At 58.4% G+C, this 115343-nt stretch carries 87 protein-coding genes and 7 pseudogenes (2 of these 94 only partly in view); 73 read left to right on the plus strand and 21 right to left on the minus strand.

Annotated features, from left to right (window positions below):
* The 7 genes from PCOSP_RS11720 to PCOSP_RS11750 all read right to left on the minus strand — a co-directional run.
* A protein-coding gene (locus PCOSP_RS11720) for an alpha/beta hydrolase (protein ID WP_464711319.1) crosses the window boundary here: on the minus strand, window positions 1-626 show its 5' portion. 34 nt of this gene lie to the left of the window's left edge; 626 of the gene's 660 nt are visible here — the first part of the coding sequence; its start codon is at window positions 624-626; its stop codon lies beyond the left edge, outside the window.
* Between the two features lie 8 nt (window positions 627-634).
* Complete coding sequence (locus PCOSP_RS11725; RefSeq protein ID WP_464711321.1) at window positions 635-1591, minus strand: VOC family protein; 957 nt, start codon at window positions 1589-1591, stop codon at window positions 635-637.
* A gap of 31 nt (window positions 1592-1622) precedes the next feature.
* Window positions 1623-2681 carry a maleylacetate reductase gene (locus PCOSP_RS11730; protein WP_464711323.1) on the minus strand — a complete coding sequence of 353 codons (1059 nt, stop codon included), beginning with the start codon at window positions 2679-2681 and terminating at the stop codon, window positions 1623-1625.
* Window positions 2682-2780: 99 nt separating this feature from the next.
* Complete coding sequence (locus tag PCOSP_RS11735; protein ID WP_464711325.1) at window positions 2781-3581, minus strand: alpha/beta fold hydrolase; 801 nt, start codon at window positions 3579-3581, stop codon at window positions 2781-2783.
* A gap of 95 nt (window positions 3582-3676) precedes the next feature.
* Complete coding sequence (locus PCOSP_RS11740) at window positions 3677-4015, minus strand: c-type cytochrome (RefSeq protein WP_464711327.1); 339 nt, start codon at window positions 4013-4015, stop codon at window positions 3677-3679.
* A complete protein-coding gene (locus PCOSP_RS11745; protein ID WP_464711329.1) occupies window positions 4012-5685 on the minus strand; it encodes an FAD-binding oxidoreductase in 1674 nt (557 codons plus the stop codon). Before PCOSP_RS11745 ends, PCOSP_RS11740 begins: the two co-directional genes overlap by 4 nt.
* Before the next feature lie 41 nt (window positions 5686-5726).
* Window positions 5727-6263, minus strand: a complete 537-nt coding sequence (locus tag PCOSP_RS11750) for a hypothetical protein (protein ID WP_464711330.1) — start codon at window positions 6261-6263, stop codon at window positions 5727-5729.
* A gap of 468 nt (window positions 6264-6731) precedes the next feature.
* On the opposite strand from PCOSP_RS11750, the gene PCOSP_RS11755 reads away from it, so the two are divergent.
* From PCOSP_RS11755 to PCOSP_RS11770, 4 genes are all read left to right on the plus strand, one after another.
* On the plus strand, window positions 6732-8318 hold the full coding sequence (locus PCOSP_RS11755; protein ID WP_464711331.1) for a DUF1302 domain-containing protein: 1587 nt from the start codon (window positions 6732-6734) through the stop codon (window positions 8316-8318).
* Between the two features lie 199 nt (window positions 8319-8517).
* On the plus strand, window positions 8518-9804 hold the full coding sequence (locus tag PCOSP_RS11760; protein ID WP_464711333.1) for a glycine cleavage T C-terminal barrel domain-containing protein: 1287 nt from the start codon (window positions 8518-8520) through the stop codon (window positions 9802-9804).
* Window positions 9805-9882: 78 nt separating this feature from the next.
* A complete protein-coding gene (locus tag PCOSP_RS11765) occupies window positions 9883-11049 on the plus strand; it encodes an MFS transporter (RefSeq protein ID WP_464711335.1) in 1167 nt (388 codons plus the stop codon).
* Between the two features lie 623 nt (window positions 11050-11672).
* The gene (locus PCOSP_RS11770) at window positions 11673-12758 is read left to right on the plus strand and encodes a methyl-accepting chemotaxis protein (protein ID WP_464711917.1); all 1086 of its coding nucleotides are present in this window, start codon (window positions 11673-11675) and stop codon (window positions 12756-12758) included.
* 104 nt (window positions 12759-12862) lie between these two features.
* Here the strand turns inward: PCOSP_RS11770 and PCOSP_RS11775 are convergent, their stop codons facing one another.
* Window positions 12863-13759 (minus strand): dioxygenase family protein, encoded by an 897-nt coding sequence (locus PCOSP_RS11775; RefSeq protein WP_464711337.1) that lies wholly within the window; start codon window positions 13757-13759, stop codon window positions 12863-12865.
* 389 nt (window positions 13760-14148) lie between these two features.
* Here PCOSP_RS11775 and PCOSP_RS11780 point away from each other — a divergent pair, with 389 nt between their 5' ends.
* The 7 genes from PCOSP_RS11780 to folD all read left to right on the plus strand — a co-directional run bounded on the left by PCOSP_RS11780 (window position 14149) and on the right by folD (window position 23463).
* Window positions 14149-15492, plus strand: coding sequence for a DUF1329 domain-containing protein (locus tag PCOSP_RS11780; protein WP_464711339.1), 1344 nt, complete (start codon window positions 14149-14151; stop codon window positions 15490-15492).
* Between the two features lie 70 nt (window positions 15493-15562).
* Entirely contained in the window at window positions 15563-16651 is a 1089-nt protein-coding gene (locus tag PCOSP_RS11785) for a YCF48-related protein (RefSeq protein WP_464711341.1), read from the plus strand.
* Window positions 16648-19074: an efflux RND transporter permease subunit gene (locus tag PCOSP_RS11790; RefSeq protein WP_464711343.1), complete on the plus strand. Its 2427-nt coding sequence runs from the start codon at window positions 16648-16650 to the stop codon at window positions 19072-19074. The genes PCOSP_RS11785 and PCOSP_RS11790 overlap by 4 nt, the downstream gene beginning before the upstream one ends.
* Window positions 19071-19829, plus strand: a complete 759-nt coding sequence (locus PCOSP_RS11795) for an SDR family NAD(P)-dependent oxidoreductase (RefSeq protein WP_464711345.1) — start codon at window positions 19071-19073, stop codon at window positions 19827-19829. Before PCOSP_RS11790 ends, PCOSP_RS11795 begins: the two co-directional genes overlap by 4 nt.
* Window positions 19830-20381: 552 nt before the next feature.
* Entirely contained in the window at window positions 20382-21251 is an 870-nt protein-coding gene (gene purU / locus PCOSP_RS11800; protein WP_464711346.1) for a formyltetrahydrofolate deformylase, read from the plus strand.
* 34 nt (window positions 21252-21285) lie between these two features.
* A complete protein-coding gene (locus PCOSP_RS11805; RefSeq protein WP_464711347.1) occupies window positions 21286-22545 on the plus strand; it encodes an aminomethyltransferase family protein in 1260 nt (419 codons plus the stop codon).
* A gap of 30 nt (window positions 22546-22575) precedes the next feature.
* A complete protein-coding gene (gene folD, locus PCOSP_RS11810; protein WP_464711349.1) occupies window positions 22576-23463 on the plus strand; it encodes a bifunctional methylenetetrahydrofolate dehydrogenase/methenyltetrahydrofolate cyclohydrolase FolD in 888 nt (295 codons plus the stop codon).
* Between the two features lie 121 nt (window positions 23464-23584).
* On the opposite strand, the pseudogene PCOSP_RS11815 reads toward folD, so the two are convergent.
* Window positions 23585-25287: pseudogene (locus PCOSP_RS11815) on the minus strand (AMP-binding protein).
* 503 nt (window positions 25288-25790) lie between these two features.
* On the opposite strand from PCOSP_RS11815, the gene PCOSP_RS11820 reads away from it, so the two are divergent.
* Genes PCOSP_RS11820 through qhpG form a run of 4 tightly spaced genes read left to right on the plus strand, consistent with a single transcriptional unit; the run spans window position 25791 to window position 31375 of the window.
* Complete coding sequence (locus tag PCOSP_RS11820; protein WP_464711351.1) at window positions 25791-27698, plus strand: sigma-54-dependent Fis family transcriptional regulator; 1908 nt, start codon at window positions 25791-25793, stop codon at window positions 27696-27698.
* Complete coding sequence (locus PCOSP_RS11825) at window positions 27698-29416, plus strand: ABC transporter ATP-binding protein (protein ID WP_464711919.1); 1719 nt, start codon at window positions 27698-27700, stop codon at window positions 29414-29416. The genes PCOSP_RS11820 and PCOSP_RS11825 overlap by 1 nt, the downstream gene beginning before the upstream one ends.
* Window positions 29406-30083 carry a subtilisin-like serine protease QhpE gene (qhpE, locus tag PCOSP_RS11830; protein WP_464711352.1) on the plus strand — a complete coding sequence of 226 codons (678 nt, stop codon included), beginning with the start codon at window positions 29406-29408 and terminating at the stop codon, window positions 30081-30083. Before PCOSP_RS11825 ends, qhpE begins: the two co-directional genes overlap by 11 nt.
* Entirely contained in the window at window positions 30080-31375 is a 1296-nt protein-coding gene (qhpG, locus tag PCOSP_RS11835; RefSeq protein ID WP_464711354.1) for a flavin-dependent monooxygenase QhpG, read from the plus strand. Before qhpE ends, qhpG begins: the two co-directional genes overlap by 4 nt.
* A gap of 142 nt (window positions 31376-31517) precedes the next feature.
* Here qhpG and PCOSP_RS11840 read toward each other — a convergent pair whose 3' ends face one another.
* Window positions 31518-32951, minus strand: a complete 1434-nt coding sequence (locus tag PCOSP_RS11840) for an aldehyde dehydrogenase family protein (protein WP_464711355.1) — start codon at window positions 32949-32951, stop codon at window positions 31518-31520.
* Between the two features lie 385 nt (window positions 32952-33336).
* Here PCOSP_RS11840 and PCOSP_RS11845 point away from each other — a divergent pair, with 385 nt between their 5' ends.
* On the plus strand, window positions 33337-33927 hold the full coding sequence (locus PCOSP_RS11845) for a TetR/AcrR family transcriptional regulator (protein ID WP_464711356.1): 591 nt from the start codon (window positions 33337-33339) through the stop codon (window positions 33925-33927).
* Between the two features lie 232 nt (window positions 33928-34159).
* On the opposite strand, the gene PCOSP_RS11850 is transcribed toward PCOSP_RS11845, so the two are convergent.
* The 3 genes from PCOSP_RS11850 to PCOSP_RS11860 form a co-directional block, all read right to left on the minus strand.
* The gene (locus PCOSP_RS11850) at window positions 34160-35533 is read right to left on the minus strand and encodes a DUF1329 domain-containing protein (protein ID WP_464711358.1); all 1374 of its coding nucleotides are present in this window, start codon (window positions 35531-35533) and stop codon (window positions 34160-34162) included.
* A gap of 24 nt (window positions 35534-35557) precedes the next feature.
* Window positions 35558-37369 carry a DUF1302 domain-containing protein gene (locus tag PCOSP_RS11855; protein WP_464711359.1) on the minus strand — a complete coding sequence of 604 codons (1812 nt, stop codon included), beginning with the start codon at window positions 37367-37369 and terminating at the stop codon, window positions 35558-35560.
* A gap of 239 nt (window positions 37370-37608) precedes the next feature.
* Window positions 37609-38763, minus strand: coding sequence for a serine hydrolase domain-containing protein (locus tag PCOSP_RS11860; RefSeq protein ID WP_464711360.1), 1155 nt, complete (start codon window positions 38761-38763; stop codon window positions 37609-37611).
* Window positions 38764-39623: 860 nt separating this feature from the next.
* On the opposite strand from PCOSP_RS11860, the gene peaA reads away from it, so the two are divergent.
* The 4 genes from peaA (at window position 39624) to peaD (ending at window position 44184) form a co-directional block, all read left to right on the plus strand.
* A complete protein-coding gene (gene peaA / locus PCOSP_RS11865) occupies window positions 39624-41204 on the plus strand; it encodes a quinohemoprotein amine dehydrogenase subunit alpha (RefSeq protein WP_464711361.1) in 1581 nt (526 codons plus the stop codon).
* An 81-nt stretch (window positions 41205-41285) separates the two neighbouring features.
* The gene (peaB, locus tag PCOSP_RS11870; RefSeq protein WP_464711362.1) at window positions 41286-42716 is read left to right on the plus strand and encodes a quinohemoprotein amine dehydrogenase maturation protein; all 1431 of its coding nucleotides are present in this window, start codon (window positions 41286-41288) and stop codon (window positions 42714-42716) included.
* Window position 42717: 1 nt separating this feature from the next.
* Window positions 42718-43041 (plus strand): quinohemoprotein amine dehydrogenase subunit gamma, encoded by a 324-nt coding sequence (gene qhpC / locus PCOSP_RS11875; protein ID WP_033061173.1) that lies wholly within the window; start codon window positions 42718-42720, stop codon window positions 43039-43041.
* A gap of 24 nt (window positions 43042-43065) precedes the next feature.
* Window positions 43066-44184 (plus strand): quinohemoprotein amine dehydrogenase subunit beta, encoded by a 1119-nt coding sequence (gene peaD, locus PCOSP_RS11880; RefSeq protein ID WP_464711363.1) that lies wholly within the window; start codon window positions 43066-43068, stop codon window positions 44182-44184.
* Window positions 44185-44571: 387 nt separating this feature from the next.
* Here peaD and PCOSP_RS11885 read toward each other — a convergent pair whose 3' ends face one another.
* Window positions 44572-45783 carry a multidrug effflux MFS transporter gene (locus PCOSP_RS11885; protein ID WP_464711365.1) on the minus strand — a complete coding sequence of 404 codons (1212 nt, stop codon included), beginning with the start codon at window positions 45781-45783 and terminating at the stop codon, window positions 44572-44574.
* A 241-nt stretch (window positions 45784-46024) separates the two neighbouring features.
* The gene (locus tag PCOSP_RS11890; protein ID WP_464711366.1) at window positions 46025-46480 is read right to left on the minus strand and encodes a MarR family winged helix-turn-helix transcriptional regulator; all 456 of its coding nucleotides are present in this window, start codon (window positions 46478-46480) and stop codon (window positions 46025-46027) included.
* Window positions 46481-46538: 58 nt separating this feature from the next.
* Between PCOSP_RS11890 and PCOSP_RS11895 the strand changes: the two genes are divergently transcribed.
* The 3 genes and pseudogenes from PCOSP_RS11895 to PCOSP_RS11905 all read left to right on the plus strand — a co-directional run.
* On the plus strand, window positions 46539-47096 hold the full coding sequence (locus PCOSP_RS11895) for a PaaI family thioesterase (protein WP_464711368.1): 558 nt from the start codon (window positions 46539-46541) through the stop codon (window positions 47094-47096).
* A 75-nt stretch (window positions 47097-47171) separates the two neighbouring features.
* Window positions 47172-48179: an aldo/keto reductase gene (locus PCOSP_RS11900; protein ID WP_464711370.1), complete on the plus strand. Its 1008-nt coding sequence runs from the start codon at window positions 47172-47174 to the stop codon at window positions 48177-48179.
* 95 nt (window positions 48180-48274) lie between these two features.
* Window positions 48275-48485 (plus strand): annotated as a pseudogene (locus PCOSP_RS11905) (helix-turn-helix domain-containing protein); the annotation flags it as partial.
* Window positions 48486-48502: 17 nt separating this feature from the next.
* Here the strand turns inward: PCOSP_RS11905 and PCOSP_RS11910 are convergent.
* Window positions 48503-49996 (minus strand): CoA-acylating methylmalonate-semialdehyde dehydrogenase, encoded by a 1494-nt coding sequence (locus PCOSP_RS11910; RefSeq protein ID WP_464711371.1) that lies wholly within the window; start codon window positions 49994-49996, stop codon window positions 48503-48505.
* A gap of 219 nt (window positions 49997-50215) precedes the next feature.
* Here PCOSP_RS11910 and PCOSP_RS11915 point away from each other — a divergent pair, with 219 nt between their 5' ends.
* From PCOSP_RS11915 to PCOSP_RS11980, 14 genes are all read left to right on the plus strand, one after another.
* Window positions 50216-51127 carry a LysR family transcriptional regulator gene (locus tag PCOSP_RS11915; RefSeq protein WP_464711373.1) on the plus strand — a complete coding sequence of 304 codons (912 nt, stop codon included), beginning with the start codon at window positions 50216-50218 and terminating at the stop codon, window positions 51125-51127.
* 223 nt (window positions 51128-51350) lie between these two features.
* Window positions 51351-52193 carry a substrate-binding periplasmic protein gene (locus PCOSP_RS11920; RefSeq protein ID WP_464711374.1) on the plus strand — a complete coding sequence of 281 codons (843 nt, stop codon included), beginning with the start codon at window positions 51351-51353 and terminating at the stop codon, window positions 52191-52193.
* Window positions 52194-52250: 57 nt separating this feature from the next.
* Window positions 52251-53072 carry an amino acid ABC transporter ATP-binding protein gene (locus PCOSP_RS11925; protein WP_464711376.1) on the plus strand — a complete coding sequence of 274 codons (822 nt, stop codon included), beginning with the start codon at window positions 52251-52253 and terminating at the stop codon, window positions 53070-53072.
* An 11-nt stretch (window positions 53073-53083) separates the two neighbouring features.
* Window positions 53084-53755, plus strand: coding sequence for an amino acid ABC transporter permease (locus PCOSP_RS11930; protein WP_464711377.1), 672 nt, complete (start codon window positions 53084-53086; stop codon window positions 53753-53755).
* Between the two features lie 10 nt (window positions 53756-53765).
* The gene (locus PCOSP_RS11935) at window positions 53766-54431 is read left to right on the plus strand and encodes an amino acid ABC transporter permease (protein WP_464711379.1); all 666 of its coding nucleotides are present in this window, start codon (window positions 53766-53768) and stop codon (window positions 54429-54431) included.
* A 24-nt stretch (window positions 54432-54455) separates the two neighbouring features.
* A complete protein-coding gene (gene dapA / locus PCOSP_RS11940; protein WP_464711381.1) occupies window positions 54456-55337 on the plus strand; it encodes a 4-hydroxy-tetrahydrodipicolinate synthase in 882 nt (293 codons plus the stop codon).
* A 171-nt stretch (window positions 55338-55508) separates the two neighbouring features.
* A complete protein-coding gene (locus tag PCOSP_RS11945) occupies window positions 55509-56792 on the plus strand; it encodes an NAD(P)/FAD-dependent oxidoreductase (RefSeq protein WP_464711383.1) in 1284 nt (427 codons plus the stop codon).
* Window positions 56789-58270 (plus strand): aldehyde dehydrogenase family protein, encoded by a 1482-nt coding sequence (locus tag PCOSP_RS11950; RefSeq protein WP_464711384.1) that lies wholly within the window; start codon window positions 56789-56791, stop codon window positions 58268-58270. The genes PCOSP_RS11945 and PCOSP_RS11950 overlap by 4 nt, the downstream gene beginning before the upstream one ends.
* Window positions 58271-58280: 10 nt before the next feature.
* Window positions 58281-59312 (plus strand): proline racemase family protein, encoded by a 1032-nt coding sequence (locus tag PCOSP_RS11955; RefSeq protein ID WP_464711386.1) that lies wholly within the window; start codon window positions 58281-58283, stop codon window positions 59310-59312.
* A gap of 32 nt (window positions 59313-59344) precedes the next feature.
* A complete protein-coding gene (locus PCOSP_RS11960; protein WP_464711388.1) occupies window positions 59345-60058 on the plus strand; it encodes a GntR family transcriptional regulator in 714 nt (237 codons plus the stop codon).
* Window positions 60059-60220: 162 nt separating this feature from the next.
* On the plus strand, window positions 60221-60799 hold the full coding sequence (locus PCOSP_RS11965; protein ID WP_464711390.1) for a GntR family transcriptional regulator: 579 nt from the start codon (window positions 60221-60223) through the stop codon (window positions 60797-60799).
* Window positions 60748-60927 (plus strand): FCD domain-containing protein, encoded by a 180-nt coding sequence (locus PCOSP_RS11970; protein ID WP_464711920.1) that lies wholly within the window; start codon window positions 60748-60750, stop codon window positions 60925-60927. The genes PCOSP_RS11965 and PCOSP_RS11970 overlap by 52 nt, the downstream gene beginning before the upstream one ends.
* 174 nt (window positions 60928-61101) lie before the next feature.
* Window positions 61102-61584, plus strand: a complete 483-nt coding sequence (locus PCOSP_RS11975; protein ID WP_464711391.1) for a hypothetical protein — start codon at window positions 61102-61104, stop codon at window positions 61582-61584.
* 82 nt (window positions 61585-61666) lie between these two features.
* Complete coding sequence (locus tag PCOSP_RS11980; RefSeq protein ID WP_464711393.1) at window positions 61667-62272, plus strand: RES family NAD+ phosphorylase; 606 nt, start codon at window positions 61667-61669, stop codon at window positions 62270-62272.
* Window positions 62273-62656: 384 nt separating this feature from the next.
* Here the strand turns inward: PCOSP_RS11980 and PCOSP_RS11985 are convergent, their stop codons facing one another.
* Window positions 62657-63763, minus strand: coding sequence for a DUF2855 family protein (locus PCOSP_RS11985; RefSeq protein ID WP_464711395.1), 1107 nt, complete (start codon window positions 63761-63763; stop codon window positions 62657-62659).
* A 27-nt stretch (window positions 63764-63790) separates the two neighbouring features.
* Window positions 63791-65188, minus strand: coding sequence for an NAD(P)/FAD-dependent oxidoreductase (locus PCOSP_RS11990; protein ID WP_434702708.1), 1398 nt, complete (start codon window positions 65186-65188; stop codon window positions 63791-63793).
* Window positions 65189-65298: 110 nt separating this feature from the next.
* Here PCOSP_RS11990 and PCOSP_RS11995 point away from each other — a divergent pair, with 110 nt between their 5' ends.
* On the plus strand, window positions 65299-65907 hold the full coding sequence (locus PCOSP_RS11995; protein WP_464711396.1) for a TetR/AcrR family transcriptional regulator: 609 nt from the start codon (window positions 65299-65301) through the stop codon (window positions 65905-65907).
* Window positions 65908-65985: 78 nt separating this feature from the next.
* Here the strand turns inward: PCOSP_RS11995 and PCOSP_RS12000 are convergent.
* Together PCOSP_RS12000 and PCOSP_RS12005 are read right to left on the minus strand one after the other, a co-directional pair.
* Window positions 65986-66105, minus strand: a pseudogene (locus tag PCOSP_RS12000) (type II toxin-antitoxin system RelE/ParE family toxin); the annotation flags it as partial.
* Window positions 66102-66392, minus strand: coding sequence for a type II toxin-antitoxin system ParD family antitoxin (locus PCOSP_RS12005; RefSeq protein WP_464711398.1), 291 nt, complete (start codon window positions 66390-66392; stop codon window positions 66102-66104). The gene PCOSP_RS12005 and the pseudogene PCOSP_RS12000, both read right to left, overlap by 4 nt.
* A 348-nt stretch (window positions 66393-66740) precedes the next feature.
* Here PCOSP_RS12005 and PCOSP_RS12010 point away from each other — a divergent pair, with 348 nt between their 5' ends.
* The 34 genes and pseudogenes from PCOSP_RS12010 (at window position 66741) to PCOSP_RS12175 (ending at window position 113612) form a co-directional block, all read left to right on the plus strand.
* The gene (locus PCOSP_RS12010) at window positions 66741-70220 is read left to right on the plus strand and encodes a PAS domain S-box protein (RefSeq protein ID WP_464711399.1); all 3480 of its coding nucleotides are present in this window, start codon (window positions 66741-66743) and stop codon (window positions 70218-70220) included.
* Between the two features lie 286 nt (window positions 70221-70506).
* On the plus strand, window positions 70507-72057 hold the full coding sequence (bcsE, locus tag PCOSP_RS12015; protein ID WP_464711401.1) for a cellulose biosynthesis protein BcsE: 1551 nt from the start codon (window positions 70507-70509) through the stop codon (window positions 72055-72057).
* Window positions 72054-72248 carry a cellulose biosynthesis protein BcsF gene (gene bcsF / locus PCOSP_RS12020; RefSeq protein WP_208666893.1) on the plus strand — a complete coding sequence of 65 codons (195 nt, stop codon included), beginning with the start codon at window positions 72054-72056 and terminating at the stop codon, window positions 72246-72248. The genes bcsE and bcsF overlap by 4 nt, the downstream gene beginning before the upstream one ends.
* Window positions 72241-73860, plus strand: a complete 1620-nt coding sequence (bcsG, locus tag PCOSP_RS12025; RefSeq protein ID WP_464711402.1) for a cellulose biosynthesis protein BcsG — start codon at window positions 72241-72243, stop codon at window positions 73858-73860. The genes bcsF and bcsG overlap by 8 nt, the downstream gene beginning before the upstream one ends.
* Complete coding sequence (gene bcsR / locus PCOSP_RS12030; RefSeq protein WP_434702700.1) at window positions 73857-74081, plus strand: cellulose biosynthesis protein BcsR; 225 nt, start codon at window positions 73857-73859, stop codon at window positions 74079-74081. The genes bcsG and bcsR overlap by 4 nt, the downstream gene beginning before the upstream one ends.
* The gene (gene bcsQ, locus PCOSP_RS12035; protein ID WP_464711404.1) at window positions 74078-74800 is read left to right on the plus strand and encodes a cellulose biosynthesis protein BcsQ; all 723 of its coding nucleotides are present in this window, start codon (window positions 74078-74080) and stop codon (window positions 74798-74800) included. The genes bcsR and bcsQ overlap by 4 nt, the downstream gene beginning before the upstream one ends.
* Complete coding sequence (gene bcsA, locus PCOSP_RS12040; RefSeq protein WP_464711405.1) at window positions 74797-77388, plus strand: UDP-forming cellulose synthase catalytic subunit; 2592 nt, start codon at window positions 74797-74799, stop codon at window positions 77386-77388. The genes bcsQ and bcsA overlap by 4 nt, the downstream gene beginning before the upstream one ends.
* Window positions 77385-79655 (plus strand): cellulose biosynthesis cyclic di-GMP-binding regulatory protein BcsB, encoded by a 2271-nt coding sequence (bcsB, locus tag PCOSP_RS12045; protein ID WP_464711407.1) that lies wholly within the window; start codon window positions 77385-77387, stop codon window positions 79653-79655. The genes bcsA and bcsB overlap by 4 nt, the downstream gene beginning before the upstream one ends.
* Window positions 79655-80770, plus strand: coding sequence for a cellulose synthase complex periplasmic endoglucanase BcsZ (bcsZ, locus tag PCOSP_RS12050; RefSeq protein ID WP_464711409.1), 1116 nt, complete (start codon window positions 79655-79657; stop codon window positions 80768-80770). Before bcsB ends, bcsZ begins: the two co-directional genes overlap by 1 nt.
* Window positions 80758-83982, plus strand: a complete 3225-nt coding sequence (locus PCOSP_RS12055; protein ID WP_464711410.1) for a cellulose synthase subunit BcsC-related outer membrane protein — start codon at window positions 80758-80760, stop codon at window positions 83980-83982. The genes bcsZ and PCOSP_RS12055 overlap by 13 nt, the downstream gene beginning before the upstream one ends.
* Before the next feature lie 64 nt (window positions 83983-84046).
* Window positions 84047-85963: a sensor domain-containing diguanylate cyclase gene (locus tag PCOSP_RS12060; protein WP_464711412.1), complete on the plus strand. Its 1917-nt coding sequence runs from the start codon at window positions 84047-84049 to the stop codon at window positions 85961-85963.
* Between the two features lie 244 nt (window positions 85964-86207).
* On the plus strand, window positions 86208-89087 hold the full coding sequence (locus PCOSP_RS12065; RefSeq protein WP_464711413.1) for a PAS domain-containing sensor histidine kinase: 2880 nt from the start codon (window positions 86208-86210) through the stop codon (window positions 89085-89087).
* Window positions 89084-89713, plus strand: a complete 630-nt coding sequence (locus PCOSP_RS12070) for a response regulator (protein WP_434702687.1) — start codon at window positions 89084-89086, stop codon at window positions 89711-89713. Before PCOSP_RS12065 ends, PCOSP_RS12070 begins: the two co-directional genes overlap by 4 nt.
* 166 nt (window positions 89714-89879) lie before the next feature.
* Window positions 89880-90521, plus strand: coding sequence for a response regulator transcription factor (locus tag PCOSP_RS12075; protein ID WP_434702685.1), 642 nt, complete (start codon window positions 89880-89882; stop codon window positions 90519-90521).
* An 883-nt stretch (window positions 90522-91404) separates the two neighbouring features.
* Window positions 91405-92049 carry a methyl-accepting chemotaxis protein gene (locus PCOSP_RS12080; RefSeq protein ID WP_464711922.1) on the plus strand — a complete coding sequence of 215 codons (645 nt, stop codon included), beginning with the start codon at window positions 91405-91407 and terminating at the stop codon, window positions 92047-92049.
* A gap of 11 nt (window positions 92050-92060) precedes the next feature.
* Window positions 92061-92429 (plus strand): response regulator, encoded by a 369-nt coding sequence (locus PCOSP_RS12085; RefSeq protein WP_433861544.1) that lies wholly within the window; start codon window positions 92061-92063, stop codon window positions 92427-92429.
* A 35-nt stretch (window positions 92430-92464) separates the two neighbouring features.
* Entirely contained in the window at window positions 92465-92773 is a 309-nt protein-coding gene (locus PCOSP_RS12090; protein WP_434702683.1) for an STAS domain-containing protein, read from the plus strand.
* Window positions 92774-92786: 13 nt separating this feature from the next.
* Window positions 92787-94913 carry a chemotaxis protein CheA gene (locus tag PCOSP_RS12095; RefSeq protein ID WP_464711415.1) on the plus strand — a complete coding sequence of 709 codons (2127 nt, stop codon included), beginning with the start codon at window positions 92787-92789 and terminating at the stop codon, window positions 94911-94913.
* Window positions 94914-94970: 57 nt separating this feature from the next.
* On the plus strand, window positions 94971-96614 hold the full coding sequence (locus PCOSP_RS12100; protein ID WP_464711416.1) for a methyl-accepting chemotaxis protein: 1644 nt from the start codon (window positions 94971-94973) through the stop codon (window positions 96612-96614).
* Window positions 96615-96618: 4 nt separating this feature from the next.
* On the plus strand, window positions 96619-97140 hold the full coding sequence (locus tag PCOSP_RS12105; RefSeq protein WP_434702678.1) for a chemotaxis protein CheW: 522 nt from the start codon (window positions 96619-96621) through the stop codon (window positions 97138-97140).
* Between the two features lie 77 nt (window positions 97141-97217).
* A pseudogene (locus PCOSP_RS12110) lies at window positions 97218-98840 on the plus strand (MCP four helix bundle domain-containing protein); the annotation flags it as partial.
* A gap of 318 nt (window positions 98841-99158) precedes the next feature.
* Window positions 99159-99758: pseudogene (locus PCOSP_RS12115) on the plus strand (methyl-accepting chemotaxis protein); the annotation flags it as partial.
* Between the two features lie 4 nt (window positions 99759-99762).
* Window positions 99763-100692 carry a chemotaxis protein CheW gene (locus PCOSP_RS12120; protein ID WP_464711417.1) on the plus strand — a complete coding sequence of 310 codons (930 nt, stop codon included), beginning with the start codon at window positions 99763-99765 and terminating at the stop codon, window positions 100690-100692.
* A 1051-nt stretch (window positions 100693-101743) separates the two neighbouring features.
* A pseudogene (locus PCOSP_RS12125) lies at window positions 101744-101884 on the plus strand (HAMP domain-containing protein); the annotation flags it as partial.
* Window positions 101879-102742: a methyl-accepting chemotaxis protein gene (locus tag PCOSP_RS12130; protein ID WP_464711924.1), complete on the plus strand. Its 864-nt coding sequence runs from the start codon at window positions 101879-101881 to the stop codon at window positions 102740-102742. The pseudogene PCOSP_RS12125 and the gene PCOSP_RS12130, both read left to right, overlap by 6 nt.
* 45 nt (window positions 102743-102787) lie before the next feature.
* The gene (locus PCOSP_RS12135) at window positions 102788-103594 is read left to right on the plus strand and encodes a CheR family methyltransferase (protein ID WP_434702675.1); all 807 of its coding nucleotides are present in this window, start codon (window positions 102788-102790) and stop codon (window positions 103592-103594) included.
* On the plus strand, window positions 103587-104099 hold the full coding sequence (locus tag PCOSP_RS12140) for a chemotaxis protein CheD (RefSeq protein ID WP_434702673.1): 513 nt from the start codon (window positions 103587-103589) through the stop codon (window positions 104097-104099). Before PCOSP_RS12135 ends, PCOSP_RS12140 begins: the two co-directional genes overlap by 8 nt.
* Complete coding sequence (locus PCOSP_RS12145; RefSeq protein ID WP_434702671.1) at window positions 104096-105157, plus strand: protein-glutamate methylesterase/protein-glutamine glutaminase; 1062 nt, start codon at window positions 104096-104098, stop codon at window positions 105155-105157. The genes PCOSP_RS12140 and PCOSP_RS12145 overlap by 4 nt, the downstream gene beginning before the upstream one ends.
* A gap of 105 nt (window positions 105158-105262) precedes the next feature.
* Complete coding sequence (locus PCOSP_RS12150; RefSeq protein WP_464711418.1) at window positions 105263-107764, plus strand: sensor domain-containing protein; 2502 nt, start codon at window positions 105263-105265, stop codon at window positions 107762-107764.
* Window positions 107765-108030: 266 nt separating this feature from the next.
* Window positions 108031-109959 (plus strand): TonB-dependent receptor plug domain-containing protein, encoded by a 1929-nt coding sequence (locus PCOSP_RS12155; RefSeq protein WP_464711420.1) that lies wholly within the window; start codon window positions 108031-108033, stop codon window positions 109957-109959.
* Window positions 109956-110489: a YfiR family protein gene (locus tag PCOSP_RS12160; protein ID WP_464711422.1), complete on the plus strand. Its 534-nt coding sequence runs from the start codon at window positions 109956-109958 to the stop codon at window positions 110487-110489. Before PCOSP_RS12155 ends, PCOSP_RS12160 begins: the two co-directional genes overlap by 4 nt.
* A 4-nt stretch (window positions 110490-110493) precedes the next feature.
* Window positions 110494-111771 (plus strand): diguanylate cyclase domain-containing protein, encoded by a 1278-nt coding sequence (locus tag PCOSP_RS12165; RefSeq protein WP_464711423.1) that lies wholly within the window; start codon window positions 110494-110496, stop codon window positions 111769-111771.
* Window positions 111772-111980: 209 nt separating this feature from the next.
* Window positions 111981-112754 (plus strand): annotated as a pseudogene (locus PCOSP_RS12170) (MCP four helix bundle domain-containing protein); the annotation flags it as partial.
* 69 nt (window positions 112755-112823) lie between these two features.
* Window positions 112824-113612 (plus strand): methyl-accepting chemotaxis protein, encoded by a 789-nt coding sequence (locus tag PCOSP_RS12175; protein ID WP_464711926.1) that lies wholly within the window; start codon window positions 112824-112826, stop codon window positions 113610-113612.
* Between the two features lie 99 nt (window positions 113613-113711).
* Here the strand turns inward: PCOSP_RS12175 and PCOSP_RS12180 are convergent, their stop codons facing one another.
* Window positions 113712-114878, minus strand: a complete 1167-nt coding sequence (locus PCOSP_RS12180) for a pectate lyase (protein WP_464711425.1) — start codon at window positions 114876-114878, stop codon at window positions 113712-113714.
* Window positions 114879-115177: 299 nt separating this feature from the next.
* On the opposite strand from PCOSP_RS12180, the gene PCOSP_RS12185 reads away from it, so the two are divergent.
* Window positions 115178-115343, plus strand: partial view of a type III secretion system chaperone gene (locus PCOSP_RS12185; RefSeq protein WP_434702660.1) — the 5' portion only. The gene runs 224 nt beyond the window's last position; the window shows 166 of its 390 coding nt (coding positions 1-166); its start codon is at window positions 115178-115180; its stop codon lies beyond the right edge, outside the window.

The raw sequence follows: 115343 nt of genomic DNA on the forward strand, positions 1-115343 counted from the left end.
TGCAGGCGAGGGCGGATAAGATCGATTTCTTCATCATTGATCTCATGGGGACGCCCCGGGAAGACCTTTAGCTGTACGTTGGCCCCCATCTCCGTGAAAACCTGTGCGGTTTCGCTGGTGCGTTGCAGTGGCACCCATTCGTCCATGTCGCCGTTCGTCATCAAGACCGGTGTGCTGGCCAATCCGACGGGCATTTGCCAAGTGGTGCCCGGCGGGCCAATCAGCCCGCCAGTCAGTGCAATCAGGCCGCCATAGGCATGCGGGTTTCGGTAGGCGTATTCGCACGCCAGGCAAGCGCCTTGGGAGAAGCCCAGCAGGACGATTTTTTCCCGCCGTACCTTCTTCCGCTCAAGCGCTGCAATCACGTGATCCAGGCGCGCCAGAGCAAAGTCCAGCCAAGGCTGGTTATCTTCGAATGGGGCCATAAATCGATTTGGATACCAGCTGCTATCAGCCGCCTGCAAGGCGATATAGGGCATGTCGTGCAGGTCTAGGCGTTTGGCCAAGGCAAACATGTCCGCAGGTCCCTGGTTCCTGCCGTGAATCAACACGGTGGCGGCTCCTGTGTCTTCAGGGGAGGGACCCAGAAAATGCAAGCTTTTGGACAGGTGGGGGTTATTGGCCATCTCGCGCCTCAGTACTTCAGTGGCTCGAGGTACGCCGCTATTTCCTCGGCGCGAGCGCCCAGTTGCGGCGGAATCTGGATGGTTTTGCCAAGTTCTTCAAAAGACTCATCCACCAGGAAACCTTGAGGCTTGGAAACCGTTGCCTCAAACAGCGCACCACCTGGCGTACGCACGTACACCGAATCGAAGTAACCGCGATCCTTTCGATCCGAAACATCGGTGTAGCCCATGCCTTCCAGATGAAGCTTCACGCTGCGTTGCACATCCAGGTCGGTGACCTCAAAGGCACAGTGGTGAACTGTGCCTTCACCATAAGCCCAAGAACCTTGCGGCAGGTTTGGCTCATGCTGGAAGTCGACAATAGTGCCGGAGCCGCCGTTGCCGACCTCGTAACGAGTAAACGCACCATCGGTAGCGAGCAATCGTCCGGTCCAACCGTAATGCATGAATTCAGAAGAATTTTCCATATCGCGAACGGAAACGGTAATGCCGTGCGTGCCGCGAATGCCGAACTCAGAGGGAACCACGCCGTTGGAGTACGGCTTGCGATTATCGTCTTTGATGCCTACCAACTCGTACTCGATGCCGCATGGGTGAGCGAAATGGAGCAGCGCCTCACCGAAGCGCTGCATCAACACCGGTTTGAAACCATGGGCAGTTAGGTGGCGGGCCCAGAAGGTCAGCGACGACTCTGGCACGGAGAGCGCCAGCGTCTTGACCTGGCCACTCCCGCGACGTGCCTTACGGCCTGACTGACGCATCGGGAAGCAGGTGATCAGGGTGCTTTCTTCACCACGATCATTGCCATAGTACAAGTGGTAAACGGGCTCACTGCCATCATAAAGACCGGTTTTCTTTACGCTTTTCAGGCCAAGTACTTTGGTGTGAAAGTCGTAATCTTCTTGAGCGCCGCCAACGTTTAGCGTGATGTGATGGTGGCGAAGGATGTGCGGGTTAAGTTCCATCGTGTTCTCCAGGGTCGCTGAACGCCGCAAATTAAGGGCGTCGGCCGTAAAATGCGTTGCCGAGCAGTTGCATGATTCCGTCAGCGTCGATGGGCCTTGGATTCCAATAGGGAGCGGAGCACGCGATCTCTACTGCGCGGGGCAGGTCCTCCTCACGCAGGCCTATCTGTTCCAGCCGAGTGGGCGCGCCCAAACTGCTGGCCAGGTCAAAGAGCCCGCTAGCTGCGCTACTCGCACCGCCTAGTGCTTTACAAACGCGGGCCATGGCATCAGGGGCTGCCGCGGCGTTGTAAGCAATGGCGTGCGGAAGGACGATGCTGTGGGTTTCTGCGTGGGGTAGCCCAAAGCTGCCGCCCAAGGTGTGGCAGAGCTTGTGATGGATCGACATGCCCACGGCGCCTAAGCAAACGCCACAGGCCCAAGCGCCAAACAAGGCATCTGAGCGGGCATCTCGATCTTTGGGGTTGGCCTTGATGCGTGGCAGAGCGTTTGCCAATGCATGAATGCCCTGTTCGGCGAGGTTTGAAATCAGCGGGTTGGCGTCCTTGGCATACAAGGCCTCAACCGCGTGAGCAATGGCGTTCAGCCCGCTGGTAACGGTGACAGTCCATGGCAAATCCAGGGTCAGATCTACGTCGTAAAGAATGACTTCAGGGAGCACCTTCAGCGTGCGCTGGGTGGTCTTGAGGCCGTTCTCGGTCTGGCCGATGATGGGGGTAGCTTCGGAGCCTGCGTATGTGGTGGGTATCGCAATCTGTGGAAGATCGGTATGTAGCGCAATCGCTTTGCCAAGCCCGATTGTTGAACCACCACCCAGGGCAATCACGCAGTCCGCGTTGGTCGACGCAATGACCTCCAACGCATCTCTGGTGACTTCAACTGGCGTGTGCATCGTGGCATTGGCGTAGACAGCCACGGCCAAGCTGCCCAACTGCTCGCACAATCGCTTGCCAGCCGCTTCCTGGCGCGCAGTGGTCAGTATCAAGGCACGCGACGCCCCTAGCGCAGTGAGCTCCTGCGCGAGCTGTGAAAGGGTACCGGCGCCGAAAATAATTCGGCCAGGCAGGGCGTTGTAGGTAAACGGTTGCATTCGGGCTCCAGGCAATCGGTGATATCGCTTGAGTGTTGCGGCCGTAGCAATCTGGAGCACCTGCCGAAAGATAGTGCTCGATTGCAGCGGCGCATTGGGTCAGAAGAGAAAATCCAACGCCGAGCGACGGGCGCGCTCCGATTCATCCAGCGGAAGGTGACCAACACCTTCGATCACGGTGAAGTTGGCGTTGGGAATGAGCCGCTGCCAATGTTTGGCCTGGCCGGAAGGGATCAGGCGATCCTCGTTGCCCCAGATAATCAGTGTTGGCGCGCTGATGCGGTGCAGGAGCGCCGGCATGTCCGGGTTTTCCAAGCCTGAGGGCAATAGCCGCATGATGCTGGCGAACTCGCGTTCGCGCATGGCCATGAACTCTTCGTCTGGACCGGTCGGCAGGAACGGCAGAAGTAACTGAAAATCGCTGACCAGGTACGCCGGAAAATCCTGAGGCGCCACGGAGGAAAGGTCCGGCAGGGGATGGTCTGCCACGATGAGGCCGGCGGGGGCAGCGAGTATCAACTTGCTCACGCGCGCGGGGTACCGAGCGGCAAATTCGGCTGCTATACGGCCACCAAGTGAGCTGCCGATCAGATGGACGCGCTCTAGATTCAGAGCGTCGAACAAGGTTTGATAGTGCTCGACGCAGTCGGCGACGGAGGTGATGTCGGGGTTGTTTTCAGACAGGCCAAAGCCTGGGTGATGAGGCAGGAATACCTCGAAGTGCTTGGGCAGACCTGTGGCGAACGCCAGCCCATGCCAGGTACCGCCGCCATGGAGATAGACTACCGGTTCGCCTGAGCCTGCGCGGTGAACCGCTACCTGGGCGCCACCAATAGAATAGTTATGGCATCGCCAAGCCGAATAATCGACGCGTCGATCCCCGCTGGGAAGCGTGCTCATAGTAATCCTTCTTTTTATCGTTGTTGAAGTAATGGAGAGAGTGCGAGGGGTGGCGGGAGCCCTTCACCTATCTATGGATAGTGAAGGGTGGGCCCTTATGGCGTAGCGGGTCGCTTGGTGAGGAACTGGGCCATAGCGTCGAGCTCAACATCCGATATTTCTGTCTTGCGGAAGAACGGCATGATGGTGATGCCGTTGCGCACGAAATATTTAATCAGCTCTGGCGTAAGGTCGGTGCGCTGCTCCAGTGCATCTGGCAGCGCACCCCGGTATTTGGCACGCAACGCCAGTGTTCCAGGATAAAAATCGCCTGGCGCATGGCACGGCGCGCACCATTTCTGATAAACCTGCTTGCCTAGATCGGCGGGTACTTCAGCGGCAAAGCTGCTGCCGGCAGCCGCTAGGAGGGTGGCAACTGCAATGAAATGATTCATACCGTATCTCCTCCTTGATAGCGGTGTTTATCCCGTAGATGGCGAGGCCAGATACCGTAGCGTCCTGGAGACAGAATGCCCTTTGGGTCCACCGCATCCTTGAGCGACTCATGAAACCGCAGGAGAGCGTGATTGCCGAAGGAGTAAGTGTCCATGACGTTTGCTTGGAACGTCGGCGCGGTTCGGTACTCGCCCCACCCATTTTGTGCCGCCACTTTGATCAGGTGGCGAAATACCTCCCGACTCTTCTTGTTTTGCGCCGGGTCCTGGCTGATGAATAGTGGAATGATGAAAGTGAAGCTGCGCTCCCAGGAGGGGACGGGAACGATCATCGCAAAGATTAGAGGCATGCCAAGCCGGCGCGCTTCACCGCCAAGTACCTCGTTGATCTTGAGGATTTCGGCACCGTCACGTGGGATGACCGGGGAGAACCATGCATGCCCATTGGTGGGTGGGGCAGGGTTCCAGGTCGAGCGAGCGCCGATGGCGAAGGTGCGTAGATTGGGAATGCCGAACTGTGCTGGGTACTCCACCGTCTCGGCCTGTTCGGCTGAGAGCGGCAAGTTGTAGAACTCACGTTCCTCGAAGGTGGCGCCTGGTATAAGTTTTTTGAAGCGCTCCTGGGCGTATTCCCACTGCGCTCGAATGACTTTCTCCGGACCATAGAACGTCAGCGCACAACTCCAGAAAGGCAGGCCTTTTTTACTCGCGTAGGCTTCGTACTCCTCCGGTTTTGCGCCACGGCCCATCATGGCCATGAACTCCGGGTCTATTTCTTTTGGGCCGTGAGCAAGAAACTCATGCAGACCGGCGAGACTGGGTGTACCCATCGCCGGGCTATTGATGTCTGGATAGCCGGTGAAGATCTTGGCGTTCTCCAGCTCTGTCATCAGGTCTACCAGCGGCACTAGATCCTTGTAGTGATACAGGTGGATGCAGCCTTTGAGGAATGCTTCCGGCTCGGGCATCAGCCAGAAACCCATCTTGGTGACGACACCGAAGTTCGATTGGCTGAAGATGCCGTCAACGGCGGGGCCGAAGCCTGTCTTGTACATGGTCCAGGTCTTCGAGCCTGGCATTGCGCCCATACCGGTGCGCATCAGCTCGCCGCTGGCGAGCACCACTTCCATGCCGCAGTGGGCGTCGAAGTGATTGCGAAACTGCGATGCCGTATAGCCGGCGCCACGTTCCATGGCGTTGCCGAGCATGCTGCCCCAGCCCGGATCGGGAACATCAATCCACAGCTTGATGTTCTTTTCTTGCAGGTAGCGATACATGTCGAAGTAGCTGACGCCAGGCTCGACGATGCAATAGGCCTGTTTTTCATTCACCTCAATGATGCGATTCATCCGCTTCAGATCAAGTACGACGCTGCCGCTGTAGGTTGGCGCGGAACCGCCGTAGCCAAGGTTTTTTCCCGTCGAGATCGGATAAATCGGAATGCCATATTTATTGGCGATGCGAACGATCTCTTGAACTTCTTCAGTGGTATCCGGCGCTACTGCTGCGGAAGCTACGCGCTCTTCGGGTTCGCCCATGTAGGGTGAGTAGGCGTCTCGGTAGAGTTTGAGATCTTCGTCGCTGCTAAACACCCAATCTCTGCCGACTACTTTGGTAAATTCAGCAAGCGCTTTGGCGAATACGTTGGAATCGATGCCGGGCGGCAACATGATTTATCTCCAGGCCAATTCTGTTTATTGATTTTAATGGGTCAGGCTTGAGCAATGGGTGCGATAACCCAGGTCACGAGTGGCTCTTCGAGCCAGCCGACGCTGCGTACCTTTCGCGGCGTACAGGGCGCCACCAGGTGCTCGGGCGGGCAGGTGGCGATTGCTCGGCCCACCTCCATGCTCCAGGTTGCTCGCCGAAGCATGTTTTCCGTGACGGGAACGGAGAGCAGGGCGGTTCCTTCCAGTGTGTGCAGCAGTTGGTTGTCGTCGACTTGTTGGTGATCCAGGCGCGCGACTACGCGCATGCCACGGTCCCAGGCCAGGCGTTCCAGGCAGAAAAGGTTGTCGCGGGTGGTCAGGCCTGCGAAGGACAGCTGCTCTTTTTTCCAGAGGGGGTCCAAGTGCCGGAACCACAACGAGGTGAGATCGCCCTTGCTGCTGAAATGGCGCACTCCCAGATTTGCCCCCTGCGTACCGAAAACCTGGCTGGCACTGAAACGGCTGTCGCTGATAATTCCGCTAAGCATGGCTTGGGGACGAAGGCCCAGGGCTGTGCTTATGCCGCTGCTGCTGAGCATCGGCACGAGGCTGCTAACTATCCCTGCTTTAAGCAAAGTGCGCCTGTTCATTGGGGTATACCGCAGGTGCGGCTTGGCGAATTGAGAAAGGGCATACGGCAGGCTCCACGTATTTTTTGTTATCGCTACAGACACTCTAAGCGATGCGTGTGTCTGCCATGTTTGCGTCGTCGTGTTTGCCGAAGCACCTACCCAAAGATAGTGAGCGAACGGACTGCTATTTTGGGAATCATTGCGCTTCAAATGGTTGCGAGCGAGGCGCCATTTTTGTTGCTTGTTTTATATGCACAGAGAAGGGCGCGCAGGGCCGAGAAAATGGCTATTCGATTCTATCTTTGGATAGGTGCTCGACAGTCGTGTGCTCTCTAGTTTGGATCAAGGGATCTACTGATCCTATTGCGATACTGTAGAAGCGTGCTTAGCGGGCGCTTCATATAGGTCTCAAACAATGACCGGAGAACAACAATAATGAAGACCACGCTCCCCAACTTCCGCTTTGATTCGCGGAGGTTGGTAACCATTCCATTGTTTGCTGGCTTCGCCGCCATCGCTTCCAGCGGTGCGGCGCAGGCTTATGAGTTCGAGCTGGGCGAGATCGATGCTAGCTGGAACAACACGCTCAAGTACTCGCTGGGCGCGCGCACCAGCAGCCCCAGCGACAAGAATCTGCAAAACGTCAACGCTGACGACCCCGAGCACAACTTCGATCGCGGCGCGCTGATGATGAACCGCGTCGATTGGCTGACTGAGCTCAATGCCCGATACAGGAATTTTGGCCTTAGCCTGAGTGCCGCTGCGTGGTACGACAACGTTTACGCACGTCACAACGACAACGACTCGCCGGGTACGGCGAACCAATACTCTGTTCCCAACGATGAGTTCACCCACCAGACCGAGAGGTGGGCAGGCAGCAAAGTTGAGCTGATGAATGCATTCGTCTCGGGACAATTTACACCGTTTGATGTGCCGCTCAGCGTTCGTCTGGGGCAGCACACCTTGCTCTGGGGCGAGAGCCTGTTTTTCACCGACAACGGCATAGCCGCCGCCATGGCGCCAGTGGATGCGTACAAGGCGTTGACGGTGCCAAACACCAAAGCGCAGGAGTTGTTTCTACCTACCAAACAGTTGTCGATGAGCGTCCTGTTCGAAGGCGGCTGGACGGTTGAAGGCTTCTATCAGTTCCAGTGGGAGAAGACCCGTATTCCTCCGGCCGGCAGTTTTATTTCTTCGGCAGACATGGTGGATGAAGGCGGAGAACGGATCATCGCCGGTCCAGGCGTGTACTTTTATCGCGGTTCCGATGACGAGCCGGACGCCCCTCAGTTTGGTGTATCGCTGCGTTGGCGCCCCGAGTCACTCAACCTCGATCTTGGCCTTTACGCCATTCGCTATAACGACAAAACCCCACAGGTTGAAGTTGTGCCGTCGGGCGGCTTTGATCCTACCAACGGCTCCATCGGTGAGTACTTCCTGCGCTACCAGGAAAAGATCAAGTTGTACGGTATCAGTGCCAACACCTCGATTGGTCAGCTCAACCTGGGCAGTGAGATATCCTATCGTCAGGACGAGGCGCTTAGAGCTACTGGCAATGTGCTTAATCCAGAAGTGCTCGGCGACACCTTGCATGCGCAGATAAACGCCATCTACGTCGGCAACGGCGGTGCGTTGTGGGATGGCTACTCGTTGGCCGGCGAATTGGCGGCACACCGCCTGGTCAAGGTGACCGAACACAAAGAGCAGCGTGATGATCTTCTCGATGACACCGTATATGCGGTGCGTGGTTTGGCAACCTTTGACTACTACCAAGTCAGCCCTGGCCTGGATCTGCAGGTGCCGATCGGTCTTGGTTACAACTTCAAAGGTCGTTCACCCGTTTCGTCGGCATTCAACAACTACGGTTCGAACAAAGGCGGCGATCTCACCGTCGGCATTACCGGCATCTACCAGCAGGATTGGAAGCTGGGTTTGAACCTGACTCACTTCTTTGGCAGTGAAGGCAACAACTACTACAGCGGTCGTGATTTCGTCATGGCGTCGCTAACACGAACTTTCTAACGATACGGCCCATTCGAGGGCACCTTTAGCAATCTTTGTTGCGCAACTTGCTTGCCGCTTCAGTTAGCGGTGCAGGCCCCGTGCGCCCCCGATTTCGCATCAGGTGCTTGTTTACCTGGTACTGAATTGGGGCCGCAGCCCCGATACAAGGCATCCGGGCGGGATTTAATGCGTGGCGTTTTCATATTTAGGAGTCCATATGTCCAGAGACATTATCAACATGCTGCGCCAAGGCACCCCCGGCTATCACCCTGGATGGGGCGGCCCGGAATTTACCTCTTGGCAGGACGAGCAGTTGTCTTGGAAGTCGACCTGTTATGTCGGTGATTGGTCATTCCTGTGGGATGTCGAAATCGAAGGGCCCGACGCGCTGGAGTTGTTCCGCAAAACTGGCATAAACAGCGTCGAAAACTTCGCAGTAGGCCAGGCCAAGCACCTGGTGCAGTGCGACCAGAATGGCAAAGTCATTGCTGAAGGCATTGTCATGCGCCTGGGCGAAGAGCGCTTCTCTACCCAGGGCGGTACTGCATTCTGGTCAGCTTTCAGCATCGAAAAAGGTGACTACAACGCCAAGTGGAAAGAGATCCAGACCTTTCAGTTGCAGGTGTCCGGGCCGACCGCGCTGGCTGTCTGCCAGGCCGTTACGGGGCAGGAACTGCTCGATATCAAATTCATGCATTTCGGCGATGTGGTTATTGCCGGTCACCCGGTCAAGGCACTGCGTCAGGGGATGGCGGGCGAGATCGGTTTTGAGTTCCATGGTGCCGCTGAGCATCGGGATGCGGTCTATCAAGCCATTCTGGAAATGGGTCAAGCCCATGGTATTCGCCGGCTTGGCCGCCGTACCGCAATGATCAACCACCTGGAAGCCGCGTTCCCGACCACGATGTGGCATTTCCTGACATCCAACTTTAATGCCGAGAGTGAAGGGTACTTGGAGTTTATGTTCCGCAATTTCGACCTTAAAGGCGTTACACCGGTGCTCAAGGGCAGCTTTGAAGGTGAAAGCATCGACGACTACTTGCTCAGCCCGTATGAGCTTGGTTGGGGAAGAAGTGTCAAGTTCGATCATGAGTTCGTTGGTCGTGCTGCCTTGGAGCGAGAAGCGCCTAATCCACGACGTGCTCGCGTAACGCTCGAATTCAACAACGACGATGTCGTTGGGTTGTATGCGTCCTTGTTTGGTGAGGAAGCACCATTCGATTTCCTCGATATTCCCCACCCGCACCGCTGGGTGTGCTGGGCAGATGCCGTGTTGAAGGATGGCAAGCCTGCTGGCTTCTCTTCCACGCCTGGCTACAGCCTGCACTTTCGCAAGGTGCTGGCACTCGCTTTTATCGACACCGAATTGAGCCAGCCAGGCACCCAGGTCGAGGTGTTGTGGGGCAGCCCGGGTACCCGCCAAACCGTCATTCGCGCCACCGTTGCACCTGCACCGTACAAGCAGGACAAGCGTCGCGACAGCTTGGCCGATGCCGCACGCTGAAACCAACCTATTTCCCTTGCATATGGGCGACACCGTTCCGGTTGGCGTCACCGTATCAGTCTGATCGCGAGCATTGTGATGAACGGCAAATGGTTTCCGATAGTGATGATTTACCTCTTTGGTCTATTTGGCACGGCGGCCTTGGGCATGATGGGACCGCTGGCTGAAGACATAGGCCGTTTTTTTAGTGTTTCCGGGTCGACGGTGGGTGTCGCCATCGCTGGGCAACTGATGCCGTTGGCGTTCGCCGGTTTGTTGATGGGCTGGCTGATAGATCGCTTTGGACCAAAGCTTCTATTGATCGTCGGCTTGGCGGCCATGTGTGCAGGCAGCCTAGCCAATGCCATGACCACTGATTTCAATTTGCTGCGTGGCAGCCTGCTGCTGGAAGGTATTGCGTTGGTGGCCTTGCTGACTTCCGGACAGGGGTTACTGATGATCGCCACCACGGGGCGGCAACAGATTCAGGCGTTGACGCTATGGTCTACGGTCATGCCGGTGGGCTATGCCCTGGGGCTGCTGCTGGCCTCGCCGTTCGCGGGCCAATCGAATTGGCAGACGGCGTTCTATGTCCATGCAGGGCTAGCCGTGCTGCTTGTGGCAGGCGCTGCGTGGTTACCGGACGCCCGGGCTTTGTCAGTGGGCGGCAGCGTAATGGCCGTACTTCGTAATAGCCGTGTGGTGCGCTTCGGTCTGAGTCTCAGCTTGTCGGCGCTGGCTGGCGTCGGTAGCAGCGCGGTGGGCGCCTTGTACTTCAACAAAGTACACGAGCTCGATTTGAGTCTGAGTGCGCAGATCATGGCGGTGGCCAGCCTATGTGGCGTAGCCGGCAGCGTGGTGATTGGCACATTGCTTGCCAAAGGTTGGCGCAGTGGCGCCTTGTCTTTTTCGATCCTTCTGTCTGCCGTTGTTGGTGGCCTGGCCTTTTATTGGCCAAGTGGCGTGCTGCCGCTGGCAATTGCCGGTGCAATTGTGCAGCAGCTGTGCGTTGGCGGATTTATTGCGCTGGTTTATTCGCTACTGCCCAGGGCGCTACCAGATGCCAGCATGGCGGGCACCGCGGCCGGCCTGGTAGGGCAAATTACCGGCATTGGCGCGGGGCTTTCTGCGCCCTTGTTTTTTGCCGCCTTGGATGTTGGCCAATGGCTGTACTTCATATTGATTGTGGCGTTTGCCTGGGGCGCCGGTTTCCTGCTGCTGCCACCTGAGCGTCAGTCGTCGCCGAGTGTTTTTGACGCGGCCTGAATCGCCTCCTAAGAAGCTATTTTCAGCCGAGAGCCGGACCCGCGTCAGCGCGGTCCGGCGACCAAAAGTATAAAAATCTCGACACCACACTCAGCGCACCCTCAATGGGTTTCGGGCTGTCGGTACACGCGATGGGGGCAGGTATGTGGCACGCTGTGAGTAATTTTTCCGTAGGCATCAAGCTGCTCTGTGGCTTTGGCCTGACCGTTTTACTTGCGCTCGGAGTGGCTGGCGCCGGGTTTTATGGAATATTCGCGCTTTTTGAACGCGGGGATTTGATGACTGGTGTTGCCGAAAGTCAGATCCATCTTCTACGGGCTGAGGTCGCCCAGCAGAGCTACCGAATCGACGGTTCGCTGGACGCCGCCAAGCATGCAAAAGAGTCGTTGGAAGCCACTCAAGCACGGCTTGATGAACTCCTGCAGGCCCATCCCAAAAGCGCTCAGCGCCCGGCGCTACTTCAAATGAGGCAAGCGGCGAACAACTACCAGGTTCTGTTCGAAAAGTTGAGGACACGGCAGGAAATTGAATCGCCCAGCCCCGAAGAAATTGCTGCTCTTGATATCGAAGCGGCAAAGCTTTTAGAGCAAGGCTATGCTGCCTATTTGGCGCAAGGCAACGATATGCTCGTCGTCAGCCAGAAAATTCTTATCTTGTTGGGCACCAGCAGTACGTTGCTACTAATCGTCGCGACTTTAGCGGCGCTCGTATTGCACCGTCAGATTGTTCTGCCATTGCGTCGAGCGGTGTTGGCCCTGCGCGCCATCGCCGATGGTGATCTTCGCGCTGAATTCGACGTTACCCGCCGAGACGAGCCAGGCCAGTTGTTGGCCTCGATGCAAAGTATGACGCTGGCATTGCGAAGCCTGGTGGAGCGCATCGGGACCGGGGTGACGCAACTAGGCAGCGTAGCCACCGACTTCGCTGGCGTGAGCTCGGAAGCTGGTAAAGCCGCATGGCGGCAAAATCAGGAGGCAGAACAAAGTGCCTCGGCTATGGTTGAGATGACCGCAAGCGTGCGTCAGGTTGCAGGCAATATCCAACAAGCCTCAGAGGCAGCACGCCAAGCGGGTAGCCAGGCTAGTACAGGCGCTCATCTGGTAGCAGATGCAGTGGAGCGCATTGATAGATTGGCAGGAGGGGTAAAGGCGACGCGAGCCAGCATGCTTGATCTGGCGCGAGAAAGTGACCGCATCGGCAGCATCCTCGATGTCATTCGCGCGGTGGCCGAGCAAACCAACTTGCTAGCACTTAACGCTGCCATCGAAGCTGCTCGCGCAGGTGATCAAGGGCGCGGTTTTGCTGTCGTGGCCGACGAAGTGCGAGCGTTGGCTCGGCGCAGCCAGGAAGCTGCGATGGAGATCGCCACGACGATCGACTTGCTGCAACTGCTGACCAGGCAGGCCATGGGTCATAGTGAGCAAAGTCTGGGACAGGCGCATCAAGCAGTCGAACAGACGGGATTGGCGAACGCCGCGCTCAAGGCGATTACCGAGTCGGTCTCCCGGATTGAGGGAATAAACCAACAAATCACCGCTGCTGCCACCCAGCAAAGCACCGTTGCAGAGCAAGTGAGTTTTAGCGTGGTGCGCGTGCGAGATGAGGCCGAGGCCGGTGTAACCAGCGCGCGGGAAAGTGGGCGATTCAGTGATACGTTGCAGCGTTTGAGTGGCGAATTGAACCAGCTGGTTGGTGGGTTTCAGCATTAAGGTGCGCTCGTGCCACTCCACAGTACACGGTTCGCTTTAGGCCGGTGACGGCTACACGGGCGCCAGACCTAGACCAATAGTGGATCAATACCATCGCCTTTTTACTAGCTGAAGTTGATTTTCGAAACGTCAGCGCCCACTCGTCCTGAATCGACGATGCCACGAGGCAGGCGAAAGTCGTAGCGGATGGCGGGCTTCTGCGAGTCGGGAGCCTGTTCATCAATATATGGAGTCACTACCAGCTTCTGGCTGGTTACGCCAAATACAGTGTCTGAATCCAGATAGGGGTCGCCGTTCAAATATAGAGCTGTGACGAGTTCCGCGTAGCCTTCGGCGCTGATCAGGAAATGAATGTGCGCAGGACGGTAGCCGTGACGCTGCTGTGCCGTGAGCAACGTGCGAACCGGGCCATCCGCCGGCAGCGGATAACTTTTCGGCAGCACACTTGAAGCCCAGTATTTCCCATCGGCATCACAGGTAAACGATCCGCGCATGTCCATTACCTCTTGGCCGTGCAACTGAATGTCGTACCAGCCAGCCGCGTCCGTCTGCCAGATCTGCACGTTGGCGAAAGGGATCGGGTTGCCTTGGGTATCGGTGACATAGCCGTAGTACTGCACCTGTTCGCCGCCGTCGGTGTTGCGCGCCATTGATTCGCCGGGTCCATATTCCGGAGCATTTTCCCGATAGAACGGGCCCAGCACGCTGCTTTCAGTGGCCTGGTCAATACCGTCTTGGTCATTCAACAGATTCACTAGGCTCGATACCCCCAGTGCGTCTGAAAGCAGGATGAATTCTTGGCGGTCTGCGCTACACATTTTCCCCGTCGCGGTGAGAAAGGATATTCCGGTAATCCATTCTTCAGGCGTAAGTCGCACCTCACTGGCAAACGCGTGCAGGTGTTTCACAGCGCTCTGCATGATCTCGCGAAGGCGCAATGAGGGTGTATTCGACATTTGATCAATCACACTGCTAGTAAGGCTCTCAATACGTTCACTCATGCTTTTCCTCGGCCGAATTGGTCGTTGCTAGGGGCGGATATGTCCATTATGTAGACGGCCGAATGCGTTGACGCCTACCGAAAGATAGCGTCATGAAAACTGAATCGGCGAACGTTTTTTCGAGGCTATCTTTCGATAGGTGTAGGTAGGTGAGGGCACCAATAGGTTGGTGTCATCGGCTGAAAGATACCGTCGATGAGCGGTGGGACAACGCCGTATCACCTGCTTTTTTATGCAGGGACAGGTGATACGGCGAATGGACTGTCAGTGTCATGTCCGGGACATTGCTGGCGACATTGTAGGCCACTGCAATCAATAGCCCTGGAGTACATGAGTTCGTGACGGCAACAATTTCCTGCCTATGCACATACAACAAGAGAACCATGCGCATGAATAAGAATAAAATGGCTTCGCTGCTATTGTTTCCCCTTTGTTTGGCCACAGCTGCATCTGCCGCCGTTAGCCCCGACCAGGCTGCACAGTTGGGCAGGACTTTGACGCCTGTTGGTGCCGAGCGCGCAGGAAATGCCGACGGCACAATTCCAGAATGGACAGGTGGGTACGGTGCCAACAAGCCTGCTGGGCATGTGGCAGGTCAATTTGCTCCGGTACCGTTCCCGGATGACAAGTCCACGCTGCAAATCACCGCGCAAAACGCTGATCAGCACAAGTCGAAACTGTCTGAAAGCGTGTACCACATGCTCAAGAACTACCCAGACTATCGTGTCGATGTGTTTCCTACTCGTCGTACCGCTTCGGCTCCTCAATGGTTTTACGATTACGCGGCTAAAAACGCTGTGAACGCCAGTTCTTCCATAGACGGTCTGGCGATCGTAAATGGCTACGGCGGCACGCCGTTCCCGATCCCGAAAACCGGTGCCGAGGTTCTCTGGAACCATCTGCTGTCCTGGAAGGGAACCGCGGTCGACACGCTCTATCGCCTCTACATGGTGGACGGTAGTGGGCGTCGGTCGTTGACGTCGGTCATCGATATCAATGAGTTCTATCGCTACTCGTTGCCAGGGGGAGAGAAAGACTTCGATGGCTGGTGGTGGTGGCACCGCGCCAAAACAACCGCGCCGGGTCGCAGCGCTGGCGAAGCACTGATCGGTCTGTTCCCGACTGACTACTCCGCCCGGCAACCGGGATCGTGGCAGTACATGCCAGGCCAGCGTCGTGTTCGCAAACTGCCAAACGTGCAGTTCGATACCCCGAACTTCTATGTTTCCGGTCTGGCCCAGTTCGACGAAGCGTATGGCTTCTTCGGCTCGCCTGAGCAGTACGACTGGAAGCTGGTTGGCAAGCAGGAAATGTATATCCCTTACAACACCAACGCACTGTTGATGGCCGACCCGGAGCAAACCTTGGGCGCGAAGTTTATCGATCCCAAAGTCGTGCGCTGGGAGTTGCACCGTGTATGGGCAGTAGAAGGTACGCTCAAGGCTGGTAAGCGTAACGCCGCGCCCAAGCGCAAGCTTTATATGGATGAAGACAGCTGGGCCATCGTCATGTCCGATTTGTGGGATGCCCAAGGCAAACTGTGGCGTGGCGGCATTGGCTACACCAGCGTTAGCTATGACCTGCCAGGTGTAGTGACACTGCCTTACCAGAGTCTCGACTTCCAACAACAGGCGTACACCATTGCGGGGTACATCCGTAACTACACGCCGGTCGAGCCTCGCCCACGCTCCTACTTCACGGCTGAGTCGCTGACCCAGGATGCACTGCGCTAACTGGCAATCGATGGTCACCGGCGGCGTACTGCGTCGCCGTTCGCGGTTTGTTTATCGGGCGACAATCAGTATGAGCAAAATTAAATTCGGCAGATGGATGTTTGCTTTCCTGCTGGGCTGCTTATCGAGCCTATTGCACGCGGCACCGCCTGCGGTTCCGGAGGTTCTGCTACAGCCTGGCGCTGTTGCAGCGCATCCTGAAAAGGGCTTCTTCCTCAGTATCGTCAAGACGGGTGAACGCCTGGTTGCGGTGGGTGAGGGGGGACGGATCATTCTTTCAGACGACCTGGGGAAAAGCTGGCGTCAAGCCAATGTGCCAGTGAACGTTCTATTGACCCAGGTTCGCTTTGCTACGCCGGCTGAGGGTTGGGCAATTGGGCACCTAGGTGTGGTTCTGCACACCGCTGATGGTGGAGAAACCTGGCAGCTGCAACTCGATGGAATCAAGGCCGCGCAGATCCTGCTTGAAGATGCGCAGCGTAATGTAGCGCAACGAGGCGAGCAGGATGAACGGGCCTCGAAAGCCTTGAGCCAAGCGCAATATTTGTTGGAAGACGGCCCGGATAAACCCTTCCTGACACTTCAGCTCAATGATGGCCGTCTTTCGGTGCTTGGGGCGTTTGGTTTAGCGCTGCAGAGCGATGATGGTGGAAAAAACTGGGCGCCGTTGGCGATGGAGGCACTCAATCCAGGCGCTTTGCACTTCTATGCAAGCACCACCCAGCAAGCTTTGAGCCTGGTGGTAGGCGAGCAGGGGTTGCTGTTGCGAGGTGAAGGCGGCAACCACTATCAGCGCGTTGAGCAGCCTTACTCCGGCACTTTATTCGGCGTTCTTGCTACGCCTGACATCGCGTTGGCATATGGCCTGCGAGGGAATGCCGTGAAGTCATCGGACCGCGGGGCCACCTGGAAGGAAATCAACACCGGTGTCTCGGCCTCGCTGCAAGGCGGCTTGTCACTTGTCGATGGACGTCTGGTGCTGCTTGCGGAGAACGGCCAGGTGGTCCTGGGCGATAAGCATGGAGAGCATTTCAATGTACTGAACCGCCAAATTCTGCCTGCGGTGGACGCCGTGCAGGTGAGCGCCAATGACTTGGTGCTGGTGGGTCCGGTAGGCGTACAGACCCTGAGTCTGGCAGTAGGGGAATCCGCACAATGAAGGTTGATATCCAAGGTTCCAATGAGCCTTTTGATCCAAGCGCGGGTACATGGCTTGAGCGATTGCTGTTCAATCATCGTGCGCTGATCGTGATTCTTTGCTTGTTGGTAACGGTGGGCCTGGCTTACCAGACTCGTCATCTGGAACTCAATGCCAGCTTCAAGGCAGTGATTCCGAATGACCATCCCTATGTTCAGAACTACCTGGCGCATGAAGGTGACCTAAAAGGACTGGGCAACAGCCTGAGGGTCATCGTGGCCACTGATGGCAACACTATTCTCGACAAGGCGTACCTTCAGACGCTGCAACAGATCAACGACGAAATCCTGTTGCTACCGGGTGTCGAGCGCTCTTATATGCAGTCGCTTTGGACCCGTAGCGTTCGGTGGATGGCGGTTACGGAGGAAGGTATTGATGGCGGTCCGGTGATGCCAGATGCCTACGATGGCTCACAAAGTAGGCTGGAGGAGTTGCGACTCAATATTCTGCGTTCGGGCGAGATTGGGCGATTGGTGGCGTCGGACTTCCGGTCGAGTGCCATTGTAGTACCGCTGCTGGACTTTGATGCACAGGCCAAGCAGGCCTTGGACTATGGGCTGCTGTCGAAGCGGATCGAGGCTATCCGGGCGAAGTATCAGAAAGACGGCATTAGTATTCACGTGGTGGGTTTTGCCAAGGTCATGGGGGATCTGATTGACGGACTGGCGCAAATTCTTCTGTTCTTTGCCATCGCCGTATTTATCGCCACAGTCATGGTGTTCTGGTTTACCCGCTGCGTGCGGAGTACTGCTTTGGTGGTGGCCTGCTCGCTTATTGCAGTCGTGTGGCAACTCGGCTTGCTGCCGTTAATTGGATTCCGTCTGGACCCTTATTCGGTCCTCGTGCCTTTTCTGATTTTCGCCATTGGCATGAGCCATGGCGCACAGAAGATGAATGGCGTGATGCAGGACATCGGTCGGGGACTAAATCGCGTCGACGCCGCACGCAACACCTTTCGGCGTCTGTTTATGGCGGGTTTCACAGCCCTGGTTTGTGACGCGGTAGGGTTTGCGGTACTGATGTTGGTGAATATTGAAGCTATCCGCCAGCTGGCCATTACGGCGAGCATCGGTGTGGCGATTTTGATCTTCACTAATTTGATTCTGTTACCCATATTGTTGACCTTCACTGGCGTGAGCCCGCATGCCGCAGCCAGGGCGTTGGCGCAGGAGCAGCAAGCGCTCGGCTCGCCAAGCGGACTCTGGCTTTTCCTGGATCGCTTTACCCGTCGTAGTTGGGCCGCGGGTGCCATTGCGGCAGCCGTCCTGCTGGCCATAGGCGGGGCTGTAGTCGCCACCCATCTGCAAATAGGCGATCTGGATGCAGGAGCGCCAGAACTGCGCGCCAACTCGACCTACAACCGTGACAATGCCTATCTGACTGAACACTACGCTACCAGTAGTGATCTGCTGGCAGTAATGATCACCACCCCTGCTGACCAATGCGCCGATTATTCAACACTGGTGAAGATGCGCATGTTACAGCAGCGGTTGGGCCAACAGTCGGGCGTAGTTCTCAGTAATTCGTTTGCCGATCTCGCCCGCCAATTGGGTTCTGCGTTCAACGAAGGCAGCTATAAATGGGCGGAGCTGGTGCCTAACCAGCGGGTACTGAACTCTATCGTTACCCAGGCGCCGCGAGGCTTATTCAACGAGGACTGCAACTTATTGTCGTTGTACGTCTATCTGGCGGATCACAAGGCGGCCACCTTGCAGGCGGTGGTGAAAGAGGTTGAACAGTTCGCGACGGAAAACAACACCGACGACGTGAAGTTCCTGCTCGCAGCCGGCAGTGCGGGTATCGAGGCAGCTACCAATCAGGTGGTAAAGCACAACAACTACCTGATGCTCTTTGGTGTTTATACCGCGGTAATTGTTCTGAGCCTGATTGCCTTTCGCTCGTGGCGCGCGGTGCTTGTGGCAGTACTGCCGTTGCTGCTCACCAGCATTCTGGCCGAAGCACTGATGGTCGCTCTGGGTATCGGCCTTAAGGTCGCTACCTTGCCGGTCACGGCTCTTGGCGTGGGCATCGGCATTGACTATGCACTCTACATTCTCAGTGTAACGCTGGCCTGCCAGCGCGCTGGTGCCGGCCTTTCGGAGGCGTATGCCCGGTCGCTGCTATTTGTCGGCCGTGTAGTGACATTGACCGGCTTGACCTTGGCAGTGGGTGTAGCTACCTGGATGTTTTCGCCGATAAAGTTTCAGGCAGACATGGGGTTGTTGTTGGCCTTTATGTTCTTGGTGAACATGTTCGGCGCCCTGGTACTGTTGCCCAGCCTGGCCGCGTTCCTATTGCCAAGCTCTGATGAACGCGGTGCAGCTGCACCGGTGCGAAGTGCTGCGTCTCGTCGCAGCCGTACTTCATTGGAAGCGCGTGTATGAGCGCGATTTCTTACGATTTTTCCGATAAGACTGTTCTGCTAGTTGGTGGTACATCCGGTATTGGTCTGGCCGCTGCAAAGCTATTCACCGAGGCTGGCGCGTCCGTCACCATTGCCGGACCTGATCAAAAACAGGGCCAGGAAGTAGCTGCTGGACTGGCAGGTCATGTCCAGTTTTGCCTGCTGGATGTCCGTGACGAAGCGGGCGTCAGTCGCGTTGTTCAAAACGTCGTTGAGCGACATGGCCGGCTGGATATCGCCGTCAACAATGCGGGAGTCGAAGGGCCTTTTGGCGCCGTTGAGGAGATGTCGGGAGAGGACTACCAGCGTGTCCTCGACATCAACCTCAAGGGTATCTGGCACGGAATGAAATATCAGATCCGCCAAATGCGCGCGCAAGGCGGCGGTGTCATCGTCAACACCGGCTCCAGCGCCAGCCTATGCGCCATTCCGCAGGTGGCTGTTTACAGCGCTAGCAAACATGCCTTGGCCGGCCTGACCAAAGCGGCTGCATTGGAGCAGGCCAGAAACAACATCCGCATCAATGCGGTGGCGCCCGGTCCTGTGCGCACGGGGCTGTTGGACCGTATGGTTGGCGGCCACATCTCGTTGGACGACATCGCCGATAGAGTGCCCATGGGCCGCATCGCGGATCCCAGGGAGGTCGCGACAGCCATAGCCTGGCTAGTTTCTGACGGGGCGTCTTTTGTCACCGGCCACATCCTTTCTATCGATGGTGGCATGACGGTGGCTTGATTCCGCTCGGCGGTGTGGAAAGTGGAAAGGCTAGCGATGCAGGTTCCAAGGAGAGAATTGAGGACTGCCTCGATTTCAATTTGTGCTTGAACGTTTGAGTAAACCGGCCTTTCGAAAGATAGGTCCATTCGACCAGCGAGGAGGTTCAAATAACACCTCTACTTCTCTCTGAGTGGACTGAAATGAAAATAAAAACAATGTTTTTGATAGTGCTGAGCGTTGCGATCTTTGTCTTGGTTTCAGTGGATTCCTTCGTCAAACGACCGGTAACTATTCAAACAGCCGCTGCTGAGTCTCCGTGCGTAAACGCCAGCTATCCATGTCGGACGTTACCGGTTGGTTTTACCGGCTGGCCACACATACCTTGAAGGGCTTAGCGAGACTGATAGTTGCGTATGGCTTTAGTTAAATTTTAAGTCAATGGCAGCTGGTTTCGCTGAATAATGTAAGGCGCGTCACTAATTGATTGAGTGTATATCCTAGCATGCCATTTAGCGTGCCAGAGATAACTAGAAAGCGTCGTTTACCATTTGCATTTAGTAGGAGGCCGAAATGCCCAATGAGAAACTCATTTTGCTACTTTCCTGTCCCAACAAGGCGGGCATTGTCGCATCTGTGTCCAGTTATCTATTCGAGCAAGGTAGCAACATCCTCGACGCTCAACAGTTTGACGATTTAGACACCAACCGTTTTTTTATGCGGGTAGTTTTCGATGCCATAGATAGCCGCGCGCCGCTAGAGCTTGCGCATATTAAGGCAGGCTTCTCAGATATCGCCGACAAGTACCAAATGGAGTGGTCACTGCGGGCGCAAACCGCCCGAAAGCGAGTGATGCTACTGGTGTCGGGCTTCGACCACTGTTTGCGTGACCTGCTTTACCGCAGCCGCGTAGGTGAGCTGCAAATGGACATCTGCGCAGTGGTCGCCAACCACCCACAGGAACGGTATGCAGCCGTAGACCTGCAGGGCATAGCATTTCATTACCTGCCCGTGACGCCGCAAACCAAGCAGGAGCAGGAAGAAAAGCTATGGGAATTGGTGCAGTCGACCAACACTGACCTGGTTGTACTCGCGCGCTACATGCAGATTCTCTCGGACGACTTGTCCCGCAAGCTCGAAGGTCGCTGCATCAATATTCACCATAGTTTCCTTCCCGGTTTCAAGGGGGCTCGTCCTTATCACCAGGCTCACGAGCGCGGCGTGAAACTAATCGGTGCCACCTCTCACTTCGTGACCTCCGACCTTGATGAGGGGCCAATCATCGAGCAGGACGTGGAACGTATTTCGCACCGCGACAGTGCCGAGGATCTCGTGCGCAAAGGCCGTGATATCGAGCGTCGAGTTTTAGCTCGCGCACTGCGTGCGTACCTGGATGACCGTGTCATTCCAAACGGGCGAAAAACCATTATTTTCGAAGGCTGAACCAGCTCTTGTTTGCGACTGTGAGGTAAGAAATATGTTGCCCGAAAACTTTAGAAAGACCCCTGAAGGCTACTTCACTTCTCGTTGGGGAATGCCCGAGTACACCGACTGGCTCGATGAGAGCATGTCGTGGAAGAGCACATGCTACCTCGGCGATTGGTCCTTCCTCTGGCAGCGCCGTTATCGTGGCCCGGATGTGCTTAAGCTTTTTTCTGACACCTCGATCAACAGCTTCGCAAAGTTCGACATCTTGCAATCCAAACATGTGACCCATTGCAACAAGGACGGCAAGGTCATCCATGAAGGGATTCTGAGTCGCTGGGGTGAAGACGACTACATGTTGTTCGGGCGTGGTGGCTTCTTGATGGACTATTACTTGCGCAAGGGCACTTACAACGTCACGTCCGAGCCTGTGGAGGGTTTCAACTTTCAGGTCGCCGGGCCACAAGCCGCCGCAGTGATTTCCAAACTGACCGGCGTGTCACTCCACGACATCAAGTTTATGCACTCGCAGATAGTGACCATTGCCGGCCATGAGGTGTATGCGTTGCGCCAGGGGATGTCGGGAGAACCTGGTGTCGAGCTGCAAGGGCCTGCGGAAGTCGCCAAGGAAGTTTACGAGGCGGTGTGGCAAGTCGGACAAGCGTTTGGCATGCGCAAACTAGGCGGCCGCGCCGCGTTTATCAATCACTTGGAAGCCTGTTTTCCAACCATCATTACCGACTATCTGCCCGCTATCTTTAGCGACGACATGGCCGAGTACCGCGCAGAATTTGAGGCGAGCTTGCCCGCGTTTGCATCGACATTTAACGTCGCCGGCAGTTTTGAGGCAGATGATGTGAGTGCGTGGTACCGCAGCCCGGTCGAGTTGGGTTGGGGGCGCAACGTCAAATTCGATCACGACTTTGTCGGCCGCGAAGCGCTTGAAGCTGAGGTCGCCAATCCGCGTCGAATCATTCGCACGCTGGTGTGGAATCCGGACGATGTAATGCAGGTCTTTGCTTCGTTGTTCAAAAAAGGTGAGCACTACGCCTTTATGGAACTACCTCGGGACCAGCGCGGATTCATGTACGCTGACAAGGTGTTGCATGAGGGCCGCGAAGTAGGGGTGTCCACCTCTCGTGGTTACAGCTACTTCTTTCGCGAGATGCTTTCTCTTTGTGTGGTCGACGTGGCCTCAGCAGAGGTTGGCACTGATGTGACGGTAATCTGGGGTAACCCAGGCGAACCGCAACTGCCCATTCGAGCCACTATCGCGCCTGCGCCTTACAAAACCGATAACCGCCGTACCTGAGTGGTTAGCGAGTACTCATTGGAAAGACACATGTCAGCTCAATTGATCGATGGAAAGTCCGCTGCTCTCAAGTTGCGCGAGCAGGTAGCGGCCGAAGTGAAAGACTTTGCTCAGCAGCATGGCTACGTTCCGGGCTTGGCAGTGGTGCTGGTTGGTCGCGACCCGGCAAGCGACGTGTATGTGCGCAACAAAGTACTGGCAACCGAGGGGGCAGGGATGCGTTCTCTTGAATACCGCCTCCCTGAAAATGTCTGCGAAGCCGAATTACTGGCTCGGATCGACGCGCTTAACGCAGACGATTCAGTGCACGGCATTCTGGTGCAACTGCCACTACCTAAAGGTATTGATGTGAACAGGGTGATCGAACGGATCGATCCCGAAAAGGACGTGGATGGTTTCACTGTGACCAATGCCGGGAAGTTGGCAGTCGGGTTAGACGCACTCGTACCCTGTACGCCGGCTGGCGTTATGTTGCTAATCAGAAGTGTACGCCCGGAGTTGGCTGGGCTGAGCGCGCTGGTGGTCGGCGCATCGAATATCGTCGGAAAGCCGATGGCGCGCCTGCTGTTGAAAGAGCGCTGCACGGTAACGATTGCGCACAGCAAAACTACTGATTTGCCTGAGCGTTGCAAGCAGGCCGATATCCTGGTGGTTGCTACCGGTGTTCCACAAATGATCGAAGGGGAATGGGTGAAGCCCGGTGCTACGGTCATTGATGTCGGGATTTCCCGGATTAAACTGGAAGATGGAACGACCCGGCTTGTCGGCGATGTCGAGTTTGATAGCGCTCGTACGAGGGCAGGGGCTATCACACCGGTGCCAGGTGGCGTGGGGCCGATGACGATTGCGTGCTTACTCGCCAATACCTTGTTGGCGGCTAAGCGCTTTGCCGAATCCCTATCTCTTCAGCCCAACTGACTTTCACCCTGGTCATCAGCGCTGGAGTAGTGATTCTCGCGTACGGGAGACCCTCCGGTCCCTTCAGAGGCAGCGTAAGCTGCCTCTTTTTTTTGGGGGGCGCCAGGGTACCGGCCTGGGTTCAGCCCTTGAGCTGTGAGAAGTCTTCTTCAAAGTACTCTTGAGCGCCGCGTGTATCACTCTGCCGGCGCTGCACTTCCATTTGCCGCAGTTCCACCCGGCGAATCTTCCCGGAAATGGTCTTGGGCAACTCGGTGACGAATTCGATGCGCCGTACCCGCTTGTATGGCGCTAGATGCTCGCGGGCGAAGGCGAGGATATCGCTGGCGAGCTCGGCGCTGCCGGGTTCGTCATGGGCCAGGATCAGAAACGCCTTGGGCACGGCCAGTCGCAGCGGGTCGTGGCTTGGCACCACGGCGCATTCCACCACCGCCGGGTGCTCGATCAGCGCGCTTTCCAGTTCAAAGGGGCTGATGCGGTAGTCGGAGGCCTTGAACACGTCGTCGGCGCGGCCGACGAAGGTGATGTAGCCCTCTTCGTCGATCTGTGCGGTATCGCCGGTGCGGTAGTAACCGTCGCGCATCACTTCGGCGGTTTTTTCCGGGCTGTCCTCGTAGCACAACATCAGACCGAGTGGTCGCATGTCCAGCGGCAGGGCTACTTCACCCTCATTGCCGGGTATGCCATCGGGGTCGAGCATGGTCACCCGGTAGCCCGGCAACGGACGGCCCATGGAACCGGGTTTGAGCCGCTGGCCGGGTGTATTGCCGACCAGGGCAGTGGTTTCCGACTGGCCGAAGCCGTCGCGCAGCGGCAAGTCCCAGGTACGCAGGATCTGCTCGATGATCTCCGGGTTGAGCGGCTCACCGGCGCCCACCAATTCGCGCAGGCACAGGCGCGCCTTGTAGCTGGCAAGGTCTTCCTGGATCAGCATGCGCCAGACCGTGGGTGGGGCGCACAGGCTGGTGACGCCGTAGCGCTCTAGGGCGCCCAGTAGGGCTGGGGCGCTGAAGCGCGCGATATTGTGGATGAAGATGCAGGCGCCGGCGTTCCAGGGTGCGAAGAGGCAACTCCAGGCGTGCTTGGCCCAGCCCGGTGACGAGATGTTCAGGTGCAGATCGCCCGGCTGTAGACCGATCCAGTACATGGTCGAGAGATGGCCGACCGGGTAGCTCTGGTGGCTATGCAGCACCATCTTCGGCTTGGAGGTAGTGCCAGAGGTGAAGTACAAGAGCATCGGGTCGGTGGCCAGGGTGCGGCCCTCGACTTCAAACTGCTCTGAATATTTACTGGCAGCGCTGTGGGGGTCCAGCCGGGGGAGGACGGACCAACGCAAATGCGGCTGCAGCCTTCACCCAGCGCGCCGAACTTGTCGACATGGGCGCTGCCGACTACAAGGTGGCTGACTTGACCACGTTCGATGCGGTCGCGCAGGTCATCCGGGGTCAGCAGGGCGGTGGCAGGAATGACCACGGCGCCGAGTTTGAAGGCTGCCAGCATGGTTTCCCACAGGGCGACGTCATTACCGAGCATCATCAAGATACGCTCGCCTCGGCGCACGCCAAGGGCACGCAGGTAATTGGCCACCTGGTTTGAGCGCGAGGCCAGTTGCTGGAAGCTGTAGCGCTGTTCGCTGCCATCTTCTTCGACGATCCACAGGGCGTTGGCCTGGTTGCCCTCGGCCATGGCATCGAAGTAATCCAATGCCCAGTTGAACTCGTTAAGTTGCGGCCAGCGGAAGTCACGCACGGCAGTGGCGTAGTCGGTGCGGTGGGCCAACAAGAAATCGCGGGCCGTCAGAAAAGGAAGACAGTTAGTGTTCATGCAAGCCTCTATCGATCATGGCGATCGTCCCGGTACTAGGGGCGGTCAGCGGCCCATCGGGCCGGTGCGGTGGACGTTATTAAACGTGAGGCGCTTACGGGTACCAGATGGTGGGGAGACTGCGATAAGGATGAATGGCTTCATGATGAGTGCCCTTACTTATTGTTATTGGAGGCCTGATTCATGACAGGGGCTGACCAAGGCCGATGAATGGAGTATAGGGATGCGAAGATCAAACAAACACACGCATTAACCCCTGTTGATTGTGCAAAAAAGTCGCATGCTGTTGTCTGCCGCGCCCATTCCATGGGGGCTTTCAGCAGAGGGGTATTCATGGGGGCGTCAGGTTGAAAGAGTAGCGCAGGGAGCCTTTCTGAAATGAGCTTTACGGGACCATAAGCTTGTGCGAATTTGGGTGCATGCTTGCGCAATTACGCGGTAGGAATCCCAGTGCGAGACGCATGGCCCTTAACTGCTCGGTGCAGGTATCGCAGGAGTGAACCATGGCACAAGACTTTCAAATGACAACGGCTGCCGATCCACTTCACGAGGCCCGGCAGATACGACTCAAGCTGCTGAACGAGGGGCAGCTACCTCAGGGCGTCTTGCGCGAAGAAATAGACGCGTCCTGGCGTAGAAGTATGAGCTACGGGCTGAATTGTCTCGAGGATGAAACGGTCGCTCTGCAACAGGATCTCGACCTGAAACTACTACTGGCCAACAATCACCTTCTTATTGATGTTGTCACTCCCGAGTTGGAATACCTGATTAACCAGCAGGGTAAGAGTGGTTTGATAATCCTTGGCGACGCTGAGGCCAATGTTTTAGCTGTCGAGGGTCGAACCGAGTTCCTCAAGAGACAAGGTTTGCGCGACCTCAAGCCCGGCTGTTGCTGGAGCGAGTCTTTACGCGGCACCAATGCTATAGGCACTGCGGTGGTGGAAGGGCGCCCGACCTTGATCAATGGTGGTGAACATTACCTTGATTGTCTCAGCCGCTTTTCCTGCATATCGGTGCCTCTCAAAGACCCGCACGGCCGGGTCTTGGGTGTGCTTGACCTAACCCGCGACGGCATCATGCCTCATCCCCAGGACAGTCTGGCGACCTTGATGCTGGCGGCAAGTAATATCGAGAGTCGACTGTTCGGTATCTGCTATCCCGAACATTTGGTGCTGGCCTTCCACAACCGTCCTCAGTATCTCAGTTCTGCCTGGCAAGGGTTGCTAGTGCTAAGTATCGACGGTGATGTGCTGGCAGCCAACGAGCAGGCCTGTAGTCTGTTGCAGACGACGCGCCAAGCCTTGATTGGACTCAACAGCAACGACCTGTTGGGCTGTCTCTCTCTGCAATTCATCGCGCGCTTGATGCAAGGTGGGGTGAGTAGCGCACATGCTGCAAAGGGCGAGTTTTTCTTCAAGGCTCTTCAGGTGCCTCGGCATACCAGTGTCGCCGGCGCCGTGTCGGCGCCCCGTTCCCCAGTTGCCAAGCCCCAGGTGCTCGACGAGTTGGCCGGTGGCGATAACCGTTTAGCTCGCGCCCTGCGCATGGCCCATCAGGGCATGGTCGGCAATCTGCCGGTATTGCTGTTGGGCGAGACTGGGACAGGTAAAGAAGTTGTGGCGCGCGCCCTTCATCAGGCAAGCAAACGGGCAGAAAAACCTTTTGTAGCGGTCAACTGTGCGGCCATCCCTGAGGGCCTGATCGAGTCGGAGCTGTTTGGCTATCGCGAAGGTGCCTTTACCGGTTCGCGCCGGGGCGGGATGGTCGGGCGCCTGCAACAGGCCCATGGAGGCACATTGTTTCTCGATGAAATCGGCGACATGCCGCTGGCCTTGCAGGCCCGTTTACTCAGAGTATTGCAGGACCGCAAAGTCGCGCCGCTGGGCGCTGGAGAAGAGCAAGATATCGACATCGCGCTGATTTGCGCCACCCACAGAGACCTCAAATATTTGGTGGAGAGCAGGCAATTTCGCGAGGACCTTTTCTATCGGCTCAATGGCATCAGCGTGATGTTGCCAGCACTGCGCATGCGTAAGGATTTCAGCATTTTAGTGAACCACCTTCTGGGCAAATTGGGCGCTCCTACGGTCAAGCTCCGAGAAGACTTGAGTGCGTTGTTGAGCGGTTACCGCTGGCCAGGCAACATTCGTCAATTGGAGATGGTTTTGCGCACCGGACTGGCCATGCGTGAAGACGGCGAGTTTGAATTGACCCCGGAACATCTGCCCGACAGCGTGCTCGATGAGTTGAACAGCAACGATCGGCCCCAGACCGGCAGTATTCGCGAGAATGAACTAGAGATGATCCGCCAGTCGCTGGACAGCCATCAAGGTAACGTGTCGGCCGCCGCCGACGCCCTGGGCATCAGCCGCGCGACCCTGTATCGCAAGCTTAAACAGCTGCGCTCATGATGCTGCGTTTGATCGTTCGGCTGATCGACAGCCAGGACTCTGCGGACTTGCAAGCGGCGTTGCGCTGGCTCTACAGCTTCGTGCGCCCGCACCGGTTGGCGATTGCCGGGCTGCTTGGCCTATCGGTCTGCGCCTCGTCGCTGGTATTGGTGCAACCTTGGCTGACCAAGCTGCTGATCGATGACGGCCTGCTGGCCCGCAATTTTTCGATGTTGGTGCTGGTCGCCGGGTTGATGATTGCCGCCGGGCTGCTGGGTACGGCGTTGTCAGGCGTCAATCGATACCTGCACACGCGATTGTCCGGACGGATTCTGTTTGCCCTGCGTGATGACCTTTATCGGCATCTGCAGACGCTCTCGCCGAGTTTCTACGGCCAACGGCGAATCGGCGATTTGATGTCGCGTCTCGATGGCGATGTCGCGGAGATCCAGCGCTTTGCCGTGGACTCGCTGTTCTCCGCGGTGTCGAGCGTGGTCGGCCTGGTGGTCGCGGTGGCGATGTTGGTGACCCTGTCCTGGAAACTCTCGCTGCTCGCCTTGGTACTGATTCCACTCGACGTGCTCTGGCTACGCTGGATGCGGCGCAAGGTCGAACGCGATGTCCGGCAGTTGCGCGAGCGTTCGGCGGACATGTCCTCGTTCATGGTCGAGACCTTGCCGGTGATGAAGTTCATCCAATCCGCCGGCCAGCAACAGCGCGAGGCGCGGCGGCTGGACACGTTGGGCCAGGGATATATGAGCCAGCTCTTGCGCCTGCAAGTCACCGAGTTTTTCACTCAAGCGGTGCCCGGCACCCTGATGTCGTTGGCGCGGGCCTGCGCGTTTCTGATCGGCGGTTACTGGGTCGTGCAAGGGACTTGGCAGTTGGGCGCGCTGATCGCATTCTCGACGTACCTGGGGATGGCGGTCGGCCCGGTCCAGAGCCTGCTTGGGCTCTACGTAGCGATTCAGCGGATGACCGTCAGTCTTGGGCGAGTGATGGAGTTGCGCGGTGAAGCGCCGACCGTTCTTACCCCGATCACGCCGCAGCCGTTACCGGCTTCTGGCGAGTTGCGTTTCGATAACGTGCACTTCAGCCATCCCGGTCGGCCGACCACCTTGCGTGGTGTTGAAGCGCGAATTCCCTACGGTTTGAAAGTTGCCCTGAGCGGCGGCTCGGGTGTCGGTAAATCGACCCTGATCGATCTGCTGCAACGGCACCATGATCCGCAGTCCGGTCGGGTCTTGCTGGGAGAGGTCGATCTGCGGGAACTGGACCTGTTCCAACTGCGCCGGCGCATCGCCGTGGTCAGCCAGGACATCGTGCTGTTTCGCGGCAGCCTCGCCGACAACCTGGCCTACGCCGTGCCGGACGCTAGCCGCCAAGCCATCGCCGAAGTGGCGCGGCTGGCGCAGCTCGACAGTCTAATCGAGTCACTGCCAGAAGGCCTCGACAGCCCTTTGGGCGAGCGTGGCCAGCAACTGTCCGGTGGACAGAAACAGCGCATCGCCATCGCCCGGGCGCTGTTGCAGGATCCGTTGATTCTGGTGCTGGACGAAGCCACCTCGGCGGTCGACGAAGCCACCGAGCGCGAAGTGATCGAGGCCATTGACCGACTGTTCGCCGGGCGCACGCGGATCCTGATCAGCCACCGCCCCTCGACCCTGGCTGATGCCGATCTGCGCTTTGAACTGCTCAATGGCGTGCTCACATCAGACGCGGTGCAACATGAAGCCTGAACTGCGGATTGGCGTGGTGGACAGTGGTCATTCGCCAGCGCAACGGGTGCGAGTCATTGCCGGCAGACGATTCTCGCTGCAGGAGGATCGCCTGGCCGAAAGCGATTTACGCGATGATCCGCTGGGCCACGGCGGCGCGGTGATCGAGGCCATCAGCCAACGGGCGCCGGCGGCGGTTTTTTGCGTAGCCCAGGTGTTTGACCAGCGCGGCGTCACCAGCGCCTTGCAGATCGCCACCGCCATCGACTGGCTGGTGGCGCAGGACGTGCGGTTGATTAACCTGAGCCTCGGTTTGCGGCAGGATCGCAGCCTGTTGCGTGAAGCCTGCGCCGCGGCGGTGGCGCGGGGCATTTTGCTGTGTGCGTCCAGCCCGGCCCAGGGCGAAGGGGTGTTCCCGGCCAAGTATCCGCAGGTGCTGCGGGTCACCGGCGACGCTCGTTGCACCGAGCAGCAATGGTCGTGGCTCAAGAGCGCCCAGGCAGATTTTGCCGCGTGTGTTCACGGTATCTATCCGGGGCAGTCGGGTGCGAGCATAGGCTGTGCGGCATTGAGCGGGCACATTGCGAGTTTTCTCGTTGAAAATCCCGAGGCGAGTAATCAATACGTTGTCGAGTGGCTGCAGAAGAACGCCCATTATCACGGCCCTGAACGGCGCGTCGGCCCATGAAGCCGATTGTGATTCTCGGCGCTGGACCTGCGGGGGCTGCGGTGGCTCTGGGGCTGCGGCGACTCGGATTCCCCGTAACGCTGGTCAGCGAGTGGCGGCGCTTCGCGGCGCTGGAAGGGGTTTCGGCGCGGGTGCTGGATGCGTTGCGCGGTGCAGGGCTGCATCAAGCGTTGACGGATGCGGCGCAGCCTTCCCAACGGCAGGTGTCCTGGAACGGTCAGCAGCATGCGCAGAACATAGAGTTTCTACTCGATCGTCCGAGCTTCGATCGAGGCTTGCGCGAGGATTTGCGGATGGCCGGCGTCGAGTTGATCGAAGACCGAGTACTCGCGGTGCAATCCCACGCTTCGGGGCATCGAATCGAACTGCAAGGGCGCGAAGCGCTGCTCGCGGATTTCCTGGTGGAGGCTCGTGGACGCCAGGCGCCCGCCCTTGGCAAAGGCCTGAGGGGGCCAGAGACAGTCAGTTTGCTCATTCGCTGGCAAGGTGCGCCGGGTATCGTTGCCAGCGCGGTGGAAAGTCTTGAGGATGGCTGGGCCTGGATGGCGCGTCGGGCTGACGGCCAGTGCTATTGGCAATGGACAGTGGACGTGGCCAGTGCCGGGTTGCCAGGGAAGGCGCTGTTACTCGACTACTGCAGTCAGCGGCGCCGGCAGTCGGCACTGGCCCGGGCGTTTTTCGGGGATGCACCGCCTACCAATCTGCACCTGCATGCCCGCAGCAGCACGGCGATTTTGTGCCCGCAGGTCTGTGGCGATAACTGGATTCGGGTCGGGGATGCCGCCATGGCAGTGGATCCGCTGTCGGGTAATGGCATCTTCCAGTCATTGTCTTCGGCGTTGCAGGCGCCTGCGGTGGTCAACACGCTGTTGCGCAAACCTGAGCGGTCATTGCTGGCACAGCGTTTTCATCAGCGGCGGGTCGAGCAGTTGTTTTTACGCTTCGCGCGCATTGGCCGGGACTTTTATGCCGATGAGCAGCGTTGGCCGGACCAGCCGTTCTGGCAGGCGCGGCGGCAGTGGCCAGATGCTGAGGTTGCCCACGCCGAGGCGGATTTCGGCACATTGAGGATTGAATCTGCACCGGTGCTCAGGGATGGGTTTGTGGACGAGGCCGAGGTGGTGATCACGGCGGATCAGCCGCTCGGTGTCTGGCATCTGCAAGGGGTCGAGTTGGCACCGTTGGTGAGGCGGTTGCGCAGCGAACCGGCCGAGCGGGTGTTGGAGGGGTTGACGGCGGATCAGGGGAAGCTAGTTCGGGGGTGGTTGTTGGGGCAAGGGTTCAGACCCTGACGTGCTGCTTGTCCGGGCTGGCCCTATCGCGGGCAAGCCCGCTCCCACAGTGATTCGTATGATGGCCTGGGATTGCGGCTTCACCACAACCTCCTGTGGGGAGCGAGCTTGCTCGCGATAGCGGTCTAAAGAACGCCGCCAATCACAGCTTGATCAACACCGATTTCAATTCGGTGTAATGCTCGATCGCCGCATACCCCATCTCCCGCCCGACCCCCGACATCTTGTAACCGCCGAACGGCAAAGCCGGGTCAAGGGCGCTGTGGCAGTTGACCCACACCGAACCCGACTTGATCCGAGGAATCATCCGGTGCACCGCCGCCAAATCGTTCGACCAGATGCTCGCCCCAAGGCCGTAAGGGCTGTCATTGGCCATGCGCAACGCGTCGGCCTCATCATCGAACGGAATCGCCACCAGCACCGGGCCGAAGATTTCCTCTTGTACCAAGGCATGCCGCTGGTCGACGTCGACAATCACCGTGGGCTTGATGAAGAACCCAGGGCCGAATTGCTCACCGCCGCAGGCGATGGTCGCGCCACTTTCCCGGCCTTTTTCGATGTAGCCGTAAACCCGTTCCTGTTGACGGGCGGAGATCAACGGGCCCATTTCGACACTAGGGTCCAGGCCGTTGCCGAGCTTCATCGCGTTGGCGATGTCGGCGATGTCCGCCACTACATTGTCGAAATGCTTGCGCTGCACATACAGCCGGGAGCCGGCGCAGCAGACCTGGCCCTGGTTGAAGAAGATCGCATTGGCGGCACCCGCGGCAGCGGTCTTCAGGTCGGCATCAGCCATGACGATGGTCGGTGATTTGCCGCCCAGCTCCAGGGTCACCCGGGTCATGGATTCCATGGCGATCTTGCCGATCTGCTTGCCCACGGCGGTGGAGCCGGTGAAGGTCAGCTTGTCCACCAACGGGTTATGAGTCAGGGCGGAGCCCGCTGTGATGCCGGTGCCGGTGACCACGTTGAACACGCCTTCGGGGTAACCGGCTTCCAGCACCAGTTCGGCGAGCTTCAGCGCGGTCAGCGGCGTTTCGTCGGCGGGTTTGAGCACCACGGTGCAACCGGTGGCCAGGGCAGGGCCGAGTTTCCAGCAGGCCAGCAGCAGAGGGAAATTCCAGGCGACGATGGCCCCGACCACGCCCACCGCTTCGCGGCGAATGAAACTGTGGAATTGATCGTTGGGCATCAACGGCAGCGACACGTCGACGCTGGAGCCTTCGATCTTGGTGGCCCAACCGGCCATGTAGCGCAGGAAGTCGATGGACAGTTGCACGTCCATCACTTGAGCCACCGCCGCGCTCTTGCCGTTGTTCAGGCATTCGAGTTGCGCCAGCAGTTCTGCGTCGCGCTGCATCAGATCGGCGAGTTTCCACAACAGGTTCTGCCGCTCCCGAGGGCGGGTGCGGGTCCAGGCCGAATCGTCGAAAGCCTGACGAGCGGCCAACACTGCGCGGTCGACATCGTCGGGCGTTGCCCGTGGTACCAAGCACAGCACTTCGCCGGTGGCCGGATTATGCAGAGGCATGGTCTGGCCGTCGGCGGCCTCGACCCAGTCGCCGCCGATGAGCATGCGTGGGGCGCGTTGGATAAAAGCAGTGGTTGCGGGAAGCAGCGGGGGATTATCATCGCGAGACCTCTTATTGTTCGTGATACGAGGCTCTACGCAATGGTTGTGCCAGTTGCTTCTGGGGCGACAATTGTCAGATTTTTCGGTGGGTTGTGAACGAATGAGTTTGCGGTAATGACTTTATGTGTCGCACATTGCGACGGGTTGAGACGGCAGCTTGCTATTCGACGAGGGGGGCAAAGCCGCATCTTAAATACAACGTGCCGCATTCGGCTGTTCTCATCCAGCCCCGCATTTGTTCTGATTTGCATCATTTCAAGCTTTGACAATACTGGATCCCAACGGTAACTTGTCGAAAGTGACAATTTAAGGTGCGACAGATTTTACCATGCCAAGACCCAATGTAAGTGAAGAGCGTCGTGAGGCAATCCTGCAGGCATTCGAAGCGTGCGTAGTACGCAAAGGTATCGCGAGTACTACGTTGATTGATATAGCGCAAGAGGCTGGTCAGGCTCGGTCGTTGGTTCGGTACTTCATTGGAAACCGGGATGAAATGGTGTCCTGCCTGATTGAAAGGTTATTGGTACGTGGCGAGACTCAATTGAACGCGTTGAAGAGTCGAAAGGCACCCGTTGCTGCTGCGGACCTCGTTGATCTATTGCTTGATGAGGTTTTCGCCGATGTCACGACGAACGCCGTCATAATCGAGCTTTGGCAAATGTCCCTCCATGACGAAGCTCTCCGAGCGCGGCTCACTTCTATTTATCATCGGTTAATCAGTGAGGTGTCCTCTCAAATTGCTGAAGGTCATGCTTCTAGTCCAACTGATGCGGCGTTCGCCGCCGTCTCAATGGCGATGGGCGCCGCTTTCTTCAAGCAAATGGGGCTGACGGTTAACGACTCTTCTCATCTTCGTGTCAATATCGTGAGAGTGATGACAGGTTTTGAAGGAGCGGCAAAAAAATCAAAGCGGCAGTAAAAAAACATACACTTGGCTTCAGAGCGCGCATTACGGTTGCGGTCGGAAATATTTCGCAGCTCTCTTTGCTCTGCAAACATTTTAGCAAGCATTAATGGTTTTGGACGAAATGCTTGGACAGAATTATCGCTGTTCTGGGCGGATTTTTTATTAAAAAATTTAAATGACGATTTAAAAAAGGCGGCCCGAAGGCCGCAAAGCGTCGAACATGATGAGCGTGATATTTGTAATATTACTGTACGCCAGCTTGGCGTAGCGCGTTAGGCGTGAAGTCATGCTTGGATGCATTTACACCGAACTGATAGTTGCGTTTCTCTTCATTTTTTAAGCCTACTATTACATAGCGACCACTTACTAGATCGTGAAGTGTCTCAGCAGTAAATAACGGCACTTGAACGTTATAGAAAAACAAACTGTGAGCCTCTGCCACACGCCATAAATTATCACGGCCGTCATAATGGTCAACTACAGAAGCCTGCCAAGTGTCTTCGTCAATGTAAAAATCACGTTTGCTATAGATGTGCCGAGTCCCTGCTTTTAGCGTTGCGGTTACATGCCAGACCCGATGCAGTTCGTAGCGCAACAGTTCTGGATTCATATGGCCGGCCCGGACAATATCCGCATACTTGAGACTCGGTGAGTCGAGCTTGTAACTGTTGTAAGGTATATAAATTTCCTTCTTGCCTACCAACTTCCAGTCGTAGCGATCTATTGCCCCGCTGAAGAGATCGAAATTGTCTATAGTGCGCTGCCCATCAGAACTTGGTCCAGGTCCATCATAGGCCAACTGAGGAGCGCGACGCACGCGACGTTCTCCTGCGTTGTATTGCCAAGCCATCCTTGGTTCCTTTACTTGATCAATTGTTTCATGTATCAATAAGACTGAACCGGCCAGCCGGGGAGGAGCAGTGATGCTTTGCTTTACATAGAATAATATGTTACTTGAGGTATTATCGTCCTCGCCGGCTAGGTGGCTAGGAGAGGCTACTAGCTCTTGCGCGTACACAGGGTTGAAGCCACCTTTGGCATCTGGAGCTATTTCTACAAACTGCCGGCTCTCACTACCACCGCGATAGCGAGTAATATGATTCCAAATGACCTCTTGGCCATTTTGAGGAATAGGAAAAGCATAAGACCCGGTAAAGTTCTCAAGTCCGTTACCACCGGCTACTAGCGTGGTTTTAGTTGCGTTTTTCTTTATTTCTGAAAGCACTGTATCGGGCAGGCTAGCGGAGCGATGTGTCGGATACACATTCATTTTGTAGCTGTTTGGGTAGCGTTTGAATAGCGCGACTTGTCCAGGCGTTAGTTTGCCTTTGTATTGCTCTAAATTTTGCTTAGTAATACTGAATAAGGGTTTTTCGCTGGCAAAAGGATCACCCAAAAAACCGGCGCTATCTACGGCTGCGGCATTTTTGGGTAGGCCGCCCGTCCATGCAGGGATACTACCGTCGGCATTGCCCAATTTCTCTGCGCCGACCGGAGTTAAACTGCTGACTAACTTGTTGACTTCATCTGCGGATACTGCGGCCATGGATTCAGTTGACAAGATAACTAGTATCACAGCGCTGAACCATGGCAGTAATGTAGTTGATTTGTTTTTCATTGTCGTCCTCGAACTTATCCGTATCTAGAAATTTACGCCAAGGCTGAGCGCAATAAAGTCTCGATCGATGGCTGTGTTGTACTCGCCACCGAAAAAATCGGTGTATGAGACGCTTGCGGTATAGGCATTACGATAATCGGCATTTACTGCCAAGCTGATTGCTTTGCTGCCTTCATTGAAATTGGGGCCATAACCATGGACGTCATGAGACCAAGATAAGCTTGGTTTAAGGTTTACGCTGGCAAATACATTCTGGTAGTCGAGGACCGCGCGAGCGCGATAGCCCCAAGAATTATTGGTATAGAAACCATCCTTGTTGCAATCTCTCGGATTTGCAGTATTGAGCAGTGCAGTACATGACGCATTTGCAGGGAGAGGACTGCCATCCAATGGATTCACTCCTGCAGGCATCTGGCCATTGCCATATGCTGCTTCTCGACCAAAACGCAGTGCGCTGTCGTTAAGGTCACCAATGTGGTTGTAGCCAACTTCAGCCACCAAAGTCAGTCGGTCGGCTGCCATGACCTGATCGAAAAAGTGGACGACTGTCACCTGGGCTTGACTGAATGGCTTGCGCACGTAGCCATGGAACTCTTCGCCCGATATTGGAGCGGCAAGGCCGCTGGAAAATATTGGAGTATTAAGCGGGAAGGCAGCAGCCCCAAAGAGCGCTGGTGTCATGATGTCCACGGCGTTGATCTGCATCGGCATGTTCGGCCGATAACTGACCTCACCGGACACCGCTGTGGCACCTAGCGTGGTCGAAAAGCTTAATCCATACAGATGAATATCTTCAGGGTATTCAAAAAAGTAACCACCGGACGAGACGAGACGTGTATTACCTTCGACACCTGGCGTGCCAACGCCGGAGCTTAAGCTCGCGGCATTAGCAACAATGGCACTTAGGTAAGGTGTGCGGCTATGATAGTTAATCGCATACAGCCCGAACTCAGTATCATTGAGTTCTTTTGCATACCAGCGCACTGCCACCCCAAACTGTCCTGAATTCCTAGCATCACGGTCAGAGCCTCGTGGCAAATAAGTTGTCAATGCAGGACCAACAGGCAGTTGTGTTTCCAAACGGTCATCGCAACCGTCTGCAACGGTGTCTGCACCAAAGAAGGTGCCGCAGTTATCTACTACGGTTTGCTCCCATTCCAACTGGTAGAATGCCTCAGCCGAAATATTCTCGGTCAGATTTTGAGATAAGTAGATCATGTTTACTGGTATGAGGCCTTCCTTGATTTCTGCTCCGGGACGCCGGAAGGCGGCGACATCAACTGGGTTGATAGAATTGATACTGTTCTGGATAAAGGCGCTTTCACCCCAACTGACCACTTGCTTACCCAGACGCACTGACCCAGGCTGATCAGCAACGGTGTAGTTCTGATAAATGAATGCATCGAGTAATTGGGCCCCTGAAGATCGGGCTGCTTCCTTGCGATTGTGGTCATCGATGTCATAGAAGTGGCGGCGTTCATCTTTCAGTTCGAAGTCATACCAATATTTACCACGCACAAAGATGCCACTATCTTCATATTTCAACTGGAAATCATGTGTTCCTTTAAATATTTTAGAGAATGTCTCGCCTTTTTTGAAATTTAAACGGCCGTCGTCACCGGTTTCGCTAGAAGCATTTCCACCATGACTCGTGCCGATATTCGATGAGTCAGCATTTCGTGCGGCCCAACTAGTCCCCACGGACAATGAGCTATCAAACTGTCCTTCTATCTCCCCAAGGCTAAATGAAGCGGCCTGGGTCATATGTATGGATTGCGCGCTCAGGCTTATAAACCCTATAAAAGTGGCGCGTTGCCAGGTTGGGTATTTTGACATGTTGGCTACCTTTTTGTGTTTATTTTATTTGTGCAACAGTCTTTTTGTGATGAGCATCTTACATCGCATTCTAATTAAATGGGCAACAGTCCTTTGTAGTTAGTCGTAACTGGTTTTCAATCCTTGGGGCTAAAAAACGTGCATATGCGCACAATTGTTCGACTCTTCTCGAGCCACTGAGTGTGCGTTATTACAGTTTGATAGCGGCGGGGCACGGAGGCACTTATCAGGTGTTGTGCTCAGTCGAATTGTTTAGCTATAGCTCTAAAAAAGGAAATGGTTTCAATTTCTCGATTTGTTTCTTCATTCATAGTAGTGCCATATGCGCGGTTCGATGAAAGCTTGACAATTACAACGTCTCGTGATGGGTCGACATATATAAATTGGTTGTAAATTCCGATCGCGCTGAACTCACCACGCGCACCATCCGGAATCCACCACTGATATCCGTATCCCAGTGGCAATGTGTGATCCGCGAGGATAGGCTGTCCTGGGAACAAATGGGGCTTATCTGGCTTGACCGAATCTTTCACCCAGTCTGTAGGGATTATTTGCTGTCCTTGCCAGACCCCGTTGTTGCGGTACAGTTCTCCCAGTTTTGCGAAGTCATGTGCAGTTAAATTCAGCCCTGCGAATGCCATTTCCATACCGACATTGTCTAACAGCCAGTACCCGTCTGATGTCATACCCAGTGGGCCGAACAGTTTCTCCTGCATATAGTCGGTAATCGAACGCTTGGTCGCGTGAACCAACAAAGCTCCCAAGGCTTGAGTGTCGCCAGAATTGTAGCGGCATACCGTACCCGGTTCACTATCGCGAACCATTTCAGCTACGAATGCATCAAGCGTACTCGCACCGCTCATAACAGCGCCCAATCGATGAACTTCTGAGTTGGGGTCGTTGTACGCCTCGCTCCAACGTGCGCCAGAGGACATCTGCAGCACATTTTTTATGCTCACGCCGTCATATGCGGAGTTTGGCAAAACAGTTATGTAGTCACTGATTGGATCTTCAATGCTGCGAATATGTCCCTCATTTACCGCGATGCCAACGAGAGCGGAAATGAAACTCTTAGCCACTGACCAAGAAATCCAATGAACATTTCTACCTCCGGTCAGAGCATATCGTTCGTATCGTACTATACCATTCTTCAGAACTAGTAAAGCGGCAGTATCTGTAGCTTCAAAAAAAGCTTCGGCACTTTTTACCTCTCTGTTGTGGCTATAGGTGTCCGGCAGCGTTATTGGAATGTCGTTCGGAAAATCATAGGGAATAGTCGCGGCGCTCATTGTGCTAGTCGGAAGGAGGTCTTTCAGGCGCGGGAACGTTTCATGTTGCGAGGCGCCGCTGAACAGACCTAGTTTTTCCATTGAAACGTTATTTTTAGCTGTCATTGTTGTTCGCCTCTAATAATTATCGTCAATGTTGGTGCGGATATCATCGGTGGAGATTCGAATAATGGGGCGCTGAATAGCTGAGCTTTTTTGATTCCCCAGGCATTCGGTAGGGTCTCAGCTCAACCAAGCAATCTCTCGATCAAACAGGACCGTTGTCTCGATATTCGATTTGCTAGCGTGCCAGCCCCTGTAAATTGTCATTGATGACAATTTATTCGTGGGTTCGAAGATTGTCAATAGTGAAAAATTTCGATTAAACGAGTCGTTTTTGATCCATAGGGGCCTGTCCAAGATAGGCCTTGATGATGGCGCTAGCTCTTTAATGTGCGGCCCCATGGTCTCGCCTTGGAGTTGGCGGCGAGAAACGTAGAGAGCTCCGAGTTGCTCCGACATCCATCCAAGCGTCGTTCTAGACACTGGCTCTAGACGCCAAGATTGAGGCTCCTATGAGAGGTTGACGTGTTTATGCGGTGGATGACTAAGGTGAGGGGCTTGTCGTTCACAAGGTTGTGCGCTGCCCTGTTGAATCGGAGGGCGTGTATTGCTGCTCACTTGCTCAAGATTTTTTCTCATTAGGGCGTCCCATAATCGCGTGTCTAGGCAAGACGTCTATGTTTGTATCAGGCTGCGACAATTGTCTCGATAGTAGACGCCGAAGCACTCGTCCCGACCGAATTCCGACACTTAATAAAAATGTAATTCCTTGATAATACAGGTTATAGGGAAGCTGGCACGCTCTGTGTATTGCTCATCGCAGACGTTTCTCTTGCCTCCGTCAGCGGGTTGTCGCCGACGGCAGAAACCATAAAAACGATAAGCCACAAAAATAAGAAAGCACCGTGCGAGGTTCGACGTTGATGAAGAGAAAACTCCGATCAGGCCTGAGCGTTAGTCTGCTGGCCGTGGCGGCCTGTGTGGCGCTGCATTCGCCTTACAGCCTGGCAGCTCGCGAGGCCCAAACCATCCTCAAGGAAACCTGTCAGGGCTGCCACACCCCCGAAGCCGATAACGCCCTGAGCCGTATCAGCCACCAGCGCAAGACGCCGGAAGGCTGGCTGATGAGCATTGCCCGGATGCAGGTCATGCACGGGTTGCAGATCAGCGATGACGATCGTCGAACCCTGGTCAAATACCTGGCCGACACCCAGGGCCTGGCGCCGAGCGAGACCGACGGTGTGCGTTATGCGCTGGAGCGACGGCTCAATACCGTCGAGAAATTCGACGAGCAGACCAGCCAGATGTGCGGCCGTTGCCACTCCGGTGCGCGGGTTGCGCTGCAGCGCCGACCCGCCCAGGAATGGGAGCGCCTGGTGAACTTCCACCTCGGCCAGTGGCCGTCCCTCGAGTACCAGGCCCTGTCCCGCGACCGCGACTGGTTCGATCTGGCCCGCAAAGAGATGGTGCCGCTGCTGGCCAAGCGTTATCCGCTGGACAACTCGGCCTGGAAAGCATGGCAGGGCAGCGCGCCGAAAGCCGAGGCGCTGGTCGGCGACTGGAGCTTCAGCGGGCACCTGCCGGGTAAAGGCGAACTGGCTGGCGTCATGAGCGTGACTGCCGACGGCAGCGACACGTTCAAGGTCAGCGTCAAAGGTCAGTACGCCGACGGTAGCCCGTTCAATGGTGAGGGCAGTGCGATTGTCTACACCGGCTACGAATGGCGCGGCAACGTGACCATCGATGGCGTGACCATGCGCCAGGTGTTCGCCGCCCAGGGCGACGCCATGCAGGGCCGGATGTTCGAGGCCGAGCACGACGAGCGGGGTCTGGATTTCGTCGCCGCTAAACAGGGTTCCAACCGTTTGCTGGCGGTGCAGCCGGGTTATCTGAAGGCGGGCAGCGAAATCGAAGTTACCCTGATCGGCAGCGGTATCACTGGCAAACCAGACTTCGGCAAAGGCGTGGAAGTGCTCCAAGTGCTGGAGCAAACGCCCGAGCGCCTACGGGTCAAACTCAAGGCGGCTGCCAATGCGCAACCGGGCCTGCGCAACGTCACGGTCGGCACGCTGAAAGGCCCGACGCTGTCGGTCTACAGCAAGATCGCTGAAGTCAAAGTCGTGCCCGAGTTCTCGGTGGCGCGGATCGGCGAGGGCGGTGGTTCGACGCCGAAAGTCCAGGGCCGTTTCGATGCTGAGGCGTGGGGCAAAGGGGCTGACGGCAAGCCCTATCGCATCGGCGTGTTCCCGGCGCAGTGGAAGGTCGAGGCTTTCGATGACCGCGCCAAAGAGGATGAAGACGTCAAGTTTGCGGGCACCATGCAGACCGATACCGGCGTGTTTACCCCAGGCGATGCCGGGCCGAATCCGCAGCGCAAGATGTCCACCAACAATGCCGGCAATCTCAAGGTGATCGCCGCGGTCGACGACGCAGGGAGATCCCTGACCGGCGAAGGCCACCTGATCGTCACCGTGCAACGCTGGAACAATCCACCCATTCCATAAGTTGGCTGTTTTTAGCGGTTCCAGACACTTTTCGGAATGACTGCAGGCCTCGTGAATCGGGACTTGCACAGGAGGTTTGCAATGGGCGCTATTTTGAATCTGGTCGAACGGAATCTGCACGAAGTGCATGTCGACGCCGACCGCATGCTGTTCCACATTCCCAGCAGCTCGCTGTTCGCCAGCGATGAGCTGACGGGCACCATCATCGATACCTTGCGCGGTCCCGGCTGTTCGTCGGACGACCTGATCCAGCGCTTGGCCGCACGCTTCAACGGCGAAGAGATCACCGAAACCCTGCGTGAGCTGATCTCCCTGGAACTGGTCAGTGACGGCTCGCCGTTGACCCCGGACATCGGCACCAAGCGCGTCGAGCGCACGGCAATCAATACCGTGGTGCTGAACGTCAACACCGGCTGCAATTTGAGCTGCACCTACTGCTACAAGGAAGACCTCGACAAGCCGTCGGCCGGCAAGAAAATGGATGTCGAAACGGCGGTGGCCTCGGTCGAGATGCTGTTGCGCGAATCCCCGGATGAAGAGCGTTTCACCGTGGTGTTCTTCGGCGGCGAGCCGCTGAGCAATCGCAAGCTGATTGAGTACATGGTCGACTACTGTGAAAAGCGTTTTGCCGAGGCGGGCAAGTTCGTCGAATTTGTCATGACCACCAACGCCACGCTGCTCACCGAAGACACCGTGGACTATCTCAACGCCCATCGCTTCGGGCTCTCGGTCAGTATCGACGGGCCGAAAACCGTGCACGACCGCAATCGCATTACTGTGGGCGGGCAGGGCACGTATGACGTGGTGCGGCGCAAGGCCGAGATGCTGTTGTCGCGCTACAACAGCCGCCCGGTCGGCGCGCGGGTAACCCTGACCACGGGCGTCACCGACGTCGAAACGATCTGGGACCACCTGTTCAACGAACTGGGGTTTGCTGAGGTCGGTTTTGCTCCGGTGACGTCCGGCGATATCAGTAGCTTCAACCTGTCCAGCGACGAGCTGATCGAAGTCTTCGCCAACATGAAAAAGCTCGGTCGGCGTTATCTGGAAGCGGCACTGGAGCACCGCAACATCGGTTTCTCCAACCTGCACCAGTTGATCACCGACATCCACGAAGGCCACAAAAAAGCCCTGCCGTGCGGTGCGGGCCTAAAGATGCTGGCGGTGGATCACAAGGGCGAATTGAACCTGTGCCACCGTTTTACCGGTTCGAGCTTGCCGACGTTCGGCAACGTCCACAGCGGCGTGAAACAGGTGGAGCTGAACGACTTCCTGTCCCAGCGCCTGGACCGCACCAACACCGGTTGCGAAGACTGCCAGATACGCAACCTCTGTTCCGGCGGCTGCTACCACGAGAGCTACGCCCGATACGGCGACCCGACTCATCCGACCTATCACTACTGCGAACTGATGCGTGACTGGGTCGACTTCGGCATTGAGGTCTACACCCGGATCATGGCTCACAACCCTGCGTTTATCAGCAGCTACATCACCCCGCGCAAGGCTCACTGATATGAAACATCTCAAGGCAATCAACAACAAAGCCCAGAAACTCGATCAGGCGGCGGCCGAAAATCGTATCGAAGAAGTGGTGGCGATGAGTTCCGTCGCCGGCTGCGCTTCGACCACTGACCCAGGTTGGGAAATCGACGCGTTTGGTGGCGTGTCGTCGCTCTGCCAGCCGATGGAAGCCGACCTGTATGGCTGCTCCGATCCATGCTGGTGGCCGGCCCAGGTGCCGGACATGATGAGCACTTACCCGGACTGGAACAAGGACGCCCAGGCGTCCAACGATAACTGGCGCAACCTAGGCACTGTCTTTCCAAAAGACAAGTGATCGGTCATGAAGAAGGATTCCAGCATGCAATGCATCAAAGCCTGCGGCCTGGCCGCGTTCGGTGTCCTGAGTGCTATGTCGCTCAATGTTCTGGCCGATGAAAACACCGCGCTCCAAAGCGGTCACGAGTACCTGATTACCGCCAATTATCCGAACAACCTGCACGTGATCGACTTGGCTAATGACAGCTTGTTCAAGACTTGCAAGATGCCCGATGCCTTCGGTCCTGGTACGATCCAGTTGTCGCCGGATCGCAAGACCGCTTATGTACTGAACAACCATTATGCGGATGTCTACGGCGTTGAGCTGGACAGCTGCAAGCAGGTATTTCACGCAAGCATCACCCAGAAACCGGGTGAAAAAGCGAAGTCGATGTTCGCCTTTACCCTCAGCCATGACGGCAAGGAACTGTTCGCCATCGCCAACCCGACGTTGATGCTCAATGATCGCTACGAAGTGCAGCAGCCTCGGCTCGATGTGTATTCGACCGATGCCGGCATGGACGCCAAGCCCGTGCGCAGTTTCCCGGCGCCGCGTCAACTTAACATCATGCAGAGCGGTGATGACGGAACCTTGTATGTGGCCGGGGCCGACGTCTACAAGGTCAACGTGCAGACTGGCAAGTTTGACGTGCTGATTCCCAGCCGGCATTGGAAACGTGCCAATTACAGTGCTCCGGACGTGCTCTACATATGGAATCAGCAAACCTATCAACATGATTTTTCGCTGCTGTACACAGCGGCGAAATTCAAGGACAAAAAGCAGGACCCGGCCACTGCCGAATATCTTTATGGGCTTTTCAGCATCGACCTGAAAAGCGGCAGGACCGAAACCACTGACTTCGGCCCGCTGACGGAAATCTACTTCACCGGCATGCGCTCGCCGAAAGACCCGAACCTGATGTTCAGTGTGCTCAATCGTCTGGCCAAGTACGACATCAAGCAGAAAAAACTGCTTCAGGCGGCGACGCTTGATCACTCCTACTACTGCATTTCGTTCAACAAGGACGGCAGTAAGATTTATCTAACCGGGACCTTTAACGACGTGGCGATTTTTGATGCCGACAGCCTGAAGCAGGTTGGCAACGTCAAGTTGCCGGGCGGGGACATGGCGATTACAACTACGCAGGTGTTCACTCGGTAGGAGAGGGCGATTAGGTATCAGCTATTTGATGGCTAGTACCGTCGCGGAGCTAATTCAGACCATACCTCGATCGAGCCCTGACAGCACAATCGCCGATTTACCGTAGCGGACAACGCCACACGGGCTAGCCAGTGCAGACACAGCTACTTGAACAAGCACTGGTTGCTTGGTTTGAGCGACTCAGGGACTTGGGCCATCCAGGGCGCAAGTTCCGGGGTCAACCGACGGAGCTGATGTTCGACGAGGTCGGGGTGCTCTTTGGGGGGCTGTTTGTATCTATTCAGGCGGTAACCACCGAGACGGATTTTTGGATGACCTCGCGCGACTGTTCCACAGCAGCCCCAGCGGCATGATGGAGGCGGTGGCCTATGTTACCCAAAAGAGGTGTCACTTTCGGACTAGCAAAAAACAGAGAAAAGACAGGCTCAATGCAGTGAAAAGGATCATGCCCAGCACCGAATGCGCTGGCAGGGTCAGCATAGTGCCCAGCGCGATAGCCAGTGCAGCGAATCCCATTTGTAAAAAGCCAAGCAATGCCGAAGCAGCTCCAGCTTGTTGGGAGAATGGGTGAAGTGCGATTGCCGTACCGAGCGGGTTGAACAACCCCATTCCAAATAGAAAGATGCTCAGCGCGGCGCAGAACGCAATGAAATCTTCCGGTCCAAACAACAAGGCTGCACTGCCTGCCAGCGCAACCATGAGACCGGCACGCGCCGCCTTGGCCTGTCCCCAGCGCTGGGCCAGGCGCGGCGCCAGCAGGCCCGAGGCGAACACAACGAGTACGGTGGACGCAAAAAACAACCCGAATGTCAGCGACGTGAGTCCGAAACCGGTCAACAGAATGGCAGGAGCCATCGAGAAAAAAGCATAGAGCGCACCGGTGACCAAGCTCACGGCCACAGCCGGTGCCATAAGTCGGCGATCGTTCAGCAATCTCCCATAGCTGCGCAGGACGCTTGGGAGCGAGAGCAGCGATCGCTTGTCAGGCGAGTGGGTTTCTCCCAAGCGAGTGGCGTACCGCAGCCCTAGAACCAGCGCAAATACTGCCAGCATGACGAAGGTTGCCCGCCAGCCAAGCAACCCATTAAGCATGCCGCCCAGCAATGGAGAAAAGCCTGGCGCAGCGGCCATGGCGACCATGGTTAGCGATAATGCACGCGCCAGTTCCTGACCGTCGAATAGATCGCGCGCGATGGCGCGCGACAGCACCGCGGTGGCGCACACCCCCAATGCCTGTATGACGCGACCGCCAACGAGTTGCGGCAGCGTGTTAGCCATCGCACAGACGACGCTTCCGATGACGAAGACCGTCAGACCAATGAGCACCAGCCGCTGCCGTCCGAATCGGTCCGACAGGGGGCCGACGAACAACTGGCCTAGCGCGAAGGCCAGAAAAAAACTGCTTAGCGTGGCCCCCAGGTCGCGGATCGAAACGCCCAGCTCCGTGCCCATGGTCGGGAACGCGGGCAGGATGATGTTAGTGGAGAGCGCGCCCAGCGCTGCCAGCGCGGACAGCATAAATAGCACGCCTGCCGTGAGTGGGCGCGGCACTTTGGTTTCTACCGCCAACGGGGGTGCCAATACAGGTTCGAGTCTCATGCCAAGTCCAGATATGTCAGGTTGAGTGCAGCGGCACCCACCGCCAGCATGCTGGCCACATGCGGGTCAGTAGGTGCCATTACAGCTGATGAGCCAGTTTCAGAGGTCCAGGCGGCCAGGCGGAAAATAATGTCTGGGTCATTCGATCACATCTTGTCGGGTGATGATGTTCGACTGCTGTCGCCAGCTAAGGTGAGCACTCATGCACACCGAGAGCATGGAAAAGCCTACGCTCGCAAAGTTAGTCCTCCGCTGTGTCGTCCCCGTCGTTGCCGAGGCATTCAATGCAGTCATCCAGAAAATCATGCAATGCAGCAACGCGCTCGATGCCCAACAGCTCGTTGAGTGCCGTTTGCGCAATCTTCCAGGCACGCTGCCCTTCAGCTTGCTTCGCGTGTCCCGCTTCAGTCGCATCGACAAGACGGCTGCGGGCATCGTCGCCTGCGCCGACCGTCAACAAGCCCTGGGCCGCTAAGGGCTGAAGATTCCGGGTTAATGTCGAAGCCTCCATCTGCATTCGCCTAGCGAGGTCGCTTGGACGAATGGGACCCAGTCTGACGACGTGCGTCAGCAACGCGTACTGCGTGTTTTTCAACCCGGTCTCCGCGACATAGTGGTCGTAGTGGCGCGTCACCATTCGTGCGAGCTGGCGGAGCTTCAGGTTGGTGCACCCTTGTGGCTTGGTTGGCTTTTTCATGTTAAATATTGTAGCTACAACTATTGTATATGCAAGTATATTGAGAAAGGAGACACTTATGGCCGATCAAGTAATTGCGCAATGGATTGAAGAGGAGCGGGTTGTCCGTGCTCGCCTTCAGGCAACTGATGTGATTCCCAGGGGGGAGGCTTTCACTCGCACGGGGATGGAAGTCTTCGAGGCTATTTTTACCGGGGAGTTGCCACCTCCGCCCATCGGCGACACCCTCGACTTTGTACCGATCCACATGGAGCCCGGCGTCGCTGTCTTTCAAGGTAAGCCACGGCGCAGGCATTACAACCCCTTGGGCATCGTGCACGGAGGCTGGTTCGCCACGCTGCTTGATTCGGCGGTGGGCTGCGCCGTGCATACGACCCTGGCTGTCGGCAGGGGCTACACCACGCTTGAACTCAAGGTCAATGTTGTACGTGCCTTGACCGATGCGGTGCCGCTAGTGCGTGCTGAGGGCAAGGTGATTCATGTCGGGCGCCAGGTCGCCACGGCTGAAGGACGGATCGTCGGCCCTGATGGGGTGCTTTACGCGCACGCCACCACGACATGCCTGATCTTCGATGCCCCTGCACCTTCGCCGAGGAATCCACATGAGCAAGCCTGACTTTCGTGAGAAGTCTCATGGTTACGCGTAGTCCAACACAGCCAATATCATCGCGTCTCGATTAACGGAAAATTCATGAAATACACATCCTTTGGCAAGACCGGCCTGCAGGTTTCGCAGGTGGCGCTCGGCACGGGCAACTTTGGCACGGGCTGGGGCCATGGTGCCGATCCCGATACCAGCAAAGCGATCTTCAATGCCTATGCCGAGGCTGGAGGCAACTTCATTGATGGCGCGGACGTATACCAGTTTGGGCAATCAGAGGAACTACTCGGCACCCTGCTGGAAGGACGGCGCGAGAACTTTGTACTCGCGACAAAGTACACCAGGGGTGCACAGTCAGACGCTAACCGCCTCGTCATAGGTAATAGTCGCAAAGCGATGGTGGCCTCGGTGGAGTCAAGCTTGAAACGTCTCCGGACTGATCGCATAGACCTCTACTGGACGCATTGGCCGGATAATGTCACCCCCACTGAAGAAATCGTCCGAGGGTTCGAGGATCTCGCGCGCGCGGGCAAGATTCTTTACGCCGGTCTTTCTAACTTTCCGGCTTGGCGGCTGTCACGGGCAGCCACTTTTGCAGAACTCACCCATGCTGTGCCGATCGCCGCGGCACAGTTCGAGCACAGCCTGGTTCGCCGTGAACCTGAGGCTGAGCTGTTTCCGGCTTCTCGTGCGCTGGGGCTCGGCATCGTCACTTGGTCCCCACTGGGTGGGGGCATGCTGACCGGTAAGTATCGGAAAGGTGAGACGGGGCGCGCCGAGGCCTTTGGTGGCAAGGTGTTTCAGCCGGAAAATAGCGAGCAGCGTACTAAGGTGCTCGACACAGTGATCGCTGTTGCTGACGAACTTGGCGTCAATCCCGGACAGGTTGCAATTGCCTGGGCCGGTACACATGGGTCTGTTCCGATCATAGGGCCCCGTTCAGTGGTTCAGCTCACTGACAATCTCGGTGCTCTGTCGGTCGAGCTTTCAGCAGAGCAAGTCAATCGCCTTGACGCCGTGAGCAGTCTGCAATCTTCAGAAATAACGAGGACGGCCGTCCCCTTCGTCACAGGCGATGCAAGTCAGGTCGTTGCCTGATGAGTTCGTCACCCAGTGTGGCTCGTGCTGTTGCGGCTGCGGGCGCATCATTAAGTGCGCAGGAACCAGTCCAAGTGTTTGCTACCTATAGGCTCATGACATCGCCTGAATTGCTTGGCCTGCCGCAGCGCGCTGCCGTCGAACCGCAGGCCTGCGTCGTGAGGAAGTCGCCGCGTTGGCGGGTGTCGGCTTGACCTGGTACTCCATGTTTGAGCAGGACGCGACATAGTGGTATCGGACGACTTCCTCCAGCGATTGTCGCGAGGGCTGCGGCTCGACCGAGCCGAACGGAAGCACCTTTTTTTAAAACAATACTTGACCCGTTAAAGGCTTGGAAACGCAAACTGCGACGCCTCGTGGCTCGCGCGTTTGGGCCAGCGTTGAGTGATTGCCTTGCGTTTGGTATAGAACCGCACACCATCCGGTCCGTAGGCATGCAGGTCGCCGAATAGCGAGCGCTTCCAGCCGCCGAAGCTGTGATACGCCACCGGGACGGGCAGGGCGACGTTGACACCGACCATACCGACTTCGATTTCGTCGCAAAACAGCCGGGCGGCTTCGCCGTCGCGGGTGAAGATGCAGGTACCGTTGCCGTATTCATGTTCGTTGATCAGACGCATGGCCTCTTCAAGACTGTCCACTCGCACGATACACAGCACTGGACCGAAGATCTCTTCTTTATAGATAGTCTGGTCGGTAGTGACGTGGTCGAACAGGCATCCGCCAATGAAGAAACCTTCTTCGTGGCCAGGTACTTTGAAATCCCGACCATCGACCAGCAAGCTCGCACCGGCCTCGACACCTGCGTTCACATAGCCGATGACCTTGTCCATGTGCGCGCGGGTGACAAGCGGGCCCATGTCCAATCCGAGTTCGGTGCCGGCACCGATCTTCAGTGCCTTGATCTGTGGCGTCAGCTTGGCGATCAGTGCGTCGGCCACTTGATCACCCACGCAAACGGCGACGGAGATGGCCATGCAGCGTTCGCCACAGGAACCGTATGCGGCGCCCATCAAAGCGTTGACCGTGTTATCAAGATCAGCGTCCGGCATGACCACAGCATGGTTTTTCGCACCGCCCAAGGCTTGTACGCGTTTGCAGCGTCGGGTGCCCTCAGTGTAAATGTACTCGGCAATAGGCGTGGAGCCGACAAAGCTTAGCGCCTTGACTTCCGGCGCTTCGATGAGCGCGTCCACCGCAGTCTTGTCGCCATGCACGACGTTCAGAACACCCTTGGGGAGGCCGGCGTCGTGGAACAATTGGGCAATTAACAGCGTTGAGCTCGGGTCACGTTCCGACGGCTTGAGGATAAAGGTGTTGCCGCAGGCGATTGCCAGCGGATACATCCACAACGGGACCATGGCTGGAAAGTTGAATGGCGTAATGCCTGCTACCACGCCTATGGGCTGGAAGTCAGACCAGGCATCGATACTCGGGCCTGCGTTGCGGCTGAACTCGCCCTTGAGAATTTCAGGCGCGGCGCAGGCGTACTCGATGTTCTCAATCCCGCGCTTGAGCTCACCCGTTGCGTCCTCCAGCGTCTTGCCATGTTCCTCACTGATCAGTTGGGCAATTTTGGCTTCATTGGCTTCCAGCAACTGCTTGAATCGGAACAGAACCTGTGCCCGTTTCGCCGGAGGCGTGTTGCGCCAGGCGGGGAAGGCCGCCTGGGCGGCGTCGATTGCTTCTCGAACGGTTTCGATGCTGGCCAGGCAAACCTGGCGGATGACCTGGCCATTGGATGGATTGAACACATCGGCCATACGGCCGTCAGTGTGTACGGCCTGGCCGTTGATTAGGTGGTGAACGTTGCTCATGAAAAACCTCGTATCCAGGATCGTGGTTGAAGTTGCGGGTTGCTGGAGAAAGACATCCAGTGTGAATCCCGTTTAGAGCTGGCTGGCCAGGGGAGTCGTTTGCTGCAGAGCCTGGTGCATGGGAGCGAATCCTGCTCATGGAGATGGCCTAGCTTGTGCTTACTGAATAGGTGAGTTAAATCTATATCTACTTAATTTCACATATGGAAGAACTCACCTATGGCGAAGATGCCTCCCTTGAGCCAGGTCAGTGATTTCGACCTCCGACTCCTGCGGATTTTCAAAACGGTGGTGGAATGCGGGAGTTTTGCAGGTGCAGAAAGCGCCTTGGGCATCAGTCGCTCGGCCATCAGTCTGCACATGAGTGATCTGGAGAAGCGTCTGGGCATGCGGCTGTGCCAACGCGGCCGTGCCGGTTTTGCCCTGACTGACGAAGGGCGTGAAGTGATGCGCGCCGGTGAGACAGTGCTGGTCGCAATCGAAGGCTTCCGCAGCGAGGTCAACCAGATGCATCAGCAGCTTCGCGGCGACCTGAACATCGGCATCGTCAACAATCTGGTTACCCAACCCAAAATGCGCATCACGCAAGCCCTCAAGTCCGTGAGGTCCGAAGGGGCGGGTGTGCGCGTCAATCTGAGTATGAGCACGCCGGGGGAGATTGAGCGCGGCGTTCTTGACGGGCGTCTGCATGTGGGGGCTGTGCCGCTGATCACGCCGCTGTCGGGGTTGGATTACAGTTTGCTATACGAAGAACGTTCCAATCTCTACTGCAGTGCCGAGCATCCATTGTTCCAACGCGCTGGCGCTGTCAGCAACGAAGACTTAGCGAGCGCCGATGCCGTGGTGCCTAGTTACCGCATGACTGCTGAAGCCATAGGTTTGCACCAGATGCTCAACCTGGCTGCCTCCGCCACGGACCGCGAGGGCATTGCTTTTCTGATCCTCACCGGCAGCTACATCGGATTTCTGCCTGACCACTATGCCGCGAACTGGGTGGAAAAAGGGATGATGGTGGCCTTGAGCCCAGATCGCCTATTCTTCGAAGCCAAACTGGCCGTTGCGACTCGCAAAGGGCGCCGGCAAAACCTGATCCTTGAACGCTTCCTGGAAGCCCTTCAGCAGTCCCGTTAATTCCGCGCAGTATACCTATCTCTCCCAACGCATCTGGCGAGCCCATCCATCGCTGGCTCGCGTTGTCGTTTGTCGCCTTGAAAAAAGATTTACGGGCCCTGTTGACACAAACTTTCAGACAGTCCTAATCTGTATGCAGCACTGCGCACAACGTAATGCACATAAAAACATACAGCCACGATTCTCTTCTGCCTAAAACAAAAACCTTACGGAGAGCTTCAAAATGACTCGTTTTTTCCCTCGCTCCATCTTCAATGCAATGCTCGGCGTAACAGCGATGGGGGCCTTGCTCGCCCAAGTCCCGGTTGAGGCTGCCGAATCTCAGATATGGAAAGATGTGCAAAAAGCGGGAGTGCTTCGTTGTGGTGCGGCGGTGGCGGCGCCCTATGTGATGCGCGATGCCGCCTCGTCCCAATATAGTGGTTACTTTGTGGACCTGTGCCGCGACTTCGGCGAAAAGGTCCTCAAGGTCAAGGTCGAGTTCGTCGATACGGTCTGGGACAACCAAGTGGCGGGGTTGCAGAGTGGCAAATGGGACCTGTCCATGGCCTTGAACCAGACCCCGGAGCGTGCCTTGGCGGTGGCCTTTACGGTACCGGCAACCGACTATCAGATCTCGCTGTTGATCAACAAGGACAACCCCAAGCTCGCCGGCGCGGGCACCTCGATTGCTGACTACGATAAAGCCGGTGTGACCATCGCGGTGATGTCCGGTAGCGCAGCAGACAAGGCGGTCTCAGGCTTGGTCAAGCAGGCGACCATCGTGCGTTTGCCGGGCTCGGATGAAACCCGCCTGGCCCTGATGTCTCGTCGTGCAGATGTACTGGCTGATGCCAGCGACACAAACCATCTGTTCGCCTTGGCCAACCCCGATTGGTCCAAGGAAGTCATGCCCAAGCCGGCAATTGCCAAGCAAGGGGTTTCCTTCGCTATTCGTCGCGACGTTTCTCCCGCCGACCTTCAGGTACTGAACATCTATCTCAGCCAGCGCCGGGAGGCGGGGGAGATCGATGCGCTGGTGGACAAGGCATCGGCGCAAGTCAACGCCGCTAACAAAGCTCAGTAATCCCCGCTCAAATCCGAGAGCTGCCGGTTGTGGCAGCTCTCCTGGAGGCACTTCCCAATGAATACTCCCCATTTGGTGGCGGCTCAGCCACAGTCGGTGCACGCCTGCGATGTGGCTTTTGTCGGCGACTTCATCCAGCTTCGCGGTGTCTGCAAGTCCTATGGCGAGCAGCTTGTGGTTATGGACAACCTCAACCTGGACATGCGTGCCGACGACAGGCTGGTGATCATCGGCCCGAGTGGCAGTGGCAAGAGTTCGTTGCTGCGGGTGCTGATGGGGTTGGAGGGTATCCAGGGTGGAACCATCGATTTTCAGGGCAAACCCTACATTTGCGGCAGCAAGCGGCAAGGCAAGCCATTGGATGCGGCCTTGCACACCCAGATTGGCATGGTGTTCCAGCATTACACCTTGTTTCCGCATCTTTCCGTATTGAGCAACCTGACCTTGGCGCCCATGAAGGTCCATGGCCTGTCCAAGGCACAAGCCACCGAGAAGGCCCGTGCCTATCTCGCTCGCCTCGGCCTGGAAAGCAAACTCAATGCCTATCCGAGCCAACTCTCTGGTGGACAGAAGCAGCGGGTGGCCATTGCCCGTGCCTTGATGCTCGAACCCAAGCTGATGCTGTTCGATGAAGTGACGTCGGCCCTCGATCCGGAAATGGTCATCGAGGTGCAGAACGTGATGCTGCAACTGGCAGAGCAGAAGATGGCGATGATCATCGTGACCCACGACATGCATTTCGCCCGTCACATCGCGACTCGAGTGGTGTTCTGCGCCAACGGCAAGGTGGTTGAGCAAGGGCCGCCTGAACAGATCTTCACCCAGCCCAAAGAAGCCCGTACCCGGGAATTCCTAGAAAAAGTCCTGCACCTGGACTGAGGGCTGACGCCATGAACTATCAATTCGATTTCCACTTCCTCAATGGCAGTTTCGACGCCTTGTGGGAGGGCTTGAAAGTCACTCTGGAGCTGGCGCTGGTTTCCAACCTCATTGGCATGGTGCTCGGTTTCGGTTTGTGCCTGTTGGCCATGAGCCGTTGGTTTTTTATCCGCTGGCCCGCTCAGTTGTTCATCGAGTTTTTCCGCTGCACGCCGGCCCTGCTGCAGATTGTCTGGTTTTTCTACTGCGTGCCGATGCTGTTCAACGTGTTCATCGATCCAGTCGCCATGGGCTTCCTGGCGTTGGGCCTGAACCTTACAGCGTTCAACGCCGAAGCTTACCGGGCCGGCGTTCAAGCGGTGCCCCGCGAGCATCTGGATGCCTGCGTGGCCCTGGGCCTGCGCCCGTTTCATCGGACTTTTTACGTCGTGCTGCCTCAAGCCTTGCGTAGCGCGTTGCCGGTCCTGATGACCAACGGAATCGGCACGTTGCAGCAGAGCGCCCTGGTCGCCATCGTCGCGGTCTCGGACCTGATGTACGTGGGCAAGAGCCTGGCCACGGAGGCTTATCGCCCGCTGGAAACCTACACCCTGATCGCCTTGATCTACTTCGTGCTCTCGCTGCCGATTGCCCAGTTGGTGCAATACCTGGAGCGGCGCCAAGACACTGCGACCGCGCACTGAGGAGAACGTCATGACGCTCGATTTTTCCATCGTTCTTTCCTACTGGCATGTGCTGCTCAAGGGCCTCGCGCTGACATTGGCCTTCACGATCAGCTGCGCGATCATCGGCAGCCTGGCTGGCTTTGCTCTCAGTCTGTTGCGCAATAGCCGGATCCGGTTGCTGACCCTGCCGACGACACTCTTCGTTGAGTTCTTCCGTGGCACACCGTTGTTGATCCAGTTGTTTTGGATCTTCTTTTGCCTGCCGGTGGTGTTTGGCCTGGATATCCCCCCATATGCCTCGGTGCTGATCTCGCTGATCCTGTATATGGCGGCAATCACCTGCGAAACCTTCCGTGGCGCCCTGAAATCCATCGCCAGCGAACAACACGACGCCTGTACCGCCTTGGGATTGACCTCGCGGGTGAAGGTGGTCTACGTGATTTTCCCCCAGGCACTGCTGCGGGCTATTCCGCCGCTGTTGTCGAACGTGGTCAGTCTGTTCAAGGAGAGTGCACTGATCTCCTCGGTAGGTGTGGCGGACCTGATGTTCGTCGGCCAGAACATTTCCAACAGTACGGCCCGACCGGTCGAGTTCCTTTCAGCCGTCGCAGTCATCTATTTCCTCGTGGCCTTCCCACTGACGCGTCTGGTCGGTGTGGTCGAAGCCCGCATGCTCCGGCGTTATGCCTACTAACCCACTCTCTCCAGGAGAATTTACATGCTTGAACTCAAAGGTATCCTGCCTGCCCTCGTTACACCTTTTGATAAAAACGGTGCGGTCGACCACACCATGCTTGCCGATATCGTCGAGCATCAGCTCAAGGCAGGCGTCCATGGCTTCGTGCCCCTGGGCTCCACCGGCGAATACTATGCGCTGACGAATGAAGAGCGCCGCCAGATACTGGCTACCGTCAAGGAAGTGGTCGGCGACCGCGGCACCCTGATTGCCGGTGCCAATGGTTCCTGCACCCGTGAAGTGCTGGAGCAGGTCCAGCAGACCGTGGACGCCGGCTACAACAACCTGCTGATTGCCCCGCCATACTATGCGCTGCCTTCCCAGGAAGAGTTGCTCAGCCACTACAACACGATTCTTGAAGCGTTCCCGCAAATCAATGTGGTGCTTTACAACTACCCGGTCCGCACCAACGTGGAGGTCGGTTTCGGGGTGATGCAAGCACTCAAGGACCACCCGCGCGTTGTCGGTATCAAGGAAAGCAGTGGCAACCTGCTGCGCGGTATCGAGATCGGCGAGAACTACAAAGGCAAGATCCAATTGTCCTGTGGTTCCGACGATCAGGCCCTGGACTTTTTCATCTGGGGCGCGACCAGCTGGATCTGCGGCCCCGCCAACGTCTTCCCGGAAAAAGTCGTCGATTTCTATCAGAAGTTCAGCGCTGGCGACCTGGCCGGGGCACAGAACGTCATGCGCAATCTGTTCCCGATCATGTCCAGTCTGGAAAGTGGCAAGTTCGTGCAGAAGGTCAAGTACGGTACCGAGCTGGCGGGCTTCCAGGCCGGCAATGCCCGTGCCCCACTGTTGCCGTTGACTGACGATGAAAAAGCCGAGTTCCGTAGGGTATTCGAAGCGGCCCAGCGTTAATACGTCATCGGTGCTGGCGCCGAACGCGCCAGTACCGGCGGCCGCAAGCAGCTTGCCAGCGCGACGCCCGAAGTCTATTGAAGGAGGGGCGGGAGGCTTTCCTGGCAAGTGCTGCAAAGGTTTTTGCGCTGGACGATGAGCTAACGATAGGTCGCATCAAGAGAGCGTCATATGAATTTTTCAGGAACGTCCATTCAACAACAGGCGGTTGTCATCGGCGGTGGCATCGTCGGCGTCTGCTGTGCTCTCTATCTGCAGCGCGAGGGGCATCAGGTGACCCTCGTGGACCCGGCTGCACCCGGGGACAGCACCGCCAAATGGAGCTGTGGCCAGATAGCGATCAGCGAAGTCATCCCGCTGTCCAAGCCTGGCATCCTTAAAAAAATCCCTGGCTGGCTGATGGATCAGAATGGGCCATTGGCCCTGCGTCCCAGCGCCTTGCCAGGCATTCTGCCCTGGTTCCTGCGTTTTCTGGCCTGTGCTCGTCATTCTCGAATCGTTGAGATCGCCAGCGAGATGGCCACGCTGACCGAACATGTCTATGACGATTACGCGCCGTTGTTGGAGGCCTGCGAAGACAAGGCCCTGCTCGGTCAACGCCCGGTCATCGAGGTGTTTGATTCGGCAGCCGGCGTGACCCATGAACGTCCCCATCTTGAGTTGCGAAAGTCACTGGGTTTCCAGTCCCAAGAATTGGGCGCCGATGACATCGCTGACCTCGAGCCCACCCTGGCCGGAAAATTCAAGCACGGTCTGCTGTTTCCTGACTGGCGTGCCGTGAGCGATACAGAAGGTTTCATTGCCGCATTGACCCAAAGCTTCATTGAGCAGGGGGGCGTGCGTCTGCGCGATCAGGTCAAGCGCATCGATAACGTGGACGATCTGGCCACCGGCGTCACCTTGGCCGACGGTCGGCGTATTGCCGCTCAGCATGTGGTCGTAGCCGCGGGCACCGGTTCGCGGGAGTTTTTCAGCCAATTGGGACTGAACATTCCCTTGGCCGGCATTGCCGGCTACCAGGTGGTGCTGCCGGATTCGGGGGTGGAATTTCGCCATTCGGTGATCTATGCCGATGGCGGTTTCTGTTTCAGCCCCATGACGCGAGGGCTGCAAATTGGCGGCACCATCGAGTTCGCGGCGGCGGGGGCCGAACCCAACTTCAAGCGCGCCGATATCATTCTGGAGAAGGCCCGTCGCGTCCTGCCACAACTGCGTACCGAGAACCTGCAATACGGGGTCGGTTATCGGCCCTTCCTCCCGGACACCAAACCCATCATTGATCGCTCTGAACGGCTGACCAACGTTTACCTGGCGTTCGGGCACGGCCAGCTCGGCCTGACGTTGGGCGCCACCACCGGCCGTCTGATCGCCGACATGGCCGCAGGCAGGCCAACGGCACAAAACCTGAAGCCCTTCAGCGCCAATCGCTTCGCCCTTATTGGAGGACATGCATGAGTACCTACAACCAGCTTTACATCAACGGTCAGTGGGTCACGCCGATCCGCAAGGGGACTTTCCAGACCTTCGACCCCAGCAATGAAGCGCTTATTGCCGAAGTCGCTGCTGCCACCGCCGAAGACATCGACCTGGCTGTCAAGGCCGCCCGGCAGGCCTTCGATTGGGGGCCGTGGGGGCAAACCAGCGGTGCCGAGCGTGCCGTTGTGTTGCGGCGTATCGCCGAGGGGATTCGTGATCGCCAGCAGGCGTTGGCGGAACTGGAAGTACGCGACAATGGCAAGCCGTTACCCGAAGCACTCTGGGATATCGGTGATACCGCCGGTTGTTTCGATTTCTATGCGGACCTGGCCGAAGGCCTCGACGGCCATGCCGAGCAATCGGTGCCGCTCGCCGACGACCGCTTCAGCAGCGTGGCGCGCAAGGAAGCGATTGGCGTAGCCGGGGCGATCATTCCGTGGAACTTCCCGATGCTGATGGCCGCCTGGAAAGTCGCGCCGGCCCTCGCTGCCGGTTGCTGCATGGTGCTGAAACCTTCAGAACTGACGCCGCTCACCGCCTTGGAACTGGCGCGTATCGCCGACCAGGCCGGGCTGCCAGCCGGTGTATTGAACATTGTGCCGGGTTTAGGCCCGGACGCTGGAGCCCCCTTGGCCGAACATCCCGGGATCGACAAGCTGGCCTTCACCGGCAGCGTGCCCACCGGCAGCCGGATCATGCAAGCGGCGGCAAGGGACATCAAGAACATCAGCCTGGAACTGGGCGGCAAATCGCCCTTCATCATCTTCGACGACAGTGATATCGAAGCGGCTGTCGAGTGGATCATGTTTGGCATCTTCTGGAATCAGGGCCAGGTTTGCTCGGCAACCTCGCGCATCCTGGTGCAGCGCGACTTGTATGAGCCGCTGCTGCACCGTCTCAAGTCCGAAGCGGCGAAGATCACCATCGGTAATGGCTTGCGTGAAGGCGTATTGCTTGGCCCGCTGGTGAGCAAGGGGCAGTATGACAAGGTCCGCGAAGCCATTTCCCGCGGCAAGGAGGAGGGCGCGCGCCTGGTCTACGGTGGCGACCGGCCGGCTGGGTTCGACAAGGGTTTCTACCTGCGGCCGACCATCTTTGCTGACGTGGCTGAGGACAGCTGGATCTGGACCGAGGAAATATTCGGCCCGGTGGTGTGCTTGCGACCGTTCGACGATGAGCAAGAGGCCCTACGTTCGGCCAATGACTCGCGCTTCGGCCTGGCTGGCGCGGTGATGTCAAAGGATCTGGAGCGTGCTGAGCGGGTCGCCCGTAAGCTGCGTGCCGGTATCGTTTGGATCAACTGTTCGCAACCGACCTTCACCGAGGCGCCCTGGGGCGGCTACAAGCAGAGCGGCATCGGTCGCGAACTGGGGGAGTGGGGGTTGAACAACTATCTGGAAACCAAGCAGATCACCCGCTTCGACAGCGATCAGCCCTGGGGCTGGTACATCAAGTAAGGAGGCCGTTATGCGCTGGAAAAAAACACTGCAACTGGTGGATGTCCACTGCGAAGGCGAAATCGGCAAGGTCATTACCGGCGGGGTAGTGGGCATTCCCGGGGAAACCATGCTGGACAAGATGAACTACATCAACGAGGTGGACGACAGTTTGCGTCGCCTGGTGGTGCTGGAACCGCGTGGTTGCCTGCAGATGTCGGTCAACCTGCTGCTGCCTCCCACCCGACCTGAGGCCCATGCCGGTTTCATTGTGTTGCAGGCCGACAAGGCCCACCCCATGTCCGGCAGCAACTGCATCTGTGTGGTCACCGCGCTGCTGGAGCTGGGCATGGTGCCCATGCAAGCGCCGGAAACCACCGTCGTGCTCGATACTCCCGCGGGGCTGGTCACGGCAAGGGCTCGTTGTGAAGACGGTCGTTGCCTGAGTGTTTCCCTGGACATGGTCCCGGCCTTTGTCGAGCATCTGGACGTGACGATCGAAACCGAGGCCTTCGGCCCTATCAAGGCCGATATTGCTTTTGGCGGTGTCTATTACGCGCTGATCGATGTCGATCAGGTCGGCTTGAGCATCGCCCCGGAAAATGCCCGTGAACTGGCCAATGCCGGTGTGGCGCTCAAGGCGATCATCAACCGCCAGGTCAGCGTCCGTCATCCGTTATTCGATACCGTTAACGACGTCGCCTACGTGATGTTCCGCAATCGTCTGGACGCCAGCACGTACCAGACCTGCACCACCTTGCCGCCCGGGCGGGTGGATCGCTCGCCCTGCGGCACCGGCAGCTCGGCCAACCTCGCCACTCTGGCCGCACGAGGGCTGGTAGCCGTCGGTGATCAACTGACCTCACGCTCGACCATCAATGGCGAATTTCAGGTGCAACTGTTGGGGCTTACCGAGGTGGCGGGACGGCCGGCGGTGCTGCCACGAATAACCGGGCGGGCCTGGATATATGGCATTCAGCAACTGGGTGTCGACCCGGATGACCCACTGGCAGCGGGTTTCATGCTCAGCGATACCTGGGGACCGGCGTTCCCCGATAAGTGAGGCCTGACGATAAAAATAACGAGATCAATGTTATGGGCGTTGTAACGATCACACCAAAAACGGTTGATAAAGTACGGCGCCATGGCGGCCGTCATGTGTATGAAGAGTTGCGCAAGCAGATCTTGACGCTGCAGCTCAAGCCAGGTTCGCAACTCGACGAAGTTTCCTTGGCGACACACTTCGGAGTATCCCGCTCGCCCGTTCGTGATGCATTGGCACGCCTGATCAGCGAAGGTTTGGTAACGATCCTGCCGAACCGTACGACCTTGGTCACCCCCTTTGAGATCGAGGAGTTTCCCAAGTACATCGCGGCCCTCGACCTGACCCAGCGTGCAGTGACCCGCCTGGCAGCGCTCAATCGCAGCGAGGCGGACCTGGCACGCATTCGTAAAGCCAACGACATCTATGTGCGAGCACTGGCGCAAGGCAGCTTTCAGGAAATGTCCGAAACCAATAAAGCCTTTCATCTGGAAATCGCCAAGGCGGGTCGCAATCATTACTTGACCCGTTACTACGAAGGACTGTTAGGTGAAGGCCAGCGCCTGTTGCACCTGCACTTCGACTTCATTGTCAGCTCGCAGACCTTGACCAGCCCGGATCATGATCACGACCGGATCATCGAAGCTATTGCCTCGGGCCATGCGGATGCCGCAGAAGCCGCCTCGCAGGAGCACACATTGCTGTTTCGCGATCGTTTTCTGGATTACATGCGCCAAAACCTGACTAAGAATATCTCGATTCTTTGACGCGACCGGCATTGGGAAAGCGATCGGGTCCGGAAGATAACCCCGACGATTCCCGTTGCTACTGGGGGAGGATTCGATAGGCAGTGCCGAGCCGGCTGCGTTACTCTTGCCAGTCTAATGACCTGCCATTTGATTGCGCGGGGCAGTATGCAGAGAGAGCTGATGAGTAGTGATAATGCAGTGCCGGAAAGCAACGGTCGTCGACATGGTGGGCGATACATCTATGATGAGTTGCGAAAGCAGATCCTGACGCTCAAGCTCAAGCCGGGCGCGCCTTTGGACGAAGTTTCCCTGGCAACGCAGTTTGGTCTGTCTCGCTCCCCTGTTCGAGATGCCTTGGCTCGCCTGGTTAGCGAAGGGTTGGTAACCATTCTCCCGAACCGCACCACGCTGGTGACACCGTTCGAGATCGAGGAGTTTCCCAACTATGTCTCGGCGCTGGATTTGATCCAGCGTGCAGTTTCCCGTCTGGCTGCGATACAGCGCACCGACGAAGATCTGCTGCAAATCCGCGCCACAGAGGACGCCTATATGGCGGCCATCGCCAAAGGCGACTTTCAATCCATGACAGAACTGAACAAAGCGCTGCACATGGACATTGCACGAGCCGCCAAGAACCCCTATCTCTCTGACTACTACGAAAAGCTGCTGGGGAAGGCCAACGCCTGCTCCACCTGCAGTTCGATTACATTGTCCGCTCAGCCAGCACCAGCAGGCTCGGCCGTGACCACGAGGAGATAGTGGAGGCGATTGCCGCGAGAGACGCCGACGCGGCGGAGCAGGCGGCTCATGAACATACAATGCTGTTTCAGCGTAGGTTTTTGGATTTCATGCAGCAGAATCTCATCGCAAATGTGTCTGTCGGCTAGGGGAACGATGGCCTCGCGCTTTTCGTGAATACGAAAGGCGCCAAGAGCTGGCACTTTCGCTTTTATGGGGCCGGCAAGCATCTCCGTATTGCTTTCGTTCCCCATGGCGCTCCCCTCAAACCAATCTATACGTCCAGATGAATGGAAGCCAGGTAGTGAAGGGTTATCTAAGATATGCGTCAGGACCCGAAGTCGCTAGAACGACCGGCCGAGGTGTTTGTGACCCGTAAGCCGCCTTCGCCTCGCCTGCTGAAGGAAGCGGCTATGCTGGTCCAGGCCCGCAAAGCAGTCCTGGAGAGTGGTGACTGGTTGACCGCCGCAGACATCGCGCAGGTGGCCCAATTGAGTACCCGCAATCCGAGTGCTCAGCCCAACAAGTGGAAAAAGCAAGGACAGATCTTTGCCATTAGTCACGGTGGGGTCGACTATTTCCCGGGTTACGGCTTGAACCCGGACGCGGGCTATCGGCCGTCCAAAGCAATGGCCAAAGTCATTGAAGCCTTCGCTGGCCATAAGGACGGCTGGGGTATGGCTTACTGGTTCCGCTCAGATAACAGTTTTCTGGGCGGCAAAAGGCCCCAGGACCTGTTGGCATCGGTGCCTGATCGGGTGATTGCTGCCGCACTGGATGAGATCCAGGGCATTGTCCATGGCTAAGCAGCGTACCGAGTCCAGTGAGGGTAGGGCGACGCCTCCCACGGATTGGGCGGCGTCCGTTACCCCAGTGCCTGCGGCTACGTTGCACGTCACTTTCACCATGATCGCCAAGGGCGACGTGCTCCACCGCGTGCATCAGGAAAAATATCAGCCAGATCAATTCAATCCCGGTGTGCACGGCAACGCCCGCTTCAGCCCGATCCAGGATGATCAGGGGCGGGCGATTCCCACCTTGTATGGCGGCACGACGGTTGAGTGCGCCTTGATGGAGACCGTCTTTCACGACGTTCCCCACACGGCTGGCTTCAAGAGCTTCGACAAAGGCAAGCTGACTGGACAGGTGCATTCTGCCGTCCAGGTTAGCCAACCACTGCACCTGGTTGATTTGTCCAGCGTGCCCCTGCGTAAGTTGGGCGTCACACGCAAACAACTGATCGACACTGAGAAAGATCAATATCCTGCGACGCGCAAATGGGCAGAGGCAATCCATCGTCAGTGTCCAGACGCCCAAGGGCTGTCTTGGATATCGCGACAAGATGATTCGGCACTCTTCGGTGACCGGATTCCTGATGGTGCGCTCCACCCACGGGGGGCGTCACGCAGCTTGACTGGCGACTCGACTGTGTTCGACACGGTGCTCAATCTGGCAGAGCGGATTGGGGTCGTTATCATCGCGGGGAAAAACTGAGCCAAAATGACCGAACAGTGGCCCCTGGAATCAGCTCTCTGAGGCTGGAATTGCCATAAACACATGTAAAAGCGCTCACTAGGAATTCGGCAGATTCCAGCGACAGCTTTGAAATGTAGAGCAGGCCTGTGTAGAGGTCTTGGTGTGATGACTGCTTTGAGTCGTTAGATGCGGTTCGCCGCTGACCGCTTTCGACCCAAAGGGGGCGGTCGCGGCCAAGAATGTTTGGTCATCAACAAATAAATCTGAGAATCATCTGGCCGGTTATCGGTCTCGCCGCTGTCCGCCAAAGGCATTCAATGGGCGCTTTGGCCGCAGTTGGGTATGCATTATCTGCATCCATATTCTGCGGCATAAGCGCTCACGACCGAGGCGGGCATTGGCTTACCTGGCAGCTTCAAGGCAGATGACCACACCTTCGTCAGCGGCAACGCGACCCTGGCAGATGTCAGGGTAAATCTCAGCCAGGCCGTCCAGCCCCTGCACTGTTCTGACCTTTAGCCATTGCCGACTCCAACTGGCCGAGGCCCTTAGAAACTGCTGGCTGCGCTCGGCAAAAACCTGCGGGCCCCAGTCCTTCATGCGTTGTTGAACGTGGCCAGGCGCAAAGAAGAATTCACTGCGCTCCGAGCTGATGCCGGACTCGCTCTGGCTTTCATCCCAATGGGTCAGGCCCACGTTGATACAGTAAGCCAGGTTGTCGCCCAGATAATCATTCAGCGCCTTCAGCAATGCACCGTTGCCCGACATGTCAACAATGACGCTGGCAATACGGTTGTTGAGGGTGCCGAGCTGAGCGTAGTCGAGCACGTCGTCGTAGATGTCCAGCCGCTTCACCAGTGGCAGGTTGCGGGTGGAGGTGAGGGCGATGGTGGCAGGTGCCTCCTCGTCCTGCGCCAGCGCGTAGGCCAGGCCGGCGCTGGTTTTGCTTGACGCGCAGAGGATGATGATCTGCTTGGCACCATACCAGCCTTTGGCCTTGAGCGCGTCCCATAGGCAGAAGGAGGTAATGTGCAGCGGCCAGAGCAACATGCGCTCGGATTCGGTAGCCGGGTCGTAATGGGGGTCGTGCAGAACCCGGTTGTAGCTGTTGTAACCCGGCGGCAGTTTGGCGCGGTGGGCGCTGCCATCGATCAATCGGGTGTTGGATACCTGGGTTGGCTGCATGATCAACTGGGTGGCCGGAGGAAAGTAGCCGAACAGGCGCTCACCGACCGGTACCTGCACACAATGGGACTCAATCACATCGGCGAAACCCCAAACCGGTATCACGCCCCAGCCCTGGCTTTGCTCGCTGACTGGCGGGAAGAATTGCCAGTAACCCAGCTTGTCGCCAGTGGCGGCATAGGTGATGTTGTTGGCGGTGAAGGAGAAGCTGTCGACCGCCAGGCGAACCTGGCCGTCCGCCAACTGGCTTTGCTCTTCTGCTGCACTGAGGGTGACCAGCCGTTGGTTCAGAAAGTCATCTTTGCGGATCTGGAACTGCTGCATGTTATGGCCTGCCGTATTTGTTGGCTGCTAATTGATCTCTGCAAGAAAGCGCTGGATCTTCATCATCGCGGGCGCTGAGTTGTCGCGCATGCGCGCGAGAATCGCCTGTTTTTCCGCGTCTTCCTTGCTGGCGCTGCGTACCAGCTTGGCCGTCATGTCGAGACGGTTGGCCAGCAGCCAGCTACGCAGGTCTTCGTTTTGCGACCATTGATGCTGGTTCAGCATCAGCGCCGCCATCATGCGAATCCAGTCGGTATCGTGATTGGGTAGCGGAACTACTGAGCAGATGCGGTTTTTTTCTGCCTCATCGCTGTAGCTAGCTTCCACATGGGCAATAAAGGCCGCACTAAACACCGGCTGGTAGGAGCGTACCGTCTGCGGGGTAATGAGGTTGCCCTGGAAGACCTTCTTGATGGCCAGATTGGTAATGGCACTGGCTGAGCAATCTATGTGCAGGTTGTTGGCTGAAGTCGGAATGCTGCCCCGCTCGAGCACGATCTGATCAGTTTGCAGATGGGTCACCCGGCCCTTGCGTACCACGTTCTTGATGCGGCGCAGCTCCTGCAGCTCGAGTTGGCTGATGGTTGCTCCATGGAACATCTGCGGCTTTATCTGCTGGTCGACTCTCAGCAGCACACCAGCCTGTTCGAGCCGCTGGAACAGATCATCTACCGAGTCTGCTTGGGCGATGGCTTCAAACTGCGCGGCGATCGAGCCTATGGTGGTGTGGAAGAACTCTTCGGCTGGCTGGGTGTTGCGCCGATCAAGCAGCCAGGCATCGCGCGAGACTAACCAGCAGATGCGATCCGGGTCGACCTGATGTTCCAGCAACCACAGACAGGCATCGATGCCGGTTTTACCTCCGCCGATTACCACATAACTGTCCGCCGGCTGCCTCACCCTGGGCAGATCGTTGAGCGGCATGAACTGCACGCCGGCATCGATCTGGAAGCTGGGCGTATGGGTAGCCGGCACACTGGTTTTCAGGTAGGTGGCGTCTACTGTCTTGCGCGTATTGGCGCGGAAACGCTGAGCGGTCAGGCTGTGCTCGAACAGCCCTTCGCCTAGGTAGGTACACATGGGAAAGTACTGCACGCGACCAGTGGGCAAGAATTGGTGGCGCATTACCTCGTCAAAGTAGGCCAGTACTTCGGCGCCGGAGGCGAGGTCACTCAGGCCCTTGTTGAGACCCACTTCGTCCTTGCGACCCTTGCTCAGCTCGCGGGAGCTGACACCGTAAGAGGCAGAAGGCTGGTGCAGGGTGACAAAGGGATAAGCCAGGTTCCAGTGACCGCCGGGCTGACCGTACTGATCGACGATGATAATGCTGGCAGCAGACTCGCTCAGCAAGGTATCGGCGAAGGCCATGCCCACGGCGCCGCTGCCGACTATCAGGTAATCCGCTTCAAGTTGTTGTTCGCTCACGGTTTGTACCCCTGTTTTCGACTTCAGTGGCTGAAAGAAAAACAACCATAACATCGTTATGGTTGGTCGAGGGTATAACACTGTTATGAAGAGTCAAGTACAATCGCGGGATGAATGATTCAAAACGCAAGATTCTCAAAGCTGCCTCGATGTTATTCCTTGAGGGCGGTACCGCTGCGCTCAGCGTGCGCGCCATTGCCGCGCGTGCTGGCGTGTCCACTATCGGCATCTACAGCCACTTTCAGGGTAAGCAGGGCATTCTGGATGCGCTTTACATCGAAGCGTTCAACGCCGTGATCGAGGCACTGGCGGTCGATGATCTGGCCACCGACGCGCGCGAAAGAGTGTTGCTGGCATCGCGTCGCTACCTGCAGACGGCCGAAGAGTACGAACCGCATTACGGCTTGATCTTCGGCAAGTTGGATGACAGTTATCAGCCCTCGGACCAGGCGCGCTCATTGGCTGCCTCCGGCTTTACGCGTTTGAGCGAGGTAGTTGGTGGCTTACTTGCGGCGGATGCTCCTGCCAGCGCCAAACGTGATGCGGCGTTGCAGATATGGGCCTTGATACACGGCTTTGTGGGGTTAAAGAACCATGCGGTAGTGGAACTGGTCGATATGCGCGGCTGGGAGGAGCGCGCCATGGAGGCGGTGGTCATTCTGGTAGACGGCATTCTTCGTCAGGTACAACACCCAGACGGTACAACCTCGCTGCGCTGAGTGTGGGTGCGTCTGACCGGAAAGGATTTATTTATGGACGAACCGGCTGCTTTTGGCCGTTTTCTGCCTGTCGTGGGTGAGGATCAACGCCTGGTAGCGCTGGCGTGCTTGATTGCCGAACTGCGCCTGGGAGAGTCTGAGGATGTCGACAATGTCGGCGCGCGCCGCGTTGAAAATCCGATACTGCGACGTGCTCAGTGTTTCTCGCGCGCGGGGAGGGTGGCCTCCAGGTTCAAGCCCTCGAGGTAGTGCTCCAGATCCCCTTCGTTCACCTGAGTAAAACACCCGCGCTCAAGGTCCATGATGCCGATCGAGGTCGCCTGACGCAGGGCCTCAATTTTGGCGGCGTCTTCGGCGACACGCTGTTCCAATAGGCGCACACCTTCTCGCATCACTTCGCTGGCATTTTGATAACGGCCGGACTGCACCAGGTCATGGATAACCTGTTCTTGGTGGGGGGTGAGCACAACGTTTCGCGTCGCCATAATTAGCTCCAGCTCTGGGCAAACAGGTTCTTTTGATCATTGGCATTATGCCATTTTGCCCGGAGTACATAGCGTGAGAGCTGTATCTGACGAACCGCGTCGTATCGCGTGGCGCCGCGTTCGGTGCTGCCCGCGTCGGCATTGTGGCGCTGCTATCGTTGTTTCTTTTATACGGGCAAATTACTACCCGATGACTGACAAACTTCAAATAGCTCCCGTCATTGACAAAAGGGGGGATAACGCATAGTTGGTGATGGTGATGCATTGTCTGCCTTTCCACTTTAATGCCCCTGACCAGACGAATTTCCCCTTAAGCTGCTCGTGAGCGAAGTACACATGATTTTCTCTATGAAAACGGATGCTTTGACCGCCCGAATAGCGCAAGCCCAACTCTTCGATGCGACGTTCGAACTGGTGTCTTCGGCGCTCGTCCTGCTCGATGGCCAGGGCCGGATGCTAAAGGTCAATGACGCTTTTACCGAGCTGTTCGGCTACAGCCTGCCGGAATTGCTCGGTGCACCGTTTTCAGAGCTGCTCGATCGTCCTGATGACTTGAGCCAAAAGCCCCAGGACGGGCAATTCTTGCTTGTCCATCGCCCAAGCGAGCTGGTTGAACGGCGTTTTCGGCACAAGGATGGCAGCCTGTTGCGCGGGCAAAGCAAGACGGTCGCGGTCGGGACGTTGTCGCTGTGTGAGATCGTTCCGATTGAAGTCCCGGTGGATGAGGGGCTGGGGCAGCACCAGTGGTTGCAACGGATCGTTGAAACCGCGCCAGGTATCATAGGCACCTTTCGCTTGAACAGTGACGGTACTGCCTCTGTGCCCTGGGTCTCGTCCTGTTATGAAGAATACTATGGCGTGACTGCGGAAGATGTGAAGCGGGACGCCAATGTTCTGTTCGAGCGGCTTCACCCCGAGGACGTTGGCCGGGTCCGGGATTCGATTGCCGAGTCGGCGCGTACGTTAAATGATTGGCAATGCGAATACCGGGTATGCCATCCAAAAAAGGGTGAGATCTGGCTGGAGGGTCGCTCCAAACCGACACGGGAGGCTGATGGTGCGGTTCTCTGGGTGGGTTTCCTGCACGACATCAGCGAGCGCAAGCGCATGGAGCAGGCCTTGCTTCAGAGCACGGCTCGTTACCAGGAGGTTTTCGATAACTCATCGGATTGCCTGTATCTGTTGGAGGTAACCGGTAATCGACAGTTTCGATACATAGCGGTCAATGCATCTTTCGAACGAACCTCGGGGCTCGACCGGCAACAGTTGATAGGCCGCTGTCTCGGCGATGTCATTCCTCACGCCGGACAAAAGGTTATGGCCGCAATCAAGGATTGCCTGGCCTGCGGCCATATCATAGAACGGGAAAGTGAACTTGAATTGCCTGCCGGCCTCATTGCCCTGCACACGACTTTCATTCCAGTACGGGACGAGCAGGGTGTCGTCTATCGCATCGTTGGCATCAGTCGCGACGTCAGCGAGCGCAGACGAATGGAGAGCCGCCTGCTGACGAGTGAGCAGCAATTTCGAGCATTGGCAGAGAACTCGCTCAGCCTGATTATTCGCTATGACCTGAACGGCCGCCGAACCTATGTCAATCCAGCCTTTGAGCGCGAGACCGGAATTCCCGCCGCCCGGGCGTTAAATACGCCGCTTGAGGCCGGATGGAGCGCAAATCTGCCGGTAGCTGAGTACCAGAACTTGCTACGTCAGGTGATCGATACTGGCGAGCCGGTGGAGACAGTTCTGGAGTGGCCCTGCGCGCGAACCGGAAAAAGGGTGGTGCACGCTGTTCAACTGATTGCCGAGCGCGGAGTGGGCGGTGAGGTTGTCAGTGTATTGGCCAAAGGGCATAACATCACCGCGCTCAAGCGCCACGAGCGCCTGGAAGAGGCCAGGCTATGTCTTTTCGAGCAGTTGGCGAAGGGGGCTCCGTTACCGGAAGTTCTGGCGCTGGTGACCCGTTTTATCGAGCAGGGGCGGGCCGATTTTATCGCTTGCGTCATGTTGGCGGACGACGATGGTCGGCATTTGATTCCGGGCTCGGTTTCACACCTGCCGCACCCATGCGTGCAAGCCCTCGGCCGAGTCAGGATCGGCGAGGAGATCGGTTTATGCGGCACGGCCGCTTGGCGTGGGTCAGCGGTGATCATTGAAGATCTGCTCGCGGACGCCTGCCGTAGCGCCTTGCGCGAACAACTGATAGAGGCCGGGTTTCGCGCGTGTTGGTCAAGACCTATCCAGGATTCGCGAGGGAAGCTCCTTGGGACGTTCTGTGTTTATTTGCGTCAACCGGGGCGGCCTTCGGAGGACGCTCTCAAACTGATCCATCAAGCCAGCCATCTGGCAGCCATTGCCATCGAGCGCAAACGTGCCGAGACGTTGCTGCTTGATAGCAAAAAGCGCTATCGGGACATTTTTGATAATTCTCTGGACTCCCTGTTTCTTCTGGATGTCAGCGAAGATGGACAGTTTCGCTATGTTGAGGTCAACCCGGCTTTTGAGCGTCGTATCGGTATGGGGCGTGGGCAACTGTTGGGCCGGACCCTGGAGCAAACGCTCGCGCCCTTTGCCGTGGCGATTGCCATCGAACGGTGTCGGCATTGCGTGCGTAACGGTGTCCCGTTTGATAAAGAGGATGAGTTCGATCTGCCCAGCGGGCACCTCGCCTTTCATACGACGCTGATCCCCGTGCGAGGTGCCGATGGACAAACCCGGCGAATCGTCGGTATCGCACGCGACATCACCGAGCGCAAACACGCGGAACGTGTCGTGCATGCGCGGGAGCAAGAGTTTCGTGCGCTGGTGGAGAACTCTCCGGATGTCATCGCTCGTTTCGACCCGCAAGGGCGTTTTCTATACGCCAACCCGGCGGCGCAAAGGGTGCTCAAACAAACGCTGAGCGAACTGCTTGGCAAGACCTTCAGTGACGCATTACCGAATTCGCCAACAGCACAGTCTTTTCAAGACAAGCTAGAGCTGATCATCCAGACCGGCGACGTTCTCGACGAGGAGTTCACTTACGAGACACCGCTCTCACAAAATGAGCAGATCATCTGCCATCAGGTTCGCACCGTCATTGAATATGACCGACGTGGACGGCTACTCAGCATTCTCGCCGTCGGTCGCGATATCAGCGCCATGCGCGCCGCTGAGCGGCGCCTGGAGGAGTCCAATGGTCAACTGCGCCAGTTATCGAGCTATCGCGAAGCCACGCGGGAAGAGGAGCGAAAACGCATCGCCCGGGAAATCCACGATGAGCTGGGTCAACAACTCACTGCGCTGCGCATGGGGATTTCCATGCTACGCCTGCAATTTGGTCAGGATCATCCCGCGCTGGTGGAACGGGTCCAGGCACTGATGGCGCGGACCGACCAGACAATCGAGGTCGTGCGCAACGTCGCCACCAGCCTGCGTCCTGCCGCATTGAACATGGGCTTGATTCCAGCGCTCGAATGGCTGGTGTCCGAATTTTTGCAGTGCACCGGTATAGCCTGTCGATTGCATGTGCCAACAACTAGACTGAAACTCGACGATGAACGCGCCACCGCAGCTTTTCGGGTTATTCAGGAGTCGCTGACCAACGTTACCCGTCATTCACGGGCCAGCCTGGTGGTGATCCACCTCGAGAGTGGAGACGACTACGTCTTGATAGAGGTGTGCGACAACGGCCGGGGGTTCGACCCGATGTCATTGCCCAAAGGCACGCTCGGCCTGCTTGGCATGCGAGAGCGCGGGGTGATGCTCGGCGGCAAAGTCACCATCGACAGCCATCCCGGCCAAGGTGTGCGGGTTCGCGTGCATATTCCCCTGCACGCCGACTCCTGACGGAGCACGGGCTTTACCCACACGGCCGACGGCCGCGTGGGTGATCTGATTCGGGTAGGGGCCGCCCTACCGACACCACCAAAATGCCTATTTAAAATCAGCCTTCACCGATAGGTGATACCTCGCGCGATCCGCACAATGCGCCATTGTTATGACATCGCTGTTTTCCGTGCGGAACGGACAATGGTGTCATTGATGCGTTGGTTCATTCGAATGGCTTGGATGTCGGTTCATGGTTTCTTGGGATTGAACGAGTGACTCACTCAGCGCGCTGACGTGGAGGAGTGTGGGTTTGAGTCATGTTTGCTTAGCCATACGGGACATGCCGGATGAGCAGCTATCGATGCGCTCGGGCGGACTGTATTGGGTCAACGTCGACCGCGTCGGCGATACCGAGACCTTGGTGCTACAAGGGCTGAGGGCATTACCTGCACAACACCGGGCGACCCTGGTGTGGAGTGGTTATGTTCCGGAGCAATTGATCAGTGCCCTGGATGATCGATCCTCGACAGGCCCTTCGCAGCTGTTCGAAGTCGCCGAAACCGATATCCATTTGGCGCTCCAGTCGCTGCCATCCGAGTTGAGGCGCGCGGCAACGAGGTCTGGCAGCCTGCTCATGCTGATGTTGCCCGCAACCAGTTGGCAAGCCTTCGACGCGGCGAGCCTGCAGCGGTGGTGTGAGGGGATGCGGCGCTGGTTGCGCGAGCACCGGTGCACGCTTCTGGTGTTGTGCCATGGACAGGCTCCGCGGCTGCATGGCGAGCTGGTTCGTCTCGATGAGTATTTGTCCGGGTTGGCGCAGTTGTACCGGCGCGATGGCGGCATTCACTATCAATCGCACTTCTGGCACAACGACCAAGGCGTTTGCGGCGCTCGGGAGTTCGAGTTCGAGCGGAACACCACGGGCTTTGGCCTGGCCCAGGCCGAGCAGGCTAGTCCAACCCCCACACGCACAGATGACCAGCGCATCTATCTTGCCCAGCGCACCGTGCTGGAAGGTGCTGCGGCGCCATCGGAACAGTGGAGCGTGTTCGAGCGACGTATCGATCTGTTGCAACAGGCCGCTCAGGCCCGAGCCGCTAGCGTGATGGTCGCTGTCGAAAGTGATCAGCAGGTAGAAGCGCTGGCCCGTGATCTATACGCGTTGCGCCAACGTTGCGGTACGGCACTGAAAATCATCGTGCGGGAAATGGAGCCTTGCTTGCGCTATCGCGATGAGCGCCTGTTGATGACCTGTGGAGCGAACATCATCGTGCCCTTTGGCAACGCGTTGCCCCGGTTCTTTAGTCTGGTCGACAGCGTGCAGGGCCAGGTTTGGCGTCGCAGGCGAGCGAGCCGTGACCTGGAGTCATTGCTCGCACGCTTGCGTGCGCCGATGACGCGCGGTCTGCTGGCTCCCCGGGAGTTTCTCTCGGCGCTGGAGCAGATCTATGGCGGTGCTTCTGGCGAAGTCGAGCACCAATTGCTGCGGTTGCAGCCGCGACCGGCGCTGACGATCGAACAATGCCTGCACCAGATCAACCTGCGCCGCTTTGGCGATATAGCCACCGTGGTCGATGGCGTTTTCTATTTGTTTCTGTTCGCTTGCCGCAACGATGGCCTGGAATCGGCGCTGGGCAATATCTGTCGCCTGCCATGGCGCACTCTGTTCAGCGACTGCCAGCCTCTTGCCGAACTGGATGATTTGCCGCAAGCCGCCTTCCATGACGCCGCGAGTCTGCCGGACACGTTGTGCCTGGCCCGGGACCGAGCGGAGACAGCGACGCGAGCACGAGCCGAAATGGGTGCCTACCTGCCAGAGCGAGCCCGTTTGGCGATCACGGACTACTGCGAATGAGCTATTACGAATTACTCCAAATCATTGCCGCGAGCAGCTTTTTGACGTTGGCGCTGGCCCTGTTGTTGCGTGGTTTCTGGCGCCAGGGGCGAGACTGGCTCCAGAGCCTCCTGCCGCCACGTTATTTGAAGCCTTACCGGATGCCCCAACGCGCACCGACGCGTCGGCCCATGAGTACGCCGCATGAGTAAGCTCGTGTCCGCGATCCCGGCAAGCACCGTGCGGGCCTGGCCCGGCCTGGGTCATTGGAACCTGTATTTCATGGTCAAGCTAGCCTTGCAGTGGGGCGGCTACCTGAACGTTCAGATTCTGCCCAATCTGTTGTTCGCGGCGTTTTTGCTGTTGCCCCTGAACAGCCGTTTCAGTGTGAACGGGCGTCGGCTGATCGCCGTGCCGGCAGCGGTGGCGCTGTTCTATCAAGACACTTGGCTGCCACCTTTGAACAATTGGATGGAATGGCCTTCGGTGGCGGATTTTTTCTCCGGTCATCTCTTGGGATTGGCCGAGCGTCTGGTCGACTGGAACCTCGTTGGCTGGTTGCTGCTATTGGCGGTGGCGTATCTGTTTGTCCAGCCCTGGCTGCGCATGACCACGCTGAGCCTGGTTGGGCTGGCCTGGTTGGGCTGTGCCAACCTGCTGGCGTTGTACCCGAGTGACGAGCCGAGCACCACGCCGGTCAGCGTGTCGGGGGATGCGGTCGTAGGAACGAGCGCAACTGTCGACACCTATCTGCGGCAGTTCTACCGCGCCGAGGCCGAGCGACGGGTGACATTCGCGCCTTCGACCTCTGCCACGCAGCCCTTCGACCTGGTGCTGATCAATATTGACTCCATGGCCTGGGACGATCTGGATTTCAGCGGTTTGCGCGACCACCCGTTGTTGCGGCAAATGGATGTGCTGTTCGACCACTTCAACTCGGCCGCCTCCGAGCGGGTACCGGCCACGCTTCGGCTGTTGCGTGCTGGGTGCGGCCAGACGCCTCTGAGCCAGTTGTATAGCCCTGCCAACGAGCCTTGCCTGCTGTTCGACGCGTTGGGTCGGCAAGGTTTCGTCGGTGAAACCTTGCTCAATCACACCGGGCAGCTCGAGGGTTTTCTAAACGCGGTGCAAACCCTGGGCGCGTTGCCGGAACCGGAGATGAATGTCAGCCATTTGTCGCCCGTGCTGGCGGGGCCAGACGGCTCACCGGTGTTGCGCGATGGCGAGGTGTTGGACCTCTGGTGGCAGCACCGCCAAGCGCAACCCGACCAGCGAGTGGCGCTGTTCTACAACACCCTGACTTTGCATGAGGGCAACCGGCTCGTGACGGCTGATGGTGCGGGCCGTCGCGCCAGCTACAAAGCACGGGCCCAGACGCTGCTGGACGACTTGAACGGTTTTATCGAACAACTGGCGCTTAGCGGTCGTCCCGTGGTTGTGGTGATGGTGCCGGATCGCGGCGCGGCCCTGCGCGGCGACCGCATGCAGTTCCCCGGTATGCGTGAGATACCCGGCCCGTCGATCACCCGGGTGCCCGTCGGCATCAAGCTGATCGGCATGGGGCGCAATCCGCGCTCCACCCCTTTGCACATCAGCGAACCGAGCAGCTACCTGGCCTTGGCGCAAATCATCGACCGACTACATGCCTCGCCTTCTCGCTCTGATAATCAGTTGCCGGATTTGCAACCTTTGCTGAAAGGCTTGGCGCAAACCTCGTGGGTGTCCGAGAGCGAAAACAGCGTAGTGCTGGATTACGCCGCAACGCCTTATGTACGGATCAGGGAGAAAGACGCATGGCTGCCTTACCGGGCGATGTCCAAATGAGCATCAGATTACTGTCGCGCACAGAGCGGGCCGATGACATCGCTCGATTGAAGGCCGAGTTGCAATTGCCCGCCTTGACGTATGTCGACGTCTCGCTTCAGAAAGAGTTGCGCCGTGCGTTGCAGCGCTGGCCGTTGCTCGCCGAATTCGAGCAGACGCAACGTGCGCCTGGGGCGCGGGTTTCGCTGGCGCGCCAAGACGAGCCGGAGGTGGCAACGTGACGTCCTTGGGTTTGCACGGACTGCGGGGTGGCGCTGGCAGCAGTTCGTTGCTGGCGGCCCTCGGTTACGCCTTGCACACCCTGGAGCAGCGCGTGCTGCTGGTGGACATGTGTCCGGAAAATCTGCTGCGCCTGCACTTCAACCTGGCCGTCACGGAGACGGACGGATGGGCGCGGGCGCTGCTCGATGGCCAGGATTGGAAAGGCCAGTTCTGGAGCCTTGCGCCGAACTTGAGTGTGCTGCCCTATGGTCGACTCTTCAGGGCCGACCAGAGGCGTCTGGAACAGGAGTTAAGCCATCAGCCCGGACTCTGGCACAGGCGCATGAATGCCTTGGCCGAGCATTTCGATTGGGTACTGTTTGATCTGCCCCATCGCATGCCCTGGCTTGGCCGCGCCGTGTCCTGCCAATTGCATATTCAGGTGATAGAAGCCGATGCCGCCTGTCATGTCTTGCTGCAACAGCAGGAGGAAATGGCCGATTACCTGTTGCTCAATCGGTTCGACCCGGCCAGTCAGATTCAACGCGACCTGATGCTGATCTGGCGCCAACACTATGATGCGCGGCTGCTGCCGGTGACCGTGCACAGCGATGAAGCGATGCGCGAAGCATTGGCCTGCAAGCAGCCGGTGGGCCGCTATGCGCCGGGCAGCCTGGTGGCGCAGGACGTGCTCAGCCTGGCGATATGGTGCCAGACCCGACAAGGGGAGGGTGCATGATCGCCCGCTGCTTCCCTTATCAGTACTTGCGCGATAAGCACGGATGCGGGCTACTGGTTGCGCTGCTGCTGGCGTTGGCGAGCGTCCTGGCCTGGTTGGTGTTGCGCTTGGAGTCAGCCGCCTGGCGCCAGTTGTTGGACCAGCGCCAACGCTGGTATCCACAGTTGGTCGACAAGTCGCCGAGTCTCGGCGATCCGTTGCGTTACGTCCTGCAAAGCGTCTGGTTGCTGCTGATACGACCGGTCGCGCCAGAGCAGCGGTCGAACTCGTTTAGCGGGTGGACGAGGGTCGTCGCCCTGAATCGGACGGTGTGGCTGCGGCTGAGCAATGCGCTCCAACAGCAGACCCAACGTATTCGTGATCACTCGCGAGTCACCCAAGGTGTCCACTGGTGGAAAGGCCTGGAGCGGCACCGCCAATGGTTGCTCGGCGGTTTCCTGGTCGCCCAGTTGGTTCTGCTGACGGTGTTGTGCATCACTGAACCGTTCGGTTATGTGGAGCAACTGGTCTTCGGACTCTTGCTCTGGGGCCTGACCATGCTGGTACGCGGCATGCCCGGGCGTTTCGCGACCTTGTTGATGGTGGTGTTGTCCACCATTGTCTCCTGCCGTTACTTGTGGTGGCGCTACACCTCGACGCTGAATTGGGATCAGCCCCTGGATCTGGCCTGTGGCCTGGCCCTGCTGGCGGCGGAGACTTACTCCTGGATCGTGCTGATCTTTGGTTACATCCAGACCTGCTGGCCACTGAACCGTGAGCCGGCGCAGTTGCCGGAGGATACCCGGCACTGGCCGACCGTCGATTTGTTGATTCCAACCTATAACGAGGATCTTTCGGTGGTGCGCGGCACCGTGTACGCCGCCCTGGGCATCGACTGGCCGGAAGAAAAACTGCGGATCCATATCCTGGACGACGGCAAGCGCGAAGCCTTTCGCCAGTTTGCCGCCGAGGTCGGGGTCGGCTACATCATTCGTCCTGACAATCGCCATGCCAAGGCCGGTAACCTCAACCACGCGTTGGGTCGCATAGACGGCGAACTGGTCGCCCTGTTCGATTGCGACCATATGCCGGTTCGCTCGTTCCTGCAGTTGACGGTGGGCTGGTTCCTGCGCGATCCCAAATTGGCGCTGGTCCAGACGCCCCATCACTTCCTGTCCGCGGATCCTTTCGAACGTAACCTGTCGGTGTTTCGCAACAGGCCGAACGAGGGCGAACTGTTCTACGGTTTGATCCAGGACGGCAACGACATGTGGAACGCCGCTTTCTTTTGCGGCTCCTGTGCGGTGCTGCGGCGTTCGGCGCTGGATGAGATCGGTGGATTCGCGGTGCAGACCGTGACTGAGGATGCCCATACTGCCTTGCGCCTGCATCGCGCAGGGTGGAATTCGGCGTATGTACGCATTCCCCAGGCGGCCGGCCTGGCGACGGAAAGTCTGTCCGCCCACATCGGTCAGCGCATCCGTTGGGCCCGAGGCATGGCGCAGATTTTTCGTACCGACAACCCTTTGCTGGGCAAGGGCCTGACGGTGTTCCAGCGGATCTGCTACGCCAATGCGATGATGCATTTTCTCGCCGGTTTGCCGCGGTTGATATTTCTGGTCGCGCCGTTGGCTTTCCTGCTGCTGCACGCCTACATCATCTATGCCCCGGCGTTGATGATCCTGTTGTACGTGTTGCCGCCGATGATCCATGCCAGCCTGACCAACTCGCGCATGCAGGGTCGCTATCGGCAGACGTTCTGGGGCGAGGTCTATGAGACCGTCCTGGCCTGGTACATCGCCCGGCCCACCACGGTGGCGCTGTTCAGCCCGAACAAAGGCACCTTCAACGTCACCTCCAAGGGTGGTCTGATGGAGTACGACCGGTTCGACTGGAAAATCGCCCGGCCCTATCTGGTCCTGGCGGGCCTGAACATCGCGGGGCTGGGTTTCGCCTGTTGGCGGTTGGCCACGGGGCCGGCCAATGAGGTCGGCACGGTGTTGGTGAGCTCGCTGTGGGTGATCTACAACCTGTTGATCCTCGGTGCGGCGGTGGCGGTCGCGGCCGAAGTTCGCCAGGTGCGCCAGACGCATCGGGTGCAGACCCGGTTACCGGTGGCGGTGCGCCTGGACAGCGGCCATTCGTACCCAGGCACGCTACTCGACTATTCCGATGGCGGTGTCGGCGTACAGATCTACGTGCCGTTGTCGCTGCCGGTTGGCGGGCGTATTTCGTTGCTGATGCAACGTGACTCGCGGGAGTTCCTGTTTCCCGGTCTGGTCAGCCGCAGCCAAAAGCAATTCGTTGGCATCAACTTCGGCCAGCTGTCCACCCGGCAAAAAATCGATTTTGTGCAGTGCACATTTGCCCGTGCCGATGCCTGGTTGAACTGGGGTGAAAACTATGTCCCGGACAGGCCCCTGCATAGCCTGATCGATATTTTCAAACTCGGTGCCAAGGGCTACTTCCAACTCTACCAATACCTGCCTTCGTGGGTCCGCCGCGTGGCCGGACCGCCGCTGCGCCTGGTGGGCTGGCTGTTGAGTTACCTGCCGCGGATGCCGTCCTCATTTTTTTCATCTTCTTCTCGGTCAGTGAGCCCTACATGAGTCGCTATTTCAGTAAATCCCTGGTTGCCGGCCTGGCGCTCCTGACCCTTGGCGGCGCACAGGCTCAAGGCCTCGCAACGCCGCCGCTCGATTCGGTCCCGAGCTGGAGCAACACTTACAATTTCGCTCAGTTGGGGCACGCCGCCGACAACCTGCTGCTGGGCATTCATGACAGCGAGCAGATCGAGTTTTCGTTGCGTCGCGACCGCATCGCCAGCGACGCCCGCTTGCGGCTGGAGTTCACACCGTCGCCCGCGTTGCTGCCGGTGTTGTCACACCTGCGGGTTTACCTCAATGACGTGCTCGTCAGTGTGCTGCCTATCGAGAAAGAACAGCTGGGACGCAAGACTTTCCGCGACGTGGCGCTGGACCCGCTGTTGATCACCGACTTCAATCGGGTGCGCCTGGAGTTCGTCGGCCATTACACTGACGTTTGTGAGGACCCGGCCAACAACGCGCTATGGGTCAATATCGGCCGTCGCAGCGAGATCGAACTGCACGAGCAGGCGTTGTCGCTGCAGAACGACCTGGCCTATTTCCCCTTGCCGTTCTTCGATTCGCGGGGCCAGGATAAACCGAGTCTAAGCATGGTTTTTGCGGCATCGCCAACGCTGGGCGAGCAACGCGCGGCGGGTGTCCTAGCGTCTTATTTCGGCAGCAAGGCCGGTTGGCGTGGCATGCGTTTTCCGGTGTTATTCGACCGTCTGCCCGAGGCCGGGACCGGCGCCACGCCTGCGATTGTTTTCGCCACCAATGATCGTCGCCCGCCGTTCCTGGCCGACCTGGAGCAGTTTCCAAAGGTCGCGGCACCGGTGTTGCAAATGATCGACAACCCGCGTGCGCCTCACGGCAAGGTGCTGCTGGTGCTCGGTCGCGATGATGAGGATCTGCTGGTCGCTGCCCGCGCATTGGCGCTGGGCGGGGATCTGTTGCGCGGTTCGCGGGTGACGGTGGACAAAGTGCAGCAACTCCAGCCCCGGCAACCCTACGATGCACCCAATTGGATTCGCACCGACCGCGCGGTTCGCTTCGCCGAGTTGATCGCCTATCCCGGGCAGTTGCAGGCGAGCGGCTTGCGTCCGGCGCCGATTAGCGTCGATCTCAACCTGCCGCCGGATCTGTTTGTCTGGCGCAGCCAAGGGGTCCCGTTGCAAATCAACTATCGCTATACACCCAGCGTGGTCACCGATGAGTCGCGGCTGAACATCAACCTCAATGATCAATTCATCAGCAGCTTGCCATTGCCAAGCGGTGATAGCTCGAAGCTGCAAAAGCTGCGCCTGGCGGTGCTGTCTACCGACCCAGCCAATCCCGATGAGAAGGTGTGGGTGCCCGCGCTGAAAATCGGCGAGCGCAACACCCTGCGCTTCGACTTCAACTTTGCCAGCACCCTTGGCAGCGCCCAACGCGATCATTGCCAGACGACGTTGCCGGCAAGTAATCAGGCGGTAATTGACGAAGCCTCGATGATCGATTTGTCCGGCTATCACCATTTCATTGCCATGCCGGACCTGAAGGCGTTTGCCCGCAGCGGCTTCCCATTCACGCGTATGGCCGATCTGTCGCAAACGCTGGTCATGGTGCCGGCCCAAGGCAGCGCCGTGCAGATCAGTACATTGCTTGAAACCCTCGCGACGATCAGTGCCCGCTCCGGGGCGCCGGCCCTGGGCCTGCAACTGTCCGCCGACTGGAGCCTGGCGACCCGCACGGATGCCGACCTGTTGGTGTTGGGAGGGGTGGGAGCCGGTGTCGGCGAGATTGCGGACACGAACCTGATGCTCGATCAGCTCCACGACTGGTTGCTGGAACCGTCCAGCCAGGCTCTGAACGGTTCGTCGGCGCGTGCCGGTGAGCTCAACGACATCAGGCGCCAGCCGGCTCATCGGGTCGAGGTCTCCGCACAGGCGCCGATTGCCGCCTTCGTCGGGCTCAAATCACCGTTCCATGAGCAGCGCAGCATTGTTGCACTGCTGGCCAGTACCGACGCCGATTACCAACTGCTGCGCGATACGCTCGCTGACAGCGCGAAGATGGACGCCGTGGCGGGTTCCGTAGCGCTGCTGCGTAGCAGCGGCGTAGAAAGCAGCCAGGTTGGCGAGCAGTACTTCGTCGGACACCTGCCGTGGTGGTTGTTGCTCTGGTTCCAGCTCTCCGAGCATCCGGTGTTGCTGGCGATGACGGTGGTGCTGATCGTACTGCTCATTGCATTCGCGTTGTGGCGCTCGCTCGGCTGGGTGGCCCGGCGGCGGCTGATGGGGCAACAATAATGCAAGTCAGAGGTTGTCTGGCGCTGCTGTTGAGCCTGTGTGTCGTTGGCCCGGTGAGTGCGACGCAGTGTGACTGGCCGACTTGGGAAACCTACAAGCAGGCATTGGTGAGCCCTGAAGGCCGGGTCGTCGACCCCTCCACCGAGCAACGGGTCACCACGTCGGAAGGGCAAAGCTATGGTCTGTTCTTTGCGCTGGTGGCCAATGACCGGGCGAGCTTTGCCCGGTTGTTGAGCTGGACCCAGGACAACCTCGCCGGCGGCGACCTGTCTCGTCGATTACCGGCCTGGCAGTGGGGCCGCGACCCGGTAGGCCAGTGGAAGGTGCTCGATGCCAACAATGCCAGCGATTCCGATTTGTGGATTGCCTACAGCCTGTTGGAGGCGGGGCGACTCTGGCGCCAACCCGCCTATGAAAAGCTCGGGCTCAATATGCTCTGGCTGAATGCGGCGCAAAACATGCGCAATGTGCCAGGGCTGGGCCTGATGCTACTCCCGGGAGGGCAGGGTTTTGACAGCGCCGACAGTTGGCGGCTGAACCCCAGCTATCTACCCCCGCAACTGCTGGCACGCTTTGCCCAGGTTGCGCCGATCTGGCGTGAGCTCGCCGTCAACTCGCAGCGCTTGCTGGTGGAGGGCTCGCCCTTGGGGCTGGCCCCCGACTGGTTACTGTGGCGAGCCGGGCAGGGCTGGGCAGTCGATAGCGTGACGGGGGCCAAGGGCAGCTACGACGCGATCAGGGTCTATCTATGGCTCGGCATGCTGGCCGAGGATGCGTCAGAAAGGCGTGAGTTGCTTGAGCATTTCCACCCCATGCTGGCGCAGGTCACGCGTCTGGGCGCGGTGCCGGAAATGCTCGACACCCGCACCGGGGCCGACACCGGCAAGGGTCCCGTGGGCTTTTCCGCGGCGCTGCTGCCCCTGTTGGCCAGCGCGCCCGACAGCGCTGAGGCACTGAAGGAACAGCGTGAACGGCTGCGCCAGGAACCGCCCGCGCCCGATGCTTATTACAACCGCTCGCTGCTGTTATTCGGCCAAGGCTGGGACGAGCGGCGATATCGATTTGACAAGAACGGACGTCTGCTACCGAACTGGGCGGGCGCATGCAAAAAGTAACGGGATGGGCGTTGTTGGGATGTCTGTGTGGGCCGGTGCTAAGCCAGGCCGCCACGCCAATTGATCAGCAGCAGCGGTTTCTGGAGCAGATGCGTACCGGCGAAGCGCTTTATCGTGAAGACCTGGTCCGTGACGCATTGGCGCGCCTGAACCTGATTGCCCCCGAGCAGCCACGAGTGCTGGTCGCCGGGATCCGCCAGGCACTGCTGCAACAGGATCAGCCGCTGGCCGCGCGCTTGTTGGCGACCTTGCAGCGCCAGGCACCAGGCTCTCAGGAGGTGCTCCAGGCCCAAAGCCTGTTCACGTTGCAAAGCCCAATTGGGCAACAAGGCTTGCATCAGGCGCGAGAATTGGCTGCGGCGGGAAAAGCCCAAGAGGCGGTCGGAGTGTACCGGCAGCTATTTGGCGATGCCCCGCCGGATCTTGCCAGCGCCGTGGAGTATTGGCAGGCACGCAGCGGCATGCCCGGGCAGCGGGCAACGGCCATCGACCAATTGCAGGCACTGGATCGTCAGTATCCGGGCAATATCCGCCTGCGACTGGTGATGGCCAACCTGCTGTTCGCGCAGAAAAAGGACGCAGAGGGCCTGGCGATCCTGCATCGGTTGGCGACTGATCCACTGGCGAGCAAGGACGCCGCCGAGCAGGAATACAACTACCTGAGCCGTCTGCCCATCAGCCCGAACAGCGTGCGCGGCTGGCAGGATTTTGTGGCTCATTATCCCGATTCGCCTCTCAAGAGAAAAGCCTTCGAGCAGTTGCAATTTCAGCAACAGCGCTTGGCCGATCCAGCCTGGCAGGCGGCGGCCAAACGTCGGAAGCAAGGCCCGAAGACCGCCGACCATTATTCAGTATTGTTGCGCCAGGGTGACCAGGCCCTGCGGCGCAAGGAGCTGATCAAGGCCGAGAAGGCGTACCAGCAGGCCCACACAATACGGCCGGGTGATGCGAGGGCATCATGGGCACTGGTCCGTCTGTACCAGGCCCATTCACCACAGCAGCTTGAGACCTTTCTCGATGGGTTGTCGCCTGCGCAGCAGCGCGAATTCCAGGCGTTGCGCCAGAGCCTCGCGCTCGCGCGTTTGAAAGCCCAGGCCGATGCCGCCACGCAACGGGCCGATTGGGCGCAGGTCAACAGCCTGCTGCTCAAGGCCCGGACGCTCGATGGGGACGACCCCTGGCTGGCCTTTCATTTGGCCAAGGCCCAGCAGGCGCTGGGACAGAGTGGCGCGGCCGAGGACACCTTCAGCCAACTGATGCAGCGTCAATCAAACCATCCCGAGGCGCGTTACGCCCAGGCGCTGTATTTGAACGCCAACGGCCGGGACGGCGAGGCGCTGGGCGCACTGACGCGGATCCCACGATCCGCCTGGACTCAGTCAATGCAGGACTTGGCCAGTCAGTTGCAACGCCGCCTGCTGCTGGCGCGAGCCAAAGTGCTGCACGATGCCGGTCAGGAAGTCCAGGCGGTAGCCCTACTGTTGCAGCGACCGAACAGCCAGGACTTGGTGACAGTCGCCAGTTGGGCATTGCAGCGCGGTGACCGGGCCCAGGCTCAAACCTATTATCGCCAAGCATTGCAGCGCGATGCGCAGAACGCCGAGGCGCAGTTGGGCTTGATCGAAGCCCTGATCGCCGACGGTCAAATGCAGCCGGCACAGCAGCGGTTGGAGCAAACGGCTGTGGCACCGGTCGCGAGTCCTGATCACCGGCGACGCCTGGCCAATGCCTGGGCCGCCGTTGGCCATCCGGAAAAGGCCGATGCCCTGTTCGCGTCATTGCTGAACACACCGCAAAACGATCCGCTGATCTACCGCGACGGCGCCCGGTTGATGGCCAGGCAACAACCCCAAGCAGCATTGGATCAGTACGCCCGTGGCATGGCGGCTGCCGGCCTGCTGACCCCCGCCCAGGCCAGCCCACGGGACGATCACGCCCTGACCCTGGCCAGTCGCGAGAAAGACAGCGATGACTGGCTGCCGCGCAGCTTGCGCCGGGGAGTCGAGGACGTGTACCAGCGACAGAATCCGACGGTCCATCTCTACCATGACATCGCCTGGCGCTCCGACAACACCACGCCGGGTGTCTCTGACTTGCTGGCGCAGACCTCGATCCTGCGCATCGACGCACCGGTGGCCGAAGGCCGAGGCTTTGTCCAGGCCGAAAACATCGATCTGGATGCCGGGGCCTTCGACACCGATGCCGACGGCCTGCATCGCGAAAGATTCGGTACCTGTGCGCTGCGCCTGCGCAATCGTGCAACCGGTGCTCAGCTACCCGACGGCTGCCCGGGCGAGACGCAACGTGCGCGTGGCAGCACACTGGCAATCGGATGGCGGGACGAGCGTTGGGCCGTGGACATCGGCCATTCAGCCGAAGGCTTCCCCGTCGCGAACTGGTTGGGCGGGGTCAGCTTTGCCAGTGACTGGAACAGCGTGAATTGGACACTCACGGCCTCGCGCCGACCAGTGAGCGATTCGCTGTTGTCCCACGCCGGAACCGTCGATCCCGTCAGCGGCGTTCGCTGGGGCGGCGTCACCGCCAATGGCCTGCGCCTTGACCTGAGCCATGGGACCAGCGCGGTGGACGGTGTCTGGGCCAGTCTTGGCGCGCATTGGTTGCGAGGCGAGAACGTCGCCAATAACAACCGTCGTTCGGCGATGGGCGGTTACTACTACAACTTGATCCAACGGGCCGACGAGCGTCTGCAGACCGGCCTGACGCTTATGTATTGGGGTTATGACAAGGATCTGAGCGAGTTCACCCTGGGGCAGGGTGGCTACTACAGCCCGCAGCACTATTACTCGCTGGGTATTCCACTCGATTACGCCTGGCGCAACGCCGACTGGTCGGTGCGGCTGGAAGGTTCGCTTGGCTGGGCCTATGCGACCACCCAGGCCAGTGAACTCTATCCCCTGGAGGGGGCCGGGGCGAACTGGCTGAGCAGCGTGCAGCAGGCAGGTTTCAGCGCCGAGGATGTGAACCAGGTTAAAGCCGCAGGCTCCACCAGCGGCGCCAACATTCGCCTGCAAGGCCTGGTCGAGCGCCGTCTTTCGGATCACCTCGTACTGGGCGGCGGATTGGCCTGGCAGCACAGTGAAGACTACGCGCCGAGTCGCGCCTTGTTGTACCTGCGATACACCTTTGACCCTTGGCAAGGGAACCTGCCTTTGCCGCTCGAGCCGATTTTACCCTATGCGCAAATGCGCTGATCGGTCACAGACTTCATGCTGTCAACCGCCGCCGTCGGGAGAGGGTGGTAAAGGAAATCGATAGATGGTACGAGAAAACCCCAGTGGCGTATCCGCTAAGCATTCGTTGACCAGGCGTGCCCTGCGCCTTGCCATATTGCGCATCGGTCTGGTTTCGCTGAGTGCGGGGGCGATTTCGTATTATGTCAATTCCACCTCGATCGAGCGGGAAGTGACAGGGCAATTGCTGCTGTCTACTGAGCAGTCCTTGCAACGTGAGTCCTTGCCGTTTCAGGAAATCAAGGACCTGCAGCAGAACTTTCTCAACGAGTTCGCCGAAACCCTGGCCCGACCCGGCATGAAGGCCACGCTGGTTGACGATTTCCAACAGATTTTCTATCGCCACGAGGACGGTTCTTATACCCAGCGCCCGCAGCTGTTCGAAGGTCAACCGCTGGCCGACGGACGCCGGTTTGCCAGGATGTCAGCGACTTATGCCCCCGATGTCGCACCCGATGACGGCATCAAGGCACGATTTGCCCTATCGTATCTGCTGTCCCACAAGTACGGGTCCAGCACCAAGGGCCGGCTGTTCAATTTCTATGGTGTGGTGCCGGAAAAGGGCTTTCCCATCTATCAGGACGCCGATATCGCCAAGGTATTCACCTACTCGGGCCCGGAAGCCCTCAAGCTTGAAACCTATGAGTTTTATGCGCGCGGCTTTGGTACGCCCAGCAACGACACGCTGTTTACCCGCATGTATTGGGACTTTTCCAACAATGCCTGGATGACCACCATTGCCACCGCCGATGTGGCAGATTCCTCTGGAAAACACCAGATTCTGGCGTGTGTCGATGTGCTGCTCGACCAGTTGATGAACCGGATTGCCAAACCCGCCATGCAGGGGGCGTATAGCTCACTGTTCATCGCCGACGGGGAGGGCACGCTGATCTACCATCCCAGCACCATGGAGCAAGTCAAAAGCAGCGCGGGGGAGGCGTCGATCCGCTCGCTCAAGCTGACTCAAGACTACCCGCTGCTCGAAGTTGCTTCCGTTCTGCCCCCTGGTCAGGCGCAGATCGTCCAGACACAGGACAACATTGTCGCAATGGGTTTGATTCCCGGGACACCCTGGGTGCTCGCCGTGCACTACCCTCGGTCGCTGATGAGCCCGGCCATTTTCGACAACCTGGTCATCGTGGTGGTCCTGGGGTTGCTGACGCTGTTGGTGGAGGTGTTCATCCTGCGCTCGATCCTGCAAAAACAGGTCGCCATCCCGCTGTTTCGCTTGATCCAGGCGACGCGCCGGCTCGGTGTGGGCAACGAGCGTCCCTATCTTGAGCGGCTTCCCACACGGTCTCCCGACGAGATCGGTGAACTGGCCCGCGCCTTCGCCAAAATGGCCGAGCGAGTCCAGGACGCCCAGGCACATCTGGAACTCAAGGTGCAGGACCGTACCGCCGAGCTCGAAGAAGCCAATCGGCAGTTGTATGAGCTAAGCACTATCGACGGTTTGACCGGTATCGCCAATCGGCGGCGCTTCGATGAAGCACTGATCAGTGAATGGCGTCGTGGTTTGCGGGCGGACACTGTCTTGTCACTGATGCTAATCGATGTCGATCATTTCAAGCGATACAACGACCATTATGGACACCAGGCCGGTGACGATTGTTTGCGAAGCGTTGCTCGCACCCTAAAAGACCATGCCCTGCGGGCGGGTGATTTGGCGGCGCGCTACGGCGGCGAGGAATTTGTGCTTATCACTACCACCGGAGTGGGCAGGGCGCTGGACCATGCTCAGGCCGTTTGCCTGGCGATGGAAAGCCTGGCGCTGCCCCATGCAATGTCACCCTTTGGCGTGGTCACCGTGAGTATAGGTCTGGCGATCATGCCCTTTACCCAGGAAGGGGCAGTGGGCGATTTGCTCAAGCAAGCCGACGAGGCTCTTTACAGCGCCAAGGCTCGGGGGCGCAATCAGGTAGTGCTGGCAGAGACTTTGTGATGTGTTCGAAATCGAGGATGTCCGTTGCCATAAAGGATTCGTGGTGCGCGCTGAATGCATAGGCGATGGCGGGCAAGGGTGGGAGGTGCTATGAATTTAAGGTGCCATTACACCTTCGACCCTTGGCCATGCGACCTGCCTTGCCGGTCGCTCCCGTACCCTATGCGCACCTGCGCTGATCGATAACAGGTTTCACGCAGATCGGACGCCGCCGTCGGGAGATGGCGGCAGAGGAAATCGATAGATGGTGCCAGAGAACTCCGAGGGTGTTTCCCCCAAGCATTCCCTCACGACCCGTGCCTTGCGTCTTGCCATTGTGCGCATTGGTCTGGTGTCGCTGGGCGGCGGGGCGATTTCCTATTACGTCAACTCCACCACGATCGAACAGGACGTGACCTGGCAATTGCTGTTGTCCACCGAGCAATCCTTGCACCGCGAATCCTTGCCGTTTCGGGAGATCAAGGATCTGCAGCGTAACTTTCTCAAAGAGTTCAAGGAGATCCTGTCCCGTCCCGGCATGGAGGCCAGGCTGGTAGAGGATTTCCAGCAGATTTTCTACCGCCACGAGGATGGTTCCTATACCCAGCGTCCGAATCTGTTCGAAGGCCAGCCCCTGGCCGATGGACGCCAGTTCGCCCGGATGTCGGCGACCTATGCGCCCGATATCGTACCCAATGACGACATCAAGGCGCGATTTGCCCTGTCGTATCTGCTGTCCCACAAGTACGGCTCCAGCACCGAGGGCCGACTGTTCAACTTCTATGGCGTGGTGCCGGAAAAAGGCTTTCCCATTTACCAGGACGCCGACATCGCCAAGGTGTTTACCTACTCGGGACCTGAGGCTCTCAAGCTCGAAACGTACGAGTTCTATCAACGCGGTTTCGGCACTTCGGGCCATGAGACGCTGTTCACCCGGATGTACTGGGATTTTTCCAACAATGCCTGGATGACTACCATCGCCACGCCCGATGTGGCCGATGTTTCCGGTAAGCACGCTATTCTGGCCTGTGTCGATGTGCTGCTCGACGCGCTGATGGAGCGTACAGCCAAGCCCGCCATGCAGGGTGCCTATAGCACACTGTTTATCGACGACAACGAAGGTACGCTGATTTACCACCCTACCGTCATGGAACAGGTCAAAAGCAGCGCGGGCATGGCTTCTATCCAGTCGCTCCAGATGGTCCAGCACTATCCATTGCTAGAAGCCGTTCCCGACTTGGCGCCGGGCCATGCGCGGATAGTCCAGACGCCTGATGACATTGTCGCGATGGGCCGGATTCCCGATACGCCCTGGGTACTCGCGATTCATTATCCACGGACACTGATGGTACCGGCCATTCTGGATAACCTGGCTATCGTAGTGATTCTCGGGCTACTGACCTTATTGGTGGAAATCCTGATCCTGCGCTCCATCCTGCAAAAACAGGTGGCCCATCCGCTGTTCCGGTTGGTCCAGGCGACACGGCAGCTCGGCGTGGGTAAAGAGCGTCTTTGCTCTGAACAATTACCCACCCAGTCCGTCGATGAAATCGGTGAACTGGCCCGCGCCTTTGGCAAAATGGCCGAGCGGATCCAGGACGCCCATGAACGTCTCGAACTCAAAGTGCAAGAGCGTACTCGCCAAGCCAGCCGCCTGGTTGCCATTGCCAAGGAGCGGGAGCGCGCCGAGACGCTGCTGCTCGAGAGTGAACAGCGCTATCGGGACATCTTCGATAACTCCATGGATCCGCTGTTCCTCTTGGACTTGACCGACGAGGGCTTGCGCTACATTGAACTCAATCCAGCCTTTGAGCGAGCGATAGGCCAGGGACGCACAGAACTGATCGGCCGAACCGTGGAGCAGACATTGCCGGCACACGCTGCGGCGGCGGTCATCGCCGAGTACCGGCGCTGCGTGGAAGGCCGTGTCCCACTCGACGAGGAACATGAGCTGGATTTGCCGGCCGGGCGCCTCACGTTCCACACCACGTTGATTCCTGTGATTGGTGCCGATGGGCATGTGCAGAGGATTGTCGGTATCGCTCGCGACATCACCGAGCGTAAACACGCCGAACGACTTCTGCATACCCGTGAGCAAGAGTTCCGCGCCTTGGTGGAAAACACGCCCGATATCATCGCTCGTTTCGATCTGCGGTGCCGCTTCTTGTATGCCAATCCCGCGGCGAGAGATTTACTTGGCCATCCGTTGGATTTTCTACTTGGCAAAAATGCCTGTGAGGTATCGCCGGATTCGGATGTCGCACGCTTCTTCCACCATGCGGTTGGACAACTCGTTGATACGCGTGATGTGACCGAGGAGGAATTATCGATCAGTGTCCCGATCAGGCGGGGCCAAGAAGTCTCCAGCTATCAGGTCCGCCTGGTGCCTGAACGGGATCGATATGGGGCGCTGGTGAGTATTCTGAGCGTTGGACGCAACGTCAGCGCCATGCGTGCAGCCGAGCAGCGCCTCAAGGAATCCCACGCGCAGTTGCGCCAGCTGTCCAGTCACCGGGAGTCCACGCGCGAAGAAGAGCGCAAGCGCATTGCCCGGGAAATTCACGACGAACTGGGTCAGCAGCTCAGCGCGCTACGCATTGGCATTTCGCTGTTGCGTCTGCAGTTCGGCAATGATCAACCGTTGTTGGTGGAACGGGTCCAGATATTGATGGGGCGCGTCGATGAAACCATTCAGGTGGTTCGCAACGTGGCCACCGCCTTGCGTCCCTCGGCTCTCGACATGGGCCTGACCTCGGCACTCGAATGGCTGGTTTCCGAGTTCTCGAGCAATACAGGCATCGCCTGTCGGCTCAAGGCGCCAACGGCTAGATTGGAGCTTGATGACGAGCGTGCCACCGCCATCTTTCGCCTCATACAGGAATCGTTGACCAACGTTTCCCGCCACGCCCAGGCGAGTCAAGTGAACATTCGCTTGGAGTGCCTCGCCGAACACGTCGTGATCGAAGTCTCCGACAATGGCAAGGGCTTCGATCCAGCGCAATTGCGCAAGGGCACACTTGGGATGCTCGGCATGCATGAGCGCGGACACATGCTGGGCGGAACGGTTACCATAAGCAGCGCCCCGGGGCAGGGAGCCTGTGTGCAGGTCAATATTCCCTTACAGATAGACCCGGAGGACATATGATCAAATTAATGATCGCCGACGATCACGCCATCATGCGCGAAGGCTTGAAACAGCTCTTCGCGTTGGCCGCGGACCTGCGCGTGGTGGCTGAGGCGGAAAATGGCGTCTTGCTGCTCGAGCGGCTGCGCCAAGGCGGTATCGACCTGTTGCTACTGGACATGAGCATGCCGGGCATCTGTGGCGATGATTTGGTCGCCCGAATACGTGCCCATTATCCGCAACTGCCGATCCTGGTGTTGAGCATGCACAATGAAGTGCAGATCGCCCAGCGTGCGCTCCGCTCGGGAGCCTCAGGTTATCTGACCAAGGACCGCGACCCCGAGACCCTTCTCGCGGCCATACGTCGCGTCGCGGCCGGAGGGCGCTACATCGATGCCGGACTGGCCGAGCAAATGGCCTTTGCCGCCTCAGGCCTGGGCCCCAGCAATGAACATGACGCGCTGACCGACCGGGAACTCCAAGTGTTGCGATTGCTCGCCCGAGGCCTGAGTGTCTCAAGCATTGCGGCGGAGCTGATCATTAGCCACAAGACTGTCAGCACGCATAAGGCGCGCTTGATGGAAAAGATGGGGTTTCTCAGTACGGCCGATATTGTGCGTTATGCGATGAGCAAGCAATTGCTCTGACCGGCCCATGTCCACGCCAGCAGGACATGAGCAAGCGTCGGGCACGCTTTGGCGCGTGCAATACGACCTAAGGCGTGTAGGCGATCCGATCACGGCATGCCACGCTCGCTACCGATCAGGCCATACGTCTGTCCTTTCCGGTAGCCCAGCCAATGCACTCACAACCATGTCCAAATCCATCCGCCTGTTGATTGCTGATGACCACGCCATCATGCGCGAAGGGCTGAAGCAGATGTTCGTTTTCGCCCACGATGTGCAAGTGATGGCTGAAGCCGACAGCGGTGCCACGGCGTTGGACAGGCTACAACAGGGCGATATTGATCTGCTGTTGCTTGATATGAATATGCCGGGACTCAGCGGCATAGAGATGATTTCGCACATTCGCGCCCAGTACCCGGACCAGAAAATACTGGTGTTGAGCCTGCACGACGAACCTGAGGTCGCCTTGCAGACTATCAGGGCCGGTGCTAACGGGTACCTCTGCAAGGTGTGTTCCCTCGAGACGCTATTGGGTGCTATTCGTCGCGTGGCATCCGGCGCACGTTTTCTCGACCCTCACATCGCCGAGCGCATAGCGCTTGGTAACCCGGGGCCGGGACAACATCCCTATCATGGCGTGCTCACCGAGCGTGAGCTTGAGGTGCTGCGCCTGTTTGCCGGCGGCAGCAGCGTGACCCAAATCGCCGAGATGTTGACCATCAGCAGTAAAACCGTGAGCACTCACAAGGCTCGGCTGATGGACAAGATGGGGTTTTCCAGTAGCGTGGAAATCATCCGCTACGCCGTGATGCAGCAGCTCATCGAATGACGGCAGCGCTCTTTGAGCACCGTACCTGATTATCGGACGCAATCCGGGCTCGCGGCAGCCCATCCCGCCCTTCAGCCAAACCCACCCAGCCAATGGTCGACCGATCATGACGCTCGTCGCTGCACGATCACGTGTTGTAGGCGACATTTTCCGTGGGTAAGGCAGCGCCTACCCCATCCGCCCGAACGCCTACCTGAAAACCAGCACAACCCGATGTCGGCCATTGGCTACGACCCGCATCATTAGGTGATGTCATTTTGCTTCTAGTTTTTCGGCACTGGGTTTGCCCGTACAGAGCTCTACCTGACGGGGCCGGTGGCCGGATGGAGAATTCACCTTGAGCGTAACGATTACCCACCCACGCCCGACTTCGGCAGGGGCGCCCGTGGCGTTGCTAGCCCTGGCCCTGCTGGGGACTGCCTGTGTCCTGGGCGCTGGAGGGTTGGACCTTCAATCGGCGGGGCTTGCGGCGTTGCTCCTGATACCCGGCGCAGCGGCTGCGTTGCATTACCACGCTCGCGACCGTGCCCAGCGCCAGACTCAACAAACGGCCGACGCCAACCTGCAAGCGAGCGGGGGCGGTAATAACCCGTCCACCTGCCGCTGCGGCCTGGAACCGGTATGCCGCGGGGTGCTGCCGGTATGGGTAGGCCAGATCGAAGTCGCCCGCAGCCACACCGAAGAGGCCATCACCGCGCTGGCGGTGCGTTTCGCCGATATCTCCCAGTGTGTGGAGCGTGCCGTTTCGACCACGCAGGACGGACGCTCGGCGGACGGCGGATTGGTGGCGTTGCTGGGCACCAGCCAGCACGAACTGGACGCTATCGTCGCCTCGCTGCGGGCCGCCCTGGCGACCAAGGCGTTGCTGCTCGATGAAGTGATGGTGCTTTCCAACCTCACCGAGCAATTGCAGACGATGGCCCAGGACGTCGGCAATATCGCCAAGCAGACCAACCTGGTTGCCCTGAACGCGGCCATCGAGGCCGCCCGTGCCGGTGAGGTGGGGCGTGGCTTTGCCGTGGTGGCGGATGAAATCCGCAAGCTCTCCAGTCTTTCCGGCGAAACCGGCAGGCGCATCGGCGAGACCGTGAACACCGTGAATGCGGCCATTGCCAAGACCCTGGCGATCTCTCGCGAGTATGCCGAACAGGACGAAGCCACGGTGACCCATTCCGGTCAGGTGATCGAGCAGGTCATCCGGCGTTTCCGCGGCGCCACCACCACGCTCCTGGACTCCTCCCACACGTTGCGCGAGCAAAGCCAGTCTGTCGGCCAGGAAATTTCTCAAGTACTGGTGGGCTTGCAGTTCCAGGACCGGGTCAGCCAAGTGCTGGGCCTGGTTCGCGATGACCTGGAAAAACTGCACCACAGCCTTGCCGAGGGCGAGCGGGGCAACGTCGCCACGCTCGATGCCGATGCCTGGCTCCAGCAACTGGCGAGTACCTACACCATGCCCGAGCTGCATGACGTCCATCAAGGCGGCGCCCGAGGCGCCTCCTCCAGCGAATCCGAAATCACCTTCTTCTAGGAGCCTTCCCCATGGCCAAAACCATCATGATCGTCGATGACTCCGCGTCCCTGCGCCAGGTCGTCAGCATCGCCCTGAAAAGCGCCGGCTACGAGACTGTCGAGGCCTGTGACGGCAAGGACGCCTTGAGCAAGCTCGACGGTCGCAAGCTGCACCTGATCATCAGCGACGTCAACATGCCGAACATGGACGGCCTCTCTTTCGTCCGTGCGGCCAAGCAGCTGCCGGCCTACAAGTTCACGCCGGTGATCATGCTCACCACCGAAGTCAGCGACGCCAAGAAGCAGGAAGGCCAGGCGGCCGGGGCAAAGGCTTGGGTGGTCAAGCCCTTCCAGCCGGCACAGATGCTCACGGCCGTCTCCAAGCTTGTCCTGCCGTAGACACCGGCCTTTTTATTTCAATCGGATAGACGCTTATGAACACCCACGCCCCTCAACGCATCGCCATCGACGGCGAGCTGAGCATCTACACCGCCGCCGAATGGAAAAGGCGCCTCGATGAGGTGATCGGCCAGGGAGGCAACGTGGAGCTGGATCTGGAAGCGGTGCAGGAACTCGATACCGCCGGGCTGCAACTGCTGATCATGGCCAAGAAAGCCTTGATCGCTCGCGGCCGGCAGTTGCAGTTGAGCCACCACAGTTCAGCGGTAGTGGAGGTGTTCCGATTGTGCGACATGGCCGATTTCTTCGCCGACCCGATCCTGCCGCAACTGAACCATTCATGAAAAGGCCACGACCATGAACCTGGATGACGCACAACAGACCTTCATCGTCGAGAGCCTCGAGTTGCTGCAGCAAATGGAAGATGCCCTGCTGCATATCGAACTGGCCCCGGACGACGATGACACCATCAATGCCATTTTTCGTGCCGCCCATACGATCAAGGGGTCGGCCGGCCTGTTCGGTCTGGACGACATCGTGGCCTTCACTCATGTGGCCGAAAGCGTCCTGGATCGGGTTCGCGAGAAGCAGTTGCACTTCGATGAGGCGTTGACGGCGTTGTTCCTGCGGGTCTGCGATCACATCGGCGTGCTGGTGAAACTGGTCGCCGACCACAAGCTGCCGGAGCCGTCCGTGCAGCAAAACGGTGCCCACCTGCTCAACTTGTTGCGCGGGCTGTTGGGCGAAACCCCCGAGCCGGTGGCACACACCACGCAGCCCGTCGAAGCCGAGCCAGACGCCGAATACAGCGGCGATTCATCGCAGATTCACCACTGGCATATTTCCTTGCGCCTGGGCCGCGACCTGCTGCGCAACGGTATGGACCCGTTGGCGTTCATTCGCTATCTGTCCACCCTGGGGCATATCTGCAACATCGTGACCCTCAGCGACAGCCTGCCGGCGGGGGCAGAGATGGACCCGGAAAGCTGCTACCTGGGCTTCGAGATCGGTTTTCACAGCAGTGCCGACCAGGCCACCATTGAAGGCGTGTTCGAGTTCATCCGTGAAGACAGCCAGATACACATCCTGGCACCCCACAGCAATACCGATGAATACCGGCAGATGATCCAGGCGCTGCCCCCGGAGAGCCTGCGTATGGGGGAGATTTTCCTTATACGCTGCGGTACTCAGACGTCCTTGGCGCCGGACGCTGCGTCGAGCGGTTCGTCCATCGATCCGTCAGCCATTGACCCGCCGATCATTCCCGCGCAGGAACCCGAGGCAGCACTGAAAAAGTCGCCCGTCAAAGACGTTCGCCAAGCAGAAAACAGCCTGATTCGTGTCGATGCGGGCAAGCTCGATCAATTGATCAATCTGGTCGGTGAACTGATCATCGCCGGCGCCGGTGCCAATCTCGCCGCTCGCAACGCCGGCGCCAGTGAACTGGTGGAGGCCACGGCGGTCCTCGCACGCCTGGTGGAAGAAGTCCGCGACTCGGCATTGACCCTGCGCATGGTGCAGATCGGCTCCACCTTCAACCGTTTCCAGCGTGTGGTGCGCGACGTTGCCAAGGAACTGGGCAAAGACATCCTGCTGGACATCAGTGGCGGTGAGACCGAACTGGACAAAACCGTGGTGGAGCGCATCGGCGACCCGCTCACTCACCTGGTGCGCAACGCCATGGACCATGGCATCGAATCCGCCGAAGGACGCCGGGCCCAGGGCAAGCCGGCCCAGGGACGGCTGCGCCTGAATGCCTTTCATGACGCTGGCAGCATCGTCATCGAGGTCGCCGATGACGGCGGTGGCTTGAACAAGGCAAGGATCCTGGGCAAGGCCATCGAGCGAGGTCTGGTCAGCGAGGGGCAGAACCTCAGCGACCAGGATATTTTCAACTTGATCTTCGAGCCGGGGTTTTCGACTGCCGAGCAGGTCAGCAACCTCTCCGGTCGCGGCGTCGGCATGGATGTGGTCAAGCGCAACATCACCGCCCTGCGCGGCAGCGTCGAGTTGAACAGCGTCGAGGGCCAAGGTACGACCTTGCGCATCCGCCTGCCACTGACCCTGGCTATCATCGACGGCTTCATGGTGGGCATCGGCAGTGCCAGCTACGTGATTCCCCAGGACATGGTGGTGGAATGCATCGAGCTGCCCGCCAACGAGGGCCGTGACTATCTCAACCTGCGTGGCGAGGTACTGCCGTTCATTCGTCTGCGCGAGCTGTTCGACATCGAAGGCACTGCATCGCGCCGGGAAAACGTGGTGGTGGTGCAGTTCGCCGGGCAACGGGCCGGCCTGGTGGTGGATCGCCTGCTGGGTGAATTCCAGACCGTGATCAAACCGCTGGGCAAGGTCTTCGGTCGGGTCGGCGGGGTCGGTGGTTTCACCATCCTGGGCAGCGGGGAGGTCGCCTTGATCCTGGATGTCAGCGGCCTGATCAAGCAGATCGTCGGCACCCGGCAGCCCGCGAATGTCGACAACTGACAGCCATTTTCCTATGCCTGCATCCTTAACTTTTCGACAGATAAAGAAGATTCGAACATGAATACGTTTTCCAACATGAAGGTCGGCACGAAGATCGGCTCAGGGTATGCGCTCGTGCTGTTGTTGATGCTTGCACTGGTCATCATGAGCATCGGCGGTCTTTCAAATGTGCACCTGATCGTTAGCGACATCACCGATAACGCCTATCCGAAAGTGCAGATCAGTAACGATATCGACAGCGGGCTGGGCGACACCAACATTGTGATTCGGGACCTGATTCTCAAAAGCGACGAACAAGAAATGAAACGGTTGCAAAAAAAAATGCAGGTCATCCGCCAGGAGCAGGATGCACGGATGGAAGCCCTGGAGAAGCTGCTCAATGAGCCCGACGAGATAAGCCTGTTCAAGAGCCTGAAGACCGTTCGAGACAATTACGGTCAGGCGCTTAATCGCGCGGTCGAGCTGGGGGCAACCAACCAGGCCGATCAGGCCATGGCGCTGCTCTATGGCGATCTGGAGCAATTTCAGGGGCAATACGCCAAGCAGCTCAACGACATGATTGAGTTGCAGGAAGCCTCCTTCGCGGATAACGACAAACAAGAGCAGGCCGAGTATGACCGGATTCGCTTGCTGTCCTTCATCCTGCTGGGTGTTGCCACTCTGTTGGGTGGGCTGAGCGCGGTCCTGATTACCCGGGCGATTACCCGCCCACTCAACGATTCGGTGCAGGTTGCCAATCGCCTGGCCCAAGGTGACCTGAGCGTCAGCATCGAAGTCGAAAGCCGCGATGAGATAGGCCAGCTCAAAGGTGCCCTGCAGGGCATGGTGGCGAAGCTTTCGCAGATCATTGGCGAGGTGCGCAGTTCGGCCAATGCCTTGAGCAGCGCTTCGGAAGAAGTGTCTAGCACCGCGCAATCGATGAGCCAGGCCACAGGCGAGCAGGCCGCCAGCGTCGAGCAGACCTCGGCCTCGATCGAGCAGATGTCGGCGTCCATCGAGCAGAACACCGAAAACGCCCGGGTCACCGAGGGCATGGCCGGCAGTGCCGCCAAGCAGGCCGTCGAAGGTGGCGGGGCAGTGAAGGACACCGTCGCCGCGATGAAGAGCATCGCCGACAAGATCGGCATCATCGACGACATCGCCTACCAGACCAATTTGCTGGCCCTCAACGCCGCCATCGAGGCCGCCCGCGCCGGCGAACACGGCAAGGGGTTTGCCGTGGTGGCGGCCGAGGTGCGCAAGCTGGCCGAGCGCAGCCAGGTCGCGGCCCAGGAAATTGGCGAAGTGGCCAAGGGCAGCGTGGCCCTGGCCGAACGCGCCGGCAGCTTGTTGGACGAGATCGTCCCTGGCATCAGCAAGACCAGCGACCTGATCCAGGAGATTTCGGCGGCGTCCGAGGAGCAGTCCTCCGGCGTTGGCCAGATCAACACCGCGATGAACCAGCTTAACCAGATCACCCAGCAGAACGCGTCGGCGTCCGAAGAACTGGCCGCCACTGCCGAAGAAATGAGTGGCCAGGCTGAGCAGCTGCAACAACTGATGGGCTTCTTCACCCTGACCGGCCCTGGTGAGACGGATCGAGGCGTGCCATCCGCTGGCCCGTCGAGCCGATCCAGGGCTGTCGCGACGCTGCCGGTCCCTGCTCGGGTGGCGGGGACTCGCGGCGCGGTGCCGGCCGGCTTCGTGCGTTTCCAGGAGTAATCCCATGAGCCAATCGATCAACGTGCAGAGCCCCGACAGTGCGCCGCAAGTGAGGCAATACCTGACGTTTACCCTCGGCGGCGAACCGTTCGCCGTGGGTACGCTCAGCGTCAAGGAAATCATCGAATACGGCCAGCTTACCGCCGTGCCGATGATGCCCCCCAGCATCCGTGGCGTGATCAACCTGCGCGGCGCGGTGGTGCCGGTCATCGACCTTGGCGCGCGCTTCGGCGGCCGCCTGACGCAAGTCGGTCGGCGCACCTGCATTGTCATCCTGGAGGTGGATCACACCGAGGGCCAACAAGTGATCGGCGTGCTGGTGGATGCGGTGAACGAAGTACTGGAGATTGCCCCGGCGGACATTGAGCCGCCGCCGGCCTTCGGCGCGCATATCCGCACCGATTTCATCCTGGGCATGGGCAAGGTCGGTGGCCGTTTCGTCATCCTCCTGGACATCGGCCGAGTGCTTTCGGTGGACGAACTCGCCGCGCTGACCGAGGTCGCGCAGACGGCAGCCGGCGAGTAAGACGAAGCAAAAAGAAGCCATGGCGCTTGTGAGCGCTCCTGACAATTCAAACAAGTGGAAATGCCATGTTCAAGAATATGCGGGTCGGCGTTCGCCTGGCCCTTGGTTTCGCCGCAGTGTTGGTCCTTACCGCCATGCTCGCCTATATGGGCATCGCGCGCATGCAGGACATCAAGGCCGACCTCGACGAAGTCGCCAGTCTGCGCATGGCCCGCATTATTCAGGTCGCCACGCTGCGTAACGAGATGAACATCATCGCGCGGACCAGCCGCAACAGCATTCTGATCACTGATTCGGAGCGTACTCGCACGGAAATCGAACGGCTGCGGGTGGCACGCGCCGCCTTTGACAAGGTACTCGGCGAGATGGAGCTTGGCGTTTCCAGGGACGAATCCCAGCAGATTTCGACCGATATCCGCGCCCGTTTCCAGAAAATTGTTCCGATGATGGATGAGGTGTTGCGACTGGCTACCGATAATCGCAACCAAGACGCGGCCAATCTCCTGATGGGGGAGATGGCAGAGCAGCAGGAAAGCCTGTTCGCCGCCCTCAACACCATGGTGGCTTACCAGCAGCGGCAAGCCGAGGAGGCCGTCAGTCAATCGGCCCATAACTACAGCATCGGTGTCCGGTTGATGCTCGTCGTATTGGCCACGGCTATTTTGCTGGGTGGGCTGATCGCCTTCTTCATCACCCGCTCCATCAGCCGGCCATTGAGGGAGGTCATTGATGCGACCAACCGCCTCGCGGCGGGCGATCTGAACACAACTGTCGCCACCGCACGCCGTGATGAGACCGGCCAGCTCAATACGGCCCTGCAGCGTGTGTCCGCCGGCTTGCAGATGTTGATCGTCGAGATGAATCGCATGTCCGTGGAGCATGACAAGGGCGACATCGACGTGATCGTCGACACGAGCAAATTCCAGGGTGCCTACAAAACCATGGCCGAAGGCGTCAACACCATGGTGCAAGGTCACATCGGGGCAAAGAAAAAAGCCATGTTGTGCGTCAAGGAACTGGGTGACGGCAACCTGGATGCACCGATGGAACAGCTGCCCGGCAAAAAGGCTTTCATTAATGCCGCCATCGAGACCACACGCCAGCAGTTGAAAGATGCCGCTGCCGCCGCCGCTATTGCCACCAACCTGAAGACCACCCTGGATAACGCCTCTGTCAACGTCATGATGGCGGATAACGACGGCATCATCCGCTACATGAACCGGTCTACCGAGGCCTTGATGCGTCGCTCCGAGGCCAACATGCGCAAGGCGCTGCCGCAGTTCAGCGCGGACAAGATCATTGGCGCGAACTTTGACATTTTTCATAAGAACCCCAGCCACCAGCGCAACTTGCTGAGCAACCTGCGCGGCACTCATGTCGCTCAGGTGCCGGTGGGCGATATGGTGTTCAGGCTTAGTGCCAGCCCTATCTATAACCCCGACGGCGAGCGCCTGGGCACGGTATTGGAATGGATCGACCGTACCTTGGAAGTCGGCGCCGAACAGGAAATCGTCCAAGTGGTAGCAGCCGCGGCCGCGGGGGATTTCTCGGGGCGTGTCGCCAGCGAAGACAAAGAGGGTTTCTACAAGCTGGTGGCAGAAGGCATGAACCAGATCGTCGGTACGGCGGACAATGCGCTCAAGGATGTGTTGCGCGTCCTCAGTGGCCTGGAGCAGGGCGATCTGACCCAGGGCATCGATAAGCAATACCAAGGGACGTTCGAGGCACTCAAGAGCGCGGTCAATAATACGATTGCCAAGCTTTCCAACATCATTGGCGAAGTTAACGGCGCGACCGGGAATATTGCTTCAGCCAGTGACGAAATCAGTTCTACCTCCCTTTCCATGAGCCAGGCGGCGACCGAGCAGGCCGCCAGCGTCGAGCAGACCTCGGCGTCGGTGGAGCAGATGTCCGCCTCCATCGAACAGAACAGCGAAAATGCCCGGGTCACTGACGGCATGGCCGGAAGCGCCGCCAAGCAAGCGGTCGAAGGCGGCGAGGCGGTCAAGCAGACAGTCGCCGCGATGAAAAGCATCGCCGACAAGATCGGCATCATCGACGACATCGCCTACCAGACCAATTTATTGGCCCTCAACGCCGCCATCGAGGCCGCCCGTGCCGGTGAACACGGCAAGGGGTTTGCCGTGGTGGCGGCCGAAGTACGCAAACTGGCTGAGCGCAGCCAGGTCGCGGCCCAGGAAATCGGCGAAGTGGCGAAGGGCAGCGTGGCCCTGGCCGAACGCGCCGGCAGCCTGCTGGACCAGATCGTCCCGGGGATCGCCAAGACCAGCGACCTGGTCCAGGAAATCGCCGCGGCTTCCGAAGAGCAGTCCACTGGTGTCAACCAGATCAACACCGCGATGAACCAGCTCAACCAGATCACCCAGCAGAATGCCTCGTCCTCCGAGGAACTGGCCTCTACCGCCGAAGAAATGAGCAGCCAGGCCGAGCAGTTGCAGCAACTGATGCGGTTCTTCACCCTGGCCGGGCATAACGCCCAGGAACCCGTCAGTACCCCTGCCGGGCAACGCTCCGCCATCGGCGCCGCCCACCCCTCGATCAGCCGTGGTAAGACGGACAGGGCGGCGCCGACAGGCTTCGTGCGGTTCCAGGAGTGATGTCATGGGTTCATTGATCTCTGGAGGCGGTTTGTCGTTCTGGTTGCTGTTGGCCATCGTGCCCGGTCTTGTGATGCTGGTTGGCTGGATGATCCACCAGAGACGCATCGATACCCGGCCAAGCGCTCCCGTCGAGCCGGATGCCGGGGTTGAGCCCCTCAGGTTGAATGATTTGCGTCAGTCGATCGAGCAGCTCAACGCTATCGCATCGGTTTTTCGCGATTCCGTGCCCGGCGCCTTCAAGGCCGGGCGGGCCGGGGGTGAAGAAAGCGCTTCGCCGGCGCTACCGGACGCGACACCTGGCGCCACCCATGACCAGAACCTGGCCAGGCTCGCCGCCAAGATGCACCTGCTGACCGAGCTTACCGCCCATATGCTTGAAAAAAAGCAGGATCTGACGCGTACCGAAATCGACCTGGCGTTGGCTGCCGACAGCCCAACCCCCAGCAACCATTACCTCTCGCTGACGGTGGGCGGCGAGCTGTTCGCGATAAGCACGCTGAATATCCAGGCCATCGTCGAGGCCAGTCAACTCGTCACCAAACTGCCCACGACCTCGACGTTGCGCCGGGCGATCAGGTTGCGCAATACCTTGGTGCCGGTGATTGACCTGAGCCTGTACCTCACCGGGCGCCCCTTGGAAATGGGCTGGGGCACCTGTGTTGTCATCCTCGAACTGCCTCGTGACGATCATATGCAAAGGATTGGCGTGGTAGTGGACGGGGTGGATAAGGTGCTGGAAATTTCACCGACTGAAATCGAGCCGCCCGTGATCAGCGACAGCAAGGGCCGCAACGACTTTATTCTCGGCACGGCCACCGTCAGTCACCACAGGGTCAGTCTGCTGCATGTCGAGCGAGGACTTTCGGCAAACGGTTTCGCGCTGCCGCGCCCGATGGCCCAACCGACGGTTCAAGAGTGCTTGCCGACATGAGTGCTCACCTACAAGTTCCTGACAACGCGCCGAGAGTCCACCCATGAACCTTTTAGAACGTCTGTCTTTATCCGGCAAGTTTTCCCTGTTGGCCCTGTTGTGCCTGGGGTTGATTGCCGCGCCGACGTCGCTGTATGTACTCGGTTCCTTGGGTCAGAGTCGCCAGGCCGTACAAGAGTCCCGTGGCACGCAACCTGTTCAGCAGGTGCTCGCTCTCATTCGAGCGATGCAGCAACACAGCGGCCTTTCATCCGCCGTGCTGGGCGGCAACCGTGTGCTGAACGGGGATCGGCTGAGCAAGCAGGCCGACGTGGAGCGCGAGTTCGAACGAACCGAACGCGAGCTGCGCGAGGCTCAAGTTCCTTCCGCCGTCCTGGATTCGTTGCAACAGATGCATCGCCAATGGGGTGAGCTGGCGAGCCAGGTATCCCTGGCGGCCCTCGACGGTACCCAAAGCATGACGCGGCATGTCGAACTGATCATGGCGGGTCTTCAAATCGAGGATTCGCTGCTCGATCATTTCGAGTTGTCGCTGGACCCGATCTTCGAAACCTACTACTTGATCACTGGCGCTCTGGTTGAAGTCCCGCATACCAGCGAATTGCTCGGACAGTTGAGCGCGACGGGGGCTTTGCACTTGGCGCAAAGGCAGATACAGCCCGAGCAACGCGCGGCCCTGAGCAGCCTGACGACTCAAACATTGAATAGCTTGGACAAGCTGAACCGCGCTTTCGCAAAGGTCAATGCCGCCAGCCCTTCATTCAATGCCGTATTGAGCGGCCCTCTGGCGACGTTGCGTCCGCAAATCGAACAAACGCTGAAACTGACCGAGACCCATCTGATTGCCGCGGGTGAACTGCATTACCCGGCCGCGGATTATCTGGCGGCCTATACCCGGACCATCGACGCGCTGTTCACCTTCAACCAGCCGGCCCTGGCTGTCCTGGCCGAGGCGCTCGAGGCCCGACGCGACAGTGCACGGAACAGTGTGATCCTGATGTCGGCTGGCTTGCTGGTGCTGTTGCTGGCCGGGACCGCATTGGCGACCTCGATGGTCCTGCGCCTGCTCAAGCAGCTTGAGGTTGCGTTGACGGCGGCCGAGCGCATCACCGCAGGCGATTTGAGCCATTCAATAGACGCCTTCGGCACCGATGAACCGGCCCGCTTGCTGCACGCGCTACATCGCATGCAAGAAGGACTGCGTGGCACGGTCAAACACATCGTGCGCTCCGCCGAGCGCCTGGCCTTGACCGCCGGGGAACTGAGTACAGTGACCCAAGACGCCACGCGCGGCTTGAATCGACAGAACGGCGAACTGGATCAAGCGGTTACCGCTGTCAACGAATTGACCACCGCGATTGCGGATGTAGCGCGCAATGCCGCCTCGGCATCCGAGGTTTCCCAGTCCGCCGAGCAACGTTCTCTAGACGGCCAGGGGAGTGTTGGTCGGACTGTGGAATCAATCGAGTCGTTGACCGGTGATATTGAGCATGCCACCGATACCCTGCAATTTCTGGCAAAACAGACTGGCGCAATCACCACCGTGCTTGACGTCATCCGCAGTATCGCCGAGCAGACCAATATGCTGGCGTTGAACGCAGCGATCGAAGCGGCGAGAGCGGGGGAGAGTGGGCGCGGTTTTGCCGTGGTAGCGGACGAGGTACGAGCCTTGGCGCAGAGAACCCAGGAGTCGACCAAACAGATCGAGGGCATTATCGACTCGGTGCAAAAAGGCAGCCAAGGTGCGCTCAGTGTCATGCAGGACAGCAGCGGAAAAACGAGAAAAACATTGGAAGTTGCCCGCGAGGCGGGCTTGGCGTTGGGTTTGATCGCAGAGGCGATCGTGCAGATCAACGAGCGCAACCTGAGCATTGCCAGTGCGACCGAGCAGCAGTCCCACGTGGCCCGTGAAGTCGATAACAACCTGCTTAATATTCGCGATGTTTCCGTGCAAGCGTCGAGCAGCGCGAACCAGACCCATGCATCCAGTCGTGAACTCTCGGACTTGGCCGGCGAGCTGAATGCCATGGTCAAGCACTTCATTGTCTGAGGAAAAGGCGCCGCATCATGAAACATCTGCAAGGATCTACACGCAATGAATAACCTGGTGCTCTCCGATAAGGAGTTCCAGCAGTACCGCGGCATGATCTTTGACATCGCCGGGATCAGCTTGTCCGATGCGAAGAAGCCGCTGGTCAGTGGTCGCCTGGCCAAGCGCATCCGTCAACATGCACTATCGAGCTACAGTGACTACTTTCGCCTGTTGATGCGTGACCAGGCAGAGCAGCAAGTGGCGGTGGACCTGTTGACCACCAACGAAACCTACTTTTTCCGCGAACCCAAGCACTTTGCGTTCCTGCGCGAGCGCATCCTGCCGGAGCTGGCGCAGCGCACCACGCTACGGGTCTGGAGCGGGGCATGCTCCACCGGCGAGGAGCCCTACAGCATCGCCATGACCCTGGCCGAAGCCTTGGGCAATCGGCCCTGGGAACTGCTCGCCTCGGACCTCAGTACACGGGTGCTGGAAAAGGCCCGCAGCGGCCTGTATCCCGCCACCGATGCTGAAGATATTCCCCGTCCGCTGCTGGTCAAGCATTGCCTCAAGGGCGTCGGCGAGCACGCCGGCACGCTGCTGATCGATCCAGCCCTGCGCAACCGCGTGAGCTTCCAGCAGATCAACCTGAACGCCGCATTGCCCCCGTTGGGAGAGTTCGAGGTGATCTTCCTGCGTAACGTGATGATCTATTTCGATCTCGAGACCAAGCGCCAAGTGGTGCGGCGTCTGCTGCCGCTGCTCAGTCCCGGTGGTTATTTCATCATCAGCCATTCGGAAAGTCTGAACGGGGTCTGCGACGAGCTGAAAGTCGTCGCGCCGTCCATCTATCGGAAGCCCCATGCGTAGACCCGACGGCATCATCGAAATTTTCCTGCAACCGGGAGAGTTGTATTTCGGCGACCGCTACACGCGGATCCGAACCCTGCTGGGCTCCTGCGTATCCCTGGTGCTCTGGCATCCAACGCTGTTGATCGGCGGGATGTGCCATTTCATGCTACCGACGCGGCCCAAGCCGTCCATGAACGAGCTGGACGGCCGCTATGGCGACGAAGCCATTGAGCTGATGCTCCGCCAAGCCCGCTGCCACGGCGTGTCGGCCACGGAATTTCGCATCCAACTGTTCGGTGGCGGTGACATGTTCCCGGCCATGGGCAGAAAAAAGGCCGCTCATGTGGGCAAGAAAAACGTCGGCGCGGCCCTGCAATTGCTCCAGGCCCATGGATTGACCTGCCGGGGTGCCCATGTGGAAGGCATCGGTCATCGCAACCTGATTTTCGATCTCTGGAGCGGCCACGTGTCCCTCAAACACATTCCATCCGCCATGGGTGCCCGCCAGGACTGTGACGTATGAAACCCATCAAGGTCATGATCGTCGATGACTCGGCCGTGGTGCGCCAGGTGCTCTCAGCCATGCTCACCGAGCGCCCGGGAATCGAAGTGATCGGCGTCGCCGTCGATCCACTGTTCGCCCTGGAAAAGATGCAACGCCAGTGGCCTGACGTCATCGTGCTGGACGTGGAAATGCCACGCATGGACGGCATCACCTTCCTTAAAAAACTGATGGTCGAACGGCCGACCCCGGTGGTGATCTGTTCCACCCTCACCGCCGCCGGTGCCCAGACAACCTTGCAGGCATTGGCCGAAGGGGCGGTGGGAGTGATTGGCAAACCTCAAGTGGGCCTTAAGCAGTTTCTTCACGCCGCCGCCGACGAACTGGTCCAGGCCATCCAGAGCGCCGCACGGGCGAACCTGCGCCGCCTGGTACCCCAGGCCAATGCCAGGCTGTCCGCCGACGCCATCCTGCCGGCCGGCAACCAAGCCATGCCGCAGACCACCGAGACACTAGTGGCGATCGGCACCTCTACCGGTGGCACTCAGGCATTGGAATCGATACTCACACGCCTGCCGAGGGTTTGCCCCGGCTTGCTTATTGTCCAGCACATGCCGGAGCGTTTCACCGCAGCCTTCGCTGAACGGCTGAATCGGCTGTGCCAGATTGAGGTGCTTGAAGCACGGGATGGCGACAGGGTCACGGCCGGGCGCGCGCTGATCGCGCCAGGTGGCCGACACATGCTGCTCACACGCAGCGGCGCCCAGTATCAGGTGGAGGTTCGCGACGGTCCACCGGTCAGCCGGCACCGCCCCTCGGTCGATGTGTTGTTTCGCTCTACTGCTCGCGCGGCCGGCAGGAATGCGCTGGGCATCATCATGACCGGCATGGGCGACGACGGCGCGCGCGGTCTGAAGGAAATGCGCGAGGCCGGCGCCCGGACCCTGGCCCAGGATGAAGACAGTTGCGTGGTATTCGGCATGCCCAAGGAAGCGCTCAAGCTGGGGGCGGCGGAGCGCGTATTGCCCCTTTGCGATATTCCTGCGGCGATCCTCGCCAGCACGACTGGAAGGACGTGAGCATGGCCTTCTTTTCCAACGAGTCCGGGCGCCGCGACCAGGTGGCCCTATGCGCAAAAGGATTAAACGCAACGACTCTCTCACCGACAAACCAAGGTGGCGAGTATGAATAAAAAATCAGCGCTTGCGAGTCAACCCAACGCCGAAGACGTCAAGGCCTCGCCCGACAGCCTGGCGTTTCGCACGCTGGCTGAAAATACACCGGACAGTATCGCCCGTTATGATCGCCAGGCGATGCGCACCTACGCCAACCCGGCCTTTGCCCGTATGGTTGGAGTGCCCGCTGAGGTTCTGCTCGGTAAAAAACCCAGCGATGCTGGCAATACTCCCGAGATGCTTGCCTACGAGGCGACCCTGCTGGAGGTGGTACGCAGCGGCCAACCCGCCGAACACGAGTTGTCTTGGACGGGGGGCAACGGCCTGATTACCAGTCAGATACACCTCGTTCCGGAGCGAGGGGGCGACGGTGAAGTCATCGGCGTGCTGGCCGTGGGCCGCGATATCAGCCAACTGCGGCGCGTCGAGCAGGAGCTTCGGGCCAGGGAGCAGGATTTTCGCACCCTGGTGGAAAACTCGCCGGATGTCATCGTTCGCTATGATCGTGAAGGCCATCGCGCCTACATCAATCCCGCCTTCGAGCAGGTCTATGGGATTGAACGGAGCGAAGCCATTGGCACCCCCATTACCTACAGATCTCCTCTGCCAGCCGAGGTGACCGGGCGCTACCACCGGGGCATCCTGAGTCTGCTGAAGAGTGGTCAATCCGCCGCAGTGGAGGCGACCTGGACCAAGGCCAACGGCGAGCAGATCGTCCAGCATGTCCAGGCGGTGCCTGAGTTCGACCAGCACGGCCAAGTCGTCAGTGTGTTGACCATCGCCCGCGACATCACCGCGCTCAAGGCGACCGAACGCCGCCTTGAGCAGGCCGAGGCCATGGCGCGCCTGGGTCACTGGCAATTGGATTATCGCCTTGGCACGCTGCGGCTGTCGGCGGAGCTCTGTCGTATGGTCGACAAACCGCGCAATTGGTGCCCTGGCCAGGCTGAACTGATTTCCATGCTCGTGATCAAGGATCGCGGACGGATCCTTGATTGTCTCTGTCAGGCTTCCTCCGAACGGGCCACGTCCCTGATGCTCGAATACTGCATAACAGTGAGCGGGCGTCAGCTGCATCTGCACTCCGAAATGAGCATTGAATACGCTGCCGACGGCAAACCCCTGCAAGCACTGGGTACGGTCCAGGACATCAGTGAGCTGAAAGCCTATCGGGAGCGAATGCATTCCCTGGCCTTTTATGATGGCCTGACCGAACTGCCCAATCGCGCACTGTTTAAAGAGCGCTTGCAACAAGCCCTGATCGCGGCGGGGCGTAGCGGCGGTCAGGTTGTGGTGTCGATCCTCGACCTCGATAACTTCAAGGTGGTGAACGACACCCTGGGGCACGGCGCCGGGGATGAGCTGCTGCGTGAAGCCGCCAGGCGCTTGCAACGTTTCGTCTGCGGCAATGATACGGTGGCGCGCCTGGGCGGTGACGAGTTCGCCCTGATTCTGACAAAACTCACCGATACCATCGACCTGGAAAATCTGGGCAAAAGAATCCTGCAAACCATTACGGGCATCTACCGGATCCAGGGCCGGGAGGTTTTCGTCTCCGGTAGCCTTGGCATCGCCCGCAGCCCCGCGGACGCCAATAACATCGGCGAACTCTTGCAGTACGCCGATTCGGCGATGTACCACGCCAAGGCGCACGGAAGGAACAATGTGCAGCTCTATTCGCCGCGCTTCACCCAACTGACTGTAGAGCGTCAGGCCTTGGCAACCAGTTTGCGCAATGCCCAGCGCAACGGCGAGTTGACGCTGCACTATCAGCCACAAATCGACTTGGCCAGCGGCCGCTTGACGGGAGCTGAAGCCTTGTTGCGCTGGAATCATCCGGAGCACGGACAGGTACCACCGGACAAGTTCATTCCGATTGCCGAGGAAACCGGGCTGATCGTGGGCATTGGCGAGTGGGTCTTCGAAAGGGTCTGTCGCTTTGCCGCGGTCTTGAACAGTGGCGGTCGCGACCCAGCGCTGAAAATAGCCGTCAACCTGTCGCCACGGCAGTTCCAGATGAACGATCTTCTGGGCTCGATCCGCACCATCGTGCAGAACACCGGCTGCGAGCCAGGTTGGTTGGCGCTGGAAATCACCGAAGGCTTGTTGCTGGACAGTAGCGTCGGGGTACGCGAAACCCTTGAACAGCTGAACCTTATGGGTTTCTCCATTGCCATCGATGATTTTGGTACCGGTTATTCGGCGCTCGGTTACCTGAATCGCTTTCCCATCGAAACCCTGAAGATCGACCGCTCCTTCATTCGCGACATCGAACACAACCGTGACAGTGCCGAGTTGGTCAAGGCGATCATCTCCATGGCCAACAACCTGCGTTTGTCCCTGGTAGCCGAAGGCGTCGAAGAAACCTCCCAGCAAGCGTTCCTGCAAAGTTATGGCTGCCAGAGTGCGCAGGGTTGGTTGTATGGCAAAGCCGTGCCGCAGGCAGATTTCGAGGAACTGTCGGTATTAACGGCGGCGAACCGCGATTGGCGGACCCTGAAGAACGATTAAGTGCCGCAGACAACGGCGTTTTGCCAAGGGCGTAGGCATCCCCCTACCTGATTATCAGGCGATGTCGATAGTGTTGCGGCCAAATAGGTGGCACTTTGGAATCGAGTCTGTGCAGCTGCCAACGCCTTTGATGCGCGCCAGGCAGCCACAGATCCCAGAAAGTCAGCACAAAAAAGCCAGGCACTACAGGCATTCTGCTCTCCGAAGCAGGGTCGATCCGAACGCAACGGTTTCAGTGCCAAGGCCAAGAGAGCCCGACCCAGACCATGCCATTACGCCCCGTCGTCGCGCCGCCAACCCGGTACGCTTTGCATAGCGTCTGTCGATGCCTCTGGGTTTCGGGCTTCTGGCTGCTCTCACGTGCGGTAGTCGCCCAGGATCTGACCAGCCTCCCTTTTGAGCAGTTGCTCGACACCGAAGTGGTCGGTGCCTCGCAATTCTCTCAGCAGCTCACCGACGCGCCATCCGCCGTTTCGGTGGTCACCGCCGAGGAAATACGTCGCTTCGGTTACCGGACGCTCGCCGAAATTCTGAACAATATGCGTGGCCTGAACATCGGCTTCGATGGCGCCTATTATTTTCCCGGAGGGCGTGGTTATGGCCTGCCCGGCGAATACGCCGGGCGCGTCATGTTGCGTATCGACGGCCAACCGGTCGCCGACAACATCTACAACCAGATCTACCTCGGCGAGGATGGCCTGCTCGACACCGAATTGATCGAACGGGTCGAATATGCGCCGGGACCAGGCGCCGCGCTGTACGGCAACAATGCCTTACTCGGTGTTATCAACGTTGTGACCCTTCGCGGCCGCGACCTGAACGGTAGCCAGGTGGCCGTGACGACCGGCTCGAACCAGGATCGCAAGGTCCGCGCCAGTTGGGGTGAGCGTCTGGAAAACGGCGGTGAATGGCTGGTTTCGGCCTCGGCGTCCAAGGCTGATCTGCCCGATGTCCACTTTGACGGTGACGTCTTGCGCGATGATCTGGACGGGCAGCGACTGTTCATCAAGGGATCGCAAGGCGCGTGGAGCCTTGAGGGAGCATTCGCTGAGCGCAATCAGCAGGAGGTGACGATCCCCCTTGGCGCCAGATGGAACTTCTCCGATGAAAACACCTTCTGGAAGCTCGGCCACGATACCGACCACGGTAGCTATCGCTCCTCGGTCAAACTTTCTTATGGCAGCTATTTGTACCGTAGCGCTTATCGCGAACCTGTCGAGGACGAACGCCCGTTCACCGAGCACATCAGCGCCGACGGACGTTGGTGGGATCTGGAGGGCACAGTCAGCAGTGTCGCCTTCGAGGGCCACCGTTTGGTGCTGGGTAGCGAGTACCGTAACGACTACCAGCAGGACCAGCAGATACAGAGCTACTTTCCCCGCCGCGACGAATACGAGGACTATCACAGCGAGGGCGCAGCCCAAACCCTCAGCGTTTTTGTCCAGGACGAGATTGAGCTTGCTCACGACCTGAGTTTGAACCTGGGGGTGCGTGTCGATCGGCGCAACAGCAGCGGCACGATGGTGCGTAGCGCGCCCCGCGCCGCCCTGAGCTATACCGGTCTGCCTTACACTACCCTGTCTCTGTCCCAAGGCACCGCCACCCGCTTTGCCAGCCGTAATGAGCAGACCCTGTATAGCATTCCCTCCGTCGAGTCGGAACGTGTCGCCACCACGGAGTTCGTCGCTGATTATCGCCGCGGCGACTTCCGTGTGCTGGGCAGTCTCTATCGCTACGGCATCACGGACCCCATACGACGTTTCGCGGAACCGACATTGGAGCGGGTCGACACCCTCGGCGCGGAACTCGAAACACAATGGCAATGGCGTCGTGTTCAGTTTCGTGCCAGTCATACTCTGCAGCGCTCCGAAGACAACCTCGGTCGTAATCTGGTCAATTCGCCGCATCACTTGAGCAAGCTGCAGGTATCCGTGCCGCTGGCTGGGGAACATCTGCGCGCGAGCCTCGCTGGCCGCTACGTGGGTAAGCGCCTGGTAACACCCGAAACGAGCGCTTCCGGCTATGCGATCGCTGACCTTACCCTGACGAGCGAGGAAGTCCTGCCAGGTGTAAGCGTCACCGCCGCGGTGCGCAATCTTTTCGATCGCCAATACAGGGACGCCTCACTTTACGACGGCGAGATCGAGCGGGGCGAACGCAGCCTATGGTTCAGCGTGGGGTATGCGTTCCAATGAAGGCTATCGTCCTCCACCTGCTCGTTTTTGCCACTTGGTACCTGCCAAGTCCGCCCGTCTCGGCTGACGCGGCGGTGGACGAACGCGCGATGAAGGTCGCCTATCTCTACAACTTCACACTGTTCGCCCAGTGGCCCTCGTTGTCTACCGCTGACTTCCAGGTCTGTGTACTCGGCAGTACCCCCCTGGATGAAGAGTTGGCCCGGCTCAAGGGCAAGCCCGCACAGAACGGCCAGCCGATCGTCATACGGTGGATTGCGCCCAATACTTCGCTCACCGGCTGCCAGGTGCTCTATGTCGACGAGCACAACAGTAGGACGCTCGATGCGCTGCTTCAGCAGCTTGCCGCGGCGCCGATCCTGACCATCACCGACGCGGCCGGCTTTGCCGATCGGGGCATCATGATCGAAATGCGCCGGCAGGGCCCTCGCATCGTTTTCGACGTCAACCTGACTGCCGCGCGGCGGGTGAATCTGGACTTCAGTTCTCGCTTGCTCAAACTCGCCAGTTTCGTGGCGAACAGGTCCTAAACCTATGCGTTCCTTACCCTTCAAGGATCGGCCGCTACGCGACAAGCTCACCCACACGGGATTTCTACTGACCGCTGCGGTCATGGCGCTTCTGCTACTGACACTGTTGGCCTACCAGATGGTCGTGCAACGCAACGCATTAACAGAAGCCATAAGGGTCCATGCCATGGTGATCGGCAGTAATGGGGCCGCGGCGGTCATGTTCCACGACGCCCAGGAGGCGCAAGAAACGCTGAACTCCCTGACGCACATTCCGGACATTACCTGGGCGGCGTTCCTGTTGCCCGATGGCCAGGAGTTGGCCACTTATCAGCGGGAAGCCAAGGAGGAGGGCGCCGGTCGGGTAATGGCCGAAGGTATCGGTTGGCGCTCTCTGCTCGTGCGCCAGCCGGTTGTGCTCCACGGTCGGGTCATCGGCAATGTCGTGGTGCAAGCGAGCCTTTCCTCTTTGTACCGCAGTCTGGCGTTTCAGACCGCGTTCGGGTTGCACGCAGCCGCCCTGGCCCTGTTTTTGTCCCTAGTACTTTCGCGTCGAATGGCGTCGAGCATCGTGCAGCCGTTGTTGAGCCTGGTTCAGTTGACCGAGCAGATCAGCGCCAAGCGGGATTTCAGCCTGCGGGCGATCGTGTACGGAGGTGATGAGGCCGGCCGTCTCGCCCAAAGTTTCAATGACTTGATGGCGCAGCTTGAATGGCACGACGCGCGAACCAGCGCCGAACTGCAGCAGCGCCGTCTGGCTGAACAGCAGCTCAACAAACTGGCCTATTACGATCCGGTTACCGGCCTGCATAACCGGCATTACTTCAAGGAGAAACTCGAGACGGCGGTGACCGAGGTGCTGCGCTACGGCACGTCCTGCGCGCTACTTTTCATCGACCTGGACGACTTCAAGATCGTCAATGACACGCTCGGCCACGAGACCGGAGACACACTCCTGACCCTCGTCGCTGAACGACTGCGTAGCACATTACGCAGTAGCGATGTGGTGTGTCGGATTGGAGGTGACGAATTTGCCGTGATCCTGGAAAGTCGAGCCAACGCCACTCAGGCCACCCAGGTTGCTTCGAACATCGTCGGCGCGCTGTCGAGTTCCTTTGGCATCGATGGGCATCAGATAAACATCGGCGCGAGCTTGGGCATCAGCCTGTGTCCCGATCACGCGTCAGACACTGTCAGCCTCCTGCGCAACGCAGACATGGCCATGTATCACGCCAAGGGCAATGGTAAGAATAACTTCTATCTGTATGCACCGGAGATGGAGGGCGGCTCGGTCAGCCCATGAGCCTTGATCGCCACGAAACATAGGGCACGCCCTACCTGAAAATCAGGCCCCCCCGATGGAACTGAAAAGGGCTCACCCCCAAGCTGGACCGTGAATGAGCCAGTTCTTGTGGCCCCCCTACACGGACGTAATCCACTGAGATTGAAGCCCTGCCCCTTCTCGATAGCGGGGTTGCATGGCTTGATGAATCATAAAGTCAGAACCCCATGATGAAACTCAATGTCAGCACCCGGCTAGGTTTTGGTTTCGCGTTTATCTTGGCGCTGTCGACCGCGCTAACGTGGCTAGCGACCTCTCAAGTGACCTATATCAAAAACACCCTCTCCGGTATCAACGACGTCAATAACGTCAAAGCCCGCTATGCGATTAACTTTCGCGGCAGTGTGCATGACCGAGCGATTGTGTTGCGCGATACATTGCTGATCGCAAACGACGCAGAGATACCACCAGAGCTGGCAAAGATAAAAAAGCTCTCGGAAGACTATGCTGCCTCGGCTGAAAAGCTCGATCAAATGTTCGCCAGTCGCAATGACATTACCTCTGAAGAGCGCAATGCACTGGCGAAGATCAAGGCCATTGAGGCGAAAACCCTGCCCCTGATCGAGCGCGTGGTGGAAATGCGTCTGAATGACCAGGGTCCCCAGGCCCTTGAGCTGTTGCTGACTCAAGCCCGTCCTGCGTTCGTGGAATGGTTGTATCTGATCAACCAATTGATCGATCTCGAAGAGGGCATGAGCAAACAGGCTGCCAGTCAAGCTTATGCGGTGGCCAGCGAATTCAGTCTTGTCATGTGGGGGGCGACCATTGCGCTCATCGTTTTAGGAGGCGGTGTGGCTTGGGTGTTGGCTCGCAGCTTCTTGAAACCGCTGGCCCGTGCGCTGGCAATGGCCGAGTCGGTCGCGGTGGGTAATCTTACCTCCACACAGGACATTGAAGGGTCGGACGAGCCGGCTCGTTTGCTCAAGGCCTTGGAGCGTATGCAGCAGAGCCTGCGTAACACGATCAACAGCATTTATGTGTCCGCCGACCATCTGTCGCATACCTCCGAAGATATGAAAACCCTTTCCGAGCAAAGCTCGGCGGGCTTGAACCGGCAGAACCAGGAAATCGAGCAGGCTGCCAGTGCGGTGACGCAAATGAGCGCAGCGGTGGAAGAAGTTGCCCGTAATGCACTCTTGGCCTCGCAGGCTTCAGGCACCGCCAGCAGCTCTTCGAAACAGGGCCGGGAGATGGTGGTAGCGACCGTCAACGCGATTCAGCAAATGATCGAAGAAGTACAAAAGACGTCGACTCAGGTCGGCGAGCTCGCCCGAAAGAGCCAGGATATCGAAAGGGTCCTGGAAGTCATCCGCTCCATCGCCGAGCAGACCAATCTGCTGGCTTTGAACGCTGCCATCGAAGCGGCTCGCGCGGGTGATGCGGGCCGCGGTTTTGCGGTGGTTGCCGACGAGGTGCGGGGCCTGGCTTATCGCACCCAGCAATCGACCTTGGAAATCGAAGAGATGGTCGCGGGGATCCGTGGCGATATTGAAGATTCCGTGCTGCTGATGAAAGGCTGCACGCTAAAAGCCGACGGTACGCTCGACGTTGCGCGTTCAGCAGGTGGGGCATTGGATGAAATTACCCTTGCCGTGGAGCAAATATTGGAACGCAATCACACCATTGCCAGTGCGATGCAGCAGCAAGCGGTGGTGGCTCGAGAGGTGGACCACAATTTGCTGAACATCAGAGACTTTTCCGTCGGGTCCCGGGAGGTCGCAGCCAAGGCATTCACCACCACTAACGAACTCAACCAAGTGGTCAGCGACTTACGTGAAACGATGAAGAGCTTTGTTCTCTAGGTTTCTTACGCGCAGGGAGCGCTGTCGTCTCGTCGAAACTCCAAAACGCGCGCGTCTAGAAAACCGCCGCCCGAGAATTGGCGGCGGTTTTTCAGGGCGCTAGCGCTCCGTGTGCTGGGTCGAGGCCTTGGTTTTGTCATAGTGATGCTGGACGTCGGTCAGGCGGATGTTGCTGGTGGTCAGTTTCAGGTTTTCGCTGTCGCTTTTGACAAAGGCAAATTTTCCGTGCTCGGCCTGCACGTTATTGAGCTCGAGTTCCATCTTGTCGAACTGCTTGCCGCCATTGGTGCGCATGAGTGTGCCGAAGTCGCTGGCCTGGAAATTATCGAGCTTGACGTGGGCATTGGCGTTGAGTTGGAAGATCTTGTCATTGGCCCCTTTGGCGCTGCTGTTGGTGATGTTTAGGTTGGTGACATCTGCACCACCCTCAGGCTTCACGGTGAGAGCATCTTCACCGACGTCCGTCCAGTGCACATTATCGACAGTGACCGGCTTTTCGTTGGCGGCGCGGACATGGATGCCATCCGCTTCGTTGTCACCCAGAATGACATTTTTCAGCGTTGCGCCTTCGGCCAGTTCGAACAAGGGCTTCTGGTCTTCGCTCTGGTCGCCATTGCCCAACTTGGAGCCGGCCGTGAAGGTCTGGTTGTGACCATCGAAAGTCTCGCCCGGGCCTACCTTGATGGTTTCATTCACAACCTTGGCACCGTTGGATGCCGTGGGGAACCTCGTCGGATCTGAAAGGGTGCCGGTATCCGCAGCGGTGTTGTGCTTGGCATTGGCCAGCGGCGTGGTGGCAGGCGGCGTTACGCCGTCGCTGTCGCGGTCACTGCCTGTTCCATTGTCTCCACTTGTTGCGTCGGACGTCGTGTCGGTGTCCCCGCTGTCGGCCAGTTGCGTTCCGAGCCCGTTGTTCTGATGCGAGTCCTGACCCTCGGTTTGCTCCTGGTTCGGGTTCTTATCCGCAGACTTCATGAGCATCTGCAGCAGGGCGATGATGAGCGCGCTGAGCAACTGAATCAGGTTGGACTGATTGTCACCCAAACGGCTCTTGTCTCCCGGCGGCTGTAGGGTGTTATCGGGCGGCCCGAAATTGATCTCTTTTTGTTTGTCGCTGCCGAACAGCAGTGCGCCGGGACTTACTGCTTGCTGAGTGGTTTGCTCGCCAAGTGCATGGCCGCTATAGGGACGGCTACCGTCCAACGCTGAAAAATCCAGGTTGGATGGGGTGTGCTGAATCGGTCGTTGGGTAATGCCGATGCTCATGGTGCTTTACCTCGTTGGATGACAGGACGTCGCGCCAGTTCCTAGGTTTCCCGACGGGCTGGACGCGGAATCGCTTTCGTTCGAAGACGAAATCAAGGGATGGGTTTGACGTTGTTCGAAGTGAGTGGCAACGGGAGCCGATGGGTTCCCGATTCCGCGTCCCAGATATTGCTGCTGCACTGGGGACGGATTGCTGGCGTTGCGGCCCCACCGCAGGATTTGTCGTCGGAACCGATGCTGTCCTGCGACCACCAAGTGCATGGCGAACCTAGGCTTTTTCCTGTTGAAGGACTACGACGATGAGAACCCCAGCACCTGATTTCACCCGTTTCCTGACTGCTCTGGGCGCACAGCTCGGCACTTCATTGTCCCTGCAGAACGGCGTGTGTGCCTTGTATGACAGCCAAGAAAATGAGGCTGCTGTGATCGAGTTGCCCGAGCACAGCGAGATGGTGATCCTTCATT

It is taken from the genome of Pseudomonas sp. MAFF 730105, assembly GCF_055380705.1.

Coding starts and splice junctions, on each gene's coding strand:
- PCOSP_RS11725 (WP_464711321.1), bottom strand. CDS start 1,591: ATGGAACTTAACCCGCACATCCTTCGCCACCATCACATCACGCTAAAC.
- bcsA (WP_464711405.1), top strand. CDS start 74,797: ATGATCGCCCGCTGCTTCCCTTATCAGTACTTGCGCGATAAGCACGGA.
- PCOSP_RS11820 (WP_464711351.1), top strand. CDS start 25,791: ATGGCACAAGACTTTCAAATGACAACGGCTGCCGATCCACTTCACGAG.
- PCOSP_RS11750 (WP_464711330.1), bottom strand. CDS start 6,263: ATGCTCAGCAGCAGCGGCATAAGCACAGCCCTGGGCCTTCGTCCCCAA.
- bcsG (WP_464711402.1), top strand. CDS start 72,241: ATGAGTAAGCTCGTGTCCGCGATCCCGGCAAGCACCGTGCGGGCCTGG.
- PCOSP_RS11740 (WP_464711327.1), bottom strand. CDS start 4,015: ATGAATCATTTCATTGCAGTTGCCACCCTCCTAGCGGCTGCCGGCAGC.
- bcsZ (WP_464711409.1), top strand. CDS start 79,655: ATGCAAGTCAGAGGTTGTCTGGCGCTGCTGTTGAGCCTGTGTGTCGTT.
- PCOSP_RS11805 (WP_464711347.1), top strand. CDS start 21,286: ATGTTGCCCGAAAACTTTAGAAAGACCCCTGAAGGCTACTTCACTTCT.
- PCOSP_RS11790 (WP_464711343.1), top strand. CDS start 16,648: ATGAAGGTTGATATCCAAGGTTCCAATGAGCCTTTTGATCCAAGCGCG.
- PCOSP_RS12055 (WP_464711410.1), top strand. CDS start 80,758: ATGCAAAAAGTAACGGGATGGGCGTTGTTGGGATGTCTGTGTGGGCCG.
- PCOSP_RS11960 (WP_464711388.1), top strand. CDS start 59,345: ATGGGCGTTGTAACGATCACACCAAAAACGGTTGATAAAGTACGGCGC.
- PCOSP_RS11825 (WP_464711919.1), top strand. CDS start 27,698: ATGCTGCGTTTGATCGTTCGGCTGATCGACAGCCAGGACTCTGCGGAC.
- purU (WP_464711346.1), top strand. CDS start 20,382: ATGCCCAATGAGAAACTCATTTTGCTACTTTCCTGTCCCAACAAGGCG.
- PCOSP_RS11945 (WP_464711383.1), top strand. CDS start 55,509: ATGAATTTTTCAGGAACGTCCATTCAACAACAGGCGGTTGTCATCGGC.
- PCOSP_RS12140 (WP_434702673.1), top strand. CDS start 103,587: ATGCGTAGACCCGACGGCATCATCGAAATTTTCCTGCAACCGGGAGAG.
- PCOSP_RS12085 (WP_433861544.1), top strand. CDS start 92,061: ATGGCCAAAACCATCATGATCGTCGATGACTCCGCGTCCCTGCGCCAG.
- PCOSP_RS12065 (WP_464711413.1), top strand. CDS start 86,208: ATGGTGCCAGAGAACTCCGAGGGTGTTTCCCCCAAGCATTCCCTCACG.
- PCOSP_RS12100 (WP_464711416.1), top strand. CDS start 94,971: ATGAATACGTTTTCCAACATGAAGGTCGGCACGAAGATCGGCTCAGGG.
- PCOSP_RS11730 (WP_464711323.1), bottom strand. CDS start 2,681: ATGCAACCGTTTACCTACAACGCCCTGCCTGGCCGAATTATTTTCGGC.
- PCOSP_RS11955 (WP_464711386.1), top strand. CDS start 58,281: ATGCGCTGGAAAAAAACACTGCAACTGGTGGATGTCCACTGCGAAGGC.
- PCOSP_RS12165 (WP_464711423.1), top strand. CDS start 110,494: ATGCGTTCCTTACCCTTCAAGGATCGGCCGCTACGCGACAAGCTCACC.
- PCOSP_RS11760 (WP_464711333.1), top strand. CDS start 8,518: ATGTCCAGAGACATTATCAACATGCTGCGCCAAGGCACCCCCGGCTAT.
- PCOSP_RS12090 (WP_434702683.1), top strand. CDS start 92,465: ATGAACACCCACGCCCCTCAACGCATCGCCATCGACGGCGAGCTGAGC.
- PCOSP_RS11915 (WP_464711373.1), top strand. CDS start 50,216: ATGGCGAAGATGCCTCCCTTGAGCCAGGTCAGTGATTTCGACCTCCGA.
- PCOSP_RS12130 (WP_464711924.1), top strand. CDS start 101,879: ATGCAAGAAGGACTGCGTGGCACGGTCAAACACATCGTGCGCTCCGCC.
- qhpG (WP_464711354.1), top strand. CDS start 30,080: ATGAAGCCGATTGTGATTCTCGGCGCTGGACCTGCGGGGGCTGCGGTG.
- PCOSP_RS11885 (WP_464711365.1), bottom strand. CDS start 45,783: ATGAGACTCGAACCTGTATTGGCACCCCCGTTGGCGGTAGAAACCAAA.
- PCOSP_RS11995 (WP_464711396.1), top strand. CDS start 65,299: ATGAATGATTCAAAACGCAAGATTCTCAAAGCTGCCTCGATGTTATTC.
- PCOSP_RS12150 (WP_464711418.1), top strand. CDS start 105,263: ATGAATAAAAAATCAGCGCTTGCGAGTCAACCCAACGCCGAAGACGTC.
- PCOSP_RS12180 (WP_464711425.1), bottom strand. CDS start 114,878: ATGAGCATCGGCATTACCCAACGACCGATTCAGCACACCCCATCCAAC.
- PCOSP_RS12120 (WP_464711417.1), top strand. CDS start 99,763: ATGGGTTCATTGATCTCTGGAGGCGGTTTGTCGTTCTGGTTGCTGTTG.
- PCOSP_RS11845 (WP_464711356.1), top strand. CDS start 33,337: ATGCCAAGACCCAATGTAAGTGAAGAGCGTCGTGAGGCAATCCTGCAG.
- qhpE (WP_464711352.1), top strand. CDS start 29,406: ATGAAGCCTGAACTGCGGATTGGCGTGGTGGACAGTGGTCATTCGCCA.
- PCOSP_RS11925 (WP_464711376.1), top strand. CDS start 52,251: ATGAATACTCCCCATTTGGTGGCGGCTCAGCCACAGTCGGTGCACGCC.
- PCOSP_RS11785 (WP_464711341.1), top strand. CDS start 15,563: ATGAGCAAAATTAAATTCGGCAGATGGATGTTTGCTTTCCTGCTGGGC.
- PCOSP_RS11780 (WP_464711339.1), top strand. CDS start 14,149: ATGAATAAGAATAAAATGGCTTCGCTGCTATTGTTTCCCCTTTGTTTG.
- PCOSP_RS11765 (WP_464711335.1), top strand. CDS start 9,883: ATGAACGGCAAATGGTTTCCGATAGTGATGATTTACCTCTTTGGTCTA.
- PCOSP_RS12010 (WP_464711399.1), top strand. CDS start 66,741: ATGAAAACGGATGCTTTGACCGCCCGAATAGCGCAAGCCCAACTCTTC.
- PCOSP_RS12155 (WP_464711420.1), top strand. CDS start 108,031: ATGCCATTACGCCCCGTCGTCGCGCCGCCAACCCGGTACGCTTTGCAT.
- PCOSP_RS12175 (WP_464711926.1), top strand. CDS start 112,824: ATGAAAACCCTTTCCGAGCAAAGCTCGGCGGGCTTGAACCGGCAGAAC.
- PCOSP_RS12135 (WP_434702675.1), top strand. CDS start 102,788: ATGAATAACCTGGTGCTCTCCGATAAGGAGTTCCAGCAGTACCGCGGC.
- dapA (WP_464711381.1), top strand. CDS start 54,456: ATGCTTGAACTCAAAGGTATCCTGCCTGCCCTCGTTACACCTTTTGAT.
- PCOSP_RS12060 (WP_464711412.1), top strand. CDS start 84,047: ATGGTACGAGAAAACCCCAGTGGCGTATCCGCTAAGCATTCGTTGACC.
- PCOSP_RS11745 (WP_464711329.1), bottom strand. CDS start 5,685: ATGTTGCCGCCCGGCATCGATTCCAACGTATTCGCCAAAGCGCTTGCT.
- PCOSP_RS12145 (WP_434702671.1), top strand. CDS start 104,096: ATGAAACCCATCAAGGTCATGATCGTCGATGACTCGGCCGTGGTGCGC.
- peaB (WP_464711362.1), top strand. CDS start 41,286: ATGGGCGCTATTTTGAATCTGGTCGAACGGAATCTGCACGAAGTGCAT.
- PCOSP_RS12075 (WP_434702685.1), top strand. CDS start 89,880: ATGTCCAAATCCATCCGCCTGTTGATTGCTGATGACCACGCCATCATG.
- PCOSP_RS11850 (WP_464711358.1), bottom strand. CDS start 35,533: ATGAAAAACAAATCAACTACATTACTGCCATGGTTCAGCGCTGTGATA.
- PCOSP_RS11860 (WP_464711360.1), bottom strand. CDS start 38,763: ATGACAGCTAAAAATAACGTTTCAATGGAAAAACTAGGTCTGTTCAGC.
- bcsR (WP_434702700.1), top strand. CDS start 73,857: ATGAGCATCAGATTACTGTCGCGCACAGAGCGGGCCGATGACATCGCT.
- PCOSP_RS11855 (WP_464711359.1), bottom strand. CDS start 37,369: ATGTCAAAATACCCAACCTGGCAACGCGCCACTTTTATAGGGTTTATA.
- PCOSP_RS11840 (WP_464711355.1), bottom strand. CDS start 32,951: ATGCTCATCGGCGGCGACTGGGTCGAGGCCGCCGACGGCCAGACCATG.
- PCOSP_RS12095 (WP_464711415.1), top strand. CDS start 92,787: ATGAACCTGGATGACGCACAACAGACCTTCATCGTCGAGAGCCTCGAG.
- peaD (WP_464711363.1), top strand. CDS start 43,066: ATGCAATGCATCAAAGCCTGCGGCCTGGCCGCGTTCGGTGTCCTGAGT.
- bcsB (WP_464711407.1), top strand. CDS start 77,385: ATGAGTCGCTATTTCAGTAAATCCCTGGTTGCCGGCCTGGCGCTCCTG.
- peaA (WP_464711361.1), top strand. CDS start 39,624: ATGAAGAGAAAACTCCGATCAGGCCTGAGCGTTAGTCTGCTGGCCGTG.
- PCOSP_RS11890 (WP_464711366.1), bottom strand. CDS start 46,480: ATGAAAAAGCCAACCAAGCCACAAGGGTGCACCAACCTGAAGCTCCGC.
- PCOSP_RS11735 (WP_464711325.1), bottom strand. CDS start 3,581: ATGAGCACGCTTCCCAGCGGGGATCGACGCGTCGATTATTCGGCTTGG.
- PCOSP_RS11965 (WP_464711390.1), top strand. CDS start 60,221: ATGAGTAGTGATAATGCAGTGCCGGAAAGCAACGGTCGTCGACATGGT.
- bcsF (WP_208666893.1), top strand. CDS start 72,054: ATGAGCTATTACGAATTACTCCAAATCATTGCCGCGAGCAGCTTTTTG.
- PCOSP_RS11975 (WP_464711391.1), top strand. CDS start 61,102: ATGCGTCAGGACCCGAAGTCGCTAGAACGACCGGCCGAGGTGTTTGTG.
- PCOSP_RS12005 (WP_464711398.1), bottom strand. CDS start 66,392: ATGGCGACGCGAAACGTTGTGCTCACCCCCCACCAAGAACAGGTTATC.
- qhpC (WP_033061173.1), top strand. CDS start 42,718: ATGAAACATCTCAAGGCAATCAACAACAAAGCCCAGAAACTCGATCAG.
- PCOSP_RS11950 (WP_464711384.1), top strand. CDS start 56,789: ATGAGTACCTACAACCAGCTTTACATCAACGGTCAGTGGGTCACGCCG.
- PCOSP_RS11930 (WP_464711377.1), top strand. CDS start 53,084: ATGAACTATCAATTCGATTTCCACTTCCTCAATGGCAGTTTCGACGCC.
- PCOSP_RS11755 (WP_464711331.1), top strand. CDS start 6,732: ATGAAGACCACGCTCCCCAACTTCCGCTTTGATTCGCGGAGGTTGGTA.
- PCOSP_RS12105 (WP_434702678.1), top strand. CDS start 96,619: ATGAGCCAATCGATCAACGTGCAGAGCCCCGACAGTGCGCCGCAAGTG.
- PCOSP_RS11770 (WP_464711917.1), top strand. CDS start 11,673: ATGCTCGTCGTCAGCCAGAAAATTCTTATCTTGTTGGGCACCAGCAGT.
- PCOSP_RS11895 (WP_464711368.1), top strand. CDS start 46,539: ATGGCCGATCAAGTAATTGCGCAATGGATTGAAGAGGAGCGGGTTGTC.
- PCOSP_RS12070 (WP_434702687.1), top strand. CDS start 89,084: ATGATCAAATTAATGATCGCCGACGATCACGCCATCATGCGCGAAGGC.
- PCOSP_RS11985 (WP_464711395.1), bottom strand. CDS start 63,763: ATGCAGCAGTTCCAGATCCGCAAAGATGACTTTCTGAACCAACGGCTG.
- PCOSP_RS11795 (WP_464711345.1), top strand. CDS start 19,071: ATGAGCGCGATTTCTTACGATTTTTCCGATAAGACTGTTCTGCTAGTT.
- PCOSP_RS11935 (WP_464711379.1), top strand. CDS start 53,766: ATGACGCTCGATTTTTCCATCGTTCTTTCCTACTGGCATGTGCTGCTC.
- PCOSP_RS11775 (WP_464711337.1), bottom strand. CDS start 13,759: ATGAGTGAACGTATTGAGAGCCTTACTAGCAGTGTGATTGATCAAATG.
- PCOSP_RS12160 (WP_464711422.1), top strand. CDS start 109,956: ATGAAGGCTATCGTCCTCCACCTGCTCGTTTTTGCCACTTGGTACCTG.
- PCOSP_RS11910 (WP_464711371.1), bottom strand. CDS start 49,996: ATGAGCAACGTTCACCACCTAATCAACGGCCAGGCCGTACACACTGAC.
- PCOSP_RS11900 (WP_464711370.1), top strand. CDS start 47,172: ATGAAATACACATCCTTTGGCAAGACCGGCCTGCAGGTTTCGCAGGTG.
- folD (WP_464711349.1), top strand. CDS start 22,576: ATGTCAGCTCAATTGATCGATGGAAAGTCCGCTGCTCTCAAGTTGCGC.
- PCOSP_RS11920 (WP_464711374.1), top strand. CDS start 51,351: ATGACTCGTTTTTTCCCTCGCTCCATCTTCAATGCAATGCTCGGCGTA.